At 35.0% G+C, this 115,343-nt stretch carries 101 protein-coding genes, 3 tRNA genes and 3 pseudogenes (1 of these 107 running past the window's edge); 42 read left to right on the top strand and 65 right to left on the bottom strand.

Translation table 11 applies throughout. The annotated features are described in order from the left end of the window. Nucleotides 1-32: 32 nt before the first annotated feature. The 3 genes from OZP07_RS09130 to OZP07_RS09120 all read left to right on the top strand — a co-directional run bounded on the left by OZP07_RS09130 (nt 33) and on the right by OZP07_RS09120 (nt 2,637). On the top strand, nt 33-170 hold the full coding sequence (locus tag OZP07_RS09130; RefSeq protein ID WP_281638091.1) for a hypothetical protein: 138 nt from the start codon (nt 33-35) through the stop codon (nt 168-170). Between the two features lie 363 nt (nt 171-533). Continuing rightward, nucleotides 534-1,586 carry a DUF1852 domain-containing protein gene (locus OZP07_RS09125; protein ID WP_281638090.1) on the top strand — a complete coding sequence of 351 codons (1,053 nt, stop codon included), beginning with the start codon at nt 534-536 and terminating at the stop codon, nt 1,584-1,586. Between the two features lie 22 nt (nt 1,587-1,608). Then, a complete protein-coding gene (locus OZP07_RS09120) occupies nt 1,609-2,637 on the top strand; it encodes a methionine synthase (protein ID WP_281638089.1) in 1,029 nt (342 codons plus the stop codon). A gap of 364 nt (nt 2,638-3,001) precedes the next feature. On the opposite strand, the gene OZP07_RS09115 is transcribed toward OZP07_RS09120, so the two are convergent. Beyond that, entirely contained in the window at nt 3,002-3,994 is a 993-nt protein-coding gene (locus tag OZP07_RS09115; RefSeq protein ID WP_281638088.1) for a bile acid:sodium symporter family protein, read from the bottom strand. A gap of 161 nt (nt 3,995-4,155) precedes the next feature. Between OZP07_RS09115 and OZP07_RS09110 the strand changes: the two genes are divergently transcribed. Continuing rightward, complete coding sequence (locus OZP07_RS09110) at nt 4,156-4,608, top strand: Lrp/AsnC family transcriptional regulator (RefSeq protein WP_281638087.1); 453 nt, start codon at nt 4,156-4,158, stop codon at nt 4,606-4,608. 42 nt (nt 4,609-4,650) lie between these two features. On the opposite strand, the gene OZP07_RS09105 is transcribed toward OZP07_RS09110, so the two are convergent. The 9 genes from OZP07_RS09105 to OZP07_RS09065 form a co-directional block, all read right to left on the bottom strand. Next, a complete protein-coding gene (locus OZP07_RS09105) occupies nt 4,651-5,058 on the bottom strand; it encodes a 6-carboxytetrahydropterin synthase (protein WP_281638086.1) in 408 nt (135 codons plus the stop codon). Nucleotides 5,059-5,077: 19 nt separating this feature from the next. Then, entirely contained in the window at nt 5,078-5,557 is a 480-nt protein-coding gene (locus OZP07_RS09100; RefSeq protein ID WP_281638085.1) for a hypothetical protein, read from the bottom strand. 17 nt (nt 5,558-5,574) lie between these two features. Continuing rightward, on the bottom strand, nt 5,575-6,330 hold the full coding sequence (locus OZP07_RS09095; protein WP_281638084.1) for a hypothetical protein: 756 nt from the start codon (nt 6,328-6,330) through the stop codon (nt 5,575-5,577). After that, nucleotides 6,327-6,752, bottom strand: coding sequence for a Fur family transcriptional regulator (locus OZP07_RS09090; protein WP_281638083.1), 426 nt, complete (start codon nt 6,750-6,752; stop codon nt 6,327-6,329). Before OZP07_RS09090 ends, OZP07_RS09095 begins: the two co-directional genes overlap by 4 nt. Then, a complete protein-coding gene (folE, locus tag OZP07_RS09085) occupies nt 6,753-7,403 on the bottom strand; it encodes a GTP cyclohydrolase I FolE (protein ID WP_281638082.1) in 651 nt (216 codons plus the stop codon). Further along, nucleotides 7,400-7,921 carry a dCTP deaminase gene (gene dcd, locus OZP07_RS09080; RefSeq protein ID WP_281638081.1) on the bottom strand — a complete coding sequence of 174 codons (522 nt, stop codon included), beginning with the start codon at nt 7,919-7,921 and terminating at the stop codon, nt 7,400-7,402. Before dcd ends, folE begins: the two co-directional genes overlap by 4 nt. Nucleotides 7,922-8,135: 214 nt before the next feature. After that, nucleotides 8,136-8,663: a molybdopterin adenylyltransferase gene (gene mog / locus OZP07_RS09075; protein ID WP_281638080.1), complete on the bottom strand. Its 528-nt coding sequence runs from the start codon at nt 8,661-8,663 to the stop codon at nt 8,136-8,138. Between the two features lie 2 nt (nt 8,664-8,665). Further along, nucleotides 8,666-9,619 carry a CobW family GTP-binding protein gene (locus tag OZP07_RS09070; RefSeq protein ID WP_281638079.1) on the bottom strand — a complete coding sequence of 318 codons (954 nt, stop codon included), beginning with the start codon at nt 9,617-9,619 and terminating at the stop codon, nt 8,666-8,668. Further along, nucleotides 9,606-9,974 (bottom strand): MerC domain-containing protein, encoded by a 369-nt coding sequence (locus OZP07_RS09065; protein WP_281638078.1) that lies wholly within the window; start codon nt 9,972-9,974, stop codon nt 9,606-9,608. The genes OZP07_RS09070 and OZP07_RS09065 overlap by 14 nt, the downstream gene beginning before the upstream one ends. 90 nt (nt 9,975-10,064) lie before the next feature. Between OZP07_RS09065 and OZP07_RS09060 the strand changes: the two genes are divergently transcribed. After that, nucleotides 10,065-10,454 (top strand): Fur family transcriptional regulator, encoded by a 390-nt coding sequence (locus OZP07_RS09060; RefSeq protein WP_281638077.1) that lies wholly within the window; start codon nt 10,065-10,067, stop codon nt 10,452-10,454. A gap of 348 nt (nt 10,455-10,802) precedes the next feature. On the opposite strand, the gene OZP07_RS09055 is transcribed toward OZP07_RS09060, so the two are convergent. From OZP07_RS09055 to OZP07_RS09030, 6 genes are all read right to left on the bottom strand, one after another. Continuing rightward, nucleotides 10,803-11,132, bottom strand: a complete 330-nt coding sequence (locus tag OZP07_RS09055) for an ORF6N domain-containing protein (RefSeq protein ID WP_281638076.1) — start codon at nt 11,130-11,132, stop codon at nt 10,803-10,805. Next, on the bottom strand, nt 11,132-13,219 hold the full coding sequence (locus OZP07_RS09050; RefSeq protein WP_281638075.1) for a type IA DNA topoisomerase: 2,088 nt from the start codon (nt 13,217-13,219) through the stop codon (nt 11,132-11,134). The genes OZP07_RS09055 and OZP07_RS09050 overlap by 1 nt, the downstream gene beginning before the upstream one ends. A gap of 6 nt (nt 13,220-13,225) precedes the next feature. Further along, nucleotides 13,226-14,677, bottom strand: a complete 1,452-nt coding sequence (locus tag OZP07_RS09045; protein WP_281638074.1) for a DUF3945 domain-containing protein — start codon at nt 14,675-14,677, stop codon at nt 13,226-13,228. A 66-nt stretch (nt 14,678-14,743) separates the two neighbouring features. Then, nucleotides 14,744-15,070, bottom strand: a complete 327-nt coding sequence (locus tag OZP07_RS09040; protein ID WP_281638073.1) for a helix-turn-helix domain-containing protein — start codon at nt 15,068-15,070, stop codon at nt 14,744-14,746. Between the two features lie 415 nt (nt 15,071-15,485). Further along, a complete protein-coding gene (locus OZP07_RS09035; RefSeq protein ID WP_281638072.1) occupies nt 15,486-16,319 on the bottom strand; it encodes an RteC domain-containing protein in 834 nt (277 codons plus the stop codon). Between the two features lie 30 nt (nt 16,320-16,349). Further along, nucleotides 16,350-18,782: an aminotransferase class I/II-fold pyridoxal phosphate-dependent enzyme gene (locus OZP07_RS09030; protein WP_281638071.1), complete on the bottom strand. Its 2,433-nt coding sequence runs from the start codon at nt 18,780-18,782 to the stop codon at nt 16,350-16,352. A 222-nt stretch (nt 18,783-19,004) separates the two neighbouring features. Here OZP07_RS09030 and OZP07_RS09025 point away from each other — a divergent pair, with 222 nt between their 5' ends. From OZP07_RS09025 to OZP07_RS09010, 4 genes are all read left to right on the top strand, one after another. Continuing rightward, nucleotides 19,005-19,388: a DUF7793 family protein gene (locus OZP07_RS09025; protein WP_281638070.1), complete on the top strand. Its 384-nt coding sequence runs from the start codon at nt 19,005-19,007 to the stop codon at nt 19,386-19,388. Between the two features lie 32 nt (nt 19,389-19,420). Then, nucleotides 19,421-20,338, top strand: coding sequence for a helix-turn-helix transcriptional regulator (locus OZP07_RS09020; protein WP_281638069.1), 918 nt, complete (start codon nt 19,421-19,423; stop codon nt 20,336-20,338). Nucleotides 20,339-20,450: 112 nt separating this feature from the next. Continuing rightward, entirely contained in the window at nt 20,451-21,929 is a 1,479-nt protein-coding gene (locus OZP07_RS09015) for a DoxX family protein (protein WP_281638068.1), read from the top strand. 107 nt (nt 21,930-22,036) lie between these two features. Next, the gene (locus tag OZP07_RS09010; protein WP_281638067.1) at nt 22,037-22,303 is read left to right on the top strand and encodes a DUF6520 family protein; all 267 of its coding nucleotides are present in this window, start codon (nt 22,037-22,039) and stop codon (nt 22,301-22,303) included. A gap of 65 nt (nt 22,304-22,368) precedes the next feature. Here the strand turns inward: OZP07_RS09010 and OZP07_RS09005 are convergent, their stop codons facing one another. The 3 genes from OZP07_RS09005 to OZP07_RS08995 form a co-directional block, all read right to left on the bottom strand. Continuing rightward, complete coding sequence (locus OZP07_RS09005; RefSeq protein ID WP_281638066.1) at nt 22,369-25,026, bottom strand: alpha/beta hydrolase family protein; 2,658 nt, start codon at nt 25,024-25,026, stop codon at nt 22,369-22,371. A gap of 92 nt (nt 25,027-25,118) precedes the next feature. Beyond that, the gene (locus OZP07_RS09000) at nt 25,119-26,537 is read right to left on the bottom strand and encodes a RagB/SusD family nutrient uptake outer membrane protein (protein ID WP_281638065.1); all 1,419 of its coding nucleotides are present in this window, start codon (nt 26,535-26,537) and stop codon (nt 25,119-25,121) included. 17 nt (nt 26,538-26,554) lie between these two features. Then, a complete protein-coding gene (locus OZP07_RS08995) occupies nt 26,555-29,581 on the bottom strand; it encodes a SusC/RagA family TonB-linked outer membrane protein (protein ID WP_281638064.1) in 3,027 nt (1,008 codons plus the stop codon). Between the two features lie 631 nt (nt 29,582-30,212). On the opposite strand from OZP07_RS08995, the gene OZP07_RS08990 reads away from it, so the two are divergent. After that, on the top strand, nt 30,213-30,458 hold the full coding sequence (locus tag OZP07_RS08990; protein WP_281638063.1) for a helix-turn-helix domain-containing protein: 246 nt from the start codon (nt 30,213-30,215) through the stop codon (nt 30,456-30,458). A gap of 168 nt (nt 30,459-30,626) precedes the next feature. Here OZP07_RS08990 and OZP07_RS08985 read toward each other — a convergent pair whose 3' ends face one another. The 11 genes from OZP07_RS08985 to OZP07_RS08935 all read right to left on the bottom strand — a co-directional run bounded on the left by OZP07_RS08985 (nt 30,627) and on the right by OZP07_RS08935 (nt 38,997). Further along, the gene (locus OZP07_RS08985) at nt 30,627-31,655 is read right to left on the bottom strand and encodes a CBASS cGAMP-activated phospholipase (RefSeq protein ID WP_281638062.1); all 1,029 of its coding nucleotides are present in this window, start codon (nt 31,653-31,655) and stop codon (nt 30,627-30,629) included. Beyond that, complete coding sequence (locus tag OZP07_RS08980) at nt 31,642-32,139, bottom strand: type II CBASS E2 protein (RefSeq protein ID WP_281638061.1); 498 nt, start codon at nt 32,137-32,139, stop codon at nt 31,642-31,644. The genes OZP07_RS08985 and OZP07_RS08980 overlap by 14 nt, the downstream gene beginning before the upstream one ends. Next, the gene (locus tag OZP07_RS08975) at nt 32,129-33,409 is read right to left on the bottom strand and encodes a nucleotidyltransferase domain-containing protein (RefSeq protein WP_281638060.1); all 1,281 of its coding nucleotides are present in this window, start codon (nt 33,407-33,409) and stop codon (nt 32,129-32,131) included. The genes OZP07_RS08980 and OZP07_RS08975 overlap by 11 nt, the downstream gene beginning before the upstream one ends. A gap of 129 nt (nt 33,410-33,538) precedes the next feature. After that, nucleotides 33,539-34,795, bottom strand: coding sequence for a hypothetical protein (locus OZP07_RS08970; RefSeq protein ID WP_281638059.1), 1,257 nt, complete (start codon nt 34,793-34,795; stop codon nt 33,539-33,541). 78 nt (nt 34,796-34,873) lie between these two features. Continuing rightward, nucleotides 34,874-35,095 (bottom strand): DUF2188 domain-containing protein, encoded by a 222-nt coding sequence (locus OZP07_RS08965; RefSeq protein ID WP_281638058.1) that lies wholly within the window; start codon nt 35,093-35,095, stop codon nt 34,874-34,876. Nucleotides 35,096-35,598: 503 nt separating this feature from the next. Further along, entirely contained in the window at nt 35,599-35,766 is a 168-nt protein-coding gene (locus OZP07_RS08960) for a hypothetical protein (protein ID WP_281638057.1), read from the bottom strand. A gap of 79 nt (nt 35,767-35,845) precedes the next feature. After that, nucleotides 35,846-36,019: a hypothetical protein gene (locus OZP07_RS08955; RefSeq protein WP_281638056.1), complete on the bottom strand. Its 174-nt coding sequence runs from the start codon at nt 36,017-36,019 to the stop codon at nt 35,846-35,848. A gap of 197 nt (nt 36,020-36,216) precedes the next feature. Then, nucleotides 36,217-36,603 carry a hypothetical protein gene (locus OZP07_RS08950; protein ID WP_281638055.1) on the bottom strand — a complete coding sequence of 129 codons (387 nt, stop codon included), beginning with the start codon at nt 36,601-36,603 and terminating at the stop codon, nt 36,217-36,219. Between the two features lie 50 nt (nt 36,604-36,653). Continuing rightward, entirely contained in the window at nt 36,654-37,718 is a 1,065-nt protein-coding gene (locus OZP07_RS08945) for an XRE family transcriptional regulator (protein WP_281638054.1), read from the bottom strand. A 214-nt stretch (nt 37,719-37,932) separates the two neighbouring features. After that, nucleotides 37,933-38,211, bottom strand: a complete 279-nt coding sequence (locus OZP07_RS08940) for a hypothetical protein (protein ID WP_281638053.1) — start codon at nt 38,209-38,211, stop codon at nt 37,933-37,935. A 63-nt stretch (nt 38,212-38,274) separates the two neighbouring features. Further along, complete coding sequence (locus tag OZP07_RS08935) at nt 38,275-38,997, bottom strand: hypothetical protein (protein WP_281638052.1); 723 nt, start codon at nt 38,995-38,997, stop codon at nt 38,275-38,277. Nucleotides 38,998-39,577: 580 nt separating this feature from the next. Here OZP07_RS08935 and OZP07_RS08930 point away from each other — a divergent pair. The 10 genes and pseudogenes from OZP07_RS08930 (at nt 39,578) to OZP07_RS08885 (ending at nt 49,936) form a co-directional block, all read left to right on the top strand. Continuing rightward, the gene (locus OZP07_RS08930) at nt 39,578-39,850 is read left to right on the top strand and encodes a DNA-binding protein (protein ID WP_281638051.1); all 273 of its coding nucleotides are present in this window, start codon (nt 39,578-39,580) and stop codon (nt 39,848-39,850) included. Nucleotides 39,851-40,619: 769 nt separating this feature from the next. Beyond that, nucleotides 40,620-42,113 carry a Fic family protein gene (locus OZP07_RS08925; RefSeq protein WP_281638050.1) on the top strand — a complete coding sequence of 498 codons (1,494 nt, stop codon included), beginning with the start codon at nt 40,620-40,622 and terminating at the stop codon, nt 42,111-42,113. Nucleotides 42,114-42,522: 409 nt separating this feature from the next. Then, a complete protein-coding gene (locus OZP07_RS08920) occupies nt 42,523-42,861 on the top strand; it encodes a hypothetical protein (RefSeq protein ID WP_281638049.1) in 339 nt (112 codons plus the stop codon). A gap of 294 nt (nt 42,862-43,155) precedes the next feature. Beyond that, nucleotides 43,156-44,079: a hypothetical protein gene (locus OZP07_RS08915; protein WP_281638048.1), complete on the top strand. Its 924-nt coding sequence runs from the start codon at nt 43,156-43,158 to the stop codon at nt 44,077-44,079. A 4-nt stretch (nt 44,080-44,083) separates the two neighbouring features. Next, entirely contained in the window at nt 44,084-46,063 is a 1,980-nt protein-coding gene (locus OZP07_RS08910; RefSeq protein WP_281638047.1) for a TonB-dependent receptor plug domain-containing protein, read from the top strand. Between the two features lie 3 nt (nt 46,064-46,066). Further along, nucleotides 46,067-46,462, top strand: a complete 396-nt coding sequence (locus OZP07_RS08905) for a hypothetical protein (RefSeq protein ID WP_281638046.1) — start codon at nt 46,067-46,069, stop codon at nt 46,460-46,462. A 27-nt stretch (nt 46,463-46,489) separates the two neighbouring features. Next, nucleotides 46,490-47,353, top strand: a complete 864-nt coding sequence (locus OZP07_RS08900) for an MbnP family protein (RefSeq protein ID WP_281638045.1) — start codon at nt 46,490-46,492, stop codon at nt 47,351-47,353. 62 nt (nt 47,354-47,415) lie between these two features. Further along, the gene (locus OZP07_RS08895) at nt 47,416-48,438 is read left to right on the top strand and encodes a cytochrome-c peroxidase (protein WP_281638044.1); all 1,023 of its coding nucleotides are present in this window, start codon (nt 47,416-47,418) and stop codon (nt 48,436-48,438) included. Then, nucleotides 48,431-48,580: pseudogene (locus OZP07_RS08890) on the top strand (IS1595 family transposase); the annotation flags it as partial. The gene OZP07_RS08895 and the pseudogene OZP07_RS08890, both read left to right, overlap by 8 nt. Nucleotides 48,581-49,218: 638 nt before the next feature. Continuing rightward, a pseudogene (locus OZP07_RS08885) lies at nt 49,219-49,936 on the top strand (IS1595 family transposase). A 208-nt stretch (nt 49,937-50,144) separates the two neighbouring features. Here the strand turns inward: OZP07_RS08885 and OZP07_RS08880 are convergent. Then, the gene (locus tag OZP07_RS08880; RefSeq protein WP_281638043.1) at nt 50,145-51,119 is read right to left on the bottom strand and encodes a substrate-binding domain-containing protein; all 975 of its coding nucleotides are present in this window, start codon (nt 51,117-51,119) and stop codon (nt 50,145-50,147) included. Between the two features lie 323 nt (nt 51,120-51,442). Here OZP07_RS08880 and OZP07_RS08875 point away from each other — a divergent pair, with 323 nt between their 5' ends. Both OZP07_RS08875 and uxuA read left to right on the top strand, forming a co-directional pair. Continuing rightward, complete coding sequence (locus tag OZP07_RS08875) at nt 51,443-52,255, top strand: SDR family oxidoreductase (RefSeq protein WP_281638042.1); 813 nt, start codon at nt 51,443-51,445, stop codon at nt 52,253-52,255. Nucleotides 52,256-52,278: 23 nt separating this feature from the next. After that, nucleotides 52,279-53,436 (top strand): mannonate dehydratase, encoded by a 1,158-nt coding sequence (uxuA, locus tag OZP07_RS08870; RefSeq protein ID WP_281638041.1) that lies wholly within the window; start codon nt 52,279-52,281, stop codon nt 53,434-53,436. Nucleotides 53,437-53,825: 389 nt separating this feature from the next. On the opposite strand, the gene OZP07_RS08865 is transcribed toward uxuA, so the two are convergent. The 9 genes and pseudogenes from OZP07_RS08865 to OZP07_RS08825 form a co-directional block, all read right to left on the bottom strand. Further along, nucleotides 53,826-54,260, bottom strand: a complete 435-nt coding sequence (locus tag OZP07_RS08865; protein ID WP_281638040.1) for a hypothetical protein — start codon at nt 54,258-54,260, stop codon at nt 53,826-53,828. A gap of 144 nt (nt 54,261-54,404) precedes the next feature. Then, a complete protein-coding gene (locus OZP07_RS08860; RefSeq protein WP_281638039.1) occupies nt 54,405-55,343 on the bottom strand; it encodes a CFI-box-CTERM domain-containing protein in 939 nt (312 codons plus the stop codon). 101 nt (nt 55,344-55,444) lie between these two features. Then, nucleotides 55,445-56,113 carry a response regulator gene (locus OZP07_RS08855; protein ID WP_281638038.1) on the bottom strand — a complete coding sequence of 223 codons (669 nt, stop codon included), beginning with the start codon at nt 56,111-56,113 and terminating at the stop codon, nt 55,445-55,447. Between the two features lie 264 nt (nt 56,114-56,377). Further along, complete coding sequence (locus tag OZP07_RS08850; protein WP_281638037.1) at nt 56,378-57,349, bottom strand: PorP/SprF family type IX secretion system membrane protein; 972 nt, start codon at nt 57,347-57,349, stop codon at nt 56,378-56,380. A 51-nt stretch (nt 57,350-57,400) separates the two neighbouring features. Continuing rightward, entirely contained in the window at nt 57,401-62,164 is a 4,764-nt protein-coding gene (locus OZP07_RS08845; RefSeq protein ID WP_281638036.1) for an Ig-like domain-containing protein, read from the bottom strand. A 69-nt stretch (nt 62,165-62,233) separates the two neighbouring features. After that, nucleotides 62,234-64,132 (bottom strand): annotated as a pseudogene (locus tag OZP07_RS22230) (Ig-like domain-containing protein); the annotation flags it as partial. Beyond that, nucleotides 64,107-67,559, bottom strand: coding sequence for an Ig-like domain-containing protein (locus OZP07_RS08835; RefSeq protein ID WP_281638034.1), 3,453 nt, complete (start codon nt 67,557-67,559; stop codon nt 64,107-64,109). The gene OZP07_RS08835 and the pseudogene OZP07_RS22230, both read right to left, overlap by 26 nt. Nucleotides 67,560-68,457: 898 nt before the next feature. Then, nucleotides 68,458-69,126, bottom strand: a complete 669-nt coding sequence (locus OZP07_RS08830) for a response regulator (protein WP_281638033.1) — start codon at nt 69,124-69,126, stop codon at nt 68,458-68,460. Nucleotides 69,127-70,223: 1,097 nt separating this feature from the next. Next, the gene (locus tag OZP07_RS08825) at nt 70,224-72,497 is read right to left on the bottom strand and encodes a M1 family metallopeptidase (RefSeq protein WP_281638032.1); all 2,274 of its coding nucleotides are present in this window, start codon (nt 72,495-72,497) and stop codon (nt 70,224-70,226) included. A gap of 259 nt (nt 72,498-72,756) precedes the next feature. Between OZP07_RS08825 and OZP07_RS08820 the strand changes: the two genes are divergently transcribed. The 3 genes from OZP07_RS08820 to OZP07_RS08810 are packed head-to-tail and all read left to right on the top strand — an operon-like array spanning nt 72,757 to nt 74,638. After that, nucleotides 72,757-73,608, top strand: coding sequence for an aldose 1-epimerase family protein (locus OZP07_RS08820; protein ID WP_281638031.1), 852 nt, complete (start codon nt 72,757-72,759; stop codon nt 73,606-73,608). A 20-nt stretch (nt 73,609-73,628) separates the two neighbouring features. Next, on the top strand, nt 73,629-74,180 hold the full coding sequence (locus OZP07_RS08815; protein ID WP_194641219.1) for a GNAT family N-acetyltransferase: 552 nt from the start codon (nt 73,629-73,631) through the stop codon (nt 74,178-74,180). Nucleotides 74,181-74,188: 8 nt separating this feature from the next. Further along, entirely contained in the window at nt 74,189-74,638 is a 450-nt protein-coding gene (locus OZP07_RS08810) for a GNAT family N-acetyltransferase (protein ID WP_281638030.1), read from the top strand. A gap of 135 nt (nt 74,639-74,773) precedes the next feature. Here the strand turns inward: OZP07_RS08810 and OZP07_RS08805 are convergent, their stop codons facing one another. Continuing rightward, entirely contained in the window at nt 74,774-75,007 is a 234-nt protein-coding gene (locus OZP07_RS08805; RefSeq protein ID WP_281638029.1) for a VF530 family protein, read from the bottom strand. 70 nt (nt 75,008-75,077) lie between these two features. Between OZP07_RS08805 and smpB the strand changes: the two genes are divergently transcribed. Beyond that, complete coding sequence (gene smpB / locus OZP07_RS08800) at nt 75,078-75,530, top strand: SsrA-binding protein SmpB (protein ID WP_194641222.1); 453 nt, start codon at nt 75,078-75,080, stop codon at nt 75,528-75,530. Nucleotides 75,531-75,756: 226 nt separating this feature from the next. On the opposite strand, the gene OZP07_RS08795 is transcribed toward smpB, so the two are convergent. The 3 genes from OZP07_RS08795 to OZP07_RS08785 all read right to left on the bottom strand — a co-directional run bounded on the left by OZP07_RS08795 (nt 75,757) and on the right by OZP07_RS08785 (nt 78,140). Further along, complete coding sequence (locus OZP07_RS08795) at nt 75,757-75,930, bottom strand: hypothetical protein (protein WP_281638028.1); 174 nt, start codon at nt 75,928-75,930, stop codon at nt 75,757-75,759. A gap of 414 nt (nt 75,931-76,344) precedes the next feature. Beyond that, nucleotides 76,345-76,998 (bottom strand): M15 family metallopeptidase, encoded by a 654-nt coding sequence (locus OZP07_RS08790; protein ID WP_281638027.1) that lies wholly within the window; start codon nt 76,996-76,998, stop codon nt 76,345-76,347. Between the two features lie 119 nt (nt 76,999-77,117). Then, on the bottom strand, nt 77,118-78,140 hold the full coding sequence (locus OZP07_RS08785; RefSeq protein WP_281638026.1) for a hypothetical protein: 1,023 nt from the start codon (nt 78,138-78,140) through the stop codon (nt 77,118-77,120). Nucleotides 78,141-78,338: 198 nt separating this feature from the next. Here OZP07_RS08785 and OZP07_RS08780 point away from each other — a divergent pair, with 198 nt between their 5' ends. The 8 genes from OZP07_RS08780 (at nt 78,339) to OZP07_RS08745 (ending at nt 85,342) form a co-directional block, all read left to right on the top strand. Beyond that, the gene (locus OZP07_RS08780; RefSeq protein WP_281638025.1) at nt 78,339-78,860 is read left to right on the top strand and encodes an RNA polymerase sigma factor; all 522 of its coding nucleotides are present in this window, start codon (nt 78,339-78,341) and stop codon (nt 78,858-78,860) included. A gap of 44 nt (nt 78,861-78,904) precedes the next feature. After that, on the top strand, nt 78,905-79,804 hold the full coding sequence (locus OZP07_RS08775; RefSeq protein ID WP_281638024.1) for a FecR family protein: 900 nt from the start codon (nt 78,905-78,907) through the stop codon (nt 79,802-79,804). A gap of 27 nt (nt 79,805-79,831) precedes the next feature. Then, on the top strand, nt 79,832-82,339 hold the full coding sequence (locus OZP07_RS08770) for a TonB-dependent receptor (protein ID WP_281638023.1): 2,508 nt from the start codon (nt 79,832-79,834) through the stop codon (nt 82,337-82,339). A gap of 291 nt (nt 82,340-82,630) precedes the next feature. After that, nucleotides 82,631-83,026 carry an OB-fold protein gene (locus OZP07_RS08765; protein WP_281638022.1) on the top strand — a complete coding sequence of 132 codons (396 nt, stop codon included), beginning with the start codon at nt 82,631-82,633 and terminating at the stop codon, nt 83,024-83,026. Nucleotides 83,027-83,042: 16 nt separating this feature from the next. After that, nucleotides 83,043-83,885 (top strand): DUF5777 family beta-barrel protein, encoded by an 843-nt coding sequence (locus tag OZP07_RS08760; RefSeq protein ID WP_194641230.1) that lies wholly within the window; start codon nt 83,043-83,045, stop codon nt 83,883-83,885. A 19-nt stretch (nt 83,886-83,904) separates the two neighbouring features. Beyond that, nucleotides 83,905-84,291, top strand: coding sequence for a c-type cytochrome (locus OZP07_RS08755; protein ID WP_194641231.1), 387 nt, complete (start codon nt 83,905-83,907; stop codon nt 84,289-84,291). Nucleotides 84,292-84,296: 5 nt separating this feature from the next. After that, on the top strand, nt 84,297-84,866 hold the full coding sequence (locus tag OZP07_RS08750) for a YceI family protein (protein ID WP_281638021.1): 570 nt from the start codon (nt 84,297-84,299) through the stop codon (nt 84,864-84,866). Between the two features lie 302 nt (nt 84,867-85,168). Next, nucleotides 85,169-85,342 carry a hypothetical protein gene (locus tag OZP07_RS08745; RefSeq protein WP_281638020.1) on the top strand — a complete coding sequence of 58 codons (174 nt, stop codon included), beginning with the start codon at nt 85,169-85,171 and terminating at the stop codon, nt 85,340-85,342. 394 nt (nt 85,343-85,736) lie between these two features. Here the strand turns inward: OZP07_RS08745 and OZP07_RS08740 are convergent, their stop codons facing one another. The 13 genes from OZP07_RS08740 to tnpA all read right to left on the bottom strand — a co-directional run bounded on the left by OZP07_RS08740 (nt 85,737) and on the right by tnpA (nt 96,724). Then, complete coding sequence (locus tag OZP07_RS08740) at nt 85,737-86,342, bottom strand: NAD(P)H-dependent oxidoreductase (protein ID WP_281638019.1); 606 nt, start codon at nt 86,340-86,342, stop codon at nt 85,737-85,739. 17 nt (nt 86,343-86,359) lie between these two features. After that, nucleotides 86,360-86,965 (bottom strand): NAD(P)H-dependent oxidoreductase, encoded by a 606-nt coding sequence (locus tag OZP07_RS08735; protein WP_281638018.1) that lies wholly within the window; start codon nt 86,963-86,965, stop codon nt 86,360-86,362. 36 nt (nt 86,966-87,001) lie between these two features. Further along, nucleotides 87,002-87,685, bottom strand: coding sequence for an NAD(P)H-dependent oxidoreductase (locus tag OZP07_RS08730; protein WP_281638017.1), 684 nt, complete (start codon nt 87,683-87,685; stop codon nt 87,002-87,004). 148 nt (nt 87,686-87,833) lie between these two features. Then, nucleotides 87,834-88,286, bottom strand: coding sequence for a hypothetical protein (locus tag OZP07_RS08725; RefSeq protein ID WP_281638016.1), 453 nt, complete (start codon nt 88,284-88,286; stop codon nt 87,834-87,836). Nucleotides 88,287-88,347: 61 nt separating this feature from the next. Next, on the bottom strand, nt 88,348-89,355 hold the full coding sequence (locus OZP07_RS08720; protein ID WP_281635805.1) for an IS110 family RNA-guided transposase: 1,008 nt from the start codon (nt 89,353-89,355) through the stop codon (nt 88,348-88,350). Between the two features lie 197 nt (nt 89,356-89,552). Further along, entirely contained in the window at nt 89,553-90,701 is a 1,149-nt protein-coding gene (locus tag OZP07_RS08715) for a DUF1330 domain-containing protein (RefSeq protein ID WP_281638015.1), read from the bottom strand. Nucleotides 90,702-90,869: 168 nt separating this feature from the next. Next, entirely contained in the window at nt 90,870-91,298 is a 429-nt protein-coding gene (locus tag OZP07_RS08710) for a cupin domain-containing protein (RefSeq protein WP_281638014.1), read from the bottom strand. A 74-nt stretch (nt 91,299-91,372) separates the two neighbouring features. Next, nucleotides 91,373-92,248, bottom strand: coding sequence for a helix-turn-helix domain-containing protein (locus OZP07_RS08705; protein ID WP_281638013.1), 876 nt, complete (start codon nt 92,246-92,248; stop codon nt 91,373-91,375). 19 nt (nt 92,249-92,267) lie between these two features. Continuing rightward, nucleotides 92,268-93,110, bottom strand: coding sequence for an SDR family NAD(P)-dependent oxidoreductase (locus OZP07_RS08700; protein ID WP_281638012.1), 843 nt, complete (start codon nt 93,108-93,110; stop codon nt 92,268-92,270). Between the two features lie 188 nt (nt 93,111-93,298). Further along, nucleotides 93,299-93,928: a ChbG/HpnK family deacetylase gene (locus OZP07_RS08695; protein WP_281638011.1), complete on the bottom strand. Its 630-nt coding sequence runs from the start codon at nt 93,926-93,928 to the stop codon at nt 93,299-93,301. 10 nt (nt 93,929-93,938) lie between these two features. After that, nucleotides 93,939-95,081, bottom strand: coding sequence for an aldo/keto reductase (locus tag OZP07_RS08690; protein ID WP_281638010.1), 1,143 nt, complete (start codon nt 95,079-95,081; stop codon nt 93,939-93,941). Nucleotides 95,082-95,209: 128 nt separating this feature from the next. Next, a complete protein-coding gene (locus OZP07_RS08685; protein ID WP_281638009.1) occupies nt 95,210-96,082 on the bottom strand; it encodes a helix-turn-helix domain-containing protein in 873 nt (290 codons plus the stop codon). Between the two features lie 186 nt (nt 96,083-96,268). Next, nucleotides 96,269-96,724, bottom strand: coding sequence for an IS200/IS605 family transposase (tnpA, locus tag OZP07_RS08680; protein WP_194644296.1), 456 nt, complete (start codon nt 96,722-96,724; stop codon nt 96,269-96,271). 449 nt (nt 96,725-97,173) lie between these two features. On the opposite strand from tnpA, the gene OZP07_RS08675 reads away from it, so the two are divergent. Together OZP07_RS08675 and OZP07_RS08670 are read left to right on the top strand one after the other, a co-directional pair. Then, complete coding sequence (locus tag OZP07_RS08675; protein WP_281635552.1) at nt 97,174-97,521, top strand: ISAon1 family transposase N-terminal region protein; 348 nt, start codon at nt 97,174-97,176, stop codon at nt 97,519-97,521. Continuing rightward, nucleotides 97,514-98,497: an ISAon1 family transposase gene (locus OZP07_RS08670; protein WP_432419563.1), complete on the top strand. Its 984-nt coding sequence runs from the start codon at nt 97,514-97,516 to the stop codon at nt 98,495-98,497. Before OZP07_RS08675 ends, OZP07_RS08670 begins: the two co-directional genes overlap by 8 nt. A 135-nt stretch (nt 98,498-98,632) precedes the next feature. Here the strand turns inward: OZP07_RS08670 and OZP07_RS08665 are convergent. The 3 genes from OZP07_RS08665 to OZP07_RS08655 all read right to left on the bottom strand — a co-directional run bounded on the left by OZP07_RS08665 (nt 98,633) and on the right by OZP07_RS08655 (nt 98,953). Further along, nucleotides 98,633-98,706: transfer RNA gene (locus tag OZP07_RS08665), tRNA-Arg, on the bottom strand. Between the two features lie 14 nt (nt 98,707-98,720). Next, nucleotides 98,721-98,795 (bottom strand) — tRNA-Pro (locus tag OZP07_RS08660). Nucleotides 98,796-98,869: 74 nt separating this feature from the next. Then, a tRNA-Ser gene (locus OZP07_RS08655) sits at nt 98,870-98,953 on the bottom strand. Nucleotides 98,954-99,392: 439 nt separating this feature from the next. Between OZP07_RS08655 and OZP07_RS08650 the strand changes: the two genes are divergently transcribed. Next, on the top strand, nt 99,393-100,577 hold the full coding sequence (locus tag OZP07_RS08650) for an acetyl-CoA C-acyltransferase (RefSeq protein ID WP_281638008.1): 1,185 nt from the start codon (nt 99,393-99,395) through the stop codon (nt 100,575-100,577). Nucleotides 100,578-100,676: 99 nt separating this feature from the next. After that, on the top strand, nt 100,677-101,438 hold the full coding sequence (locus OZP07_RS08645) for a C40 family peptidase (RefSeq protein WP_194641242.1): 762 nt from the start codon (nt 100,677-100,679) through the stop codon (nt 101,436-101,438). A gap of 193 nt (nt 101,439-101,631) precedes the next feature. On the opposite strand, the gene OZP07_RS08640 is transcribed toward OZP07_RS08645, so the two are convergent. Further along, on the bottom strand, nt 101,632-102,696 hold the full coding sequence (locus tag OZP07_RS08640) for a tetratricopeptide repeat protein (RefSeq protein WP_281638007.1): 1,065 nt from the start codon (nt 102,694-102,696) through the stop codon (nt 101,632-101,634). A gap of 594 nt (nt 102,697-103,290) precedes the next feature. Between OZP07_RS08640 and OZP07_RS08635 the strand changes: the two genes are divergently transcribed. After that, nucleotides 103,291-104,271: an IS30 family transposase gene (locus OZP07_RS08635; RefSeq protein ID WP_281635297.1), complete on the top strand. Its 981-nt coding sequence runs from the start codon at nt 103,291-103,293 to the stop codon at nt 104,269-104,271. A gap of 92 nt (nt 104,272-104,363) precedes the next feature. Here the strand turns inward: OZP07_RS08635 and OZP07_RS08630 are convergent, their stop codons facing one another. Continuing rightward, entirely contained in the window at nt 104,364-105,632 is a 1,269-nt protein-coding gene (locus tag OZP07_RS08630) for a tetratricopeptide repeat protein (RefSeq protein ID WP_281638006.1), read from the bottom strand. 99 nt (nt 105,633-105,731) lie between these two features. Then, nucleotides 105,732-108,374, bottom strand: coding sequence for a DNA gyrase subunit A (gene gyrA, locus OZP07_RS08625; protein ID WP_281638005.1), 2,643 nt, complete (start codon nt 108,372-108,374; stop codon nt 105,732-105,734). A gap of 263 nt (nt 108,375-108,637) precedes the next feature. Between gyrA and OZP07_RS08620 the strand changes: the two genes are divergently transcribed. The 3 genes from OZP07_RS08620 (at nt 108,638) to OZP07_RS08610 (ending at nt 113,299) form a co-directional block, all read left to right on the top strand. Continuing rightward, entirely contained in the window at nt 108,638-111,184 is a 2,547-nt protein-coding gene (locus OZP07_RS08620; protein ID WP_281638004.1) for an ATP-dependent Clp protease ATP-binding subunit, read from the top strand. A 138-nt stretch (nt 111,185-111,322) separates the two neighbouring features. Next, the gene (gene rimK, locus OZP07_RS08615) at nt 111,323-112,693 is read left to right on the top strand and encodes a 30S ribosomal protein S6--L-glutamate ligase (protein ID WP_194641247.1); all 1,371 of its coding nucleotides are present in this window, start codon (nt 111,323-111,325) and stop codon (nt 112,691-112,693) included. A 90-nt stretch (nt 112,694-112,783) separates the two neighbouring features. Beyond that, on the top strand, nt 112,784-113,299 hold the full coding sequence (locus OZP07_RS08610) for a DUF421 domain-containing protein (protein WP_194641248.1): 516 nt from the start codon (nt 112,784-112,786) through the stop codon (nt 113,297-113,299). Between the two features lie 302 nt (nt 113,300-113,601). Here OZP07_RS08610 and OZP07_RS08605 read toward each other — a convergent pair whose 3' ends face one another. Together OZP07_RS08605 and OZP07_RS08600 are read right to left on the bottom strand one after the other, a co-directional pair. Further along, nucleotides 113,602-114,948 (bottom strand): inorganic phosphate transporter, encoded by a 1,347-nt coding sequence (locus OZP07_RS08605; protein WP_194641249.1) that lies wholly within the window; start codon nt 114,946-114,948, stop codon nt 113,602-113,604. A gap of 29 nt (nt 114,949-114,977) precedes the next feature. Then, a protein-coding gene (locus tag OZP07_RS08600; RefSeq protein WP_115812441.1) for a DUF47 domain-containing protein crosses the window boundary here: on the bottom strand, nt 114,978-115,343 show its 3' portion. It continues 279 nt past the right edge of the window; only the last 366 of its 645 coding nucleotides appear in the window; its start codon lies beyond the right edge, outside the window; the stop codon is at nt 114,978-114,980.

Raw genomic sequence — 115,343 nt, 5'->3', positions numbered from 1 at the left:
AAAAAAAGATTATTACTCACTTTCTGACGGTTATGAAATCTAAGTTTTATACTTCGTGGATTGTAATTTTCGGAACGCTTAGAGGTGTAATGTGGACTTTTGAATGGGTAAGCCAAGCAGAATATTGGATGGCTAGCGTTGGTAAAGAAAGGATAGACTACCTAATCTGATTGCAAAAAAAAACAACTAATCTAAAATTAAAACCAAACGGAATAGACAGCGTTTTTATATCAAAATTAAAAAAATACAACAATCCACATTCGGTATCGGTAAGTTTTCCCGAAACCGATAGTACTGCTTATAACATCTCAATATGTACCGAAAGATGGCAGAATCGCCATGTTCCAAATCAATCCTATCTACGTTCTCTAAAGGATAATTATCTGTTTTTTTTATTATTATATCTGTAAAAAGATTAATAATCTTAAAAAAATAATAAAAAAGGAACAATTATCTGATTTTTAATCAAAACAAAAATAATTAATCTTTTATTTTGAAATTTGCAAGGTAAAAAAACTAAATATTATCATCAAATGAAAGCGAACATACAAGAAGAAACAATAGTAAACGAAAAGCAAGATATTGAAAACGCCCAGAATACAGTCAAGAATGATTTTGCATTTACACTAAAGAGCACTTGTTTAGACGAAAACTATCACCCCTCAAGTGAAACGCGAGTGACAACCAATTTTGCAAACTTGGCTAGAGGAGCTAGTCGCCAAAAAAACTTGCGTAATGCTATAAATATGATTAACAATCGATTCAATGCATTGGCTCATTTGGATAACCCAAAAGCGGATCGTTACCTTGTAGAACTTGAAATCATCACAGTAACGATGTGTATTGATGATAAGAATGGTAGTAGCAATCTGCCGTTGATTGAAGTTTTAAAAACGAATATTTTTGACCACAAGACTAGCCAGCGTATCGAAGGTATTGCTGGAAATAATTTTTCTTCTTATGTTCGTGATTATGATTTCAGTATTTTATTGATCGAACACAATAAAAACAAATCTAATTTTTCTATTCCTGAAAATTTTGGTGACTTGCACGGAAAACTTTATAAATGCTTTGTAAATTCAGCCACTTACAAAGAATATTTTAAGATGTCACCGATCATTTGTTTAAGTGTATCGAGCAACAAAAGATATACTCGCACTGCGTATCAGCATCCGGTTCTGGGTTTTGAGTATCTACAGGATACGTATTCACTCACTGATGAATATTTTTCTAAAATGGGCTTAAAAGTTCGTTTTTTTATGCCTGAGAATAGTGTGGCACCGATGGCTTTTTATCATTCTGGAGATTTACTTACTGATTATACGGATCTTGGACTAATCAGCTCCATCAGCACCATGGAGACTTTCCAGAAGATTTATCGCCCTGAAATTTACAATGCAAATTCAGTGGCTGGCAAAATCTATCAACCTAGTCTTAAACACGAAGATTATTCACTGACTCGCGTGGTTTATGACCGAGAAGAGCGTAGCCAATTGGCAGTTGAACAGGGTAAATATGCCGAAGAGAATTTCATTACCCCATACAAAAGTGTTTTAGAACAATGGTCTGCCAATTTTAACCTTTAATTAATTCAAAAAAAATTTAAACATGAAAAACTTATTACCCACCTCAATTGTTGGCAGTTTACCCAAGCCTTCTTGGCTTGCACCACCCGAAAAACTTTGGTCACCTTGGAAATTAGAAGGCGATCAGTTAATAGAAGGCAAAGAAGATGCTTTGCGCATTTCTTTGCATGAACAGCACTTGGCAGGGCTAGATATAATTAGTGATGGAGAACAAACACGCCAGCATTTTGTAACTACTTTTATCGAGCATTTAAGCGGTGTAGATTTTGAAAACCGTAAAATTGTAAAAATTCGTGACCGTTATGATGCGAGTGTTCCTGTTGTTGTAGGTGAAGTTGCACGTCAAAAATCAGTTTTTGTTGATGATGCTAAATTTTTACGTAAACAGACTAATAAGCCTATAAAATGGGCATTGCCTGGTCCGATGACAATGGTAGATACCTTATACGATGACCATTACAAAAGCCGTGAAAAATTGGCATGGGAATTTGCAAAAGCGCTCAACGAAGAAGCAAGAGAACTTCAAGATGCTGGGGTAGATATTATTCAGTTTGACGAACCTGCATTTAATGTGTTTTTTAATGAAGTAAACGATTGGGGAATGGCAGTTTTGGAACGAGCCATCGAAGGTTTAAAATGCGAAACCGCTATACATATTTGTTACGGCTATGGAATACAAGCGAATACTGATTGGAAAAAAACATTGGGTTCAGAGTGGCGACAATATGAAGAAATTTTCCCAGAAATTCAAAAATCTAACATTGATATTGTGTCATTAGAATGCCACAATTCTTGCGTTCCTTTTGATTTAATTGAACTCGTACGTGGTAAAAAAGTTATGGTTGGTGCAATTGATGTGGCAACCAATACTATTGAAACACCCGAAGAAGTAGCCGCTACCCTACGTAGAGCCCTTGAATTTGTAAATATCGAAAATTTGTATCCTTCTACAAACTGTGGTATGGCTCCGTTATCTCGAAGCGTAGCTAGAGGTAAGTTAAATGCTTTGAGTGCTGGTGCAGCAATCATACGCAAAGAATTTGGGATGTAGTTCCAATAGGCTATGTTCCAAAATTTACAGCATTTGATTTGGGCGTGTCCCTCGGCAGAAAAGCCTCGGGTCGGGCTATACGTTCCCGCTTTTTTTTTCTGGGCAAGAAAAATGCCCAGCAAAAAAAGAGCTCCACTTCTATCCCAATGTCATTAAGTTAAGGAATTACTCTTTTTATTTTCACGCAGATTTTGCAGATTTACGCAGAAAAATGAGGAAAAAATCTGCCGAATCTGCTGAATCTGCGTGCTGTTTTTTAAATTTTTCCCTTAACTTAATGACATTGACTTCTATCCCTCACCAGTAACTCACAAAAGGCTGTCCTTTTTAGAATTAAGCTCTGAAAAGAAACAGCATAACTAAATTATACTTCTTTTCGTCGAGCCATACGCTGAGCGATGATGCTGGCGGCAATTAATTGCAAGGCATGGTAAAGCATAAGTGGCAATAATATGATGCCGGTGATGGTACTGTGCTGAAAGAGTACTTTTGACATGACCGTTCCGTGTACCAATGACTTTTTGGATCCGCAAAATAACACCGTAATGCGGTCTTCATCTGAAAAACCAAGCAATCGACTCAGTAGTCCTACGCAAAAAAATACGGCAAAAAACAAGACCATCATTGCTGTGGCAAGCCCAGCAAGTTCAAGTGTGGTGAAGCCTTCAAAAAGATGTTCAGAAAATGACTTACAAAAAGACGTGTAAATAATGGTAAGAATAACTCCTTGGTCAAAATATTTGAGCTGTTTCTTGTATTTTTCGGCAATGGCACCAAAACGAGAATTAAGACAGATGCCTACAATTACAGGCAACAAGACTTGAAAAATCAATTTAAAAAAAACATCAGTAACATCAAAATGACCTGTTGCAGATGCTATGAAAAGCCCAACCCAAAGTGGCGTAACCACAACTCCAATCAAACTTGAAATGCTCGCATTAAAAATAGCCGCAGGAATGTTGCCCTTGGCGATAGAAACCATAACAACAGAAGAGGAAACTGTGGATGGTAAAGCTGCCAGAAAAAAAACACCCAACCAAAGCAACTCAAAGCCAGCGTTGATGAACAAGGGACGAAATGCCAAAACAATGAGCGGAAAAAACAAAAAGGTTGTCAACTGAACGACAATGTGCATTTTCCAGTTGGCAAGCCCGGATTTTAGTTTCTCAACACTCAGTCGCAAGCCATAAAACAAGAAAATAAACGACACGCCTACATTGGCAATATCCTCCAGCGAAACAGGTTCTTTTATCAAGCCTGGCATCGGCAAAAAATAGGCCAGCAGAATCATAGTGCCTATCATTAACAGGAAACCGTCCAAACCTACTTTACTTAAAACTTCTAATAACTTCTTCAATGTGCTATTTTTTTTAGATTTTTGTACTGCAAAAATAAGTTTTACAGGTTGCTAAATCTTCTAATTTATTAAAATAAGGTTTTTGTGTTGTTTTTCAGTATATTTGAAGATTATTATTCTTTTTTATAAATTAATTCAACCTTTTTTAAGTAAAATATTCTATGGAGCAGATAGACAATATTGATCTTCAATTACTAAATATACTTCACGATAATTCTAAATTCACGGTAAAAGAACTAGCAAAGATGGTAAATCTTTCGGCATCGCCAGTTTTTGAGCGAATTAAAAGATTGGAAAACAATGGTTATATTAAGAAATATATAGCACTGCTTGATGCAGAAAAATTAAACAGGGGATTCATTGTTTTCTGTAATATCAAACTTAAACAGCACGATCGTACTATTGGAAATCAGTTTGTTAGTGATATTATGAAAATAGAAGAAATTGTGGAATGTTACAATATATCAGGCGATTACGATTTTTTAATGAAAGTTTCTGTCAAAGACATGAAGCATTATCAGGATTTTGTGTTTAATAAATTGGGATCAGTTGAAAGCATAGGGAGTACCCAAAGTACTTTTGTTATGGCGGAGATAAAAAATCTCTACGGATAGGCTAAAGGAAAGCTTATTGGTCAAATGAAAATCGTATTTCTGTTACTCCCCAACCTCTACATAATTCTTATCCGTTTCATAAAGTGTAATGGCTAGTTTGTTTTCCTGTGGAAGCAATGGCTTTAAAATCCGAAAAATGACCCAAGCAAAATTTTCGGTAGAAGCTATTTTGTCTTTAAATTCGGGACAATCGAGGTTGAGGTTTTTATGGTCAAAACGAGTTTCTATTTGCTCTTTTATAATCGTTCCGAGAACTTTCATATCCATTACATAACCAGTTTCTGGATTGATTTCGCCAGTGATTTTTACAATAAGTATAAAATTATGTCCGTGATAATTGGCGTTGTTGCATATCCCAAATACTTCCTTATTTTTTTGGTCAGACCAATTGGGGTTGTGCATTCTGTGGCAAGCATTAAAATGGGCTTCTCTGCAGATTGTGGTTTTCATTGCTTGTTTTTGTTAGGTTTTATTCTAAAATTTCATCGTATTCGCTCACAACCAATCCTTCTACGGGATGAAAATGGAGTTCTATTTTTTGGTTTTTGAAGGCAATCCAGAAAGTCGAACTCAATAATTGACCTTTTTCACTAATGGCTGTTATTTCCTGAAAGGTATCAGTCAATATAGATTTCCAAATTTCAAATGTGCTAGCTTCCACTTTTTGAAGCCTTATTTGTCGTAGAAATTCGGTTTGCAAACTGGTTTTATATTTCTCAAATTCAAATTTGCTGGTAATTGCAATTCCAGAATCATCCTCATTAAGTTTAAAAACTAAAGAAGAATTGTCATCAAAAACAAATTCAATCACATCTATAAAACTATAATGTTCGTCAGGATTTGATGTGTTTATCCAATAATAATAGAAAACCGAAACGATTTTATTTTTAGAATTAAACTGTTTCAGTAGTTGAATTTCTTCGGCATTTAGATAGGCTATTTTTTGCATAACTATTTTTTATTTTATTATAAATCTTTAAAAGCGGGTGTTTCCAAAATAGAAATATCAAAAGGTTCATCTTCTAATTCATTCGTATTTACAACCTGAAAATTTCGAACATCTACCATATCATTAAATTCTGGTGAAGTGTTAATGATGATGCCTCCCAATAAAAAAATACGTTTACACGAAAACTCTTTTTTAGATATTTTGACTAGCAATTGTATTTTTCTATGAATTTCTTCGTAGAAAACTTCTGTGATTTCTTTTTTGGGATTCTGTGCCTCTAGAATTCTTTGTTTATAGAACATAACGGTTCGTTCCAGTAATGCTTGTTGGTAATCTATTTCCGAATTTATGGGTAAATAAACTTCATTTTGTTGTTGTAATCGTTCTAATCCAAGCATTAATGCACCACAACTATTGGTTAGTTTGCGTTGTCCTGGTCGTCTCATTTCTCCAAGTACTCCAGTATCCGAAATGCCAATATGTGGACCATAAAAAATAAATGCATCGCCACCATCGGGAATGTGGTGTGCAAAGGCGACCATTCCGGTAAGTCCGGAATACGGCAAACCGCCCAAGCCACCCATCGTGAAAGGGCGTGCCAAAACTTTTCTAAAATCGGTTGAAACATTCACATCATCGGAACATAGCGAAGTGGCAAAGAGCATTTTTGAGAGGTCGGATTGGTATTCTTTTTCTAAAAAAGCCAAGTATTTATTCGTAACAATTTCGCCGGTTTCGGCATTGGGATATTCGGTTAATACAAATTGATTCATAATGTATTTGGGTTTTTATTCTGACAATTTTCGCAAGTACCTTCAATTAATAAATTCATCGTTTCCATTTTGTTTTTACCCAATAATTGAAGGTATTCTATGGGCAAATTGGGCAGCGAAACTACGTTATCACAATCCTTGCATTTAAAATGTGATTTGCCATTGCAATCGGGTTTATGATGGTTGAAAACATAAATGGATGTGCCGGATGCGTTGCAAAATTTTTCTAAAATTCCTTTTTCAGTATAAGTTTGCAAACTCCTGAAAATGCTGGAGCGATCGTGTTTTTCATCCAATATTTTTTCTAAATCTAATAAGCTAAAAGCCTTTTCAGAACCAAGAAAAATAGCCAAAACATCCAATCTGTTTTGGGTAATTTTAAGTTCGTTTTCTTTAAGAATTGCTATGGCTTCTTGTGTCATTTAAATCATTTTAAAAAAATCATTTCGAATTTGGGTATCGGCAAATTGTCCGCCGTATTCAATAGTTGTAGTTTTGCTAGATTTATCGTTTACGCCACGAGTAGAAACACACAAATGCTCGGCTTCGACCACCACAATCACATCATCGGTTTGGAGAGCCGTTTTCAGTTCGTTAAAAATTTGCATCGTCAATCGTTCTTGCACTTGGGGTCTTCGCCCAAAATATTGCACAATCCGATTCATTTTTGACAACCCAATCACTTTGCCCGAAGAAATATACCCAATGTGAGCCTTGCCAATCATAGGCAAAAAATGATGCTCGCACGAAGAGTTGAAAGTAATATCACTCTCAATGAGCATTTTGTTGTACTCATATTTGTTATCAAAAACCGAAATTTTGGGTTTGTTTTTGGGGTCTAATCCCGAAAAAAGTTCTTTAACATACATTTTTGCCACTCTATAAGGCGTACCGCTCAAGCTGTCATCGGTTAAATCCAAGCCTAATTCTTCCATTATTTTTTGATAATGAAAGGATATGGCTTCTATTTTTTGGTCGTCTGTTTTATCAAAAGCGTCGCTACGCAAAGGTGTTTCTACCGAGGTGCCAATGTGATTGTCACCAAGTGTGTCGGCTTTCTTTTCATTTTTCATTTTTCAAAATCTTTAAATAAATAACTCGGCTGAATGCTATTGTTTTTTTGATATTTTCCGCTAGTGTAGGTTTCAAATTCGCCTTCGATAGCGTGGTAATAAATTTGGCAAACATCAATATTGGGGTAAATAATCAAGGGTTGAATGACAAAGATTTCCAGTGTCCAATAGCCCTCAAAACCCACATCGCCAAAGCCTGCCGTAACGTGAATAAACATTCCTAAACGGCCAATACTGCTTCGGCCTTCTAGCATTGGCACATAATTTTGGGTTTTGGTATATTCTACGGTTCTGCCCAGATACAGTTTATTGGGTTCTAGCAACAAGCCCGACTTTGGAATGCGAATCATCGCTGTTTTATGCTCCGTTTTCATATCCAAAATTGTATTGTCATAGACCAATAATTCATCGTGCAATCTCAAATTATAACTATTGGGATTGAGCTGTTTGGCATCGAATGGTTCAATCGAAATATCTGTTCCGAGTTTTTTTTCTATTTCTTTTCCGCTTAAAATCATTTAGAATGGGTTTTTATAGATTATAATTTTCAATTGTCAATAGATTTAACTCATCAAAGTTTTTTTTTAATTTTTTTTGCCACAGATTTCAAATATTTTTGCATGTATTAACTCCTATAATTTTTGTTTTGATTCACCACTACCATTGTGAATCCTTCCGAGATAGTTTAATTAAAAGAATAGGCAATGAATTTCAATTTTTTATCCTTCCTATCTATTTAGGTCTAAAAATTTGAATAGTTTCTGGGTTGCAAATCATAAATGGGCCTTCGAGCAAATCGACACAATAGGGTATGGCTGGAAAAATGGCTTTCAAGCAAGGTTCAATGGCACTGGGCTTTCCGGGAAGATTCACGATTAAGGTTTGATTCCTGATTCCAGCTGTTTGTCTGGATAATATGGCGGTGGGAACTTGTTTTAGACTTTCTGTTCGCATTAATTCTCCAAAACCGGGGAGCATTTTTTGGCAGGCTTTTTCGGTAGCTTCGGGTGTTACATCTCGAAATGCTGGGCCTGTTCCACCCGTGGTAAAAATCAGGCTACAATGTTCAACATCCGATAAATTGATTAATTTTTCGAGAATTAATGCTTCTTCATCAGGAATTATCAAATAGACAAAATCACACCTATTGTTGGTGTATTGGTCAATTACTTTTCTAATTTCTTGTCCAGACAAATCCTCATAAATTCCTTGACTGGCTCGGTCAGAAACGGTAAGGATTCCAATTTTTATCTTTTCCATTTTTATAGCAATTGAAGTTTTTTATTTTTAACAATAGCACTTTTGAGTAGGCGTTCGATGGTTTTTAATTCCAGTTCTTTTCCAATAAAAACCAATTGACTTTTTGAAATGGTTTGGTTTTTTGATAATTCAATCACTACCGATTTGCCTGTAGTTTGTACCAAGGCCACTTCATTGTCAGGCGTTAGCACATAGCCTTTTATTCTATAAATCTGATGGTAATAGAGATACATATTTTTAAAAAGCTCGTATTTTAGTTTCAGCACATCAAAAAAATCATCCGTTTCATAGAGTATGGTTTTTATTTTATGCACACTTTCAGACTTGTAAAGAGTATTTGGTGCAACTGCTTTTTGGCTATTTTCAGTTGCTAAAATCGTTCGGTCTAACGAGCCATCATTAGATAAAACAATACTAGAATACGGATTTATAGAGGATATAAATTCTTTTATTTGAGTTAAAACTTCGGTTGCAACCCGTTCTGATTTATTGATGACAACAACATCGGCAGCAACAATTTGTTTTTGCACTTCGGGATTATTGTCTTTATAAAAAAGGATGTTCTCTGCATCGACTAGGGTTATAATTTTCTTCAAATCAAAAGCTTCTGCCACAAAAAACGAGACAAAATTGGCTGCAATCTCTCCAGCATCGGTAATACCGGTGGTTTCTATAAACAAATTGTCGGGTTGGTTTTTTAATGTGTGAATGCGGGTTAAAACCTCAAGCAATTGGTTGTTTATGGAACAGCAAATACAGCCATTGGTAAGTTCATAAACAGAATCGAATGTTCCGTTTACAAGCGTGGCATCAATGTTTATTTTGCCAAATTCGTTTTCTATAACTACGTTTTTTTCGGTAACAAATTGAGATAATAAATTATTCAATACCGTTGTTTTGCCCGAGCCTAAAAATCCGGTTAGGATATACACCTTTATTTTTTTAGTTTGCTCCATTAAACCGTGATTTTGAATGTGATTTATAATTCAAAAGATGTCCGAATATCATTCCGATACCGCCAATTAGAATCATTTGTGTGTTGATTTTCCAAATGATTTCTAAAACAACCCCAATTATTATTATGATTATGGACGAGGCAAGAATGAGTTTGACTTTTTTAGAAGTTTTGCTCATCACTATTTTCGAAACCACAAACATTCCAATGCAGGCAAAAAAAATATCTATCCAATGCGTGTCTGAAAATCCAAATGGAATAATGCTTAAAATTGGAAAAACCAAGCAGTGAATTAGACATAAACCCGCACTCGAAATTCCTAAAATATCTAAAACTACTATTGATTGTTTCTTCATTTTCGTGTATATTTGTTTAATGCAATTATGTTGCAAATATACTTGTATTTTAATAAACGCAACAAAGTTGCGTTATTATTTTTTTAAAAAATGAAAACAACTAGAAATACGGCTTCTAAAACAGCTATTTTAGAGTTAATAACACATTCTGATGTGGCGTTATCGCACATAGAAATTCAAAAATTAATAGGCGATTTATGTGATAGAGTTACTATTTACAGAGTTTTAGACCGATTGGTCAACGAAGATGTGATTCATAAAATTGCTACTCCAGACGGTACGGTAAAATACGCGAGTTGCCATCATAATCACGACAATCATCAGCATACGCATAATCACGTACATTTTAGTTGCGAAAAATGCCTTTCGGTAACTTGCTTGGATTCGGTTGAACCGTCGTATAAAATTCCGGATAATTATTTAATAAAAGAAGTCAATTTTACACTATCAGGATTGTGTCCTGATTGTATTGGAAAATAGTTAGTATTTATTATGAAGCTTTCAGACTGCTCTTTTCTGGCAGCCCAACCATCAGAATTATTTATAATAGAAAGATCAGACTTCTTTAAAATAGTTCCTGAATTTCAAGAATTTGCTAAAAATACTACCAATTCATCAAATTTGCATCTATACCATTCTCAAATGAGGACTTATATGTTTCTTGGTATGAAGACCATCGACCGATTAAAATGGATAATGGATCACGAATCTAAACTCTTGATAGAATTTCAAGCAAAACTGTCGCCCCTTATTTAGGAATGACCAACTCAATATTAAGCAAATTAAGAGCAAAACTCTAAAATCGTTGTCCTATACGTTTATATTTCCTCAAAGGCATTTCATTATCTCAATGCTTGTTTTTACGGCAACATCGCTGTCGAGTATTGCTGAAAGCATAAGGAATATAGCGCATCTCTCATAATTAAAACTTGAGGTCACAAATTGTGACCTCAAGTTAATTGCGTCAAATTCATCCTGTGTCAATTGAAAACAAAAGGATTCAGGAAAGCGGTCTATATTACGCTTTACCGCCTGATTGAAGACTTTGGTTTCTACCTGATAAATCATTGCGAGATCGTTGTCGAGCATAACCTGTTGCCCTCTTATAGTATAAATTCGATTCTCAATTTCCTGACGGGTAATGATAGAATCACTCATTATTTCTTCAGAAATTTAGATTTTTCAAATTCAAAAGAGCTTTCGGCTTTCTCATTTAATACGATATAAGCATCGAATTTCTTTCCGGCTTTGCTTTTCATTCCTTTAATGAGAGAAGTTTTTCCTTTGTTGACAAGGCATTCTATATCGGCTATACTGATTTGCACACCACATACATTTCTGAATTGTACCCAGTTGCAGACCTCATCAAGGCATTTGACAATTTTGTCCCTAATAATGAGATGCTGTTTTTTACATTTAGGACAAACAAGCTTGGGCAGATTTTCTTTAGCAATGGACGTTTCCAATAATTCATTGGTAATGGATGTTGCGTAGGCTTCCATTTCTTTTTGGAAAGCTTCCGCATTACTTTCGTTATTTTCAATTTTTAATAAAGCTAGTTCCCACTCTGCGGTCATCGCTACATCGGCTATTTTCTTATCTTTGATCAGTTCGTACACCTGCAATCCCTTTGCGGTAGGTATAAGGGTTTTCAATTCCCTTTGGATATAATTACGGGTAAACAAGGTTTCAATGATGGCAGCCCTAGTAGCGGGTGTACCGATACCTATGCTTTTTAATGCCTTACGCTCTTCCTCGTTCTCTATTTCCTTTCCGGCAGTTTCCATAGCTGATAAAAGTCCTGCTTCGGTATAAAGCACGGGTGGTTTGGTTTTCTTCTCCAGGACCGAGGCATGTTTAATTTTGAGTTCATCATCTTTTTTCAGTTTGGGTAATTCCTGCAGAAGTTCGACATCATCATCTGAAAAACTGCCTTTAATGTAACGCCAACCTGATTCCAATATCTTACAGCCTTTCAATACAAAATCATAATGTAGAGCCTGTAAAGTAATATCGGTTATTTCTTTAGTACAGGCTTGGGAGGTAGCTTCCAGCAATCGAAAGGCAATCATATTGTAAACTGCATTTTCCCTTGCCGATAAAGCCGAAGGGATTTTGTCCGTAATCAGCAGACCATGATGATCGGTAACACGAAGATCATTTACAATACGTTTATTGAAATGTCCCCATTTCAGTTTGGTTACCGCTTGCTTGAAAGCTCCCATATTCTGCAAAGCTCTGATAAGGTTAGGAATCTCTCCCCACATATCTTCTGGAATGTATTTACTTCCGGTACGCGGGTAAGTAATAAATTTCTTTTCATACAAGCTTTTGGCAATGTTCAGGGTTTCTTCAGCTGTCAGGTTCAATTTTTTATTAGCTTCCTTTTGCAAACCCGTCAGGTCAAACAGCAAAGGCGGCTGTTCCGTCACGTTTTTGGTTTCTACAACCGTAACCGTAACTGTATTGCCATTTCTTTCGATTGACTTTAATATATCTTCCGCCTGCTTTTTATCTTCCCATTTGTTTTTGGAAAGGCTTTTAAAGTCTGTGAACTCTTTTGTATGGGACAACTGTATCTGCCAGTATTGCTGCACCGAAAAATTTCTGTTTTCCTGATAACGCTTACATATCAAAACCAGTGTAGGTGTCTGCACTCTTCCGAGCGAATAGTTGCCGTTTCCTGCGGCAATACTCAATGCCTGCGAAGCATTGATACCCACTAGCCAGTCAGCTCTGCTCCTACCCTGCGCTGCCTCATATAATCCGTCAAAATCGCTGCCAGATTTCAGGTTGTCAAAACCCTGCTTGATTGCCTTTTCGGTTAGCGAACTAATCCAAAGGCGTTCAAACGGTTTGTTGCATTTCAGATATTCATAGATGTAACGAAATATCAGTTCACCCTCACGTCCAGAATCAGTTGCTACAATAATCTTTTCACTACGGCCAATGAGCTGTTCAATTATTTTCAGTTGCTTTAATGCTCCTGTATCTGCCGTATAGCCCTTGTCTTTTTTTGTCTTGCGAACGGTTAATAAAAAGGGATTGGGCAGTATTGGCAGAAATAATTTCTGAAATCCAGAAATGCCATAATCTTCCGGCATACCCAATCCTACTAAATGTCCAAAAGCCCAAGTAACAAAGTAGCCATTGCCTTTCAGGTAACCATCATTCTTTTCGGTGGCTCCTAACAAGACGGCTATTTCTCTTGCTACACTTGGTTTTTCTGCAATAACTACTTTCATCACACATTACATTTTACGTCCTTTGGATTTGGCAGGTTCTTGAGCAGCTTCCTGTTGTTCCTGCTGTTCCTTGCTGTCGGGATTTTTTTGGCCTGATTTTAAAGGCTCTTTGATATTCTTTGTTGCTTCATTGGTTTTACCTTCTGAATTAACTTCTGTTTGTGTTTTATGAGCTTCAGTAGGCTTCGCCTGTTCTTTAACCTTATTCGGATTTTGAAAAGAGAAATCTGTTTTATTGGTTTCCTTGTTAAAGGTGATGTAACCATTATATTCCTTACCTTTCTTATCTACCAATCCACTGACATAAACAGTTTGTCCGTCTTTGAATTTCTGATATTGCTCCTTATCCAGCTCTTTGTCCCTAAAGGTTTTCGGAGCTTCCTGCGATTGGGCTTGCTGATTACCTTGCGTCTGCTTATTGGAGTTACCCCTGTCAAACAGAAACTCTACAAAACGTTTATCAGCATTGAATTGTACAGTTGCATCAAACGCAGTTCCTTTTTTGGAAGTCATTCCTTCAATATAAAGTGGCTTACCCTCTATTAGAATTTGCTTTTGTACATCATCTAGTTTCACGCCTTTAATCTCATCAGGGATTTTGATTTTGTCTGTTCGCAGTGCAACAAGCTCATTGGTGAGCCTATCCACACTGACAATAGACGGAATGGTCTCATTCGTTTTTGGATTGGTTAGATTGACCACACGGCCCATATTGCCTGTCTGGAGCAGATTCTCTTTATCTTCCTTACTGAACTCATGACCAAAAAAAGCAAAATTCAGATTAGGTTCTTTGCGGATACCATGAATTGCAACCACAACCGCCCCTTCATCATTTTGTTGCAGAGACAGCCGTGCATCCATACGGGTAACGGCAGTGCCGAGATTAAGGCTTACTGGTACAAGCTCATTAGTTTTAAAACCTCTCAATAAAGGATCAAGGAGGTTCATCTTTTCGAGTTTTTCTTTATTCAGTCCGAAATTGTTCATTGTTTCCCAGTCAATCTGTTCTGGTTTGTAGCGGTATTCACCTGTCTCTGATGTTGTCTGTGTTGTTTTCATACTATTTTTATTTTCTTGTTTATTATTTTGAACTAGTTCCGTTTTCACTTCGTGTTGCTTCATTAGTTGTTCTCCTTCAAATGTTGGATGATCTACCTGTTTTTGCATTTCTTTTGCCATATTAATAGCCAATGGTACAGGGACTTTGAAGAACGAAAAATTGGTAGGGTTCTTCAACTGGCTGAAGAAATTAGAGAAGAAGTTGGAAAAGAAATCACCCTGCTTATCAACCCGCATAAACTGGTTTTGGTTCTTCTTTGTAGGGTCAACGGTTTCCATCTTGCCATTTTCATCGATTCCCTTTACAGCCTGAATTTTCTTTTTCTCTTTATCCAGCACCAGTAATATCTCGGATAATTGTTCGGGAGATTGCGGTTTATCTAAAGTTTGTTCGCTCATAATTTGAAATTTTTAAGTTTGACATCGAAATTAGAAGAGGCTTTCACTTTTTTGTGCTAACTAGCATCAGTTGGCGCTATTAGTCACCCGTTGGCTTTTGATTTTGGGCATGGAAACAGTAAAGCTTTCTCTGACGAACTGATGAACATCTGAGAGCTTATAATAAATTTTTCCACTAATTGTGTAATAGGGCAATTTGCCAGAAGAACGGTAACGCTGTAAGGATCTCGCGCTTATCTTCAGCATCTGCAAAATATCTTGATTATCTAACAACTCTTCTCCATCAATAACAGCAAGTTGATTTTTATCTCTGTTTACTATTTCCATAAGGATATCGAACCGCTCCATTATTCGCTCCATCCAAGCCATAAATTCTATTCTGTCAACATTCATAATCAATATTTTAGGTTCAATACGCAGTATGTAGCAATTCTTCCAGATAGAGATACTGTTTAATATGCTTTTACAAAATTCAGTTGCTTTTGTTGGATTTTATCCCAATGGCATTCGTAGTACCGAAAAAATTTAACATTTAAAATTCTTGAAGCCTTGGTTTTACTGGAAAATAATTCTCTAAAAAATGAATGCGCTTATGCTTTCTGTTTTAGATTGATATTAGTTGGTCTATTTAGCGGTAATTATGGGGTTTATCCCAACAGCCTTCGTAGTACGAAAAAAATTAACATTTAAAATTCGCAAAACCTTAATTTTTTCTAAGAATTATTATTTGATTGATTCTAGTATAAAAAAAAGCAGTAAATCCTCTTAAATGTGGATCTACTGCTTGTAGGTCTTCGTAGTTACGATTTTACTCCTGGTCTTCTCTGGACATTTTTTGCTGTAGGTTTAAGGTTAATTCTTCCAGAAATTTTGTCTTACTGCTTTTGCGGGCTTTGATTTCGGTATAGGTTTTATAAATGTTATCTAGTTTGATATTGAAAAAATCTTCAAAGGATGCTGTTATCGTATTAATATCTGCAGCACCATGATTGATTGCTCCATTAGAAAACAAAGCATAAATCAATTCTGTTAAAGCTGTTTTTGGTCCTGTCCATACTATTACTTTGTGCTTTTTTTCTTCAAAAATTTCGGAGTCATCCACTTTAAGCCTTTTTAGAGCTTGTCGAATGTAATGAATGAATCGGTACATCGCTTTTACTTTTGCCCAAAGCATGTCTTGCGATGTTGAAAATTCCGGAAATTGATAATAATCAGTCATAGGTGTGAAAGGAAAATTATCCCGATGATTTCTTGTAAAGAATTGATGGTCTAAGTAACAGTATCCTTGTTCCATATAATGTACAAAATCGGCATTTCTATAAAAAAACTTATTGATTTTTCGCAATTCTTTTTGGAAGAATTCGACTTTATAGGAGTTACCCGCCTTTGGCATTCTTAGTTCGCAGGAACGTACTTCGGTAAAATAAATCAATAAACTCATTGGAACGGGTTTGATATTTTTGAAAAAATCAATCTCCTCCGGAACAGTGTTTAAATCATTTTTATCCACTATCTCTTTTAAGTTCGTTAATGTTTTATTACACAATACAATTCCATTGCAAGCCTTATTTTGCATAGTTTCATTTGCTTCTAAAATTTCATTGCAGACAGCATTAAATGATTCAATCGATTTTTTAAACATTTTTTTATATATTTAGTTATCAATATACTTTCATTCTTTTGCAATTGATTTGTAATCGTTTTGCAAAGTATTCATTAGTTCCATTGCGTAATTGTCTCTTGCCTGAACATAGGCAACCTTTGAAATTATTTGGGCTCCTAATTTTCTTTTTTCAAAAGAGGCTGACACTCCAAAGTCTATTTTTTGAAACTGAAGTGAATTTGCTCTTTTTATAGTTTGAAATAACAATTGCCTATAGAGTTGGTACTCTTTCGCCCATTTATAATCCATGCCTATTAATTCCGGGACATAAGTGTGATTGTTATTTTTGTAGCAAAACATAACTCCTACAAATGGATTTTCTGTTTCTGTTTTCAGTGTTAAAACGATAAATTCCCAGTTGGGGCATTCATTCATATTTTCAAAAATCTCTTGGGTGTATCTAAATGTATTAATAGCGTAATTATTATCTTTTACATTGTTGTAGAGTTGGTATGCTCGTACTATTTCTGATTTGTTCAATTTGTCTTTTATGACAACATCATAACACTTTTCATAAGGCTCTATCTCTTTATTGAAATGTTTACGGGAACGAGAAGACAATGTTTTTGTAAATTCTTCATATGTTCGCCAACTTTGATTTTCAATTACACAAGATTCCGGCATGTCTATTTTGAAATACCCTTGATCCAGTATCGCTTTATTGTATTTATTATCTTCTTCAAAATCCCTTAACACCAACATATCAGCATCTAGTTCATTATATTTTTCTTCTACTTTATCTAATAATATTTTTAATGCTTTTTCGGCTAAAGGATGTTCATGATTAATGAAACAGTGCCGTCCTTCTGTAAATAGGGACCCCATACTCAATACTTTTGAGGTGAGGTATAAAGGATTGGTTTTTCTTATTTCTTCCAAATGGATGGAGACAGACTCGGTTGCCAGCATATCGTCTTTCCAAAGACCGTAGGTAAAAAAGGTCATTAGTATTATATTACCTTCATTGTCCTTTATAGTGTAATAGTAAAAATCCCATTGATTTGTTGGGTCAGGGTGCTGGCTGAATGTGTTCTCTAAATAAACCAGTCCCTCCCAATCAAAAATATTTTGCTTACCCATGTATTGATTCCATTCTGATTTTTCGATTTCCTGAATAGTGCTTTTTTCTTCGCTATAAAGGTCTTCTCTTTTTGATTCTGAAATCTTTTCTGCTTTTCTACTGTCTATTCCAAAAGCACGTCTGATTTTGTTTTCGCTGTTATCAGTTTCTTCCAAAGCTTTAGAAAAATGAAATTCCATCGCTTCGGCTAAGGCAGTAATGTCCTGTTGCTGATTGTGACTGGATAACGTTATTCTTATTCCCGTATTCTTAATTGGGACAGCGGGATAAATTCCCAAATTCAAGAAAAACCCTTCATTGAATAATCGTTGAACAAAATTATATGCCGTTGCGGGTGTACCCATTCCCAGAAAGAAAACTGGTGAATCGTTTTTTGAAATTATTGGAAGGTTTCCTAAAGACAACAATTGATTAAAATAGCCAATTTTATCAGCTAAATCTTTTTGTCTCCATTCTATTTCTGGAGACAAATGAATGTCTGCAGATGCAATTGCAGCGGCCACTGAAGCAGGTTCTAACTGAGCGGAAAAAGTTAACGGTCCACCAAAATTTTTGATTTTTTCCCGCAGTTTTTGATTCTTGCAAAATAATGTTGCTCCACTGGCTCCAAAGGTTTTGCTTAGTGTGCTTACCACAATGCAATTTTCGGGTAATTCTTTAATCGCATCAAAAACAAAACCAGTTCCGTTTTTACCTTTCCAACTCATACCGTGAACATCATCAAAATAGAGATTAAACTGAGAATATTTTTGAGTTAAAGTCAATAATTCTGGAATTGGTGCATAGTCACCAAACATGGAATATACGCCATCTGCCATGTACCAGATTTTATTGCATTTTGAGGTTAGTTGTCTGATTTTATCTTCTAACATTTCCAAATTGCTATGCCTGATCATTTCGACAGGAATTCCCCGCAGTTTTAAAAGCTGGCAGGCATTTTGAACACTCCAATGCACCTGATGATCCATTATTACAGCATCTTCGTCTCTAATAAGTGTTGGAATAACTGCTAAATGACCCAATGTGCTGTTCTTGGTTATAATAGGCGGGATAGCGTACATCTGTTCAATTTTGCTTTCCAGTTCGCTGTATAATGGATGTGAAATATATGATTTTGAAAGTGGGAATTGTGTACCATAATTACGTATGGCTTGAATAGCGGCATCTTTAAGTCTGCCATCTTGTTCAAGTCCCAAATATCCAGTTGTTCCGAAATGAAACATTTCCTTTCCCTTAATCTGGATTGTCCTGCCTGTTAAAACTTTGTCTTCAGCATATAAATGCAATACACCTTCTTTTTTTGCTCCTGATAAAACTTCATCCACTGTATCTATGAAGTTATTGTGTTTGATTTTTACCATTGGTTAGTTTTCTTTAGGAGGTTATTAAATAAAAGTTCTATAAAAGTCATTATAAAAAATGAAAGTTATTTCATGTACTTCCTCAATACTCCCAAATTGACAAGTCAAATTCCCGAATCAACAACAAATACTACAAAAAGCAACAAATATTCCCAAATTAACAAGCGCTTGTTAATAAATGTTCATATTTTTGTCTAATTGTAAGACTTTAATTCATAGAACATGATTGCAGCCCATGATCTTTATGAAAATGATTTTGCCCGGTTTTGGTTAACCGACGGTATTCTTTTTTTTGAATACAAACCCAATACAATTATTGATCTGAAGGTAGCCCAGTGTGTTGTAGCCGATAGAATTCATTTTCAAAACGAAAGATCTTATCCTGTTCTATGTGATATCCGAGGTGTTATTGCTACTGAGAAAGCAGGAAGAGATCACTTGGCACAATCTGGCTCTATATTGACACATGCAGTTGGTCTGCTGGTACACGAGAAAGTATTATTAACAATTAGTACTTTTTATGTAGAGATTAGTAAGCCCAGTGTACCTACTCAAATTTTCACTAAAGAAGAAGATGCTTTAGTTTATCTGAAAAGATTTATTTAGTTTTTAGAAAGAAAAATTAAGAATTGAATTTTATGAAAGCCTACAATGAAGACCGTATTGTTACGATTCATCAAATGTTATTTGAAATGGCACGTGGCAATTTTAACAGCAGCATTCCTTTAAGCTCCTATGATGACAAATTGGAAACACTTGTTGTTTTAATCAATATGGTTGCCGAAGAAATGAAAGAATCCATTTTTCAAGTCGGCTACGTTAATAACCATAGGACACTTCAATTTATAGCTCAAAGTACATTTATTTTGGATGCCTCTTTTTATATCAAAAGTTTTACCCCTGAAATTGCTTATTTTTTAGGTTATTCGGAATCTGAGCTGATTGACCTGCCTTTGCCTGGCATTATTACTACAGCTTCTTCTGAACAACTGCAAGACGTACTTGATACAAATGTTTCTTTGCCTGCAACCATTGCATTAGATTTCACACCTAAAGAACATTTACCTGTTTCTGTTTCCTGTACTATTGGAAGGTTAGTTAATAGTTCTGAAATTATATTAAATCTTGTTACTCCTCCCCGTCAAGATTCCTATTATCCTTTAATGTATAGAAATGAAAACGAGAAGCATAATAAAACTCGAAAGGAAGATGCTCTCTTGATTCAAAAACTTTATGACTATATATTAGCACATCTTGAAGAACCGCTTCCATCATTAAAAGTGCTTTCTTGTGAATTTGGAACCAATGAACATAAATTAAAAGATGGTTTTCGTCATTTTTTTAAGACCAGTATTTACCAGTTTTATAATGATGAGCGTTTGAAAAGAGCTTATTTTATGATTGAACACACTACGATACCCTTGAAAAATATATCAGTGATGAATGGCTTTAACGATTATCCCAATTTTTCAAAATCCTTTAAAAAACGATTTGGTTTTTCTCCATATGAAATAAAGCGAAATGAAACCGGTTTTACCTCATCATCAGAAGGTTAAATTTTAGTTTTTCAAACTTTATCCGTTTTGACCAAGTTTTGCTTCCAATAAGACAAGTGTTTTGGCTTTTGAATTCAGAATTTTGCTTTGTAGAACTAAAATCTATGAAGCCATGAGATTCAATATCAAAATACAGAACTTTTTTTTAGAGTTTACTTGTTTGCTCTATATTATACTTTTTGTATATGCAGCAGTCAGCAAACTATTGGATTTTGAAAACTTTCAATCTCAGTTGGGACAGTCTCCACTTTTAAGTCCTTTTGCAGGTTTTGTCTCAATTGCTGTAATTGCTATAGAATTGATTATTGCTGTTTTACTAAGCATTCACAGATTTAGATATTTTGCTTTATGGACAGCAGTTGCCTTGATGAGTATGTTTACAGCTTATATAGTTATCATACTGCACTTCAGTTATTTTATTCCCTGTTCATGCGGTGGTATTTTGGAAAAGTTAGGATGGAAAGAACATCTTATTTTTAATCTGGCATTCCTGTTTTTGGCAATATTCGCCATTTTATTGCGATCCATAAATAACCGCATTCTGATTCGACTATCCTTATTAGTTTTAGGAAGTGTTTTGGTCATTACAGGATTATTTCTTTTCTCGGAAGACATCATGCAAAAGGAAAACCCTTTTATTAGACGCTTTCCACAAGCGACAGCGGCCAAAGTAGGCAGCATTGATTTAAGAAATACATCTTATTATGTTGCTGGTACTGATAAAAATAAAATTTATTTAGCCAATCGTTTGGCTCCGCTTCAAATTCTTGAAATTGATTCCGATTTAAAAAGCAAAAAAAAATACACCATCCAATTGGACCGTGAGAATTTTAATTTTAAGGCAGTTGAAGTTCGGGTTAATGCTCCGTATTTCTATGTAATTGATGGGACGGTGCCCGTAATTTACAGAGGTTTGATTTCTCACTGGAAAGCCAAAGTAATGATGGAAAAACAATTCTATTTTTCAGATATAGTCTTTATCAATGATAAGCAGCTGGCTTTTCGAACCCAAAAACCTCCGACAGGAGAAAATATTCTGGGGATTGCCAACAACTATGAGAATCCAAAAATCAAATACAATCCACAGGTGTTGCAAAAACAGATGGAAGGAATTTTTGATACCGATGGTACACTACAATATAGCGCCACATTGCATAAACTGATTTACACTTACTACTATCGCAACCAATATATTATTACAAAGGAAAACCTAACCGTTGAGCATCGTGCCAATACCATTGACACTACTACTAAAGCAAAATTGGAAGTGGTAAAAATAAAGCAGTCCGGGGACATAAAATTGGCAGCACCACCATATATGGTTAATCGTCACACAACAGTACGGGGTAACTTACTTTTTGTTAATTCCCTGTTACGAGGCAAATATGAAGAGATTGATGTGTGGAAGTATGCTTCTGTAGTTGACGTTTATGATTTGTCAAAACAGACTTATCTTTTGAGTTTTTACGTGTATGATGATGAAGCTGGGCGAATGAAAAACTTTTTCGCTGGAGATTCAGCGATGTATATCCTTTCAGGACATTATATGCTCAAATACGGATACGGGAAAAGAATCCAATCCAAAATTTAGTACAGTATATGAAATATTATTGAAAGATACCGGCCGGTAGCAGGAGTAACGATCGAAAACCTGTAGAAAAGAGTAGATCAAATTCTATTAATTTAAATTTTAATATTATGAAAACAACCATTTTAAGAGCGTTTGTGCTGCCAATTGCAGCATTTGCTCTGGCCAGTGCTGGTGCGGTGAGTACCAATACTTCGGATGTAAGCAAAACAGATGTTTTGATTACAGCTTACATTCACAATCCACCAGTTGACAACTGTCAGGAAGTGAAGAACGTGGACTGTAGCCCAGGTGCCGGCCCTGCCTGTCTCAGTGGTGGCTTTACAGCCTATGGTGGAAGTGAAACTTCCTGTAATCAGCAATTGCACCGCAATTAGTAAAATCATTTTCTAAATGAAAAGTAATGCAGTTTCTTAAAAGGAAACTGCATTATTTTTTATGCTTATTTCTTATGAGCTGAAGTTTCTCTAGATTCAGTTTGCGATTCCCCTTTCAGCCAGTAATCAAACCATTCCATCATTCGTTTACTAAGATCCTTCTGATTGTCTGCATTCTCCAGTGAATGGTCTTCGTCGGGATAAACGAGCATCTGGGTTGCAACTCCCAATTTTCGAAGCGCCAGATAATAAGTAATACTCTGATTCCAAGGCACAATCCTATCATTTTTTCCTGTCCATAAAAGAAGCGGAGTATTTATGTTTTCAGCATACATAATTGGAGAATTTCTGATATATGCTTCTTTATCATCGTATAGTGATTTTCCAATGCGAAACTGCTGGTTTTCAAATCGCCACATATCTGATTGAAAATAGCCATTGCTACTTATATTAAAGTAATAGGATATAATGTCGCTCACACCAGCTCCTGAAACCGCTGCTGCAAAAATATTGGTCTGTGAAACAAGAAAATTGGTCTCATAACCCCCGAAGGAATGCCCGTACAAACCGATCTTATCTTTATCCACCATGCCTTTACCAATAACTGCATTGACTCCGGCTGTTACACAATCAACAGCCGAACTTCCAGGATTACCCATCTGGTAGATGATATCGGGCATCAGCACAAAATAACCATTGAGCGTATAATTGGTTACATTAAAACCCTCCCGATTCAAGAAGCTGGGATTAACATACTGATGAAGTTCATCAGACATTACATCATAGATATGCACTATCATTGGATATTTTTTTATTGGGTTATAATGGGCAGGATAGAACAGCGCCGCTTTTAATTTTTGGTCTTTTGTATTGCTGTAATAAAGCAATTCTGATTTTCCAAAAGAATACTTTTTTTGCTGTTTGTTGGACTGAAATAAAATTTTGGAAGCGGTCTGGTTTTTCCGCCTGAATTCCAATCGTGGCGACTGATTGAAAGTTTGAGTCTGGAAGATATAAGCACTGTTTTTACTCTTGCGGATTTCATCTATTTTACTGGCTTCATATACTAGGGGGTGTTCTTTCGATTTATCATTGTAAACAAAATATCCCGTTGACCAGTTTTCTCTATTGGTGGCTTCGAGCAGTAAGTCTTTGGATAGATCAAAAATGGTGGGTTTCCTTCCATCATAGTTACTCTGTGATCGCCAGTCATATTCAATGGGAGTTATCCTGTAAACTAGGTTTTTCTCGTATCCTCTGGTTAATCGCTTACAAGAAGAACCATCGATAGCCACTAGCCAGATATCATTGGCATCATACAATAAAATATTCTTCCCATCTTTGGTACAGCCTGGATTGCCATAGACCCCAAATTGATGGGGAGCATCTGCAGTATTATAGTTATCCCAACGAGTTACCACTTTTTGGGTCAGGTTAGTATGTGTTTTTGCCACAGGATCATAAACCCACCAATTCTTTTCACGGTAATATAGTATTTTGTTGCTGAAGGGATCAAATCCCATCTGGTTGGGGTCAACAGATTGCTTTTTCAGTATCAGCTCTTTTGAACCATTCTTTAGATCGGTTAGGTAAAAATCCGCTTCCTCATAATACTTGGATTGCAGGCCATAGGAAAATTTATTGTATAAAACAGCGTACTCCTGTTGTCCGCTCAGCATAATGGACGGCATCTCGTCATCGCTGACCTGTAAACATAAACCCGTATCAGGATACCAGAGCGCCACTTTTGGAATATCACCCTCAGCCTGTTGTCTTTGTCTGTCTGCGTAAAGCCATTTGTCGGACCCATGCCAAATTTCGGGAATATTCGGGTTTTCCACATTAAGATCCTTCTTTTTGGCTATCATAAAAAATACTTTTTTGCCATCATCTGAAATTGAGAATCTTGTCTCTTTAAAAACTTCCATATTCTTTGAGCCCATTTTAGAAGCATAATCCAACATAAATAGTTTTTTACCAGCAATTTTATAATAATTCACTGTAATTGCCTTATTAGCTGAATCTGTTTCCCGTAAAAAAGCCACCGATTTAGAGTCCTTATCCCACATCAGGTTAAAAAAGCGACTGCCATTTACTTTTGAAACAGCAGTATGTGAATAGTGGGCAAAATGAATAATCCCTAGCTCGCTATAATCCTTTTGACTCGAAGCATACATAATTGCATCCTTATCTGCATTTAAAGCATATTCAGAGATACCCTCGATACTGTCAATTACCTTCCCGTTAGAGTTGCGGATCTGCATCAGGCATTTTTCACCGTATCCTTTATTGAGGGTGATTATATATTGCCCATCCTTTGCCAGCTCATACCGCTTAACATTATCATACACCGCAATTTTGCCTGTGGGTAGCTCCATTACTTTTAGTTTGAAATCAGAAGCTAGAAAAGCAAAGAGTTGTTCGCCTCCAAAACGACCGTCATTTCCTTTTGGGAAAACATAGCTTTTATTTTTAGCGGTGTTCTGCACAAATACAGTATCACTGTGGTTTTCGTAACGCATCGCATAACTTGCCCATTTTCCCTGATCGGAAATGGCTTTTACCTCGAGCGTTCCCCATCTTCCATAGTCGTTTTCATTTAACAGCTCATTTTGCTGTCCCCGACAAAATAGAGGGAAACACAGCAATAAAAAAAAGGTTGCTATCGCCAAACTCGAAATTTCGAAGTCATTTTTTTTTCTTACTATCAGCATTGCTTTCATACGGAGATAATATTTATTTTTTAATGGAATATGGTATCGCCATTCTTTATGTTTTTTTTGTGTTTTGGAATCATGGCGATTTCATAATGATTTTAGTATCCTGAATTTTGTGGATTCAGATTCGGATTGGAGTTCAATTCAAGGGCAGGCAATGGCCACAAACTATCGGTGGTATTCCAGCCAGTCTTAGAAGCGGAAAGGGTTTCGTCAAGTTTTCCGGTTCGTTTCAGATCAAAAAAACGCTGCCCAAATTCAGTAAACAGCTCAAACCGCCTCTGATTGAGAATATCGGCTCTAATTTCCTCGGCAGTCACGGCAGTGGTGTTACGGAGACCAGCAGTGGTTCGTATGAGATTCAAATCCTCCTTCGCACCAATCAGATCACCCTGATAGGCTCTAGCTTCAGCGCGAATCAGATATTGTTCCGCCAAACGAAACACTATGGAATATTCTACCGAGCTTGGAGTGGTGGACTGCTGTTTGTATTTAGAGGCATAATACCAAATCAAAGTTCCGTCCGTTATTTCGGTTATCCAATGCGTTTTTCTCTGATCACCCTGTTCAAAAGCATTAACAAAATCCGGTTTAAGTCCCACTGTGGGCGGTGGTCCGGAAGTAAAAATGTAGAGACTCCCCTCAGCAGTATTACTGTCGGAGGTGTTCGGCATAAATTGCCAGATTGTAGCGGTGCTTTCTTTAAGAAATATTTTATCCAAATCCGTTTCCCAGATATATTGTGGATTATTAATCACGGCAGAGGCGGCATTCGAGGCTTCAGGATACAGTCCCATATACAAATACACACGTGCCAAAAGTGCCTTGGCAGTGCTGCGATTGGGAATAATACGCTCGGGAGAAACATAATCCTCCGATAATAATTCGATAGCTTTGTTCAAGTCAATCACAATCAGGCTATAGACTTTCTCGGCTGGCATTCTGGACACTTTGCTGTTCAGCTGATAATCCGTTGTTGTGATATAGGGAATATCGCCATAGAGATTCAACACGTAAAAATGAAGCAAGGCTCTCACAAAGATAGCTTCCCCTTGCAACTGTTTTTTATTGGCTTCAGCGATGGATGTGGAATTATCCAATCCTTCAAGAACCGCATTGGCACTATAAATCTGGCTGTAACTCTTGTTCCAGATATCATTTACCCCAAGATCACCAGGAAATAGCGAATTGGTATAAAAATTACTGACAGAATATTGGTAATAATAATCAAATTCATCAGCGTAGAGGCCAAGATTACAGGAAACACCGTTTGAATTTCCAGTCAATATGCCACCATCTCTCATATGGGCATACAATCCAGCCATAGCCGCTTTGGCCGTTCCCGCATCTTCGAATACTGTTTTGGCTGTCAGCTGTGAAGCTGGAAGATCTACCTCCACATAGCTGTCGCAGCCAGCTAGTGTCAGACATACCGCTATAAGGAAACAACTATCAGCAGTCAACTCTTTAGCACTTTTATGAAGTAGCTTTTTAAAAATAGTAAGTATATATATCATGGCTGTATGTATTAAGGTTAAAAAGTAAGCTGTACGCCTGCGGTAATTATTCTTAGCGGAGGCAGGTAGGCGGTATATTTAAATTCGGGATCACCGCCTTTGTATGGGGTAAATGTTAATACATTCTGTCCCAGCAGTGACAGTTTGCAATGAACCCCTTTGATGGTCTGCAGCGGCAGATCATAGCTCAGCGCAATATTTTTTAATCGAATAAAAGACGCGTCAACGATAGGGGCGTTACTGTCCAGATAGTTATAATAAGCATTTACTGCATCCCCGTTTTCACCCGAGGTATTCATCTGAAAGGGAACCTGATCTCCAAGTTGCTGCCAGGCATTAACCATGTCCGAATGCTGATTGAAAAAACTGCCTCCGGGAACATTGGGATTGTAATCGTAATTCTGCTGCTTTACAAACTGGAACAGAAAATCCAAGTGCCAGTTTTTATATTGAAACTGATTTTCCAACCCTCCGAAATACTGCGGAGTGAGATCCACAACTGTCTTTTTATCACCTAATGAGGTAATCTTTCCATCAGCATTGACATCTGCAACTTCATAAAGTCCTGTTTGTGGATTGACCCCGATGAACTGATACGTCTTTACAATGCTGGTGGATTCTCCGATGACATATTTATTGGAATAGGTGGAGCCTTCGAGTCCAGGAAAAGAAAGCAATTTATTATTTGAAGCGGAAATATTAAAATTGGTTGACCACTTAAAATTGGCTACTTCAAAGTTTACGGTTCTAAGGGTAAATTCCAGACCCGAATTTTGAACCGTTGCATTCAGATTGGCATTAATAGAACTGAATCCTGTTGTGCCAGGCAAAGGAATTCCCACCAGCTGATTGGACGATTTATTTCTATACCAAGCCAGCGTAAAGAATATACGATCACTTAGAAGCCCCATTTCCAATGCAGCTTCCAGCTTTTGGTTAATTTCCCAACTAAAATCCGGATTGTAGAGTCGTGTGGGATCCAAACCTATTGCCCCATTATAATTCAGACCTGAAGAAGTATAGGTATCCAAATACTGGTAATCCCCTATCTGGTCACTGCCCGAACTGCCGTAACTGGCTCTTAGTTTTCCAAAACTCAAAACGGTGTTTTCTTTGAGGAAATTTTCTTTTGAGAACAGCCAAGCAGCACCTACAGCTCCGAAAGTGGCAAACTGCCTGCCTGGACCAAATCTGCTGGAGCCATCCCTCCTACCGGTTACGTTCACAATGTATTTTTGATCCCAATTGTAATTGAGCCGCCCAAAAAAGGCTTGGTATTTATACAGAGTTTCATCGCTTACATAAATGGATTTTTGCGTGGCAGAAGCTATATCTGTAATCTGGCTGTTGCTGGCAAAACCATATCCAAACTGATACAGCCTTGAAGAAGTTTGCTGCTGCGCCGTCCCCCCCACCAGTATGTCAATTTTACTGATACCGAAATCATGGTTCCAGCGAAGCTGCGGTTCTACAATCCATGATTTTCTCTGGGTATTGTTGGAGAATAAGGATGAGTAGCTGCTTCCGATTTGATAGGCAGGATCATACATCGTCGAAGGCAATAGCCGTTGTTCAGCATTCTTTAAATCCGTTAAGCCTAAGTTAGCCTTGAGTTCCCAGCTGGGGGATATTTGATAACTAAGTACGGTATTGGCAATAAGATCATTTGTTTTTGCAGTGGTAATGGCGCGAAGTGCCGCCAATGGATTTCTAAAGGTACTGTTTTCAAAATTCAGGTTACCGTCGGCATCATATAAGGCGGGGGCGTTTGGAGCCAGATTTCGTGCAGTACGGCTAATATCGGTTTCAGGCTGTACATTATCTTGGGCGGTATAGCCTGTTGAAAAAGTGAGTTTGAACTTTTTGTCTTCACTCCTATGGTTCATGCTAAAATGGACAGCCGCTTTGTCGTACTCAAAATCTCCCGGGAGTACCGTTGTTTCAGTATGATAGGTACCGCTCAACAGATATTGAGTTAAATCTGAACCGCCCGATACAGACGCCTGCATATTGGTGATTATCGCAGTTCCGCCCAAAAGTTCCTTCTGCCAATCGGTATAACGGTTTTGATCCCAGGTTCCATTAACGTCATACGCCCAATCGGGATATGTAGTAACACCATCATTGGCAAAACCCTGTCTTCTCATTTCCAGATACTCCTGGGTATCCATCAAGTCTATCATTTTTGTAACTTTTCCAATTCCGGAGGATGCAGAAACTGTTACATTGGTTTTTCCTGCCTTACCTTTTTTGGTGGTAATAAGTACCACACCATTGGCACCACGCGAACCGTAGATAGCCGTCGCATCGGCATCTTTTAGAACTTCTATGCTCTCAATATCGTTGGGATTAATACTGTTTAACGGACTGGTGGGTGTAGGTATTCCACTAGTAGTATTGCTGTATCCGATGACTTCCGACGAATACGGCACGCCATCAATAATATACAGCGGTTCATTACCTTCTTCCCGAAGGCTGTTGAGTCCTCGTATCTTTATTTGAAATCCACCGCCGGGAGTTCCTGTGTCTTGTGTGATATCTACTCCCGCCATACGCCCCTGCATCGTGGCCAATACATTGGTAACGGGCTGTTTCTCGATGTCTTTGATAGTTATTTTTGAAATGCTTCCAGTTCGTTCGCTGTTCTTTACTGAATAATATCCCGCATTAATCTTAACCTCCTGCAGTTTGGTTGTGTTTTCCTGAAGACTAATATTGATGATGCTGCGTCTTTGCACGGAAACTATTTGCGTTCTGTATCCTATATAGGAAAAAACTAAAATATCTTCTGCTGCCGCAGAAAGGGTGTAATGACCATTGTAATCTGTTACAGTGGCAATTGATTTTCCTTTTATTGAAATGCTTACACCCGCTAAGGGATTACCACCATCTGTGACAGTTCCCTGAACTTGAAACTGTTGGGCAGTTCTTAGATTATGCCGTAGTGAATTTTTGGCTTGTATAGGGGAAAAAGACAGGATGTTACCCATTAATAACAGGAAACAAAAAGCCCTTCCACCCATAGAGAATGAAAAATTATTCATAATATTGGGTTGGTTTAGTAAAATGTTAGTTTTATTAGCTACGGTCCTCTAGGTAGTTTGGCGACGAATTAGAGGGCCATTTTTTTTCAGTGTCATTGCGAGGTACGAAGCAACCACACTATTATTTATTTCATCATAGGCACATTTTTTTAAAAGATTTATAAATTAGGAAAGCCAACTGCCGTTGCCTGTTGCAGCCAGACGGTGGCAGTGTCTTTCCCCACTAATTCAGTAAGAGTATTGCGAGACTTGAAAATAAAGGTATAACGCTAAGAATGAAAGTTGAGTTGTACCAAAATAATAGGCATAAAAAAGGCATGGAACTCAGCTTAAACGTCTCTTGGTACTGGCATACCTACCACGAATAAGTGAGCCCACGCCTATGGCGTGAGCATCTTACTTATCATCTCGTGGTTTTTAAAACGCCAGTTTCAGAGCCGAGATTCAAAGCGAATGCTTCAAATATTTTTACATGAAGAATCGCAAAATTATTTATTTATATGTTCAAAGCAAGCATTATTGAATGTTTAATTTGAATAATGAACAAATATAACAAAAATTAATTATTTGTTATAAGTTCTTATAACATTTTTTTAGAAATTATTTGCGCCTTTTGTTTAAAAGATGAAAAATGGAGGAACATAAGGAAGAAAAATTAAAAAGATTTGGCTTACATATTAAAATGCTACGAACAGAATTAAATTTGAGTCAAGATACTGTCGCATTAAATAGCGATAAACTTATTAAAGCTACCGTAAGTGATATTGAAAATGGTAAAAGAAACTTATCTTTTACTACTCTTTTGGATTTGGCAAAGGGGCTGGGTAAACATCCAAAAGAATTATTGGATTATGATTTTGATTTAGGAAGTGAGTAAACTTAATTATAAATAATTATGAAAGGTGCTTAGGCATCTTTTTTATTTCATTAATATCGACTGAGTTGTAACTTAAGTCATTTATCCCTTTATTTACAAGGAATTATAAATCCTAATTTTGTAAAGAGGGAATTATAGGGGGAATAACTCCAAAATTAATTGTTCCTATTAATAAAAATGATTTTTTAAAATACTACTGCCTCTTTCGTGATATTCCGCCATAGCTAATTCAGCGAAATTCTTTATTCTATTAGAATCACTTTCGTCCATCTCAATTAAATCATCTTCACATAACAACACATTTACTCTATCATATACAAAGTTTGGATTATCTTGCTCGGTTTTATCAATTCCTTGCTGTAATAAGCTAATATAATTTTCTACAAGTTGAGATTGACTTTGCATAAATAGTTCGATTAACCTCTTTCGATCATTTTTAACCATCCAATAAATTAATCCCCATTTTTTTCTCTTTGAATCACTTCCTTCAGTAAATTTTTTATAGCCAGTGCCTAATGATAATATTTCTAAATCATTTATCTCTTTGCTAAAAGCTTTAATTGCTTCCAATAAGCCTATTATTGTTGGATTATTAGCCATCATACCTCCGTCAACCTTATTTCTAAAAGGTCTTTCCATTCCATCTAAATCTATATAATCAGAAGAATAGGGGTCAAAATAAGTCGGAGCTGCTGATGTAGCCATCGCAACTTGATAAATAGGAATATGTAAATCTCTTTTAAAATTTGGGTGATATGGAGTCTTTATCACACTTGGGTTTCCTTTAATTAAATCATAAATTGGAATTGCAACATTAGTTAAACAATCCTTTATTCTTGGGTCTTCTCCTTTAAAATATTCTTTAAATTTATTTCTAACTAATTCTTCTAAAAATTCTCTATCATGAGAAGAGTGTCTTAATCGACCAAAAAAGCCTCTTTTTTTACCAAAAATATTTTCAGCATTTTTAAGATATAGATCGTAGATTTCTTTAGCTGGAATTCCAAATGATAAAGCTAATGCAATTATTCCACCAGTAGAAGTTCCAGTAATTAAATGGAAATGGTCTTTAATTTTAGTTTTTCCATCACTTCTTTTGGATAGTTCTTGTTCTATTAAAGCTAAATAAAAGGCAGGAAAAACACCTTTTATTCCACCACCATCTATCGATAAAATTTTAAATTTATTGTTGCTCATCCTTTGTTATATTTTCATTAGCATGTTCATCATGACCGCCACCGTGCCATATTCCATCTATTAACCAAATTTCATAATAATATAACCATTCAGAAGCCCAAGGTATAATAGTTGATACAATAGATTTCTCAGCAGCCCAATTTCCACCATCTTTTGAATACAAACATATTCTTTGTAAATCTTCATCATAGACATGAGGTAGTTTTTTCCTGTTTTGCGCTATTTTTAGTTTTTCATTCACTACAAAAACGGAAACTCCTTTATCAATTTCATAAACAATTTTTACATCATATGTTTTACTAAAAACATCGGGTCTAAGTTTAAGTAAAATATTAAATTTAGATTTATTGAATTCTTCAATTAATATATTAGGAAAGCTAGCTTTCAATCTTTCTAATTGGGATTTAATCGAAATTACTTCATTTTTTTTCTCTAAAATATTTTTTTTCGATCCATTTTTTCTTCTAAAATAATTACTTCCCATTATCTATGCTTCCAAAGAAATTATGATTTTTGACTTTAATTCCTTCGCTTCCTAATAAACCAGTTCCTGTCGCCATACTAAGATTCCCAGTTTCTCTCAAAAGCCTTTTTCTTTCTCCAATATTTGAGAATACCTTCTTAGAAACGTTATTTCCAAACATATTAGAAAATTTTTCGTTTAAAGACTGTAAACCTTTGCCTTCACTATCATTTAATTTTATTAAATCTTCTTCAAGTTTATTAAGCCATAAATAAAAATAATCCTGTTTTTGTTTAACTTCATTCCATTTATCAGCGAAATTTTCATCTTTTATATTAGCAGGGTTAGGTACCCATTTTTCAATTTTTCCAGTTTCAGGATTTTCTCTTTCTTCGATAAAATCTCGCATCCTTTTTACAATATTTGTATAGGCATCTATTAAATTTTCACTCTTATCGTAAGCTCTACTAGCCAATGTTGTAATAATTATGGATATCGGTTTGTTTTCACTATTATAATTTTCCGAAGAAAACATAATATCCCTATGCCTTTTTAAAAGTTGAACGACCCTTTGAAGAGGTAACTTTTCATCTTGAAAAGCTCTTACAGGATCAACAGATTCATTAAGAGAGAAAAATTTTGTTCTACTTATTTGAGCTTTATTAAAAAACCATGTTGCATATCCGAAAGGATTACTTTTATGCCAATTTTCGACATTAGTATCATTATCATAATTGTCTCTTTCATTATCGGTAATTCTAATTGCTAATTTGTTTAATTCTTCCTTATTTAATTCATCATTACTGAACTTCCTTTCCATTAAAAGAGTTAAATTGCTATCTGCAAAAGATGGTAATATATCCATGTGATATCCTGCTACATCTGAGTATTTTAAAGTCCAACACCTTCTGCCACCTTCTTTATAATATTCGCCGTCTTTATAAGTGTAAAGCATTCTGTCATAATCAGAATTATCCTTTAGTCTCTGTCCAACTTTTTGCTTTAAGTCTTTTTGCATCCATGAATTAGGTTTTTTCTCTAGTTTACAGACTAAATCAATATCTATATCATCCTCAGCACAAATAGGTCTTACAATTGTCCCTAACATAAATGATCCCTGAGGTAATATTTTAGGGTTATAGTTTATTAGAGAAGATGTTTCTTTAGAAAGCCAATCTCCTACAGCTTCATAACTTTTAACAATAGCTTCATACTCAGTTTTAGTAATATCAAGTTCTTTACCTAATTCCTCTAAATATTCATTAATTTCTTTGATATACAATCTATCCATATTTTAATAATTTAAATTAATTGACCTTTTTTTGGTTTTGGAAGCCCTACATTTTGTAGGCTTGGTTAATATTTTATCATTCTAGAAGATATAGATCATTACCATTACTATCCCCCGCTCTTAGAGGTATCAATAGTTATTTGAATTATACAATAACACATTAGAAATTAAATACCGTAATTTAAATTTTAAATCATACTCCATCTCGATAGAGTCAGATTCAGCACAAATTCTTAATAATGTTTCTAAATTTTCAATATGCCCTGTTTTTCTTCTAGAAAATAAATCTTTTAATTTTGTAATGTCTTTAAAAGGACTATTGCTAGTCATAATTTTGTACTCAATTTTACTTTTCAATTCATCGTAACTACTAGAACCTTTATAAAACTTAAAATCATTTTTCATTTCTTCTCCTAAATTAAAAAGGGTACTTATATTTGAAAAGACAGCTAGAAAATTTTCGTGAGAAACTGTGTGCGTGGATCTAATAGAATTTTTTATTTCATTATCATCCTTATTAGGATATAAATATATTTTATTTGTTTCCATAGATTTAGGATAAAATTCCAGAGTACTATAAACCCCAAAAGATGTATTTCCCTGATCTTCATTTCTAATAGAAATTGATGATCTTAAAAATCCTAATTCACCCAATGCAATAGATTTTTTTTGTGAAATAATTAAATCTAATTTTGATTCGCTAATTGAAACTGAAGAAATTATAAATTCAGTTCCTGGATTTAAATTCTGGAATTTGTTTAACTCAATAATTGCCATAACAAAAGACTCAGCTACACCATATTCCTTATAAGATGACGAATTAATGCTTTTCAAATAGAAATTATCCTGATGATTCAATATTCTAAATAATTTTGTTTTAACAGAATCGGGATTATTCTCATAGTATTTTAGCCAAGAATCATTTATATCATTAAGTAATCTTTTTTTTGCTGGCTGTTTACTTAATGACTTAACATACTGTGATAAACTTTTATCATTATAAAACAAACTAATGGACTCGTAAATTGCTTCAGCTTCTATAGAATCATAGAATACCTCTTGGTCATTTCCATTTTTAATATTAAATACATAAATAGGCTTTTGAGTTTTATTATCAAACTTTAATCCACATGTAACTTCACTTTCCTTTGCTTCTAAACGAATCAAATTAAACCGTTTAGAATATTGTTTTATTAAATTATATAAATACCCAATTTTTAAGATTTCAATTTTATAATTTTTATCTAACCCATATTTATTGACAATCAATTCTTTCAGTGCATCATTACTAATTAAATCTAGTAAGTCTTTTGTGTAAATAAAATCATCTGATTTCATATTTTCTAATAAATATCTTTGTGCTTTAAAATAATCTTTATTCTCCATAGTAAATGCTTTTTTAATATTATTTCATTAATTACATGATAACAAGCCTAAATTAATTTAGGCTTGTTGAGCTAATCCTTATCCTTTTGGAGGATATGGATCATTCCCATAGCTATCCTTAGCTCGAATTTGCCCATTCGGTCTATGAATAACTAGTTCTGATTCTTGGTTTTTTGCAATTGGCCTTGCGAAATCAATCGCTTCCTTTTGCGTTGAAGTAATTTTTGTGTACTTCGAATTTCCTGCACCTTTTACGGCAAACCCATCCTTGTGGGGTACTACATGCTGATTTTTTCCCATCTTTTTATAATGTTTAGGGATTATCATTCAAACTTATTCGGTATCGAATATCACCGAAAAAGGAAAGTGTTAAAAAATTTGTAGGAGAAAAATAAAAAATTATATTTGCACACCCAAAATAATGAACCTCCTCTTCAAGGATTCATAAAATTTAGTCCAACCGTGAGAAGTTTTTGACTAATCTTAATTAACAAAATAATAGCATCAATTTTGAGGCCAGCGTATTTCAGGGAATTAAACATTCTACAAACTACAAAGATACTCGTCAAAATGCTTAATAATGACAATATGTCACCCGTACTAGTGAAAAATCTATTTTTTTCTGACAGTTTTATTCATTTATGTCAGTAAAATATTCACTGTTGGTTCGAGTGTATATATCTCAATATTAATGATATCATAATAATGATCAAACATACAAACATTGAAATTCAATCTTACATTCTCTGATTTATGGAATTTATTTAAACCGAGTTTTATTTATAAAAGCTCGGTTTAGAAATCTACTTCAACGTCTTAACCACCAAAGAAACAGCAATCACTAATGTGGTAGCAATAGCAATAGCTTGAATCAATTCTGCCGCTTGTCCATAAACTGTAAAACAGTTATTTTTATGGCAAACAGTAGCTTTTGGGCTCGGTTGAAATCTTGTGATCTTATTATTAGTCATAAGAATTCTATCTTTTTAGTTATACAATAGTATAGCGCCTTGAAAGGCGCTATACACCTAATTACTCTCAATAAAGAAATTATTTTTCTTTAAGAACTCCTTTAAAAGGATTGCCATCTTGCTTAACATCCATAAAGCGACCAGTGTTAGCATCACGCTTAACCCATTGCTCGGTTGTTGGATTATAAGTCTGACTTCTTTCCTTAACGGTGCCATTACGGTGCCCATCTCCGGGTGTACCATTTTTTGCCATGGTGATCAGATTTAGTTCAATCAAACAATTTAAAACTGAGGCGTTTGATTAAAAACCCAAGGAATAATTAGGTAATAAATAGAAATCTATTACTTTTGCAGAAGAAATTAAGAGCGCCTAAACTTTTATTTCAACTGACCGAAGCGATATTCCTATTTGCTTCGGTTATTTTATTAATAAATTTTCATACTCGTATCTCAAATATTTCGATTATTCTCCATCATAATTAGCATATTATTGATATAATCAATTTGTGCTTGTTGAATATTAATTGATTTAAGAATTTGTTCGTAATTATATACTACAACTCCATTTTCTTCAGCAAGTCTTTTAGTCAATTTACATTCTGTGACGATTGGAATATTATTTTCCTTTGCATAATAAACCGATGACATTCCTGGTAATCCAATTGGATATTGTTCTGTTTTTAATTCATTGAAAAAACTGTAAAAATTAGAGCCTGATTCAAATAAAATTATTTTTTCTTCTCCAGATAGAACATTAAGACTCTGTCTTTCTGTAGCTGTTAAATAATTTTTGGTCATGTAAAGATTCGAAAAATAAAAATCTGCACTTTTCAACATATTTAAAAGCTTTAAACATGTTATTAATTCTATGTCATTTAGCACTATCATTAGAATAAAAACTCTTGATTTATAGCACTACTGCTTAATTTAGACATAGGAATATCAGAAAGTTCGCTTGCTAAATCTTTTGTTATTGCCCCTTCTCTTAAACCTTTAGCAAGTAGATAATTAAATCTGCTGACTTTTTCTCTTCCATTATATTCAATGTCTTTATCAGTCCATGATCTATAGATGTCTTGCCATTGCTTATATTTTTCCCAGTTAATTAATCTAACATTCACCATTCGTACTAAAATAGCCTGTATAGATATACCATATTTACTTTTAATTCTTTTAAGCTCCTCAAGAGTGATGCTAACTGTTGAGTTTATATATGATTTAAGAATTTCTTCTGGTAATAGCATTGCTCCAGCAAATTGATCGCAATAACGCTCGATCTTATCTTTATTTTCATTTTCATTAAATATTAGCAATAAATGAGCGAGTTCATGAAGAATCGTAAACCTCCTTCTTGAGACATCTGTACTTTTAGCATTGACAACAATTATAGGTGTACTTTTAACCCAACAAGAAAAACCTACAAAATCTTCATCTTCAACAACTTCAAATATCTTAACGCCCAAGTCTTCTAAAAAAATAATTAAGTTATATATCGGAGTATCCTCAAATTTCCATTTTTTTCTTAAAATTTTTGCAGCCTGTTCAACATTTTCATTTGAAGAAATTACATCAAAATTCTTTAACGGATTTGTGAAAGCAATACTTTCATTCATAATCTTTTCCAACTTAGTATAAGTAGAGTATTTTTTATATAAAAGACCAAGTATCTTTTTCGTGAAATAATCTACATCCATTTCAAGTTTATTAGCTTCTCTAAACTCAATACTTTTAATTACAAATTCATTAGAAGTATAGTTGATCGGCTTTAATATTTCTGAAATGTCCATTCCAAACGCCTCTGCTAATTGAGCCATTTGTGATGATTTAATTTCTCTTTGACCTTCTTCAAATTTCTGGATATATGATTTTGAGAAATTTGCTCGAATTGCTAGGTCATCTTGCGAAAAACCTCTCTCTACACGTAACTCTCTTATTCTTTGTCCAATATTCATTATCTATTTTTTTTCAAAGATATAATAAACACACATAAAAAACAAATTAATTAATTATTTTTAAATTTTGTGTGTCATTTTTTTTAAATTTTTGAACCCAGCTCAACGAAGTGTCCATCCCTAAGCCGTGAAAAAATCTCATTACTTTGCTTTTTAAAAAAGTTCTTGCAAACTAAAAAACGATAAAAATCTCCTGACTCATATCTTTATAAAACTAATCATTTATATAAGAAAATCCATTGTTTTGAGCAATAGTGATTAATGGCTGTATACTTTCTTTATACCTTAAATAATCAAAATCATTAGAATTTTCCAATTTTGGAAATATGGTGAGATAATCTTCTATTAACCTGTTTTTAGGATTTTCATTGTAGATGATTTCAAAAGCGGTCTTTTGAAGATTGAAAAACTTGTCAAAATATTTATCAATAGAAGGAAGCCTATCACTTTTTGAACAATTGAAACTTTTATCTATTGGAATTAAATTCCACATTAAATCGTGGGAGACAAAAGCATGCGGGATAAAATGGTCAATCGCAAAATTATCTATCTGCAGTTAATTGTTTGTAAAAATGCAGTTTACTGATCCTAATTCTTTAAAAACAATATTCCAATAATTGGTTCTTTGTTTAGTTAATGCGTTTCTAGTCGCAGGTTTTATCAGCTTATTAGGAATATCCGGAACATTCGGATTCCTTGATTGCAGAAACAATGACAAATTCCAATAACAGAAATCTTTGAGAATTTTTGAGTTCAATTTTAAATAATTAATCCATATAGGATTAATGATAATTGATTCATCGTGTAGACCATAAAGACAACCATTCTCAAAATTTTGAGAAGATGAATAAATTCGTTTTTTATAATTTGAATCATTTTCGCCTTGTATTTTTGGAAACCAAGGAGATAAAAACCAATGAGGTACATTTAGATTAAAGTGGTCAAGAGACTTTTGGGTTTCAATTTTTTTGGAATTCTCTAAAACTGAAATCAGATTATCTTTTTTGATGTCGATTGCTAAGCTTTCGAATTTTAAAATATCCTGGACTGCTTTTTGAATTAAATCCTGTTTCCCGAAAGAGACATGAAAGTAATTTACGGTGTACCAGGAATTACTTATCATTCTTGAAAAAATAGCTCTTTTTTTGATATTTGTCTGGCCATTCTCAACTAACTCAATAATGGCAATTAACCAATAAAACTTATACGTAGCAGAAGTATTAGCAAATGAAGAGGCTAATTTATTGGTTGTTAAAGTATCTGAAAAAGGTAAATTCATTAAAGATTGAAGTTGTTATAATTACGAAATTGAAATCATTTAAATTTCCAGAAATGCTTCAAGATGTAAATCAAATGACTAATAAATAGTATCAGGAATTTAAAATAATTACAAATATATTTTTCACGAATTTAGGTATATTATAAACAGATTTGATCTCTTTAGACTGCTTTTATTTTCAGGGGTAGTAACTGTAATTGTTAGGATGTTTAATATTATTTGGAGTGCTATTGTTAAAAACGGCACGTTGGATCAATAAAAAATTGATAAAGGCTCGATAGTCTATCGATAATGCATCCCATATTTAAGATTCTTAATAAATTAAATATCACCTAAAGTGGGTAATGTTAAAACTACTTACATCTATGTATGATTCCATTTTTCTGCAGTTTTTTTCTCTCTTATAAAATCAATTTATTATCTATAGATTGATACCGCAAAGGCCGAGATTGTTTAATATTTTAAAGTACTGTGTACGGACTTTGAATGCCTAACAACGACTTAAAGCACTACTTTTAAGTAACAAATAAGATTCCGATCTAACTTAGACTATTTAATGATAAAAAATAGGAGGCGGAAGATGAACGACAATATAACTAAAGATGATTTGAGACAATTTGGTCAATTGCTGGTAGAGCAGTTCAAACAAATTATAGAGAACAGTCAAAATAAAGAAGATAACGACTTAAATCCAGAATGGCTTAAAAGCCGTGTTGTAAGGAAACTGATGGACATGTCTGCAGCGTCATTACAGAATCTCCGGATAACGGGAAAAGTGCGCTTCAAAAAAGTTTTAGGATCTTATTATTACAACAAATCAGATTTAATGAATCTGTTCAACGATACAAAATAATGAGACTAAAAAAACTTTTAAAGTACCTTTCAATTTTAGAAGAGGATAATAGGCTTAATGTTTGGCACTTTGCACTTTTGAGTGCAATTCTTTGTCTCGCTTATAAACAAGGACACACATGCATCATTAAAGTGAGCCGCAGCAAAATAATGTCACTTTCACATATCAGCACACTGCCAACCTATCATAAATACTTTAAGGAGTTACAGCAAATGGGCTATATAAATTACCGGCCCTCCTACCATCCTGGGTATCGAAGCGAAGTGGAAATAACAATAAAGCCGCTAAAGCAGTAAGGCTTTTTCTGAATTGATATGTAATTAAAATTTCTATAAGTATAATGTGCAGCTTTGCCATCTGAGGTTAGGGTTTGTTGCTCAAGCTCCCATAATCCTGGAGCAAAGACAATATTTACATTTAGAAATACAAGCCATTACTTAACTTCGAATCAATAACGAGATGTTTTTTTTGATCTAATCAAACCTAGAAATAATAATGCTTATATAAATATTCTTTATGATTTACATTTACTAATTTTAGCACAATTGAATTTACTAATTCAAACACATTGGTATTTACTAATTTTACCACGATTATGTTTACTAATTTTAATACATTTGCATATACTAATTTAACCACATACTTACGTATGCAAATTTTTAAGTAAATTATAGTATAGCTAACAATAATATAATTAAAAATGGCGACACCAAAAGAAAGATTTATAGAAGCACTTACTTTTCTTAAAGACTTACAAGAGAAGGACATTGTGGGGATACATACCGATGATATCCCTAATGCAAAATATCGACAGCTATTGGTAAAAAACGGCTTCATTCGAGAGGTCTCCAAAGGCTGGTATATTGCAACAGATCCAATTGAAAAAGAAGGAGAAACAACTGCCTGGTTTAGTTCATACTGGGATTTTATTTCTCAATTTCTTAATAAAAAATATGGGGAGAACTGGTGCATATCTGCTGATCAATCACTGCTTATACATTCTGGAAACTGGTCAGTACCACAGCAGTTAATTGTTCGCTCCCCCGAAGGCAACAACAAACCAACCCCATTGCCATACAATACATCACTTTTCAATCTAAAGACTACTATAGTATCACCTGATCAAATCGAGATACAAAGAGGAATAAAGATGTACAATCTGCAGAGTGCTCTTATCTATAGCAGCTCTTCTTTTTATACTCACAATGCAATTGATGCCCGTACGACACTTTCAATGATCAGGGATGCCTCTGAGTTATTGCCAATATTACTGGAGAATGGACATACCACACTCGCTGGGCGTTTAGCCGGTGCATTTCGCAATATACATCGTGACAGAATAGCAGATCAGATCATTGAAACATTCAAGGCAGCAGATTACGATATTCGCGAAGAAGACCCATTTAACAATAAGCTTGATATCAAATTATCTCCGCGCGAACGATCGCCCTATGCTAACCGCATTCGCTTAATGTGGATGCAGATGCGCGAAGATATTATAAATATCTTTCCTGGTCAGCCCGGACTACCCAAAGACACTAATTCATATCTTAAAGAAATTGATGATATTTTTATTACTGATGCTTACCATTCATTATCAATTGAACGCTATCGTGTAACACCGGAATTAATTGTCAAAGTGAGCAGTGGCAAATGGGATGCAAAAGAAAATGAGGAAGATCGAAAACAAAGGGACGCTATGGCCGCAAGAGGTTATTATCAAGCATTTACACAAGTTAAAGAGACAATTAAAGAAATCTTAAAGGGAGCAAACCCTGGCTCCGAAGTAGACAAAGATCATTCCAAATGGTACAGAGAACTATTTGATCCAAGTGTAGCTGCTGGCATATTAAAAGCATCGGATCTGGCAGGATATCGAAATCATCAAGTCTATATTGGAAACTCTAAACACACACCGCTTAACGTCGAGGCTATGCGTGATACTATGCCAATTCTTTTTGAATTACTTGAACAAGAAAGTGAAGCCTCGGTACGTGCTGTTTTAGGACATTTCATATTTGTATTTATTCATCCCTATATGGATGGAAATGGAAGAATGGGACGTTTTCTTTTAAATGCTATGCTGGCCTCCGGTGGATATCCATGGACAGTAATACCTGTTGAAAAAAGGGATGAATACATGCAGGCACTGGAAAAAGCCAGTGTAGATCAGAATATTATTCCATTTGCAACATTCCTTGGATATTTGGTAAATGAAACACTAAAAGGAAAAGCAGTTGCTGAATTACCCCCTACCCTATAAAAAATCCAATAAAACCGATCAATTCTGCTTCACCATTTAATACAAATACTAGATATGAAATAGTTAAGAAATTGCAATAGATCAAATCATATTTTGAAATTGATGCTAATAATTCAAAAGTTAAAGCAGTTAACTTTCGAGACGATGAATTATTACCATTAATAAGAGGTTACATAATACAGCTTTTATCAAACATTAAAAAATATAGAAATAATGATTCAACCTCTTACTAATATAGCTCAAATCTACATCAGCAAAAATAAAACTCATTTAAACAACAATAAATCCAAAATTAAAAATAGTATTTTCTTTTAAGATAAGTTTATCTTAAAAGAAAATACTATTTTTGCGTCACTAAACAAAAACTAGTCTGAAACGATTTTTTGTCATATTACTTTCGTCTATATTATTGCTTCCTTCTTTCGGAAATATAATTATATATGCCAAATTCAAAATCAACCAAGACGAGATTGCCAAAACTATTTGTGTACAAAGAAAAATTGCCAATAATACCTGTAACGGACATTGTGAACTTCGTAAAACCTTAAAAAAATACGATTCTAATGAAAGAAAAATGCAGAATGTCCTAAAAGATAAAATAGAGATTGTTTATATCCAGCACACTACCGAACTGGATTTGAGTATTTTTCCTGCCATTGAAGTAAAAGACAGCCCTTCTGTTTTGTTTAAAAAGAAACCCCTTGGAGCTACTGGCTTTATTTTTCACCCCCCACTATATTCTGTATAGATATCATTTCAGTTTCAATTTGTGTGCAAATTATTTAATATGATTGTTGTTAAATCAACTATTCATTAATAGTAGGCATCCTAAATTCAAGTTTCTATGAAATTAAAATCATAGACTTTATAACTCTTGATACTGAAACCACTGATTCCCTGCGGTATCAAAAAGCATCTATTTCTTGTATGCTTTATTTACGCATCATTTCATCAGTCCTGATTTATGGCATCGCTCATTTTGATTTTAAAAATCATAGCGTTTGTATGCCGCAATTAAACCCTTTTAGACTATTCATTTATAATGAGATATTTTAATTTTTTTCTAATCGCAATAGTATTTGTGATTACCTCCTGCACGATTGACAAAACAGATTACGAAGCTGAAATCAGCTTAGAAGTACCTGAATATTATGAATTTAAAGAAGCGGTTTCGTTTACCAGCGGTAACTATAAAATTAGCATTGACGCACTAAACGGAACTTTTTATAAAGGTTACAACGAACTTCATCTGAAAATCATCAATACACAGACAAACCAGAATGTAACTGCATCGGATGTCACTTTTTTACCCCTAATAAGCAACATTAATGGGAGTAAAAGTTCTTGTCCTCATCAGTCGAATTTAGAATATGATACTGTAAATAAATATTATACTGGATATTCCGTATTTACAAATGAAACTGCAACAGCCAATAGCTGGAAATTATATGTAAGTTTTACTGAAGCCAATAAGAAACAGGAGCTTGCTACCACTATTACTGTTGAAAAACAAAGTAACATGAATCTTAATATGACAGCCTTTACAGGAAATGACGGCGAACAATATTATATTGCTTTGCTATCACCCCAAAAACCAACAGTTGCCGAAAACAAATTGGTTGCTGGTATTTACAAATACAATAAACCGACTACCGCTGCAGGAACGTTTCCAGATGCTTCGCAATTTTCCTATTCTCAAGTAAGCGGCTACACTTTAAAACTCGATCCTAGAATGCCGGAACCTTCTATGGGAAATCATTCTTCGCCCAATAACGTCGATTTGACGCAGCAGAATGATGGTTTGTATCACGGAATAGTCAACTATACAATGACAGGAAATTGGACTTTGAATTTAATCTTAATGAATCAAAATGGGCTGATTTTAAAAGGAACGGTAGTCCCAACAGATTTTACACCGGGAGTTGAAGGAGTGAAGAGTGAACTTTATATTGATACCTTATTCTAATAAAATGAAATATTTAATACTGCTGCTTTTTGCAGCGATGTCTGTTACAGCCCAAAATAAACCTACTCATAACGATAGCATAAACAAGCTGAAAGATGTAAAAGTGATTACTGCTGTCAAAAATAAAATTGAAACAGAGATGAAAATGGCTGTTTCAGTGGATGATTTTTTATCTTCTTTGGACAATATTAGTTTCATAAAACGTGGTGCTTACGCTTGGGAACCTCTGCTCAATAATATGAGTACAGAACGCTCTACACTTACTATCGATGGAATGCACGTTTTTGGAGCCTGTACCGATAAAATGGATCCTATTACTTCTTATGTAGAAAGTAATAATCTTTCGGGAATTGATATAAAATCAGGACAAGAAGGAAGTCTTCACGGGGCAACCGTTGCGGGAAGCATCGATTTAAAAAGAAAAAGCACTCCTTTTAGTTTGGAAAAAAAATGGAACGGAGCTTATCAAAGCGGATTTGAGTTTAATAACAAGCAGTTTTTCAATCTTGGAAATATCTCTTACTCCTCTTCTAAATTTGTAGCCGATGGAAGTATTTCTTATCGAAAAGCGGCTAACTATTATGATGGAAATGACAAGGAAGTAAATCATTCACAATATAAAAAATTCAACAGTTCGTTAGGCTTGGCTTATAAAACAGCTGCTTTGTCTTCGGTACGGGTAGATGCTATTTTTGATATGGCAAAAGATGTTGGTTTTCCTGCCTTACCAATGGACCTGTCGCTTTCGCGTGCGCTGATTACTTCGGCTTCTTACAAGCAGTTATTTGAAAAAGGATTGGTAAGAGTGGTCGATACTAAGATTTATTTTAACACCATTGAACATTATATGGATGATACCACTCGCCCAGAAAATCTCGTTCACATGGATATGCCGGGCTGGAGCACGACTTATGGTTTGATCTCGAAAGCAAATTTGAAAAAAAATAGTTATTCTTCTGAAATCCAATTGAACGCCTACGATAATTTATCTATTGCAGAAATGCGTATGTATCCGCAAGATCGAAGTAAGAGAACGATGTTTGCCTACAGCTGGCCTTGGGTAACGACCCGATATGGCGGTCTCTCTATGAATAATGTCTGGGATATTTCAGAAAAAAGTGAACTGAATTTAGGTGGCTCTTTAGGCGTGAATTATAATTATTCAAAGTATGCAGAATTCAATTGGATTTTCCATCCAGGAACACCTCAGGAAAAAACGAGATTTTTGCCTAGTCTTCACGCTGGCTATAATTTGAATATTGATGATTTTAATTTCTCTGCTGGAACTGGATATGGGCATCGAGCGCCTTCTGTTTCCGAAGGTTACGGCTATTATATTTACAACAGTTTTGACCGTTACGACTATATTGGAAATCCCGATTTAAAAAATGAAATCTCCTATGAAGTTAATGCCAGTGCGGGATTTGAAAAAGAACAATTCAGCGTTCAGGGAAAAATCAATTATTTCTACATCCAAAATTATATCATCGGTAAGGTGTTAAGTATGGGAAGCCCGATGAATTATCAGTCGGTGGGAGTAAAAAGTTATACTTCATTAGATTATGCAAAACTTTTAAATATGTCTATGAATGTGAGTTATGACGTTTTGGAGCATTTACATTGGAAAGGAATGCTGACTTATGCTCGTGGAATGGACAATAAAGGAGGAAATCTACCATTTATCCGCCCATTAAGTTATCAGACTTCGCTTCATTTTATGCACGAAAATTTTGGAATTCAGACTTCCATTAATGGTGATTTTGAACAAATTAATTACAGTCCCGAATATGGAGAAGACCTAACCAAGGCTTATACCATTTGGAATCTTTCTGCCGATTATACTTTTAATATTAATAAAGTTAAAGCGGTTGTGCAGCTTGGTGCAGAAAATTTATTAAATGAATATTACAGTACTTATGCCGATTGGGGAAATATTCCAAGAATGGGGCGCAATATTTTTACCTCTTTAAAATTGAATTTTTAAAAAATGAAAAAAGTTTTTAGCATAACAATGACAATGCTATTCCTGCTGGTGGCTTTCCAGCAGGCATTGATTATTGTGCACTTTAAACTGAATCAAAAAGAAATAGAGAAAGAGTTCTGCATTAACAAAGATAAGCTAGAAATGCAATGTCACGGCAAATGTCATTTGAAGAAAGAACTGCAAAAAACAGATAATACCGACTTAGAACTTACTGGCATCAGTAAAAAAATTGATATTATCTTGAACACGAATTATGATTTTACAGTCTCTTTCCCAGAAACAATACTATGTGATAAAGTATCGATCTATAAAGAATTTAGATTAATAGAACCGCATCTTGAAATTTTTGTACCGCCTCCTATCCTATTATTGATTCAGTCGTCGAAATTAGTAAAATAGAAATACAAAAAATTAAATTAATATAAAATGCAAAAATTAAAAAAATACCTTTTATTATCTGCTGCCGCATTGGCATTCGCATCATGTTCTAATGATGACGAACCAGCCGCAAACAATGTAACGTTAGAATTCAACAATACTTTTAAAAATACGCCTATTGTTCTTGGTAATGCAAGTGCTGCAGCAGCTACAGTAAATACATCTGCAGCAGGACAGTTACATCATTTTTCCGAATTGAAATATGTGATTAGCAATATACGTCTTATCAAAGAAGATGGAACAGAAATACCTTATAACGTAAACGATTTGGATAAAGGTGCCACCGTTATTGATCAGTCAAAAGCTGCAACACTTAGCTATGTGTTAAGCAATATACCATCAGCAGCTTATAAACAAATAAAATTCGGTTTGGGTATTAAACAAGATCAAAATACTTTAAATCAAACTAAATTTCCTAATTTCTACGCCACAGCTGGAGCTAACGATACAGAAATGATGTGGGAATGGGGAACTGGATACCGATTTACTAAAATTGAAGGTTTTTATGGTGCAGATAATAAAGAGATGTCTATTCACACAGGAAGTACAGTTGAAGGAACTGCTCCAAACTATACACAAGGCGTAGATGCTTACAGAGACATTACTTTAAATCTTACTACAAATGCAGTTGTTGGCAGCAACGCTCCTAAAATTAAAATTAAAGCCGATTTTGATAAACTATTGAGTGGCAAAACGAATACGATTACTTTGTCAACGGGAACTGGTATGAATAACAATGCGACACCTAATATTCACACTGCCGTTCAGATGGTTAAGTTTGTTGACAATTTAGGAGGAAATGGTACAAGCGACATTTCGGGAATGTTTTCAGTTACTAGTGTAGAAAACTAAAATCATATTTCAGAGCCGTCTATTTTTCTTTGAGCATAGACGGTTCTGTTTTAAATTCATTTATGATGAAAAAAATAATCTGTTCCCTATTACTTTTATTATCGTTAACCTCCTGCAGCAATGATGATGCTGAAGTAATACCTTATAATAATCCAGAATTAGCACTGAATATTCCAGCTGATTTTCCAGAAACAAATAGTTTTGTACATTTAAATAAACCTACTCAATATGGAGTAATCTTAGGTAAAAAACTTTTTTCTGACAAAAGATTTAGCACAGATAATACGATTTCCTGTTCCAGCTGTCACATTCAAGCCAGTGCTTTTGCCGATCACAATCCAAAAGGCATCGGCGTAGAAGGCAGAATAGGACTCCGAAATACCCCATCAATCCAAAATCTGATGTTTATGAAATTTTATACTTGGGATGGAAGCAAATTGCAATTGGAGCAACAGCCTTTAGTTCCCATAATTACCCATGAAGAAATGGATTCTTCTATTTTGGAAATTATTGATAAAATTACAGGTGATGCTGCTTACAAAGATTTATTCCGAAAAGCATTTGGAGATGAAAATATTACTTCAGAAAGAATTTACAAAAGCATTGCACAGTTCGAATATACGCTTATTTCTGCCAACAGTAAATATGATAAAGTAAAACGAAAAGAAGCCGAAACTTTTACCGAAAGTGAAGCACAAGGATATCAAACATTTCAGCAAAAATGCATCAGCTGCCACAGTACAGAGTTATTCACAGACCAAAGTTTTAGAAACATTGGTTTTCCTTTAAATACGGATTCTAATGAAGCTGGCCGTGCTAGAGTCACAGGAATTACTGCTGATTATATGAGTTTTCGGGTTCCAACGTTAAGAAATATTGAATATACCGCTCCTTACGGAAGCTTTGGGCAATTTCCGACTTTAAAATCGGTTTTAGATTATTTGGATAACGGCGTTTTGAATGCTGACAATCTAGATCCTATTTTTAAAAATAACAACAACAGGATTCCTCTAACCGAGAAAGAAAAAAATAATTTAATTGCTTTTATGAAAACATTAGGCGACAAGGGATTTTTAGAAAACTAATCACAACAAGTTTACTATTCGCAAATTAAATTTTACAGAGACTGTAGTTTGTGTCATCGTATTGAAAGCCCTACATCCAATACAATTTTTTATAAAACAAAATTTTGGTATCCGTAAAGCTTTCGGAATTGTTTTTGAAATGAGGAATCACGCCCTAATAAGTTTATTGTCCTTAAAAATGTTTACTTTTGCAGTAATCATTGTATTATGTCGTTCTTTTAAAGTCAATCAGTTTCATGCAGGAAAGTTTAAAATAACCAAGATTTCAAGGGCTTTTTAAACTTATGGCAAAATCGTGGCACACCAGATTTTCACAAAGTAAAATATAGGCAATAGTGCGGGTTTTAGGACTTAGGTTCGATTCCCGGCGATTCCACAAAAACCCTTTCAATCTACTGATTTTAAGGGTTTTGTTTTTAAAATCCCCATTTTAGTTGCCATTTTACAGATGCTAATAACTTTTTCACACTACTATATCAAATAAAAACACCGATACATTTTACTATTATCTGAGTTTAATTATTCAATACTTACCTTAAGCCCTAATTCCTGTGTTACTTTCAGGAAAATATCTAAATATTACTTTGATGTAAGATTTTCATCCATTTCCTTTAAGATTACAGTCTTTGTTGTCAACTTCATAATTTCAAAGAAATTCCAAAACTCGGTTGGCATTAAGCAGTTAATTAGAATTTCAAGTTCTCCTACACTATTTTCATTCATTTATTATTTAATAGAAATGTAAAGATATTTTCTTATCTTTCTTAAAACAAAATTTTTATGGAATCATTCAAAGGAGGAAGCATTATCGATTTTTTCGACACATCCAAAACTGATTTAGATTGTTTAGAATATTTAGCATCAATAAAATGGAAAGGAGACTTTAGATGTTCAAAATGTAACCATAGTAAGTTTACTATTCGAAAGTTAAATTTTGCCAGAGATTGCAACTTATGTCATCATGTTGAGAGCCCAACGGCAAATACTATTTTCCCCAAAGTAAAATTTGGAACCCGTAAAGCTTTCGGAATTGTTTTTGAAATGAGTGCCACTACTAAAAGTTTATCCTCTTCTCAAATGGCAAAACCTTATTCAATTAGCCGGCCAACAGCATGGTTATACCATTTATGAATATAAAAAGAGCTTATTTTAAAAGAATTGACGATTATTCATCTGATGAACTCGGCAAGATTTTTCAAAGTCATATCTCACCGGAAGCAAAAGTAAAAACGATAAATGGACAGGATATAAACCGTTAAAAAAGTAATATAATATTGAACAAATTAAGAGCAATAACTCTGATTTTTTTTCAAAGGTAAAAGCATGGTTAAGAAGTACCTATTCTTGGATGCATGAGCTAAATATTGAAAAGTATCTTGATGAATATAGCTATCGATTAAATAGGTCGATACACAAGTAAAGCATATTTGACAATCTAATTATAAAGATGATGAATCAAAATCATATTGGTTTACAAAGAATTAAAATAAGTATATAACTTTAAACCTCTATTATTTAATTAAGGTTCTCCTTATTTTTGAGCTATATTATAAAAAAAACGACAACTATTTCTTCATCGGGATTTAATTTATTTCGTCTATTAAATTCAATTATCTTTTAATACTCTCATAAGTTGCATACCAACAATCATAAGTTTCTTTTGCAATTTTATAAAAACAACTTGGTTTATAGGTTTCAAGTTATGTTTATTCATTTAAACTCATGCTGTAATTTTCTTTTACAATTATATCAAGCGGTATAAAGTGAGCATCGTCTAAATTTTCATGCAGAATAATTTTCTTATAAAGATAATTGATTCCCATATATCCCTGTTCTTCTGGCTTTTGATTAATTAAAAAGTCAATTGCTCCCGAATTTAAATAGGTGATATTTTCTTTTAAGAGATCGTATCCGATTATTCTTATTCCTTTAATTTTATTTTCTTCCAAAAATTGTGCAACAACATATGCTCTGGAATTGGGAACGAATATACTGCAGCTATTTTTAAACATATCCAAAGTAAGCTGTCCAGCATCTGTAGTAATGCTTGTTTCCGAAAAACTAAAATTAGTTAGCTCTGGATGGTCTTCAAAAAAAGCATAAAACCCTTTAATACGTTGTAAATAAGTTGAAGTGCTGTCAATTTCTTTAGTAATTTTAACAATAAGTACATTCCGTTCATTTTTTACAGCAAAACTAATCAGCCTTCCTGCTAGGTAACCGCTTTTAAAAGCATCCTGACCAATATAAAAATGAGAGATTTCATTTTTTATATCTGAGTCAATCATAACTACTGGTGTATTTTTCCTTTTATAATCTGTTAGGAATGCTCGGGATTCTTCATGAAAGATAGGCGAAAAAAGCAGTCCGTCACATTCAAAATCAAATACCTCTGCAAACATTTTCTTAAATGAAACACTGTCAAAGTCATAAAGAAAGTAATGTAACTCAATACCAAATTTACCAAAATCTCCGCCAGCTTTCTTGATTCCGATTAACTGGCTTTCCCAATATTCCAGCTTCTCAGGCTTAGGCAAAAAAACAGCTATTTTAAATTTTTTATTGGAAGCTAGATTACTAGCAAAAATATTTCGCTTAAAACCATGCTCTTTAATGATAGCATTTACTTTATCAATATTTTCTTGTGATACCTGCCCCCTCTTGTGAATGATTCGGTCCACTGTGCCTGGGGAAACATTCGCTAATTCTGCTATTTTCTTTATTGTTATGATATTCTTCGAGATTTAAGTTAAAATTTTAAGTAAAGTCACAAAAATAATTTTTTTATTTCAAAAATCGCTTTTTTTAGTTAAATTTATATACATTTGCAATATCCGTGTGCGTACACGAAAAAAAATAAATTGAATTAAAAGAAAGGATTACATTTATATAGATATTCTTTAAATCTATATAAAATTGGTAACAAACAAAGCTTTGAATTAAAAACGTGTACGTACACGAAAACACAAAATAGAATCAAAACAAATTTAAATAATAATAAAAAATGAATACAATATTTAATTTAGATGGAAAAATAGCCCTTATTACAGGAGGTGCCGGTGTATTGGGAAGTAATATGGCTGAAGTATTAGCTAAACAGGGGGTTACTACAGGAATTGTCGGGCTTACTCTTGAAGAAGCACAAACAGCTGTGGACAGGATAGAAAGCAAAGGAGGAAAAGCATTTGCCGTAAAAGGAAATGTTTTAAATCAGGAAGAAATGGAAGCCATTCGCGATTTCATTATTGAAAAATACGGCCGTCTGGATATCCTAATCAATGCTGCAGGAGGTAATATGCCGGGTGCTACTATCGGACCGGATCAGGCAATTTATGATTTGAAGAAAGATCATTTACAAAAAGTTCTTGACCTTAACATTATCGGAACAATTTTGCCGTCTCAGGTATTCTCTGAGCTTTTTGCAAAACAAAAAAGCGGTGTGATTATCAATATTTCTTCAGCATCTGCAGAACGTCCTTTGACAAGAGTTGTTGGTTATTCGGCTTCAAAAGCGGCAATTGACAACTTTACTAAATGGATGTCTGTAGAATTAGCTTCAAAATATGGAGAAGGAATCCGCGTGAATGCTATTGCTCCAGGATTTTTTATCGGTGAGCAGAACAGAGCTTTATTACTGACTCCAGAAGGTGAACTGACGCCAAGAGGTATTACAATTATTGAACATACTCCAATGGGACGTTTTGGTGTTCCTGAAGATTTAGATGGAGTACTGCTTTTCTTGTGCAGTGATATGTCAAAATTCGTTACAGGAACCATTATCAAAGTTGATGGCGGTTTCGGGGCGAAAAGTATATAAATTAAATTTAAAATATAGAAATTATGGAACAAACATGGAGATGGTACGGACCAAATGACCCAGTACAATTAGCTGATGCAAGACAAGCTGGAGCAACCGGAATTGTAACTGCCTTACACCACATTAAAAACGGACAGGTGTGGGAAGTAGATGAAATCATGAAAAGAAAAAATGAAGTTGAGGCTGCAGGATTAACTTTTTCGGTTGTGGAAAGTATTCCAGTGCACGAGGACATCAAAAAACAATCAGGTGACTATTTGACTTACATTGAAAACTATAAACAAAGCATCAAAAACCTTGCCGCCTGCGGTGTTCATATTGTCTGTTATAATTTCATGCCTGTTTTAGACTGGTCAAGAACTGATTTGTCATATGAAATGCCGGATGGTTCCAAAGCTTTGCGTTTTGACATCAATGAATTTGCTGCTTTCGAATTATTTATTCTAAAACGTCCGGGAGCAGAAGATACCTATACAGAAGCACAAAAAGCGAAGGCGAAAGCCACTTTTGAAAAACTGACAGATGCCGATAAAATAAAATTACAGCAAAACATTATCGCTGGTTTACCAGGTGCTGAAGAATCGTATACTGTAGAAGATTTCCTGAAAGTGCTTCAAGGATATAACGGTATCGATGCTGATAGACTAAAAGAAAATTTATACTATTTCCTTCGCGAAATTGTTCCTGTAGCAGAGAGTGTTGGCGTAAAAATGGCTATTCACCCTGACGATCCTCCTTATCCGATTTTAGGACTGCCAAGAGTCGTGAGCACTGAAGCTGATTTAGTACAGCTGTTAAACGCCATTGATTCTCCTTCAAACGGATTCTGTATGTGTACAGGTTCATATGGTGTTATTGCTCAAAATGATTTATCCGGAATGATTGACCGTAACGGAGAGAAAATGAATTTTATCCACCTAAGAAGCACACAGCGCGATGAGGAAGGTAACTTCTATGAAGCCAATCACCTCGAAGGAAATGTAGACATGTATGAAGTGGTTAAATCTATCGTGAAAATGGAAAGAAAAACCAACAGAATCATTCCAATGCGCCCGGATCACGGACACCAGATGCTGGATGATCTGAAGAAAAAAACAAATCCTGGTTATTCAGGTATTGGCCGCTTGAGAGGTTTGGCCGAATTACGCGGTCTGGAACTGGGAATCAAAAGAAGTTTATAAATAACTGTATTCCGCCTTCACATTTTTGCGAAACAAATTTATGAAAGGCGGAATTTTTCAATAAAAGTTTAATTTATAAACAGAAAACATCCTGAATATTTGATAAAAAAGAAGCTCCAAAAAATATACTTAAAGCCTTAAGAGATACTAAAACATCTCTGTTGTAAAACAACAAAAGCATCCTGATTATGAGTTTCTCCTTGTTCTTTTGTAACTGATCTATCTTTATAAAAATCATTACGGAAAAAGTCAGGAAACTTTTTTCCTACTTAATGCTTCAATAAACTTTTAAAAAAAGTATCATTCCCCTAACCGATCTATTAATATTAGCAAGAGAATCAAGGGTTGGATTTAGCCCCCTTCGACTCCCTCTAATTCAGTTTCCGAAACTACCCTGTATTTTTCCTCCAGTTCCATATTCTTTGAGGAATCTCTTTCTGAAAGTCCATCGCCAGAGAGAATTTTTTACTAAAAATTGCATTTGTAAAAAGCTCATCCACATACTTTTGGTATATCCACGGCGTGTTTTTACGGTCAATCGTCTGCGAAACGATTATGTCAGCTTGCAAGTGCTTTTCCGCTTCCTCATCCATATTGTAATCCACCACAATTTTCTTTTCTAAAACATTAAAATTCTGAAAAAGGAAAAATTCTTTTGCTTTGTCATAAAAAGCCTTGTTAAGTTTTCCTTTTGACAATCCTGGATAAGTTAAATATACATTAACAAGCAAAACCGTTTTCTGCTTACCTGCTGATTCTGTCTGTGCATTAGTTTTATTCCCAAATGCTAAGATCAACATTGCTAAAAATATTCTTGTTTTCATTTTAATCTTCTTTTAAATTATAACTAATTCTAAAAAATTGTCTCTTGATGAATCTCCATTTATTTATAAGGCAAAATCTTTAGATTAATTTTGAAGCATCTTATTATAAATGGTATTCTTTTGGAGTCATAATATTCATAGCACTTATAAATAACGCCGAATGTAAGATCCATAGGCCCTAACAGCTTTTGAAAAACAATATAATGGTACTACAATTAGAGCAAAAGTTATACTTCTTAACATAACTGAATCTTTTATTTTATTAGCTGCTTTAGGGCTGTTTCTGTAATACCATTCAGTAAACTTTTGTCCCCAAAGTCTTTTTAATAACCAGCTGTCTCTAAAATACCTCAGTTCAAGTACTATCGGATGGTTATAATTACCCATTGCTGCTGTAGCTATAAAACAGCCGGAAGCAGATTTCGGATTGGTTACGTCATTATTAGGTAAAATCATATCTAATTGATATTTAGAAAATTGAAGTAATTCTCTTAATAATATGTTCTCATAATAATTACCGTCTAATTTATAAAAGTGTTCACCTGTATATTTAGAAACTGTGTTTGTATAATAAACACTTCTATAACCTTTTTCACAAGTTATTGCTGTTGGTTTCATTCTTACAACAAAATCCATAACCTTAAAATATTGAAATAATTTCTCTGAATAACAGCTCCATACTTTTATTTCAATACTATTTCTTTTAAAATTATGAAAATGAAGTGTACCAGCAGTTAAATGTAAAGCATTGAATTCTTGCTCAATTTTATTCTGAATGAACTTTGCACCTTCTACTATTTTATCAAAAATGATTGTTGAAAATTGATTAGCAATATTAGTTAATTCGTCTTCTTTATATATTGAAAATTTTAACACTGTCTCTACTGAACTCAAAACTTCTTTGTCTAACATCCTGTCAAACTTTGATAAATGTGAGGCGCAGTAACCTTTTCTTAACCAATTATTATGATTTTCTATGTTCATTTCTAAAAGACGATTATAGTAATCATATGCTAATTCATAATTTTCTGATTCAAATGCAGTGTCTGCTAAAATTTGGAGGTTTTCATTTTTTTCTAACATATTTTTTAATTTTCGTAAACATCTGTTTTATTATGCCTGATAAATAACTAACCGAAGATGCTTTCAAAAAATGCACCTTAACTTATTGTCTTCATATCCATCTAAAGCAATCCTATTTTTTTAGCTTTATTAACTAAATCTTTATCTGTTCCTTTTCCCTCTAAAAGCTGATCTTTTATATTAGCCTTTCTTTTTTCTATAGCACTCATTGAAAGAGGGATGTAGTTTGGGAGATTAATAGTTTTAACTCCTTGAGAAATTAAAATTAATATCTCATTGTCGTAATTGTCCCAATTAATATTCTTTTTAAATAATTCTCTTTGGGACTCCAGGATTGTTTTGCTTTGATAAGTATTCCCATCGATAATTTTTTTGAAAATAGACGGAAATGATTCAGAGGTTATATCATTTTTAGAAAAAAATCCTTCAGGTCTGATTTTTTTAATGATTCTATCTGTGGCTACGGGTTCACTATGCATAGTAATAATTATTACTTTGCAATCAGTAAACTTTTCTCTAATCAGCAAGGCTAAATCTACACCGTTATTAATATTAAACTCCTTATAAGGAGGAAGGCTAGAGTCTAATAAAACTAAATCAATATTTATCTGTCTTTTTAAACTTAAAAATATTTTATTATACGCATCTTCACAATTATAGCTTTTAATAAAATTCGGTTTGTTTTCTTGAAAATCAGTTTTTGATAATAGATTAATGTAGCCGTCTACAATTATTGGGATGTTGTCTACGACCAAAATTTCATAATTCATACTTTACAAAGTGGTTTATTGTTAATAAATAAAAATCACAAACTAAGTAGTACAATTATATGTAGTAATATTTAGTAGGTTAGAGTTTTGGGGAGGTTAATAAAGGGAGCAAACAGGGAATCAGCCGAACTGACCATTAATTGTCAAAATGAAATTACAATTAAAATCCGGCTTGGGTTTATAATCTGTTTCGTAAAATTTAACGAAAGCACTGACACACAACGACATCATAAGTAAAACATATATTTTCATTTTCATCTATTTTTAGAAAAATCTTAAAGACATTGTTCTTCCGTATTGATCAAACAATTCGTATCTCAAAAAAATCTCATGAGAACCAGAATTGTAGTTTGATAATCTTGTTGCATCCAAGTCATAACTATAACCTATAAACCATGAAGAACTTGCCTGAAAACCTATCATAGCACTAGCAGCGGCACTCCATCTGTAAGCAGCACCAGCTGCAAATTTTTCATTTATAAGAAAGCTTCCTGACAAATCAACTTGTAATGGTGCTCCCTGAACATATTTTGTAAGTACGGAAGGCTTGAATTTTACATCCGAACTCACTTCAAATACATGACCCGCTATCAGATACAAATTGATATTCTCTTTTGCCACATGACTACTGCTAATAGTACCTGCATACCTGTCGAAATGTTTTGTCTCTAAGAAGTTTGGAACAGACAAACCTAGATATGTGTCCTCAGAATGCAGATAGAATCCCGCCCCTATGTTTGGAGAAAACTTATTATCTATATTAGCATCGAAACTATAATCGTTTTTATCATACTTATTTAATTTATCAAAATCAATATTGAGGAAATTTGCTGAGGCCTTTAATCCAAAAGATAATTTATATGTTTCTGAAGTATTAATCGTGTACGAGAAATCAAGAGCTATATTACTTTCATCGGATGGTCCTATTTTATCATTGATAACAGACAAGCCAAATCCCATTGCTGATAAAGCAGTTGTCTCATGTGGACAAACATTACAATCATTTAATGGACCATTTGGTGCATTAATAGAAAAAGTATTGGTAACAGGTGCACCTTCTAATCCTACCCATTGCGTTCTATGTAAAGCAAAAACACTCATTGATTGTCTTGACCCTGCATATGCAGGGTTTATATTAACTGTATTATACATGTATTGAGTAAATTGAGAGTCCTGTTGGGAATAACCAGCACCCGCCACTAGTATAAAAATTATGCATAATGTCTTTTTTATCATATCTTTTTTGTTACAATCCTGAGAAATTAAATCCTAAAAAGGGTACTAAATCTATTTTCTGTTAATATATAAGTAACCTGCTTTTTCATGAGCATTTGAAGCATTATCTTTATATCTAAAAATATAATAGTAAGTCCCGACGGGTAATTCATCAAACTTATTTACTGTCACTCGCCCTTCAGATACTCCTCTAAAAGCACGATCATCATTATTATAATTTTCCCGCTCAAATACTAAGACTCCCCAGCGATTATAAACCTCCACGGCATTATCTGGATAGCATTCCAGTCCTCGGATATAGAATATATCATTATGTCCATCTCCGTTTGGAGACAATGCATTAAACACCTCAATAGAACAACCTGGAATTGTCACAATAGTTGGTTTGTCACTAAGATTATTTCCATCATCTGATAAATCTTTTACAAGAATACCGGTCGGACTTGTCCCAGATACAATTGCCTGATTGGATACACTCCCAAAATTAATATCAGCTTGAGTGATAACATATGAAGCAGTATAAGCCGTACTATTTACCATTCCTGCTTCTAAAACAGCTATAGGACTTCCTTTCATCACTAATCCTGGTAAACTAGTATCTATAACAGTGACATTTGTCAATGGTTCATTTCCTGTATTGGTTACTGAAAAATTATAGGTAATCGTTTCTCCCGCATTTGCATAGCCATCTCCATTTTCATCATTGAAGTGAGCTGTTTTCACTAAGCCGATACTAGGTCTCGCCACAAATACAGTTACTTTAGCTTCACTACAATTTGAAGAAGGATTTGCTTTTTCACAAATGCTGTATGTTAAAGTATAAATTCCTCCTGGAGTGTTTACAGGAACACTTACTATTCCTGTATCAATATCAATTAATGGAACTAAGGCACCTGGTGTTTTTGAAACTGCAGGTGTCACTACTTTTAAATCCACTAATCCAATAACTACCGGTCTGCCATTCAAAATATCAAGATTCGTTGAACTACTAGCTAATACATTACCTGCATTTGGCGTTCCTGTTGTTCCGTTTCCGTTTGATATGACATCGTCTTTCGCTTTGATTGATGGTGTATTATCATTGTCTTGAATGATTCCAACAGCTGTATCACTAATGTTACCAACTGCTCCTGTAGTTGAAGTAATTTTTACAATAAAATCCTTATTCATTTCATTTATCAAATTATCAGTTGTCTGCACATTTGCCGTTGCTGTAGTACTTCCAGCCAAGAAAGTTACGGTTACCGGTGTAGTTGTATAATCTGAATTTCCTGCTGTTCCGTTAACAAAATTCAATGTAACGGTAATATTGGTAGCCGATGGACTGCTTAATTTCACAGGGAAACTTATTATTCCGCCTTCTACAGTTGTTGCATCATCTACTGTTACATCTGGTAGCGTTTCAATAGTTATTAAAACAGAATTTGAAAAGACTGGGTTACAAACACCATTTTGAACAACAGCTCTGAAATAAGTATTTATGCTGAGATTACCAATTGTACTTCCCAACAAAGTGGTTGATGTATTCGCAATAGCTACAGGATTGATAAATCCAGCATCGTTAGATTTTTGCCATTTTACAACAGAACCAAGATTACCGCTTAATAATAAATCTGCTGGAGAAGTACCTGAAGTAATAACTTGATTAGAAGATACTGAACCACCTACAGACGACGGCGTAACCGTTACCGATACCGAAGTCCTCAAACTCTCACAGCCGTTTACCGTCTGGCTCGCGTAATAGGTGCCGGTCAGAAGCGTTTCCGATCCCGTATATAAAGTCCCCGCTGTCAGTGCCGAATACCATTTGATTCCTGCTCCTGATGCAGACAGGCCGCTTACTTTTTTAGCTTCCGAAGAACAGAAAGTCTGAGCCGATGCTGTCGGAGCTGAAGGTGACGGCGTAACCGTTACCGATACCGAAGTTCTCGCGCTCTCACAGCCGTTTACCGTCTGGCTGGCATAATAGGTACCGGTCAGAAGTGTTTCCGTTCCCGTATATAAAGTTCCGGCAGTCGGTGCTGAATACCATTTAACTGATGTGCCTGATGCAGACAGATCGCTTACTTTTTTGGCTTCCGAAGAACAGAAACTCTGAGCCGATGCTGTCGGGGCTGAAGGTGACGGTGTAATGGTTACCGATACCGAAGTCCTCGCGCTCTCACAGCCGTTTACCGTCTGGCTGGCATAATAGGTGCCGGTCAGAAGCGTTTCCGTTCCTGTATATAAAGTTCCCGCTGTCGGTGCCGAATACCATTTGATTCCTGCTCCTGATGCAGACAGGCCGCTTACCTTTTTAGCTTCCGAAGAACAGAAAATCTGAGCCGATGCTGTCGGGGCTGAAGGTGACGGCGTAACCGTTACCGATACCGAAGTCCTAGCGCTCTCACAGCCGTTTACCGTCTGGCTGGCATAATAGGTGCCGGTCAGAAGCAGTTCCGTTCCCGTATATAAAGTCCCGGCTGTCAGTGCCGAATACCATTTGATTCCTGCTCCTGATGCAGACAGATCGCTTACCTTTTTGGCTTCCGAAGAACAGAAACTCTGAGCCGATGCTGTCGGAGCTGAAGGTGACGGCGTAACCGTTACCGATACCGAAGTCCTAGCGCTCTCACAGCCGTTTACCGTCTGGCTGGCATAATAGGTGCCGGTCAGAAGCAGTTCCGTTCCTGTATATAAAGTCCCCGCTGTCGGTGCTGAATACCATTTAACTGATGTGCCTGATGCAGACAGGCCGCTTACCTTTTTAGCTTCCGAAGAACAGAAAATCTGAGCCGATGCTGTCGGGGCTGAAGGTGACGGCGTAATGGTTACCGATACCGAAGTCCTAGAACTCTCACAGCCGTTTACCGTCTGGCTCGCGTAATAGATGCCGGTTAAAAGTGTTTCCGTTCCCGTATATAAAGTTCCCGCTGTCGGCGCTGAATACCATTTAACTGATGTGCCTGATGCAGACAGGTCGCTTACCTTTTTAGCTTCCGAAGAACAGAAACTCTGAGCCGATGCTGTCGGGGCTGAAGGTGAAGGCGTAACCGTTACCGATACCGAAGTCCTAGCGCTCTCACAGCCGTTTACCGTCTGGCTGGCATAATAGTTGCCGGTTAAAAGTGTTTCCGTTCCTGTATATAAAGTTCCGGCTGTCGGCGCTGAATACCATTTAACTGATGTGCCTGATGCAGACAGATCGCTTACCTTTTTGGCTTCCGAAGAACAGAAACTCTGAGCCGATGCTGTCGGGGCTGAAGGTGAAGGCGTTACCGTTACCGATACCGAAGTCCTAGCGCTCTCACAGCCGTTTACCGTCTGGCTCGCGTAATAGATGCCGGTTAAAAGTGTTTCCGTTCCCGTATATAAAGTTCCCGCTGTCGGCGCTGAATACCATTTAACTGATGTGCCTGATGCAGACAGGTCGCTTACCTTTTTAGCTTCCGAAGAACAGAAACTCTGAGCCGATGCTGTCGGGGCTGAAGGTGACGGCGTAATGGTTACCGATACCGAAGTCCTAGAACTCTCACAGCCGTTTACCGTCTGGCTCGCGTAATAGATGCCGGTTAAAAGTGTTTCCGTTCCCGTATATAAAGTTCCCGCTGTCGGCGCTGAATACCATTTAACTGATGTGCCTGATGCAGACAGGTCGCTTACCTTTTTAGCTTCCGAAGAACAGAAACTCTGAGCCGATGCTGTCGGGGCTGAAGGTGACGGCGTAATGGTTACCGATACCGAAGTCCTAGAACTCTCACAGCCGTTTACCGTCTGGCTCGCATAATAGGTACCGGTTAAAAGCAGTTCCGTTCCTGTATATAAAGTTCCGGCAGTCAGTGCCGAATACCATTTGATTCCTGCTCCTGATGCAGACAGGCCGCTTACTTTTTTAGCTTCCGAAGAACAGAAAATCTGAGCCGATGCTGTCGGAGCTGAAGGTGACGGCGTAACCGTTACCGATACCGAAGTCCTAGCGCTCTCACAGCCGTTTACCGTCTGGCTCGCATAATAGGTGCCGGTTAAAAGCAGTTCCGTTCCTGTATATAAAGTTCCGGCAGTCAGTGCCGAATACCATTTGATTCCTGCTCCTGATGCAGACAGGCCGCTTACTTTTTTAGCTTCCGAAGAACAGAAAATCTGAGCCGATACTGTCGGCAAAGCCGGTGACGGTGTAACCGTTACCGATACCAAAGTCCTCGCGCTCTCACAGCCGTTTACCGTCTGGCTGGCATAATAGGTGCCGGTTAAAAGTGTTTCTGCTCCTGTATATAAAGTTCCCGCTGTCGGTGCTGAATACCATTTGATTCCTGCTCCTGATGCAGACAGGTCGCTTACCTTTTTGGCTTCCGAAGAACAGAAAATCTGAGCCGATGCTGTCGGGGCTGTTGGACTTGTATTCACTGTGACAGCCACCAAAGTCCTAGAACTCTCACAGCCGTTTACCGTCTGGCTGGCATAATAGTTGCCGGTTAAAAGTGTTTCCGTTCCTGTATATAAAGTTCCGGCTGTCGGCGCTGAATACCATTTAACTGATGTGCCTGATGCAGACAGATCGCTTACCTTTTTGGCTTCCGAAGAACAGAAACTCTGAGCCGATACTGTCGGCAAAGCCGGTGAAGGTGTAACCGTTACCGATACCGAAGTCCTAGAACTCTCACAGCCGTTTACCGTCTGGCTGGCATAATAGGTGCCGGTCAGAAGCGTTTCTGCTCCCGTATATAAAGTTCCGGCTGTCGGTGCTGAATACCATTTAACTGACGTGCCTGATGCAGACAGGTCGCTTACTTTTTTAGCTTCCGAAGAACAGAAAATCTGAGCCGATGCTGTCGGCAAAGCCGGTGACGGCGTAACCGTTACCGATACCGAAGTCCTCGCGCTCTCACAGCCGTTTACCGTCTGGCTCGCGTAATAGATGCCGGTTAAAAGTGTTTCCGTTCCCGTATATAAAGTTCCCGCTGTCGGCGCTGAATACCATTTAACTGATGTGCCTGATGCAGACAGGTCGCTTACCTTTTTAGCTTCCGAAGAACAGAAAATCTGAGCCGATGCTGTCGGGGCTGAAGGTGACGGCGTAATGGTTACCGATACCGAAGTCCTAGAACTCTCACAGCCGTTTACCGTCTGGCTCGCGTAATAGATGCCGGTTAAAAGTGTTTCCGTTCCCGTATATAAAGTTCCCGCTGTCGGCGCTGAATACCATTTAACTGATGTGCCTGATGCAGACAGGTCGCTTACCTTTTTAGCTTCCGAAGAACAGAAACTCTGAGCCGATGCTGTCGGGGCTGAAGGTGAAGGCGTAACCGTTACCGATACCGAAGTCCTAGCGCTCTCACAGCCGTTTACCGTCTGGCTGGCATAATAGTTGCCGGTTAAAAGTGTTTCCGTTCCTGTATATAAAGTTCCGGCTGTCGGCGCTGAATACCATTTAACTGATGTGCCTGATGCAGACAGATCGCTTACCTTTTTGGCTTCCGAAGAACAGAAACTCTGAGCCGATGCTGTCGGGGCTGAAGGTGACGGTGTAATGGTTACCGATACCGAAGTTCTCGCGCTCTCACAGCCGTTTACCGTCTGGCTGGCATAATAGGTACCGGTCAGAAGTGTTTCCGTTCCCGTATATAAAGTTCCGGCAGTCGGTGCTGAATACCATTTAACTGATGTGCCTGATGCAGACAGATCGCTTACTTTTTTGGCTTCCGAAGAACAGAAACTCTGAGCCGATGCTGTCGGGGCTGAAGGTGACGGTGTAATGGTTACCGATACCGAAGTCCTCGCGCTCTCACAGCCGTTTACCGTCTGGCTGGCATAATAGGTGCCGGTCAGAAGCGTTTCCGTTCCTGTATATAAAGTTCCCGCTGTCGGTGCCGAATACCATTTGATTCCTGCTCCTGATGCAGACAGACCGCTTACCTTTTTAGCTTCCGAAGAACAGAAAATCTGAGCCGATGCTGTCGGGGCTGAAGGTGACGGCGTAACCGTTACCGATACCGAAGTCCTAGCGCTCTCACAGCCGTTTACCGTCTGGCTGGCATAATAGGTGCCGGTCAGAAGCAGTTCCGTTCCCGTATATAAAGTCCCGGCTGTCAGTGCCGAATACCATTTGATTCCTGCTCCTGATGCAGACAGATCGCTTACCTTTTTGGCTTCCGAAGAACAGAAACTCTGAGCCGATGCTGTCGGAGCTGAAGGTGACGGCGTAACCGTTACCGATACCGAAGTCCTAGCGCTCTCACAGCCGTTTACCGTCTGGCTGGCATAATAGGTGCCGGTCAGAAGCAGTTCCGTTCCTGTATATAAAGTCCCCGCTGTCGGTGCTGAATACCATTTAACTGATGTGCCTGATGCAGACAGATCGCTTACCTTTTTGGCTTCCGAAGAACAGAAACTCTGAGCCGATGCTGTCGGGGCTGAAGGTGACGGCGTAACCGTTACCGATACCGAAGTCCTAGCGCTCTCACAGCCGTTTACCGTCTGGCTGGCATAATAGGTGCCGGTCAGAAGCAGTTCCGTTCCCGTATATAAAGTCCCGGCTGTCAGTGCCGAATACCATTTGATTCCTGCTCCTGATGCAGACAGATCGCTTACCTTTTTGGCTTCCGAAGAACAGAAACTCTGAGCCGATGCTGTCGGAGCTGAAGGTGACGGCGTAACCGTTACCGATACCGAAGTCCTAGCGCTCTCACAGCCGTTTACCGTCTGGCTGGCATAATAGGTGCCGGTCAGAAGCAGTTCCGTTCCTGTATATAAAGTCCCCGCTGTCGGTGCTGAATACCATTTAACTGATGTGCCTGATGCAGACAGTGCCGCTTACCTTTTTAGCTTCCGAAGAACAGAAAATCTGAGCCGATGCTGTCGGGGCTGAAGGTGACGGCGTAATGGTTACCGATACCGAAGTCCTAGAACTCTCACAGCCGTTTACCGTCTGGCTCGCGTAATAGATGCCGGTTAAAAGTGTTTCCGTTCCCGTATATAAAGTTCCCGCTGTCGGCGCTGAATACCATTTAACTGATGTGCCTGATGCAGACAGGTCGCTTACCTTTTTAGCTTCCGAAGAACAGAAACTCTGAGCCGATGCTGTCGGGGCTGAAGGTGAAGGCGTAACCGTTACCGATACCGAAGTCCTAGCGCTCTCACAGCCGTTTACCGTCTGGCTGGCATAATAGTTGCCGGTTAAAAGTGTTTCCGTTCCTGTATATAAAGTTCCGGCTGTCGGCGCTGAATACCATTTAACTGATGTGCCTGATGCAGACAGATCGCTTACCTTTTTGGCTTCCGAAGAACAGAAACTCTGAGCCGATGCTGTCGGGGCTGAAGGTGAAGGCGTTACCGTTACCGATACCGAAGTCCTAGCGCTCTCACAGCCGTTTACCGTCTGGCTCGCGTAATAGATGCCGGTTAAAAGTGTTTCCGTTCCCGTATATAAAGTTCCCGCTGTCGGCGCTGAATACCATTTAACTGATGTGCCTGATGCAGACAGGTCGCTTACCTTTTTAGCTTCCGAAGAACAGAAACTCTGAGCCGATGCTGTCGGGGCTGAAGGTGACGGCGTAATGGTTACCGATACCGAAGTCCTAGAACTCTCACAGCCGTTTACCGTCTGGCTCGCGTAATAGATGCCGGTTAAAAGTGTTTCCGTTCCCGTATATAAAGTTCCCGCTGTCGGCGCTGAATACCATTTAACTGATGTGCCTGATGCAGACAGGTCGCTTACCTTTTTAGCTTCCGAAGAACAGAAACTCTGAGCCGATGCTGTCGGGGCTGAAGGTGACGGCGTAATGGTTACCGATACCGAAGTCCTAGAACTCTCACAGCCGTTTACCGTCTGGCTCGCATAATAGGTACCGGTTAAAAGCAGTTCCGTTCCTGTATATAAAGTTCCGGCAGTCAGTGCCGAATACCATTTGATTCCTGCTCCTGATGCAGACAGGCCGCTTACTTTTTTAGCTTCCGAAGAACAGAAAATCTGAGCCGATGCTGTCGGAGCTGAAGGTGACGGCGTAACCGTTACCGATACCGAAGTCCTAGCGCTCTCACAGCCGTTTACCGTCTGGCTCGCATAATAGGTGCCGGTTAAAAGCAGTTCCGTTCCTGTATATAAAGTTCCGGCAGTCAGTGCCGAATACCATTTGATTCCTGCTCCTGATGCAGACAGGCCGCTTACTTTTTTAGCTTCCGAAGAACAGAAAATCTGAGCCGATGCTGTCGGAGCTGAAGGTGACGGCGTAACCGTTACCGATACCGAAGTCCTAGAACTCTCACAGCCGTTTACCGTCTGGCTCGCATAATAGGTGCCGGTCAGAAGTGTTTCCGATCCTGTATATAAAGTTCCTGCAGTCAGCGCTGAATACCATTTGATTCCTGCTCCTGATGCAGACAGGTCGCTTACCTTTTTAGCTTCCGAAGAACAGAAACTCTGGGACGATGCTGTCGGGGCTGTTGGAGTTGTATTCACTGTGACAGCCACCAAAGTCCTAGAACTCTCACCACAGCCACTTACTGTCTGGCTCGCGTAATAGTTGCCGGTTAAAAGTGTTTCCGTTCCTGTATATAAAGTCCCCGCTGTCGGTGCTGAATACCATTTGATCCCTGTTCCTGATACCAAGAGATCGCTTACTTTTTTGGCTTCCGAAGAACAAAAACTCTGAGCCGATGCTGTCGGGGCTGAAGGCAATGCAGTGATAGCAATAACTACACTTTCGGTAAATTCACACCCACTTCCAGTAGTAATTTTTAAAGAATATGTACCTGCATTAACAAGTTGGGCATTTGAAATGGTTGGAGATTTTAAAGACGAAGTAAATCCGTTTGGACCAGTCCAAGCATATGTAGCCGCACCATTAACGCCCGTTAACGATACTGTACTGCCTTGACAAACTGGAGATGATACTGATGAAATAACTGACTGCGTGATATCAACCCAATGATCCTCCACCTCACCATCAATTGCGAGTCCTGTTGGAGCAAGTGACAAATCAGTAGATAATCTAATGCGAGTATAAAAATTTGTTCCATTATTTAACCCCTTAATCGATGATAATGGAACTGTTACATTGCCATTGGTTCCTACAGACACATTTTTTGTTGCTAACTCATTGCTGTCAAATACACCATTCCTATTTGCATCAATCCACACATATAATTTAGCTGCCGTGGCAGTTGTATTTTTAACATTAATTGTTGCTGAACAAGTCGACCAAGTAAAATTCATACTCGCATCTTCATCATCACTACCACCAAGATCATCACCATTTGGGATTGCTCCTGCAACGGCATTATATCCTGTGCCCTCTGCATCTATATCAGTACCAATTAATAACAAAGGATCTACTAATACAGCTCTATCTGTATCTAAAACATTGGTTGTTGTGCTTAAATCTTTATTTCCATCTGGAAAATTCCCACCTGTAAAGGCTGAATTAATAATATGATAGGCTGAACCATAAGAAACTGGCGCATCAGAAAAATCTAATTCTTCAAAAACACCAATTGCAACATGCTGTCCACCAGGGGCGGCTAATTCTACATCAATATAGGGTACATCTTCCGCAAGTAAAAGGGCATCACCCCTGCTTTCACCAGTAGCAGGATTGGTTCCTCTAATAGTCCTTCCTGAATTAGATACAATTAACCTAGTACTCATATTTGACCAAGTATTATTTTTTATATACTTGTCTAAATAACGCAGCACTGGTGAAGTAACAGGGACTGACAGTTGATAATACTCTGAAGAACTTGACATACTTTCCGAACCAGCAATAGCTAATCCAGCAGCATTTTTTACAGTCCCAGATGGCAATGTTGCCGTAACTGTAATTCTAAAATTCACCTTGTTACCAGATCCTAGCCCTCCAGTTATCTTATTTGAGAGACCAATCATTTTTGTGCTATTAGAACTAAATCCACCATAACCAAATGGTATATTATTTCCGGTATAACTATCAATATTTGCACTTGAAAATGTACCTGGTGAAATTGTTTGAACAATATTAGATATAGTAACCTTATACACTATCCCAGAAGGACTTGTGAAAGTCCTTACTATACCGTTTGTAATAAGATCACCTTGCATTAAATCGGAATTTAAATCCCAATTAATCCAATAAATCTTATCTTTATACAAACCAGTTCCGGTAGTGGCCCTTGAAGCCGATTGTGCCAATCCAATGGCATACATCATAAATAAAGTAAGAAAGAACAAGTACTTAGTAGGAAAGTATTTTTTTCTCATAAATTAAGCTTTTTTAATTCATTTAGCTGTTACGCTAATTCACTAATTGATATTATATACTTTTTAATATAATATCAATTTCATTCATAAACTTTGATCAGCTTGGGGCTGTATAAAACATAAAAAAACATGAATGTTTTTTGGTTAGAATCAAATAAAAATATTATTCAAGACTCATCCTCCATAATAATTACTAAGGAAAGATCATGTAAAATAGCTTTCTATGATTTTATTTCTTTTCTATATATTTTTAAAAACAATCTTAGAAAAACTAAATTTTGATGATAAACACAAATGCTTTTGTGCGAAAATAGTAGTAATATTTTTCTACAGATTACGGATTTTTTTAATAAAAATTACGGACTTATGCAGGCGCATATATGTTGCTTATAATAATTCTATCGAAATAAAAAATGCAATCTCCTAATCTGTAATTATCAGAATAATAATTTCATCTAAAACAATTATTTTAAGACAGAAACCTGCCTAGCTGTGTTAAAAATACAGTCAGTAAAAAATTGTAAGTCAGCCAAATGTTTATACTTAGTTCATTTAAATCAAAATAAATCACTGACTATTAATGATTTTAACTTGAAGCAAAGGGTTTTAAAATGCAGTCGAGAACTTTTTATACAGCTATGTGAAACAGAAAGAATAGAGATTTTTAAAGAAAATGTAAGTACAGATCATGCTCTTTATAGAATTCATCAAAGCAAATTGAGTTCAATTTCAGAAAGTTTTAAAGATTCTAACTCCATCTTCAATTGAATGAAAAGAGGGATTTAAGCCACCTCACTTTGAGTGCAGAATTATTTGGTTTCAGAATTTCAGGAATAAAATATTGCTGCCGTTTTTTTAAACTATCATTTAATACTGAATAATGTTTAAACAGCTTGAATTAAAGCAATCCATTTTTTTTTGCTTTACTAATTAAATCTTTATCACTGCCTTTTCTTTCTAAAAGCTGATCTTTTATGTTAGCTTTTCTTTTCTCTATTGCACTCATAGATAGCGGGATGTAATTTGGGAGATTAACTGTTTTAACACCCTGAGAAATTAAGATTAATATCTCATTATCATAAATATCCCAATTTATATTTTTTTTAAATATCTCTTTTTGTGATTCCATGATTCCTTTACTTTGATATATACTTCCATCTATAATTTTTTTTAAAATAAATCTAAATGATTCAGAAGTTATATCATTTTTAGATAAGAATCCTTCAGGCTTAATTTTTTTTATGATGCTGTCTACGGTTATCGGTTCACTATACATTGTAATAATTATTATTTTGCAATCTGTAAACTTTTCTCTAATCAGTAAAGCCAAATCTATACCGCTATTTATATTAAAATCTTTATAAGGAGGAAGATTAATATCTAATAAAGCTAAATTAATATTTACATCTCTTTCTAGATTTAAAAAAATTTTATTGTAGGCATCTTCACAATTATAACTCTTTATAAAATTTGGTTTTCTTTTTTGAAAATCAGTTTCTGATATTAGATTAATATAGCCGTCTACAATTATCGGAAGATCATCAACAAGTAAAATTTCATAATCCATAATTTATAAAGTGATTTATTATTAATAAATTAAAAACAACGAGTTATTCCCAACTATACCTTATTTTCAAACAAAATATTTAGGTGCAAAGTAATATTAAGTAAAAAAGAATCAATAGGGGCAAAATGAGAAAATTAAGAGGTCAAATTCGCAATCGTTTTTTCTCAAAAAAACGATAAACATAAAATTACGAGCTACTTTTTATATCAAAATAATCAATCTCATTTTGCTTCTTCAAACTTGATATTTCAATAGGAAGGAATTTATTGTCTTGATCCAGATTTCATAATCATTAGCCACTATCATACAATATTTGGCTTTGAAGTCTTCATTAATTATCTATTCTCGATTTTATAGATGTGATTTTATATTGCCTGCCACTAAAATATTCCCATGATTTAACATTATAATATCTATTTAATTTATTATGACTATCCGTAACTCATACCAAGAGTCTAAATATTGAAATACCCTTTGACCTTTGCGTGAAATTGGGCTCGCAAAGGCGCAGAGGTGCAAAGAACATAAAGGATAAAGTTTTTGAAAAACATTCAAAACTAATTTATTCTGTGAAATAGTACTAGTCACGGATAGTCATATAATTTATAAATCAAATTATAATTTTATTATTATTTCCAGCTTTAGTAACAACAAATATAACTTACCAGTTGTTTTTTTATTTATTCAAAAACGACCTTTTATTATTCAAAAACGGTATTGTATATTTTATATCATTATGTCTAACAATACTTTATTCTTTTTTTTAATTATGACATATTGATATGGTGTCATACTGTAAATCTGCTAAATAAGCTATACATGACACGTCATTGTAGAAAACTTTTCTAAAGTCTATAATATTTTGACCTGTAAACAACTTCATTTCTCGTGTTTTAAAGACTTAAAGACGCAGAAATTATAGAGCCTGTTTAATTTGTGCAGAATAAATTTGTGCAAGGTGGAAGCAGATTTAACATAACTGCAATCCAGAAAACAAAAAAACCGTTTAAATAAACTGTTCCCAAATAGTATCTGACTTTTTGGTGCAGTTCATTTAAACGGCTTCATTATAAGACTTTAACAACAAAGAGTCTTTTTTAATCTCTCGTAAAAGACAATTTTTGGTTGGAGCTGATAATCATCTCAAATCCGTTTTTAGCTTCGTTAAACTGGAATGTAACGCCCGCCTCTTTAGATTCAAATGTATCTTTTCCAATTAGTGTCAGTGAAAATTTAGGATAGTCCGTGATTTCTGCGTACAGCACACTGTTTTTTTCAGTAAACTCAATTTTTAATGGAGCTGCTTTGGTAGAAAACTTCCCTAAGTAAGCATCCAGAATAATATCTTTTTCAATTACCCCTTTATCAGATTTCCATGTATTATTGCTTTCATTTACATCTGGAAATACGTGACCCGGATCTATAACAATGCTTTCAATTTCTTCAGTCGTATCTGCCTTGAAAGACCAGCTGGTGTTGCGCTGCCAGATTTCAACAGGCAGGTTGACACGGCTGACTTTACCGCTTTTGGTTTTTATGTCCAAAATCACAGGCATTGGCATTTTTTCAAGATTCTCAATAGTAATTACCGCACCTTTGCTTGGATCATTTTTTACATATTTAACAGAATTTACACCTTGATCCAGACGCCAGTTATTAACAAACCAGCTTTTCCAAAACCAGCCTAAATCCTCACCGGCAACATTCTCTATGGTTCTAAAAAAATCATCCGGAGCCGGATGTTTAAAAGCCCAGCGTTCTACATAAGTTCTAAAAGCCAGATCAAAACGCTCTGGTCCTAATATTTGTTCTCTCAGCATTATCAGCCCTGCACTTGGTTTGAAATAACACAAAAGTCCAATATTTCTTTCCTTCATATTATCCGGTGAACTCATAATAGGTTCGTTACTTGGACTGGTAAAATAATCCGCATTTTTATGAAGATCGGTTACTTTGCTTTTATATTCGCCATTATTGAAATCAGCCGAACTTAACGAATTGATAAAAGTATTAAATCCTTCATCCATCCATCCAAATAAGCGTTCGTTAGATCCTACAATCATTGGAAACCAGCCATGGCCAAATTCATGGTCTGTAACTCCCCATAAATCCTCTCCTTTTGATTCCCAGCTGCAGAAAACAATGCCCGGATATTCCATACCGCCTTCATTTCCTGCCACATTGGTAGCCACTGGATAAGGATATTCAAACCATCTTTTAGAATAATTTTCAATCGAAGCTTTGGTATATTCGGTAGAACGTCCCCAGGCTTCATTTCCTTGACTTTCTACAGGATAAGCGGATAACGCAAGTGATTTTTGACCGCTTGGCAGATTAATTCGGGCTCCGTCCAATATAAATGCCGGCGAAGATGCCCAGGAAAGGTCTCTTGAATTCTTAATTTTAAAATGCCATGTCTTTTCAGAAGCGGTTCCTGCTTTTGATGCACTGGCTGCGACTTCTTCGGCAGTACGGATAAATACTGTTTTTTCACTTTGTTTAGCCTGAGCAAGCCTTTTTTGTTCAGTGGCAGTATATACCGCAGCTGGATTTAACAGCTCGCCTGAACAAACCACTATATGATTGGAAGGTACTGTAATATTAACATCAAAATCACCGTATTCTAAATAAAATTCAGATGCTCCCAAATAAGGATTCGTATTCCATCCTCTTAAATCGTCATACACGCACATACGCGGATACCATTGTGCCATGGTGAAGATCTTACCGTTTTTAGTTTCCAGAACCCCCATTCTGTCTGAACCTTCTTTTGGAGAGATAAAAGAGAAATCAATTTTAATTTTTACAGTTCCTCCTTTTGGTTTCAAATCATCTGGAAGGAAAACCTGCATTCTGGTATCTGTAATAATGAACTTAGCTTCTTTCTCAACCGATTTTCCTTTACTTGTGCTGACGATTTTAACAGATTTAATTTTGTGTCCTCCGTCAAAAATTTCACCTCTAGCTCCGTTACGGCTTCCGTCAAGCGGTATAAGTGCATTTCCTCTGGAATCGGCTTTGAATAAATTCTGATCTAAATGCATCCAGACAAAAGACAGTTTATCATTACTGTTATTAGTATAGGTTACAATGTCTGTACCAGTAATTTCATTTGTCTTTTCGTTTAATTTCGCAGTCAATTTATAGTCTGCTCTGTTCTGCCAGTATCCATAACCTGGTTCACCGCTTGCGGATCGGGTTGCTGTGGCATCTTTTGTATAAAAAAACGGCCCAAAAGCATCATTATAATTATACTTTGAGACAGGAACGGTATTTGCAGTTCCTGCTGCGGGAGTTTCCTGGCTCCATGCGGCATTAAATACAATTAATAAAGCCATTTGAAGTAAGGCTCCAAAACGATTGTTTTTCATATGTAGGTAGTTATTGTTTTTTATTGAATTTGTATTTAGCGGTGAAATAGTATCCAAAAGCACTTTTCTTATCTATTTTGTATATATTTCATGTTTTTTATCATTCTAAAACAAATTAATGGAAAAAAAATTGATTTTCAAGTTAAAATTAAGAATTTGATTGATTTTAGCTTCAAATAAATTCTCGTTTCCCTTCTTTAAATAAGAATTATAAAATACCTTTACAATAACATTTTAACTATTAAAAACAACCATAATTGTGACTACAGCTATATCAAACGCCATTTTAACTGCAGAAATAAAACATACAGGAGCTGAATTATGCTCTTTGAAAGACAATTTAAACAAAGAATACATTTGGAATGGAAATCCAGAATTTTGGGGAAAGCACTCCCCTGTTTTATTCCCAATTGTAGGCACTTTAAAAAACAATACTTATCAGTACAGCAATACTGACTACCATTTGTCCCGTCACGGTTTTGCGCGCGAAATGGAATTTGAATTGATTGATAAGCATGAAAACAGCGTTACTTTTTCATTAGCCGCTACTCCGGAAACCAAAGAAAAATATCCTTTTGATTTTGATCTGCATTTAGTTTACACGCTGGAGAACAAAACATTGAAAATTGAATACAAAGTATTTAATAACGAAAAATCTAAAATGCCGTTTTCTATTGGTGCGCATCCTGCATTTGATTTGCCTAATGATTTTAAAAATTACTCTTTAGCATTCGAAAAAGAAGATTCTTTGAACTATTATTTATTGGAAGACGGTTTGATTTCGAATACAACAAATGAAGTAGCGCTAGACAAAAATGAATTGCATTTAAATTATGATTTATTTGCAAATGATGCTTTAGTTTTTAAAAACATAATATCCAAATCGGTTACTATTTTAGAGAATTCTAAGCCGTTTTTGAAAGTAAGTTTTTCTGATTTTCCGGACTTAGGAATTTGGACACCGCCAAATGCACCATTTATATGCATTGAACCATGGTTCGGTTATTCGGACACTGTAGACAAATCTGGTGCGCTTTTGGACAAAGAAGGAATTCAGGTTTTGGACGCAGATGAAACTTTCCACGCTGCTTTCAGTATTGAGATTTTATAAAACAATTAAAAACAGAGAGTATGCTTGAAGTCAATTTTTTACCTTTTCCAGTATTAAAAACGGAGCGATTAGTATTGCGTCGGGTAATAGAAAATGATGCCGAAGCTATTTTGGCTCTGCGTTCAAACGACGAAGTTATGAAATACATTCCAAGGCCATATCTTAAAAATAAAGAAGACGCTCTGGAGCTTATTGCCATGTTTGATGACAAAATTGAAAATGGCATCGGCATCAACTGGGGAATAGCATTCCTGGACAAACCTGAAAAAATTATTGGAATCATTGGTCATTACCGGATGAAACCAGAACACTACAGAGCCGAAGTGGGCTACATGCTCTTTCCTGAATACAATGGGAAAGGAATTATTTCGGAAGCACTGCGGAGAGTAGTTGATTATGGGTTTAAAGATATGAAGCTGCATTCTATAGAAGCTATTTTGGATCCTGAAAACACAGGTTCAGAAAAAGTTTTACTTAAAAATGGTTTTATAAAAGAAGCTCATTTAATTGAAAATGAATTTTACGAAGGGCGATTTCTAGACAGCATGATTTATTCTAAATTGAATAAATAATTTTGAATATGGGAATCAAAAAAGCGCACACAGATGATCATAAGATTTTGACAGAAATAACAAAAAAGTCAAAAGCAAATTGGGGATATTCTGAAGAGCAGATTTTGAAATGGAATAATAACCTGACCATTTCCAAAGATTATATTGAAAATAATTCTGTTTATAAATTAGTAAATGGCAATGAAATTATCGGTTACTATTCATACATCATCAAAGAACAAAATAATGTGCTTCTTGACAACTTATTTATTTTGCCGGAATATATTGGAAAAGGCTTCGGGAAATATTTAATGAATGATTTTTTGGATCGAATGAAAAATGAAAAATTCGAAAAAATATCATTAGATTCGGAACCAAATGCTGAAAGGTTTTATCTGAAATTTGGATTCAAAAAAATTGGAGAGTTCGAAACCTCAATAAAAAACAGGTTTATGCCAATTATGGAAATGAGTCTTTAAATAGTAAAAATCACTTGTTATTCAACACTAAATCTTTATTATGAAAACTAATGCCCTAGCTCAGATGGAAACGGCATCCTGTTGTCCCGGGGTTCGGGACAAGAGATATAGTGAACAGCTGGATTAAGCTTCTAATTATCTGGATTGTATTTTTGGAAGTGTTTTAATATACAGATCTTCGACTCGTTTTCTTGCCCAATCTGTTTTTCGCAAAAAGGTAAGGCTTGATTTTATGCTTGGATTTTCGTTGAACGATTTTATTTTAATCAGTTCTCCCAAGGTGTCAAAACCATAATATTCTACTAATGTCTCCACTATTTTTTGAAGTGTAACGCCGTGAAGCGGATCTTTTGACTGATGTTTTTCCATGATGCAAATTTATGGCATTTTCCCAAAAACAATTGTTCTTTCATTAATTAGTTGCTAAATTTGCCCTACTATGCAAAAAACTGTCAACATACTCAATAAAAGAGCCCGTTTCGATTATGAAATTCTGGAAACCTATACTGCCGGAATTGTTTTGGGCGGAACCGAAATAAAATCCATTCGATTAGGAAAAGCTAATATTACCGAAAGTTTCTGTGAATTTAGCGGCACGGAACTTTTTGCCATTAATACTTATATAGAAGAGTATAGTTTTGGGAACCAATTCAATCACAAAGCGCGCAGTGAGCGCAAACTGCTTTTGAACAAAAGAGAGCTTAAAGGATTGGCTCGAAGCGTACAGGCCAAAGGTCTGACAATAGTGCCTTTGAAATTATTTACCAATGAAAAAGGTCTGGCCAAATTACAGATCGGGCTTTGCCGTGGTAAAAAAACATATGATAAGAGAGAATCTTTGAAAGAGCAGGATACCAAAAGAGATTTAGACAGAATCAAAAAGGCTTATTAAATAAAAATCTCGTGAAATTTTGTTTTTTTTAAATGTTATTTATATCAAAAAATAACTGCTCTTAATTTTATTAAAATAAACACAACTGTTGATGAAATCATGGAAGCCTCTGTAAAGCAAATAAGAGCTGACGGTAACATGGCTCCAAAAGAAAAAAATGACAGATAGTTTGTTTCTGAAAATGAAAAAAACCATCTCAAACTGATTTGAGATGGTTTTTTACTTTTTATGAAGTATAAACATTTTGATTGGTATTATTGTGATCCTTATCAAAATTAATTACATAGTCCTTTATATTTTGGACTACCTTGGGAATCAGTACACCGATTACCACAACTTCAACAAACGTAATTCCTGATTTATTATCTAAATCAACGCATTTTTGTAAAATTCTCTTCATAAATTCTGTAGGTTTTAATGATAAATAAAAATGAATCTTATGGATTTATTTTTATTAAATCAGAAAATTGAATTTCAAGTTCTTTTTTTAAAATCCAATTAACGGTTATTTGTATTTGTTTTTTGGGGCTTTTAAATCACTGTTTACAAATGATTTGTAATACTAAGTAAATACATTTTTCAATAAAACAACAATTTAATCGATGAAATACACTTTTTTCGTTATTTTTAAAGCATAATCTTACTAAAAACGCAACGCACGCATAATTAACTACTTATGGTTTTAAAATTTTATAGGAATTTTTTTAGGGGATAACACACTCTTTTCGTAATACACTAAGAATAAAGGAAGAGCAAAAAAAAGAATAAAAAACTAAAACATTTCTGAGGATTGTATCAAAAAATAACTTAAGAGCTACATGCATTTCCATTTAAAATTTGAAACGGAATCATTCAATCCTGCTTTTAAATTGTAATGCCACCATTCTGAATCAAACGAATTGAAATGCTCCTTAATCATAATTTTCTTGAGCAGGTTTCTGTTGTTTCTGATTTCTTTTGAAAAGCCGGAAAAATCATGGCTGGCTTCTTTACCGAAAAAATCAAAAGAAGTTCCCATATCTAATTCCTTCCCATCAAAATCCACCAGTGTTATATCTACAGCTCCTCCTCTGTTATGAATTGAACCCTTTGCCGGATTTGCAACATATTCAGGATTTGGAACAATCGCCCACATCTTTTTTTGAATATCCAGCGGACGGTAACAATCAAATAATTTAATTTTAAAACCTTTCTTCATGAATCTTTCATTGGCCAGAATTAATGCTTTTACAGTTCTGTAACGCAGATAACATTCGGCACAATCATAAACTTTAGATTTCAAAAAATTATCGTCTGCTGCATATTTCATATCATAAACAAAATCCTTGCTGAAATCTTTCAAATTAACAAAAGCAGTATCACTGATTTCCGCTGCCGTAGGTGTATTCGAAAGAGTAGTCTGAGAAATACAATTCAATTGGATTAAAAGAAAAAAGGAAAACAAGAAAGGTCTGAAAGAAAATGTCATATCTGATAAATTTTCATAAAAATAAGAAAATTAAAAATGCAGTAAAAAAGTATTTAAAACAAGAAACCAAACAAAAAAATTCCTCAAGACAAAAGCCTTGAGGAATTTTGATTAAATATTTAATATTTTTTTTCAAAATAAAGATAACTAGTACTGCTGCTTAGATTACGCAGCCGTATCTGCGAATTATTAAACTCAAACAGCTTCCAGGTTTTATTGAGCTCGCCTAGTAATTTTGAATTGAAGTTTATTTTTAATTCACACACGCCATTTAGTGTTTTGCATTCCCATTGACCTGTTTCTGAAATACCGTCTTTGACAGCGACAACCGATTTATCAGTTTTAAAAGTAAATAAGTATCCGTTATAAGAAGATGTTTTTTCAGAATCAGCAAAAAAATATGGAATTTCCCAAGAACCTTTTGTTATCGTTTCTGTAAAATCGAGTGACACAATGTTGTTTTCAGGACAGTAATCGATAGCATATTTAATAGCATTTTCAAAATCTAAATTATTTGTAATCAATTTTGACTGATTATTATAATCTACTACAGAAATTGGATATTTTAACGAAATATACTCACTGCTATTCATGTTTTTTATGAAATTAAAAAACGCCTGATCACTTATAATCGACACAGAACTTGCAATTTGACTGGAACTGTTATAGATATTAATTGTTATAGGATAATTAATATTCAGCCCATTAATTTTAGATAAAAGATCAGGATAAAGATTCCAATAATCAATTAAAGTATTAAAATCAGCTTGAGTGGGAATTAATTTTTCAATGTAATTATAGTAAACCATTGTCACTGGAAAATCTATTTTTACAATATCAGCATCATACGAATTTGCATTAATATTATCTGATACTTTTTGATAGTCATCAATAGTGTTGACAGCAATTTTCACATCATTAACGGTAACTGTATAGGGTAGTTTTATAGTACAGTAATTGGAATTATCGATTATATTATCCTGCACCGTTTTGACCATTGCAACCCTTTGCAGATAAGTAGTTAGAGGAGATACATTGGTAACTGTTCCCTGCATATCATAATCCTGTTCATTTATTTCGCTTTGACAAGACAATAATAACAGAAATAGTATTGATGATAAATATTTTTTTAAAGTAAACATATTTATATTTTTACAAAGGTAATAAAATTTAAAACTGTTTTTAATAAATTCGGCTTCAATGGTTTTGGATGCATTCTTTACATTTCAAATTATTTCAGAAAAAATAACATTTGATGTTACTATAAAACAATCATCTTTACTTTTACCCTACGTAAACTAAAAACAAATACTTTTACACCGCACAAATTGAAAATATAAATGCCAGATAAAAACCAATCAAACACTTGTGACGAAATAATTTTTTCGTCTTTTTTCAAAAGTCATATAAAAGCTGTTCGAAATTTTCTTTTTTACAAATTTGGCAATACAGACCAAGCAGAAGATTTAGCACAGGAAGCTTTTTTAAAACTTTGGCAGAACTGTGCTTCAGTACCGCTGGAAAAAGCAAAATCTTATGTTTATACAATTGCAAATAACAGCAGTCTTAATCAGATTGCACATCAAAAAGTTGTCTTGCGATATGAAAAAAACTTCACAGGTTTGGACAAAACAAATGAAAATCCAGAATATATCCTGGAAGAAAAACAATTTCAGGCCAAACTTTTGAAAGCTATTGAAAACTTAAACGAAAAACAGCGTATTGCTTTTTTGATGCATAGAATTGACGGAAAAAAATACAGCGAGATTGCTTCCGATTTAAATATTAGCGTAAAGGCTGTTGAAAAACGCATCCACTTAGCTTTGTTAAGCTTACGCAAAGAAATTGATATATTAAAGTAGGGTAAATTAAGCCCAAATTGTTTTAATCAAATAATACCAGTACAATGGAAAAAGATCAGTTATTAGCCAAATGGCTCAACAATGATTTATCTGAGGATGAGTTAGCTGTATTTAAAGCTAGTCCCGATTTCGAAAAATACCAAAAAATAAAAAATTATACAGAGCATTTAGAAGTTGGCGATCTGGATGAAAACAGCATGCTGTCAAATATTCTTAAGCAGAAAAAAGCAGCACCAAAAGTAGTTCCTTTATATAAAAAATGGATGTTTCGCGCAGCCGCAGTCTTTGTTATAGCGCTTGGAATTACCTTTGCTCTGAAATTTTTAGTACCTCAAACGGAGACGGCAGGTTTTGGCCAGAAAACGACTTTTTCATTACCTGATAATTCTGAAGTAGTTTTAAATTCCGGTTCTGAAATAAACTATAAAAAATGGAACTGGAACAACAGCAGACATCTTGAACTAAAGGGAGAGGCTTATTTCAGGGTATCCAAAGGAAAACGCTTTGAAGTACAGACTTCATTGGGAAAAGTAACGGTTTTAGGAACTCAGTTTAACGTTAAAGCCAGAAAAAACAGGTTTGATGTAACATGTTATGAAGGACGCGTTAAAGTAAATTATGCCGATACTCAAATTCTATTAACACATGGACAAAGCGTTAGTTTTGAAAACGGTAAACAGGTTAAAATGAAAATTAATTCATTGAAACCAGAATGGATGGACAATCAAATATGTTTTTATAAGGAGAATCTCAGAACTCTATTGGACGAAGTCGAGAGGCAGTACAACATTACGATCGAACTAAATAACAAAGACACATTGTCTATATTTACTGGCAAATTGCCCGCTAAAGATCTAAATACAGCATTGCATATCATTAACACAACCTATAATTTGAAGGCTCAAAAAGTCTCAAAAAATAAAATAATTATTGACGGAAAATAAATGTTCCTCCCCAAACAATTTCATTTTTTGTTTTTTATATTTTTTCTTGCCTTGAATCTTTTTTCTCAAGACAAAGAGAAAGCCATGCCTTTTAAGAAAATAATAACCAATATAGAACAGCAGCATCAAGTTGTATTTAATTATACGGAAGATAATGTTACCGGACTGCATTTAATTCCACCCGGGAAATCACTTTCTTTAGATCAAAAACTGCAGTATCTTTCAAGAAATACTAATTTATCATTTGAGCTTATTGAAGGAAAATTCATTAATATTTATAAAAAAGAAAGTCGGCCTCAGATAATCTGTGGCTATGTTTTTTCTGATATTGATAAAAAACCTATTGAAAATGCCAATGTCCGTTTAAGCAGCGGTACACAAATTACAACAGATTCTGAGGGTTATTTTGAATTTGAGAAAGGTTCTAAAAATATTTTTTCGATTAGTCATATTGGGTTTGTAACCAAAAAAATAATTTCTGAAAATTTAGATTCTAAAGATTGTCTAAAAATAGTATTAGAATCTGAAATTACAGAACTGGAAGAAATTAAAACTAACGCTATTCTTGCTTCTGGAATTTCCAAAAACAGTGATGGCTCTTTTGAAATTAAACCAAAAAAGTTTGGTATTCTGCCAGGACTTATCGAACCTGATGCCTTGCAGACTATGCAGCAGATTCCGGGAGTTAACAGTATAGATGAAAGTGTGTCCAGCATCAATGTACGCGGAGGTACGCACGATCAAAACTTGTTTTTATGGAATGGAATACGAATTTTCCAAACAGGGCATTTTTTTGGCTTAATATCTGTTTTTAATCCTAATCTGGCGCACACTATTTCTATCTATAAAAACGGGAGTTCTGCTTTTTATGGTGAAAGCGTTTCCAGCGTAGTTGCCATTTCTTCAACTCCTGAAACAGCAGAAAAGAATAGTTTTAGTGCAGGAATCAACATGATTAATGCTGATATTTATGCTAAATACAACCTTTCAAAAAAGAGTTATATTGAAATTTCTGCACGAAAGTCAATAACTGATTATCTGGAAACACCAACATATAAAGAGTATTTCAATAAAGTATTTCAAAACACTACAATCACTGATTTTTCTAAAAATCAGAATATTAATTATCAGAGCGACAAAGAATTTGATTTCTACGATGCGACCTTCAAATATGCTCAAAAAATAGGACACAAAGATCTCATGATTGTCGATTTAATAACAATAAAAGATAATCTCAAGGTTTTTCAAAGTGCATCTGTAAACAACACAAACAAATCAGAAACTAATATTCTGCGCCAGCAGAATTATGGAGGAAATCTGTCATGGAAAAGAAACTGGAACAGCTTCAACACAACTAAAATCAACATTTACAATTCTGCTTATGAACTTTTGGGAGACCAGAAAACGACGAATGAAAACCAGACAGTTACCCAGGAAAACACGGTTGGTAATAATGGAATTAATTTAGAAAACAATCATACCCTCAATTCTAAACTTAGTATTAATAATGGTTATCAGTTCAATGAAATTGGCATTACAAATTTAGAGCAGGTAAACATTCCGAGTTTTTACCGCAAAATTAAAGACGTTTTAAGAACACATACTCTGATATTAGAAGGTAAATATAATGATACGCTTTCCCGAATAATATTAAATGCAGGAGTGCGGCTGAACTACATTGATAAGTTCAAAAAGTACATTCCTGAACCCCGCCTGCGGTTTAACTATGGATTTAGCAAAAATCTGAATTTAGAACTATTAGCAGAATTAAAAAGCCAAAATTCCCAACAGATTATTGACCTTCAGAAGGATTATTTTGGTATTGAAAAAAGACGCTGGATTGTCTCCAATAATACAACAGTCCCTATACAAAGAAGCAGACAATTATCTTTAAATTTATTCTATAAAAAGAATGACTGGCTGCTTGATGTAGAAAATTTCTATAAAAAAGTAATTGGAATTACAAGTTCAAGCCAGGGATTTCAAAACCAATTAGAGTTTGTGAGAACAACTGGTGATTATGAAATAGTGGGTACAGAAATCCTCATTCAAAAAAAGATGAATCACTTTCTGACCTGGCTAAATTACACTTACAATAACAATAATTACAATTTTGCCGATTATGAATACCCAAGTTTCCCGAACAATTTCGAGCTGACACATACGGTATCATGGGCTGGAATCTTTGAAAAAAACAATTTTAAAATTGCATTGGGAACAAAATGGTCATCTGGAAGACCAAAAACATCTCCTGACTTCTCTAGAATCGATCTTTCAAACCCTGTATTGATTTATAATAAACCAAACAATACAAATTTGACCATTTTTTCGCAAGTTAATTTTTCTACAACTTACAAATGGAAAACTGCAAACGGAATTCAATATAAAGCAGGAATATCCATCCTAAACATTCTGAATAGAAAAAATGAAATCAGCGAAAATTATCGAATAAGTTCTCTGTCAAATTCTATTGAGGAAGTCGAAACATTTTCTCTGCAAAGAACTCCAAACCTGAGTTTTAGGGTTTCTTTTTAATCCAAAAAACTTTAGATAGTAAAACCCCAATATTTCTTTCAGCTTTTTTTTCTAAAAAATACATTTTTTTGGTAGGGTAATCTGTATCAATACTGTTTTACTATTGGATTCCATTAACAGGAATATATAAATGAAAAAAATAGTATTAAATCAGCAAGAACTGACTTCAGATTTTTTTTGGTAAAAAACACTGCCAAAATGTTTCAACTATAAAATCGCTTAACACAAATTAAAAGATTCAGTATTTGAAATCTAAAGAAAATTGTTCTTCATGAAATTAAAGCTTAAAAAATGAAAAGAAAAAGAATAGCATATGTAATTGCAGGAGCGCTTTTAGTGGCTGCAGGGGGCATTTATTTTTATTACGGATTTCTCTTTAAGGAAGCCAGAAATATAGAATCAGAAATGCCGGAACGCAGTATAGCTGCAACAAAATTAATTGCTGATTATACCGCTGACCCACAAAAAGCAGATTCTTTATACCTAAACAAAACTATCGAAATAACTGGTTTGGCAACAAAAAAAACAGATTCGGCAGTAGTTCTTGAAAATAGTGTTTTTTGTGTTTTTAATAAGGAAATCAAAAATAAGCCAATCAGCAAAAACTTGACCGTAAAAGGCAAATGCATTGGTTATGATGAACTTTTTGAAGAAGTAAAACTAGATCAATGCACCATTAATAAATAATAAAAACAAACAATTTATGAAGAAATTTTTAATTCCAATATGCCTTTTATTGGCTACTATGGCTTATTCTCAAGATGATCTTTTAAAAAGCCTTGATTCTACTCAGGTTGAGGACAGTCATTCTACAGCAACATTTAAAGCCTTACAGCTTGTTACACTGCAGACAACAAAAATGCCCGCCAAGAAAGAATTTTATTTTGTTGTCTCTCACCGATTTGGAACTGTAAAAGATGGCTTGAACAGTTTCTTTGGACTTGATAATGCAACCACAAAACTGGGCGGTATATACGGAGTTACAGATTGGCTTTCTGTCAGTCTTTCTAGACATACCTTAAATAAAATGTATGAAACAGGACTTAAATACAGACTGGCCAGACAAGATGCTAATTTTCCAGTTGATATTGTCGGGTACAGTGTAGCAGATATAAATACTTATCTGGAAGAAGATCAATATCCAGGACTGGAATTCAAACACAGGCTTACTTCTGTGCAGCAGTTACTGATTTCAAGAAAAATCAGCAAAAAGCTTTCATTAGAAATTATTCCTTCATTTGTACATAAAAATCTTTACAATCCCGATATCGAAAACGACAATCAGTTTTCTTTTGGCGGAGGCGGACGCTATAAATTAACAAAAAGGCTATCTCTGAATTTAGAATACATGCACAATTTTGACAAGCCAAATTTTTATGAAAACCCACTGTCTGTAGGACTTGATGTCGAAACCGGCGGACATGTTTTTCAGCTCATCTTTACCAATTCACAGTCCATGAGCGAGAGCGGATACCTCACTAATGCAGCTGGCGAATGGAACAAAGGAGACTTCTTTTTTGGATTTAACTTATACAGAGTATTTTAATAACTATAAATAACTAATTATGAAAAAAGCAATTGCACTTACATTTTTACTGGCTGCGCTTACGAGCTGCAGTAATTCTGACACTTATGATGATATCTCAACGACGCCAACGACACCAACAACACCAGATCCTGGGACACCAACGACCACAATTACTTATACACAAAATATAAAATCAATTATTGATGCTAATTGTATAAGCTGTCATTCAAGCACAGGAGCAGCATCTTTCAGGCCTTTAACAACTTATGCAGGAGTTAAAGCAGCTGTTCAAAGTGCTGGTCTATTAAGCAGAATTCAGCTGCAGAACGGTCAGCAGGGACTTATGCCTCAAGGCGGAAGAATGTCTCAGACAAATATTGATTTAATTTTAAAATGGAATACCGACGGACTTAAAGAGAATTAATTATTATGAAAAAATCATTTATCAATTTCTTTGCATTACTGCTGATTATTGCTGTAAATACAGACATATCTGCACAAAAAGTGATAACAAAAACCGGCAGTATAAAATTTCAGGCATCTGTGCCTTCGTATGAAGAAGTTGCGGCAGAAAATAAAAGCGTGTCAGCCGTTTTAGAACAATCCACTGGAGATTTTGCTGCTTTAGTCTTGATAAAAGGTTTTCGTTTCAAAGTTGCTTTAATGGAGGAGCATTTTAATGAAAATTATATGGAATCCGAAAAATTTTCTAAGGCCACGCTAAAAGGAAAAATTGAAGATTTTGATACCTCAAAAATAACAGCCAGCTCTAAAATTTTTACTTTAAATGGAGATTTGACAATTCATGGTAAAACAAAAACTGTTTCTGTACCTGTAAAAGTTTCCAAATCTCCGAACGGGCTTATTGTAAACGGCACGTTTGAAGTAAAGCCCGAAGATTTTGATATTGAAATACCAAGCGTAGTCAGTAAAAAAATCGCTGACAAAATAAAAATTACTTACAATTTTACATTGCTTAAAATAAGTATCACCAAATAAATTAAGCATGTGGTGAAATCACAATTACCAATAAATTCTAACTGGCTAAAACATTTTAATTATTTGACGAGCCAGTAAACATTACTATTTCCTTTTTGAGGTCAGTTTTTAATTAGACTGACCTCTTTTTATTAACCTTAATAAATATAAAATGGTCTAATGGTCTGCAAAAATTACGTTGTTACAGGAGAAGACGTAAATGATGTTATGGTAATGGAAAATACTGTATTTCTTCCCTATACACTTCGATTACTGTATCTTTTTTATTTAATAACGGATTTTCGAAAGTAAAACTTAATGCTATGCATTTAGGACTGCAATCAGAAAATCACATTTTGATTCACCATAAAAATCTGATGTTTACCGAACATTTTTTAGTCGAAATGAAATACTGGTTCATTGATTATAAAATCAGCATTAAAAGCTCCTTTTTCAACTCAAAAGACGAATGTGCGCAGAAGTTTCCAATGAAATAAAATGGTTAATATCCGCAGAGAAGTTATCGCAACACCCAAACTGATTCTGCATCATTTTAATCCGAAATCATGAATTAAAAGAGCTCTTATGTTTTTTTAAGCAGTAACAAATTTAAATCCTCAATTTCGTTGGTTTTCGAAAATAAAAGAATTAAAAAAGGCATAAAAACAAGAAAACCCGCTAAATAGCGGGCTTCTATGTGAACCTAACAGGAGTTAATTCGAATCTTTTGTTGGAAGATTTGAAGATTTTAGCTGACTCTTTTGAGGTATGAGTTAGAGATATATTTATCTTAAAATGACAAATAGAAATTCGAATAGTCCAAATTTTCAATATTTTATTAATACTATTAATATCTAGTAAGGCTAAAATTATTACTTTTCATCCGTTGCTTTATATGCCAAAAACTTTTTTCAAATGGGATGGATAATTTTCCAAGTCCCTAACAATATCTCCACCCTTATAAATATCAAAACAATTATAATCTGCCACAATATCTACGCCGCAAAAACGATAGTTACTGGTGATTGGAATAAAGAAATCTGCCGTACTTCTTCCTTGAAATAAAATCTGGTTGGGATCCTCAAAACTTTCTTTCGGTGCATTCCAAGTAGCAGAAACCATAAATTTTTTACCTTGCAGGTATCCGCCGGTTCCATATTGACGAGTTAGATCTTTTCTGCTACGCCCATCATCCTCAAGAAATTTCTTGCTTGTACCAGCACTGCTGAAAACCTCATCTACATATTTTTTGTAAATCCAAGGTGCACCAAACCAATTTATAGGAGTTTGAAGAATTATAATGTCCGCTTGCAAATGCTTTTCTACTTCTTCATCAATATTATATGCTTCTTCAACTTTTGTTTCTAATACTTTAAAATTGGCATTTTCAAAAAAATCTTTTGCCTTTTGATGAAATGAAGCATTCAGTAAACCCTCACTAAATGTTGGGTATGTTAAATGGGTATTGATTAAAAGTACTGTCTGGGTTTTGTTCATTTTTAGTTAATTAGAATTTATAAACTAAATACTTTTTTCAAATGTTCTGGATAATTTTCTAAAGTTCCCACAATATCACCATCTTTAAAAATATCAAAACAGTTGTAATCTGCAACAACATCAGCACCGCAAAAACGGTAATTACTGGTAATTTGAATTAAAGCATCAGCCGTACTTCTGCCTTCAAATAAAACTTGGTTTGGATCGTCAAAACTGGCTGCTGGTGCATTCCAAGTAGAGGAAACCATAAACTTTTTGCCTTGCATTTTTCCGCCTGTTCCGTATTGTTTTGTTGCATCTTCTCTTGTTCTTCCATCGCCAACAAGAAATTTTGCACTTTGTAAACCACTGTTAAAAACATCATCTACATATTTTTTGTAAATCCATGGCGCACCAAACCAGTTGATTGGGGTTTGCAAAACAATAATATCTGCTTCCAGATGCTTTTCTACTTCTTCTTCAGCGTTGTAGCCATCTTCTACTTTTGTTTCTACAACTTCAAAATTATTCGCTAAAAAAAAATCTTTAGCTTTTTGATGAAATGAAGCATTCAGTGTGCCTTCGCTCCAACCTGGATACGTTAAATGTGTGTTAATTAATAAAACCTTTTTTGTTGTACTCATCTTAATTTTGTTTATATATGTTGATTGATTAATGGCTTAGAGGCCTAATACTTTTTTTAAATATTTTGGATAATTTTCTAAATCTTCTTTGATATGTTTGTTATGAAAAACATCGTAGCAATAGTGTCCCGGCAATACCGTATATCCTACAAATGCATAATTTGCACCTATATTAGACAATGCATCATCGGCACTTTTTCCTTTCCAAAGCGGTTGTTTTGGGTTGTTGAAACTTTCTTCGGGAGCATTCCAAGTAGCAGAAAGTAAAAACTTTTTACCTTGCATTTTTCCACCCGTTCCATATTCTTTAGTTGGGTCAGTAGCTGAACGTCCATCTCCTGAAAGAAATTTTGCGCTTTTCATTGCACTGGTAAATACATCATCTACATATTTTTTATAAATCCAAGGTGCATTTTCCCAGTTTACGGGTGTTTGCAATACGATAATATCGGCTTGCATATGTTTTTCCACTTCTTCATCTACATTGTAGCCAGCTTCAATTTTTGTTTCTAAAACCTTGTAGTTTTGTGAAATGAAAAATTCTTTGGCTTTATTATAAAAAGCTTGATTCAACTTACCCTCGGATAGGCCTGGATAAGTTAAGTGGGCATTGATAAGCAAAACGGTTTTCTGTTTATCAGCAGATTTTGTTTGCGCATTAATTGTAGTTCCGAATGACAGCAATGTGATGAACATTGCGAATAAAAATTTTGTTTTCATATTTTGAATTTTTGATGTAGCAAAGGTATTGGCAGTAGAATAAGAAGGCAGAAACAGATTACCAATAAAAAAGAAACATTTTACTGATGAAAACGTAACTCGCTAATTTGTTTTGAATTCAGTTCTTGTTTGTTTTCTTAAAATAATATTATTTAAAATGCGTAGCAAACCACTCTAACATTACTTTTGGATTTTGCCCGAAGTAATTGTAGCCCTGAAAACGCTGGTCTGTTCCCTCAATCCAAAAGAGTTTTTTATCTTTTGCAGAAATGTTATTGTAGATTTCTTCCACATAGTGAAAAGGCATTGAAAAATCAGCTTTTACCTGAGCCACCATTGTTGGGATTGAGTCCGCTTTTGAATTTTCCATTGGCCTAAAATCATCAAGTACATAACCGGTTTTCTTTTTTAAAGCCTCATCGAACATTTCATAACCGTTAGGAATTTTTGCTTTATCCATTGCCGTTTTTACAAAAGCACGTGGCGGAGAAGGTTGCAGTGCAATCATTGAAGTGATGTTTTTAAATTCTTCTGGATATTTATCCATTGCAACAAATGTAGAATTTGCTCCCAAACATCGGCTGTACAATGCTATTTGCATATCTTTTGTATTTGGGCGTGACCTCGCATTCTATGGCAAAATCCAAGTAAAAAATGCTAAATTACGCTGCAAATTTTTTAATGTTGACATAAGGTGTTCCGCGGTTAATGGTTGCAAAAATTCGTCCTAATAGTTTGCATCTTATATTATTTAAAACCAACATTTTTGATTTTCCTTCGGCTACTTTTCGTTCGTAATATTGTTTAAGTTCTGTGTCGTGTTTTTTGCTGTTTAAAGCGCACATATTCAGTAACGATTTTAGTTTTTTATCTGCCAGATGATTGACCTTTGTCCTTCCTTTAATAGAACTGCCCGAACTGTATTCAAATGGAGCCACTCCTGCATAACAAGCCACTTGTCGCCAGTTTTCGAAGGACTGAAACGATTTGGTAACTAAGATAATATACAAGGCAGTTTGTGGTCCAACTCCTGGGATACTTTGGATGAGTTCATTCTGCAATTTGAGCTGCTCATTGGATTGAATGATTTCTTTCATTTTCTGTTCAACTTTTTCGATTGCTTTTTGAAGCTGTTTAACAACTACTTTGTTAATTTTTAAAACATCATCCATAGCTTCTTTGGGGATGTAGCCGATTCCTTCACTGGTACTTCCTATGATACGCAGGGTTTTAAGTAGTTTTTCACGCTCTGTAAAAAGTAATTTAAGTTCCATTAATGATAACTCTGGAAGCTGTGTTAATCGTAGCTTGTGCAAATGTGTTAAGGCATAAAACGCAATATCCTTAGAGTCATTTTTATCAGTTTTCCCTCTGGAGATTCCTTTACTGCGTTTGATTTCAATGGCTGGAATCATCCAATAATCGATCTTGTACTGAGTCAAATAACATCCCAAAGGAAGTGAATAAACACCAGTGTCTTCAAAACTAACCAATACGTTTTCCAAAGCAATTTTCCGGCTGTTTAATTGCTTTACAATCTCTTTAATCCCTTTGACGTCATTGCTTACTAAAAAGTGAAATGTTTTCTTTCCTAATGGTTTTTCAAGAAAAGTAACATCTAATTTTAACTTAGAAACATCAATCCCTACAAAAAATAAATAGTTTTTCATACATTTGATTTTAAGTGAAATAAAAAGTTGAATTTGCTTTAAAGCCTTTATTAGACCCGTCGTCTATCATTCTATTTGAAGCCATTCAACAAAACTCAAGGAGGAGCAGAAGACTAATGCGAGGTATGGATCATGAGTCTGGCCAAGCGCGTAGTTCACTTCTGCTTTCCTTTGAGAAATTTACAAAATTTATGCTTTTACAAAGTAAAGGCATAACGCAATGAGCCAATAACATCGCGATATTCTACGATGCCGTGTGCTACAATACCGCCATTTCCTGCACCGCTACGTCCGTGATTACGCATATCATACGCAATGATATTGTAGCCAGCGTCGTGCAAAATTTTGTATTCTGGTAAAAAATTGACTTCAAAACCTCCAAAAATTTTCCACGGGTCCAAATGACCAGGATAGCCGGAACGGTTGGCAGGCATCGGATGATTGCAGATGATTAATTTATTGGAATTTTTGGCAGGAATAAACCATCCTTCCAATGTTACACCATCTATCGCAGGGAAAAATATATCTTCATACGTCATTCCATATTGGTCGGGCGTATGCAAAATCGGCGTACGGATAGAATGCGCCATCAATTCCGCTATGCCATCGATAAATTCTGCGTTTTTTGCATTGACTTGTATATCCATTATTTTACTGCTTTGTGTTAAAGAAATAGTTCGCAATGCCCAACCTTTTGTGGATGCAAGACGTAATTGTCTGGCGGAAGTATATTCTGGTGAATTATAAAACTTTTCTGCTTCCGCAATACCTGCAAACTCTGCCACACCAAGAACCGTTTCAGGATGACCTTCCAGTACCGTCAGTTTTTCATTGAAAATAAAAAATTTTGCACCATATTTTTTGCCAAGTCCAGTTGTGGCTTTCAAATACTTATTATAAACCGTTCGGTCTTTTATCGTGTAGTTTATAAATTGGTATGCCCTCGGCTGATTTGATGTAAAAGCATCAGTAGCATTACCTTCTGTAAGTATTACCCAGCCTTCTGTGGCTTTAATTCTAAGCTTTTTGGCAACATTATATTCCTTTGAGTTGTAGAAGCTTTCGGCATCGGCAAGGGTTGGAAATTCTGCAATGGCAATCAAAGCCCCAGGTTTTCCTTCCAGCACTGATGGATTTTCATTGTAAACAATTACTTTTCCATTACTCTTTGTAACAAACGAACTTGCAACCTCATTATATTGATTGTAAAGTGCTCGGTCTTTCACATCATAATTTGCTATTACAAAGTAATGCTTTGCGGTTGTAGGTGTTTTGACCTGAGCTGAAGAAAGCATTGAGGCAAATGCAAAACAAATTGCTATTGATGCCGTGATTATTTTGTTCATATTGATTCTTATAAAATTGATTAATTTGATAACACAAAATTAGATGGTATCACACCAACTGGCAGAAACAGATTACCAATAAAAAAGAAACATTTTACGGATGAAAAAATCATTTTATGAATATTATTAATCAAAAAAAAGTGATGTCTTACTTCATCACTTCTTTTACTATTGTTTAACGCTTGCATTTGCATCTCTATAAATTTCATCTGTAACAGGTTCAAGCCAAATATTTTCATTGATTGTTGGATTGCACGCTATACCTAGATGCGAAAACCAGCTATCTACTGTTGCGCCGTGCCAATGCTCTACATTAGGAGCTATTTCTACAACTTCGCCCGACTTCATAAGTCTTGCAGGATTACCTCGTTCCTGATATAATCCTTCGCCACCAACAACGATTAAAATCTGCCCGCCTGTGTGTGTGTGCCAATTGTTTCTGGCACCCGGTTCAAAGGATACGTTAAAAATTGGAACATTCAAATCTTTATTTGTTGTGAGTGACGCTAAATAAGATTTGCCTGTAAAGTATTGTGCGTATCCTGTGTTTTCTTCTCCTGTTGGAAAATCACTAATCTTTGGAATTTCTGTATTCATTTTTTCTATTTTTTTAATGTTGAAATATTTATTTTACAAAAAAAGCGTTCCGAAGTTTCAGAACGCTTTTAGCATTATATTTTAGCCAAAGATTGAATTCGGTATTGCTTGGGCGTAACAATCATCTGTTTTTTAAAAAACTTTGAAAAATAGTTGGGATAATCAAATCCCAGCAAATAAGCTATCTCTGTGGTATTCAAATCATCGCGCTTCTCAAGAAGTTCTTTTGCTTTTGCCATTACTGCCTCGTGAATATTTTCGATTGCCGTTTTCTTTGTAATCTGCTTGATAATATCTCCCAAATAATTTGGCGTTAAACCCATTTTATCAGCAAAAAACTGAACGGTAGGAATCTGATTAGCCGGTTGATTGTAATACCCCGTTAGCAACTGCTGAAACTCCGATACAATTGGACTGTATTGTTTAATATTTGTAGAAAACTGTCTTTTGTAAAATGATTCTACAAGCGAAACCATCACGTGAATATAAGAAATCAGTACCGTAAAATTATCTTTTTTATATTCATAATATTTCAGCATCAAAGCAAAAATAGTCCTGATTTCCTGCTCTTCTTTTTCAATCAGAAGTAAAGGCTCGTGTTCTCCATAATTATAATAATTTTTGAAAAGAAAGCGATTTTCATCAATGAGTTGCTTAGAAAATTGCAGATATATTCCATTAAATGTAGGTTCAATATCCCATCCATTGGAAACGTCGGGACTGTTAAAAAATACTGCAGTTACTGGTTGGGTAGTTGCTTTATCATAACCAGAAACAGATTTATCAATGAAATTGCTCTTGATTGCTATCCTGTAAAAATCAATCGATACAGGTTCTGATTTCAGACGCATTGTAGAAATATCGTAATAGCCAATATCGATATCATTGTCTAAAGGTTTTGGCAAACCCAAATATTCATTAAACGATGCTATGTCTTTATACAATTTCATTGATAAAAATTTTAATTACTTATTCCTCAATTGCCAATGAAGAAGATAGTTCCCTGTGGGATTCAATTTCTTCCTGTAATTGTTTGATCTTTCTTTCTGTTTCTGCAATAGCGTCTGCACCAGCAAACCAACGTTTTGGAGGAGTTGCCTCGCCCGCTATAGTAAGTAAACCTGCTGCTAATTTTGCAGGATCTCCACCTTGAGTACCGCTCATTGCTTGCCATCCTGGACGAAGCATTGCGATACGTTCTGCGTAATCTTCAATGTTTAAGTCATTCCAAATGGTAGATGATGGTTCCAATAAATTGGTTCTGAAAAATCCTGGATTTACTATAGTGGTATTGATACCAAATTGTGAAACTTCTAATTGTAACGATTCTATCCAGCCTTCCAATGCAAACTTAGATCCTGCATAAGCCGTACACAGTTCATAACCTACTATTCCTGCTGTTGATGAAACGGTAATGATGTGTCCCGATTTATTGCTTCGCATAATTGGCAAAACAGCTCTTGTCACATTCATTGGTCCAAATACATTAACTGCAAATTGACGTTCCATTTGAGCTTGGCTGAGCTCTTCAAAATAACCGGCATAAAAGCTGCCTGCATTATTAACCAACACATCTACAGTCCCAAATTTTTCGATTGCTGCATCTAAGGCTGTATTTATCTCTTCCGTATTGGTGACATCCATTTGAACGATCAACAAATTATCGGTAGATGCTCCAAGTTCTTTTGCTACTTTATCTGCATTTCTGCCAGTGGCGATTACTTTGTTGCCTGCGGCAAGTGTTGCTTTGGTGATTTCTAATCCTATTCCACTACTTGCTCCTGTGATTAACCAAACTTTACTATTTGACATATTTTTATATTTTTTAATGTTATAATTATAGTACAAAGATACTGACAGGTAATTATGATGATGGAAACGGATTACTATTAAAAAAGAAACATTTTACTTGTTGAAAACGCTCTAATTACGAGAGCGTTTATTTGTACTATATAAAAGGAGACAAATTACATATAACAAAAAAGCCTTTATTGGATAGCCTAAATATCTTTATAGTTCGCTACTGATATATTTTTATTCACCAAATATTGATGTATTAATTTTAGTTTTTGAATATCCAGTTCCCGTTCCTTATTAAGGCTTGATTTGCTGGTAGGATCAAAAATGCCAATGTGAAATACTAATTCATATATTGAATTTGTATCTAATGTATTAAGCCTCTCCTTTATATCATCCCACTCTGAATAGGATGCAATAAAAGATTCTTTAGGACTCTTAACATTTACTGTGTTTTCAATATATTTTCTAAAATTGACTTTCTTTTGCAGACAAAATTCAGCAATGGAATTTATTTTTGTTGGATACAGCTGCCCTTTGTGAATATCTATATAATCTGGTGTTATACCAAATATCTTGACGAAATTTCCCCACTGCCTTTGATATTTTTTTATATCCACATTATCATCAATTTCCAAATGCAAACCCAAAGTGAAGTGCTGTGTTGAATATAATCTTTGGAGTCTTTCAATCTGGCTTGCTTGATCTTCAGATACTCTATCAACCATAACCGATACAGAAGATAATAAATTAAGTTGAAGCATTTTTAGCATCTGCTCATTATAGATCCTACTCAAGCCAAAATCATCTGAGGTCAAAATTAATTTCAACATAGCAAATAACTTATTGGCAAAATGTCATTTGCATAGCATTCATTCTTCCGCCGTAAACTTTCAGTTTTGCAAATTCTGTTTCCAATTCCTGAAATTCAACAGGTGTTAACTTGACATCATAAGCACCTAAGTTTTCATTCAAATGTGGGATATTCCTAGTTCCTGTAATAGAAACGATAAAAGGTTTTTTAGCCAAAAGCCAAGCCAGCGCAATCTGAGAAGCCGTTGCATTTTTGTTAGATGCAAAACGATTAAGAAGATTTACAATTGGCATATTAGCCGCTAATCCTTCGGGCGTGAAACGATCAAAAGCAGAACGCAAATCTAGTTTGGTGTCAAATGGAGTTTGTGCATTTAATTGTCCTGCCAAATATCCCATACCAAGAGGACCCCAAGGAACAAAACCAATTCCCAATTCTTCGCATAAATCTAAAACGCCATTTTTCTCCACACTTCTTTCCATAAATGAATATTCTGACTGGATAGCAGAAACTGGCTGTACCGAATGTGCCTTGCGGATAGTTTCAGTATTTGCTTCCGATAAACCAAAATGCAGTACTTTTCCAGATGTGATTAAATCCTTTACCGCACCTGCAACATCTTCAATTGGAACATTTGGGTCAACACGGTGTTGGTACAAAAGGTCGATTCTATCGGTTCTAAGACGTTTCAAACATTCTTCAACTACTTTTTTGATGTGTTCAGGTCTACTGTTTAAAGTGATATTTGGTGCACCGATTTCAAAACCAAATTTAGTAGCAATAGAAACTTTATCCCTAAATGGAGCTAATGCTTCGCCTACCAATTTTTCGTTTGTATAAGGGCCGTAAACTTCGGCAGTATCAAAAAAGGTAACACCGCTTTCATACGCTTTGCGAAGTGTTTTGATGCCTTCTTCTATTTTTGCAGGCGCACCATAATTGGCACTGATACTCATACAGCCTGCTCCTAAAGCTGAAACTTTTAGCTTTCCAAGATTTCTTGTAGTCATTTTTTCCTTTTTATTATTGTGTTGTTCCTTAATTTCAATATTGCCGGAAGATGCAGTCATCAAGCTTGGTGTAAGCATTAAACCTGCTCCGGCAATTGCTGTTTGCTGAAAGAATTTCCGTCTTGAATTTTCAGAGCTGTTGAGAGTATTATCGTTTTTCATTTTATGTTTTTTTTTAAAATTGCTCAACAAATTTACACTTGTAAAAAACAATCAACGGAAACGGATTACCTATAAAAAAGATACAAATTACTTATAATAAAAAAACGCCTCTTGTAAAGGCGTTTTAATTAGTGTTGAAGCTTTTGGGTAAGCTGTAATCTATAGTCTTTGGGGCTAAATCCTGCTAGTTTTTTAAAGAATTTTGAAAAATAATTGGGATATTCAAAACCTAATTCATAAGCAATTTCGGTGGTATTCATTTCCTTGTTTTGCTCCAGTAGTTCCTTCGCTCTTTTAATAACAAATTCGTGGATATTCTCCAGAGCTGATTTTTTCGTAAAATGTTTTAGGATATCTCCCAAATAATTTGCCGTTAATCCTAATTTATCCGCAAAATACTGAACGTTTGGAAGCTGTTTTACAGGCTTATTATAGTAGTCAATCAAACTTTGCTGAAAATCTGTAACAACGCGATTGTATTGTTTGGGATTAGTGGAAAACTGCCTTTTATAAAAAGCTTCAACCAAAGATACAAGTACATTGACATACGAAAGTAAAACCCCAAAATGTTTTATCTCACTTTCATAATATTTAATCATTAATTTAAAGACTGCGGTCACTTCTTCGACTTCATCATCGGTTAAATATAACGCTTCATGTTGTCCATAATCTAAATAAGTTTTGAATAAAAACCTGTTTTCATCAATGATTTTTTTCGAGAGCTGTAAATACATTCCAGTGTAAGTTGGTTCCGCATCCCAACCAGGTTCGATAATTAAATCGGGGGTATTAAAAAACACTGCAGAAACAGGGTCAACATCCGGAGTTGATTTTCTTTTATATTTTATTTTGATTGAAATCCTGTAAAAATCTACAACAACGGGCTCAGAACTCAAAATTATTTTTGGTGGATCATAATAACCTACATCAATATCGTTATCTAATGGTAGTTCCATACCCATAGACTGATTATATGATTTAAAATCCTTGAATATTTTCATTTAGTAAAATTGAAATTTAAGTATAAAAGAATGGTCTTAGACTTCAAATTTATGAATTTTTAAATCCCATTACTACATAAAGATGCGTTTTTCATCATTAAAAAGGATTGGCTAAATATTATGCGCAGAAAATATTATAGTGCATAAAAAATGAATTACCCCGAGGCAGAGCCTCGAGGTATCGCATTACTCAAAAGACAACCGTAGCTGATTTTTGTTAAACGATTTGTAAACAGTCTTTTCTTCTCCTTGATTTTGAATGTATTTCTGAATCACATTCTCATTACCATACTGACCAACCGTATTTACATAATATCCACTCGTCCAAAAATTACCTCCCCATAACTTACTTTTAACTTCTGGATGTAAACGAAAGAGCTCTTTTGCTGTAATACTTTTTACTGTCCTGACAATAATTTCAACAGAAATCTTTGGCACGCTTTGTATCAAAAAATGTACATGATTTTCATCTGCTCCTATCTCAACAAAATGAATTTCATATCGTTCCGAAATATTTCTACAAACTTCTACCAAACTCAGTTCTACATCCTCCGATAAAACATTTCTTCGATATTTTATCGGACAAACCAAATGATAAAGCAACAAGCTTTTATTATGCCGTTTGAAAATATGTTCACTCATCAAACAAATATACTAATCTTTGCGCATCACCCCGAGGCAGAGCCTCGAGGAATTCTTTTGATTAAAAAGATATCTAAAAATGGATCTTAACTTTTCAAGTGCTCATAAAATGAGAAAATAGTGGTTCGAACTTCGTACCTAAAAAATGTCTTTTTTAGACCTTTTTTTTATAAAAGCTATCAATATTTGGCTACTTCAATCCTTTTTAATATGATACCGATAAATAAGACACTGAAAAAACAAACACTTGAAATGATTCGAATCCATTAAGGTCATCGAGAAAGGATTTCGAACCAATTGCAGAAAAAAGCATTACTTATGCCACTAAAAACCTGCATTTATAAGGCTTTCAGCGTTATTCAATCCATGGACAAATTACGGATCAAGAACAAAGTCTGGGGAGGAAATGTCGAAAAAAAATTAGAAATTTGTCGCTCTAACAATTTGTAATGACTTCTATAGACCTTTTGAAATTTATGCTGCCTGATTTTTTAGTTGACCACTTTGAGGTAGTTTCTGCTAATGAAACTCAGGAGATATTACACCTATACTTTGAGGAAAAAGCCAAAGCCCCTAAAGAGTTTGATACACTTGAATTAGTATCAAAGGGATTTGTGGATGAAATTACCATTCAGGATTTCCCTCTACGAGGTAAGTTTGTGTATTTACATATCAAAAGACGTCGTTGGACTAATAAAACCAATGGAGAAATCCTTAAAAGAGATTGGACCTTAGTTGCTAAAGGAACCCGCATGACTCAAGAGTTTGCGGCTTTTTTAAAAGAAATCAATAGATAACAGCGCCACCGACTGCCATACCATCGGAAGGTTTTTCGGGGTCAACGGAAAAAAACTTCAAAGACAGTATAAAAAACACCTGAGCTCCTTTAATACCTGGGCTCCACGAGAACATGCCCATCAGTGGATTCTTTACCCTGAAAACATAGGTACACACTTATCGATTGATGAAGTAGCTTTGTCTCAGGGAGAGCTTTACACCATTGTAACCAACAAGAAGTTCAAAGGCAAACAAGGTTGCTTAGTGGCTATTATTGCTGGAACAAAGGCAGATCAAGTCATAGAACACATCAGTAAGATTGATTATAAAAAAAGAAGTGGTGTTCAAGAGATAACACTGGACATGGCTAATTCTATGAAACTGATCTCCAAAAAATGCTTCCCAAAAGCAATACAGGTCACTGACAGATTCCATGTTCAAAAATTAGCATTAGAAGCCATGCAAGAAATCAGAATCAAACATCGCTGGGAAGCTATGGATCTTGAGAATCAATTGATAATGCAAGCCAAAAAAGAGAATAAAACATTTATACAGGAGCTCTTGCCTAATGGAGATTCCTTAAAACAGCTTTTGGCAAGAAGCAGATATGTACTTTATAAATCTCGCGAAAAATGGACTGAGCACCAAAATGAGAGAGCGCAATTGTTATTTGAATTATATCCAGATATAAAGAAAGCTTACGGTTTGAGTCAACAACTTCGAGGTATTTACAATAACAACAACGACAAGCACGTTGCGATGACAAAACTAGCACATTGGTACAGGAATGTAGAAGAATCAGGGTTTAAAAACTTTAATATATTACTCAATACGGTAACTATTAACTATCAGACAATTTTAAACTACTTTGATAACAGGAGTACCAATGCTTCTGCAGAATCTTTTAATGCCAAAATAAAAGCATTTAGAAGTCAGTTTAGAGGTGTAAGAAAGATAGATTTCTTTCTATTCAGATTATCTAATATTTTTGCCTAATCCCCAACTTTTGCACCTGATCCCTTAAATCACGATTAATATGGAAGAATTGCAGAAAAAGCAAGAATAAATTCAAAAATTCAAATTTTAATCATGTAAAAACAAAAAACCCACTCAAATTGAGGGGGTTCACTGTGAACGCAGAAGGATTCGAACCTTCGACCGCCTGCTTAGAAGGCAGGTGCTCTATCCAGCTGAGCTATGCGTCCATTATTTTAATCTGTCGGGGTGGCAGGATTCGAACCTGCGGCCTCCTGCTCCCAAAGCAGGCGCGATAACCGGGCTACGCTACACCCCGAAAAAAACTGAATCTATTTGTCAAAATGTTCTAAACATTGAATCTTGCTATGATTCTTAATTACAAATAAATTGCGGAGAGACAGGGACTCGAACCCTGGCGACGGTTACCCGTCGACAGATTAGCAATCTGCTCCATTACCGCTCTGGCACCTCTCCAAAACCTCAGGAAACGTGTCCTGTTTTGCGGTTGCAAACTTAAGACATGTTTACGTTTCTCACAACTATTTCTGCATATTTTTTTATTTTTTTTTAGCTTTTCACCTAAATAACTTCACAATCAAAGATATAGCAAACAATAAAAAAACAAAAAAATCTCACCTCCCTAAACAGTTTAGACAAAACTTTAATTTTAGAAGCAAAATATTAGATTTAAAAGAAAAACACAATAGAAAATTTTATAGCATGGCCTAAAAAATCATATACCGCTTGCAAATTACAATAAATCCAAAACAAACAGTCACTTATTTAATTTTTTATATAAAAACAAATCACAAAACACAATTTCATTAAATATATGCTAATATAAACCAGATTAAAATTTTAATATTATAAAAAAGAGGTTAAATTTGCTATACAAATCAACATAATAATAAACATGAGTAAAAGAGTTGTTATTGTTTCTGCTGTTAGAACACCTATCGGCAGTTTTATGGGAGGATTATCTACTGTAACTGCACCAAAATTAGGAGCAGCCGCTATAAAAGGAGCATTAGACAAAATAGAATTAGACCCAAATTTAGTGGACGAAGTTTTCATGGGCAATGTTATTCAAGCCGGCATAGGCCAAGCTCCTGCCCGTCAAGCTGCAATTTACGCAGGACTTCCCAATGAAGTGGCCTGCACCACAGTAAACAAAGTTTGTGCATCAGGAATGAAAGCAGTTATGTTAGGTGCACAAGCAATTCAATGCGGCGATGCAGAGGTTGTAATTGCCGGAGGCATGGAAAACATGAGCTTAATCCCTCATTATATGCATTTGAGAAGCGGAACAAAATTTGGTCCAAATACAATGATAGACGGCTTACAAAAAGACGGACTAACAGACGCCTATGACAATAATGCCATGGGGGTTTCTGCTGACCTTTGTGCATCAGAATACAAGATTACAAGAGAAGAGCAAGATAATTTTGCTATTCAATCATATGAGCGTTCTGCAAAAGCATGGAGCGAAGGTAAATTCAGCAACGAAATCACACCCGTAGCTGTTCCTCAAAGAAAAGGTGAACCAATTATCATTTCGAAAGATGAAGAATTTACTAATGTTACATTAGAAAAAATTCCAACTCTAAATGCTGTATTTACAAAAGACGGAACTGTAACAGCCGCAAATGCATCAACTATTAATGACGGTGCTGCAGCTATCATATTAATGAGTGAAGAAAAAGCAGCTTCATTAGGTTTAAAACCATTAGCATTTATAAAAGGATATGCCGATGCTGCTCAAGAACCAAAATGGTTCACAACAAGCCCTGCAAAAGCACTTCCTAAAGCTTTGGCAAAAGCCAATCTAACTTTAGACGAAATTGATTATTTCGAATTCAATGAAGCTTTTTCAGTAGTTGGATTAGCAAACTCAAAAATACTTGGATTAGACAATGAAAAAGTAAACATTAACGGAGGTGCAGTTTCACTAGGACATCCGCTTGGCTGTTCCGGAACGCGTATTATCGTTACTTTATTAAATATTTTAGAACAAAATAATGCAAAATATGGCGCGGCAGCTATTTGTAATGGTGGCGGCGGTGCATCTGCTTTAATTATAGAAAGAAATATTTCATAAGCATCCAAATAATAGAAAATAATTAAATAATACGAATTGAAAATCACTATTTTTACAGTCATTTTTGATTCGTATTTATTTTTAAACTAATTTATATAAATGTTTGGAATTTGTAATCTAGCCATGATTCCACTTCGGGCTGAAGCCAGTGATAAAAGTGAAATTGTTTCCCAAATTCTATTTGGAGAGCATTTTGAAGTTTTGGAACAATACAAACAATGGAGTCACATTAAAACACAATTTGACCATTACGAAGGCTGGATAGATACAAAACAATTTCAAATAATTACCGAATCAAACTATACACAGCTTTCTTCAGATGCCATAATTTTGAATGCTGATCTCATAGAGTATATCCTAGCTCCATCTAATTTATTAATTCCAATACCGCTTGGATCTTCTTTATCATTTTTAAATTATCCAGAAATAAATAAAAACAATTTTGATTTTGAAGGCACAAAAACAAGTGGCACAAAACCCAAAAACAGCATCCTCACTACTGCCTTTATGTATTTGAATGCACCTTATTTATGGGGCGGAAAAACTCCTTTTGGAATTGATTGTTCAGGATTTACACAAATGACATACAAACTTAATGGCTATAAATTACTGAGAGATGCATCGCAGCAAGCAACTCAAGGGGAAGCTTTAAGTTTTATAGAAGAAAGCGAACCTGGTGATTTAGCTTTTTTTGACAACGACGAAGGTAACATTACACATGTCGGAATCATAATGGAAAACAATTATATTATCCATGCAAGCGGAAAAGTACGAATTGACCGCTTAGACCATTTAGGAATTTACAATGCCGAAAACAACAAACACACCCATAAACTTAGAGTAATTAAAAAAATAATTTAGACAAATTACTCCACACCTTCATAGCCGCATTTTTTTCAAACATATCCTAAAGTTCTTTCTGACTTATAAACTCTTTAAACTGATCCAAATAAAAAACCATTACTCAATGAAATATTCTAATATTCATCGAATAATGGCTTTAAATTGATATTTTTTTTTCTAGAAAACTCTAAAAAAACCTATCATTTACACTCTACATTGTTGCTTTAAGAGCATTATATTCATTAGTCATATCTAACGAGCGGTAAACACTTAACAAAGATTTAATAACATCTTGGTTTTTTGGATCAATAGACAATGCTTTCTGTAAATATGGTATTGCACTTTTAACCAAATTATCTTTTTTAATTTTTAATTGGTCATATTGCTCCATTTCTTTTGGTGTATTACCAAGAGCTGACATTTGATCAACATATACTTTTTTTGATTCCAATTTACCATAAGCTAAATTGATATAAGCATCTATGTATTTAGGATCTAATTCCACTACTTTATTATAACAGATTTCAGATTTCTCAAAATCATTTTTTGACAAATAAATATAAGCCAGATTCTTGTTGATCTCTAATCTTTTTGAAGGAGAAAATTCATCTCTAGGCTTTTCATAAAGAGCCGCTAGAATTCCTGAATCTCTAGCCCCTGCAGAAACAAACGCATCCTCCTCTTTAGTCTTTTTATTTGTTGCGTAATAAATTATTCTTTTTCCAGAATAATTTATTTTTCTTAATTCCTCGTAATACTTTATAGAAGATTCATAATCCTTAGCCACCATAGAGGCCGCAGCCGCATTAAATAAATTCAAAGTATCTCTTTTATCAAACAAATAAACTTTATAGCTCTTTTCGGCACTTTCTTTATACTTTCCATTTTTAAAATCATCTACAGCACCATTAACCAACTTAGATTTCATCTCCTTTAATGCAGTATTAGCCTGCAAAGTAAATTTATACTTTCCCCCTTCATTTTCAGCCTTAATCAATTCCTGATAAGCTTCAGAAGCTAATGCAAAATTATTAGCAGGATCAATATTTTTTGCTGCTAAATCCTTCAATACATTTCCTTTCAAAAAATAAAAATCAGACTTATCTTCATCATTTGCATTAACAATAAGATATTCTGTCTTTTTTAGAATTCCTAGCGCGTCTTGAGATTTACCGCTCGCAAAAACAGATTGAGCTTCTTTTATTTGTCCTTTTTGGGCATTAACACAAACATTTATCAATAACACCATTGATAGTATTACAAATTTTCTTTTCATTAGGTTAGGTTTAAGATTATTATAGATTTTGGTTTTTTAGATTTAAAAAGTAATAAATCATTTCTAAACTGAAATTGACATTACAGAAATAACAATTATTTAAATCCAAATTTTAGCTGATAGAGGGTATCAATTATGAAACGTAGTTTTTTATCATACTTTACAATTATTAAGATTAAACATTCACATTATTTAAAACTTTTGCAATTCAGAAAAATTTATTTTTTTTAACAATATATAATTTACAACGTTTTTTTTATTGCATTTTTTTATCGAATTTTTAATTTGCCTCTAAAATAAAATTAAAAATTGATAACACAAGTATTTTTTAAACAATTTTTTAAATTAATTATAACGATTTCGTAAACATAATAAAAAATTTATTTTTAAATCTTTATTTTTATTTATTAAACGCTTATTCATCATAAAAACATGAAATAAATTTAACACAAATCACTTATCACACCTTAGATTCAAGTAATAAATGCAACGTGAAAAAAAACTCTAGTGTTATTCTTTTGACCTAGGTCAAAAGAATAACACTAGAGTTGGCGAAAAAATCATCATATCTTTGGGTTGCAACACTCAAAATAGATGGCACATTTAACGTTAGAACAAAGATACAAAATAGAAGTATATAGAAATGCCGGTATCAGTATTTCCGAAATTGCTGAATTGGTAGATAAAAACAAATCAGTTATTTCTCGAGAAATAAAACGTAATTCTGATCAAAGAAGTGGTGTTTATAAAGCTGTTTTGGCGGATAAAAAAGCTTTAAACAGGCATAAGGTTAAGATCAAAAAATGCACTTTAACCTCAGAAGTTGAAGCAAATATTTTGTTTTATTTAAAGCAAGATTACAGTCCTGAACAAATTGTTGGCAGAGCAAAAATTGACAAAAGAGCAATGGTTTCTAAAGAAAGAATCTATCAATATATTTGGGAAAATAAACGCAAAGGAGGACTCTTATATAAACATCTTAGGACCAAGGGTAAAAAGTATAAAAAAAGAGGACATTTAAAGGATAAAAGAGGACTTATTATTGGTAGGGTCGATATTAGCGAGCGTCCAAAGATTGTAGAAAAGAAAAGTAGATTGGGCGATTTAGAGATTGATTTGGTCATTGGTAAGAATCACAAAGGAGCGTTACTAACTATCAATGACAGAGCCTCTGGAATACTTTTTATGGGAAAAGTAGAAAGCAAAGAAGCTAGTGCAATACAGCAGAAAACAATTGAATTATTGAAAGATTGGAAACCAATAATCAAGACCATTACTTCGGATAATGGAAAGGAATTTGCCAATCATCGGGCCATTGCAGAAGATTTAGATATCGATTATTATTTTGCCAAACCCTACCATAGCTGGGAACGAGGAGCCAATGAAAATTTAAACGGATTAATAAGACAATATTTTCCTAAAAAATCTAACTTTGAAAACATCGAAGAACAACAAATAAAAACAGTAGTTAATACATTAAACAACAGACCCAGAAAAAGATTTGGCTATAAAACACCTAATGAAATTTTCGCCGAAAAAATCAATAAATTGAATACTGTTGCATTTATATGTTGAATCCACCCACTATAAAAACAATATGTATCCCCAAAAAAAAATCCCGCTCTGATATCAGGCGGGACTTCATTCTTATTATTAGAAAACAGAGTCTACATTTTAGCTTTTAAAGCTTTGTATTCTGCAGTCATTTCTAGAGCACTATAAACATTCAGCAATGTTTTTGAAACATCTGGATTACTAGGATCCAGCTCAACCGCTTTTTGCAAGTAAGGAATAGTACTTTTAAACAAGTCTTCCCTTTTCTTTTTCAAAACATTATATTTCTTAGTGTCATCAGCAGAAGTACCTAACTTATTCATTGCATCAATGATGTTTTTTTCATCTTCTAACTTCATCGCTGCCATATTAATATAAGCATTAGTGTATTTTGGGTTTAATTCTATAACCTTATTATAAAACTTTTCAGCTTCACTTGAATTTTTTGCTTGAGCACTTATTACACCAAGATTAAATATCAAATCAACATCATTTGGATTCCTTTCTACAGCTTCAGAAATTAACTTTTTATAAGTATCCATATCTTTGGTCTCAAGATATAAATTAGCTTCAGTTAACAACAATGAACTATCTTCTGGATTCGCTTTTCTAGCATCAGAAACAGCCTTCTTAGCTTCATCAACTTTTCCTTGCTGAACATAAATCAAAGCAACATTTTTGTATATCTCACCTCTTTTAGAAGGAACATTTTCAGTTCTTGGTTTTTCATGGGTTCCCATCTTAACCATTCTATCTCTATCAGCAGCAGTATTAAAAAAATCTTCTTGATTATTTACTTTGTTAACAGCATAATAATAAGTTGCTTTTCCTGAATAATTTAAAACTTTTAATTCTTCGTAAAGTTTAAGAGCCTTGTCATATTCTTTTGCATTTACAAAAGTTGAAGCTGCATAGTAAAGATTGATTGTATCTTTTTTCTCCAACAAATAAGCCTGGTATAGTTTTTCTGCACCTTCTGCATCTTTATTAACTTTAGTATCTTCAATTGCCGCATTAACCAATTTCCCTTTAATCTGAGTAACCGAAACCACCGCTTGTGAAGAATACTTTGCTTTACCTGAAACTTTTTCAGCCTCAATTAATTCCTGATAAGCTTTTGCTGCCAAAATCAAATTCTTATCTGTATCTACTTTTTTATTAGATAAATCATAATACGCATTACCTTTTACAAATAAGAACTGTGCCTTTTCAGCATCAGGAGCATTAGCCGTTAAATATTCAGCAGCCGTCAAAGTTGCAATTGCCTCCTCAGACTTACCATCTTTTAATAATTTTTCCGCAGCTTTAATTTCATTTTTTTGAGCAAAACTCGTTACTGATAAAAATAATGCTGACGCAATTATTACATATCTACTTTTCATATTTATAGTTTTTAATTTAAATTCAAAATTAATAAGAAAAACATTGATCCTTAATGATTTTTATCATAAAGTACCAATGTTTAAAATTACTTTAATTATTTATTTGTCCTCATCAGAATCATCATCTTCATTTTCTTCCAATTCCACATCAGTCTCCTCCTCATCCTCGTCTTCATCTACTGAACCATCATCTTCAAGAACTTCTAAATCCGGCTTGACCCTTTCAATAGCAGATTCAATAACATTACCGTCTTCATCAACAACAACTTCCTCAACATCATCTTTCATAACTTTTGTAACGGCTGCAATTGAATCTTTACCTTTTAAGTTAATCAATCGAACTCCTTGCGTAGCACGTCCCATTACACGTAAATCTTCAATAGCCATTCTTATTGTTAATCCAGATTTATTGATAATCATCAAATCATCAGCATCAGTAACAGCATTAATAGAAATTAGTTTCCCAGTTTTTTCAGTAATATTAAGTGTTTTCACACCTTTACCTCCACGGTTTGTAATTCTGTAAACATCTTCACCGTCTTCGTCAACTAATTTGGTACGTTTTCCATAACCATTTTCAGTTACCACTAAAATCTGAGAATCATTAATATCGTTTTTATCAACAGTAACCATACCAATTACTTCATCAGTATCATCTTTTAATGTAATTCCTCGCACTCCAGAAGCTGTTCTTCCCATCGGACGTGTCTTAGTTTCCTCAAAACGAACTAATTTTCCAGATTTAACAGCCAAAATAATCTGACTTTCACCATTAGTTAACTGAGCTCCTAAAAGTTCATCACCTTCTTTTATAGTAATAGCAGCAACACCATTTACCCTTGGTTTAGAATATTTCTCTAAAGAAGTTTTCTTAACCTGACCCTGCTTAGTTACCATCACAAGATTATGACTATTGATGTAATCCTTGTCTTTTAGGTCTTGTGTACAAATGAAAGCTTTTACTTTATCATCACTTTCAATATTTACCAAGTTTTGGATAGCCCTTCCTTTTGCAGTTTTACTTCCCTCCGGAATTTCATAAACGCGCATCCAGAAACATTTTCCTTTTTGAGTAAAGAACATCATATACTGATGGTTTGTCGCCACGTACATATGCTCCAAGAAATCCTGATCTCTAGTTCCTGCACTTTTTTGACCTACTCCTCCTCTATTCTGTGTTTTATATTCGGTAAGGTTTGTACGTTTGATATAACCTGCATGAGAAATAGTAATTACCACATTTTCATCAGCAATTAAATCTTCAATACTGACATCTCCACCGGAATATTCTATCTGCGAACGTCTCTCATCTCCATATTTATCACGAATCTCAACAAGTTCTTCTTTAATTAAAGCCGTTCTTAAATTAACATCTGCTAATAAAGCTTTTAAATGCTCAATTAACTTCATTAATTCTTCAAATTCAGCTCTTAATTTGTCCTGCTCCAGACCTGTTAACTGACGCAGACGCATTTCAACAATCGCTCTTGCCTGAATATCAGACAAACTAAATCTCTCGATTAATTTATCACGGGCTTCCTCGGTATTTTTTGACCCTCTAATTAACGCAATAACTTCATCAATATTATCTGACGCAATAATTAAACCTTCTAATATATGAGCTCTTTCTTCAGCTTTACGCAATTCAAACTGTGTTCTGCGGACAACTACATCGTGACGGTGCTCAATAAAATAATGAATCATATCTTTCAGATTCAGCATTTGAGGACGTCCGTTTACTAATGCAATATTATTTACACTAAAAGAAGATTGTAACTGCGTGTATTTATATAAGGTATTCAAAACAACGTTTGGCGTTGCATCGCGTTTCAGAATATAAACGATACGCATACCATTTCTATCCGATTCGTCACGAATATTAGCAATACCTTCTATTTTTTTCTCATTTACCAAATCAGCTGTACGTTTAATCATATCAGCTTTATTGACTTGATACGGAATTTCAGTAACAATGATTGATTCTCTTCCGTCTACTTCTTCAAAGCCAACTTTGGCACGCATGACAATACGACCTCGACCCGTTTTAAAAGCTTCACGAACACCTTCATAACCATATATCACACCTCCTGTTGGAAAATCCGGAGCTTTGATATAATTCATCAATTCATCAACTTCAATATCATTATTATCAAGATACGCCAATGTACCATTGATAACTTCAGTTAAATTATGAGGAGGCATATTTGTTGCCATACCTACTGCGATTCCTGTAGCACCATTAATTAATAATGTAGGAACCCTTGTCGGCATTACTTTTGGCTCATATAAAGTATCATCAAAGTTAAGCTGGAAATCAACTGTTTCTTTTTCGATATCAGCCATGATTTCTTCCGAAATCTTTTTCATTCTAGCCTCTGTATAACGCATTGCTGCTGGACTATCACCATCTACAGATCCAAAGTTACCCTGTCCGTCAACCAATAAATAACGCATACTCCATTCTTGAGCCATACGCACCATTGCATCATAAACTGAGGTATCTCCATGAGGGTGATACTTTCCTAAAACTTCCCCGACTATTCTTGCAGATTTTTTGTGGGCAGATCTTGAAGTTACTCCTAAATCATACATTCCGTAAAGTACTCTTCGATGTACTGGTTTCAAACCGTCTCTTACATCAGGAAGGGCTCTCGAGACAATTACTGACATCGAATAATCGATGTAAGCTGATTTCATTTCATCTTCAATGTTAATTGGAATTAACTTTTCTCCGTCAGACATAAATATATTCTTAAATTAAAATTATTTTGTATTAAAAAATCCTGCTAATATAAGCTTTCTCAATATTTTTTCAGCCATAAAGCAACCATAAATTTATCCGATTTATTAACAAATTTTTATTGTCATTTAGTTAATAAATTAAGCTCCTTTTAACGGTATATTCTTCATTTTTTTTGTCAATTAGCATTAATAGATTTATAAGGTATGATTTTTGCTTTTAAACTTCATGTTTACTAAATTTACATAAAAACAAATTTAATATTATGGATGATAATTTTTCACCTAGAGTAAAAGACGTTATTACTTATAGCAAAGAAGAGGCTTTACGTCTTGGACATGACTTTATAGGTACTGAACATTTGATGCTTGGCATTCTGAGGGATGGTAATGGTAAAGCTATTCACATCCTGAACAACCTTGCTATTGATCTTGATCATTTAAGACGAAAGGTTGAGATACTAAGCCCCGCCAGCCCTAGCATTGATGTCAGTGTAGAAAAGAAAAATTTACATCTGACCCGTCAAGCCGAACGAGCTTTGAAGACAACTTTTTTGGAAGCAAAAGTTTTCCAGAGCTCCTCCATTAGCACAGCACATCTGCTGCTGTGTATCTTAAGAAATGAAAACGATCCTACAACCAAGCTGCTGAATAAACTAAAAATAGATTATGACGTAGCAAAAGAACAATACATTAATATGACTCCAAACGAAGAAGAATTTTTAGAAAACTTGCCAAAAAACGAATCATATAATGATGATTCAGGACAAGATGACAGTCTCAAAGAAGGCAGCTTTAATAATCCAGCCAATAAATCAAATAAAAAATCAAAAACTCCGGTTCTTGATAATTTTGGAAGAGATTTAACAGAAATGGCCGAGGAAGGAAAACTGGATCCTGTTGTTGGGCGTGAAAAAGAAATAGAACGTGTTTCTCAGATTTTGAGCCGACGCAAAAAAAACAACCCATTATTAATAGGTGAACCTGGTGTGGGTAAATCAGCAATTGCTGAAGGTTTGGCTTTGCGTATTATTCAAAAGAAAGTTTCCCGTATATTATTCAACAAACGAGTGGTAACTCTAGATTTGGCCAGCTTAGTTGCCGGTACAAAATATAGAGGTCAGTTTGAAGAGCGAATGAAAGCAGTTATGAATGAACTGGAAAAAAATGACGACATCATTCTTTTCATAGACGAAATTCATACTATAGTTGGCGCTGGCGGCGCTACTGGTTCGCTTGATGCCTCAAACATGTTCAAACCTGCTTTATCAAGAGGAGAAATCCAATGTATTGGAGCTACAACTCTAGACGAGTACAGACAATATATTGAGAAAGACGGAGCTCTTGAAAGACGTTTCCAAAAAGTAATTGTAGAACCTACATCCGTTGAGGAAACAATTGCTATTTTGAACAACATCAAAAACAAATATGAAGATCATCATAATGTTATTTATACTCCCGAAGCTATCGAAGCCTGTGTTAAATTAACAAACAGATACATGTCGGAACGCTTCCTGCCAGACAAAGCTATCGATGCATTGGATGAAGCCGGATCCCGAGTTCACATCACCAATATTGATGTTCCTAAGCAGATATTAGACTTAGAACGACAGTTGGAAGAAGTACGCGAATTGAAAAATCTGGTTGTTAAAAAACAAAAATATGAAGAGGCAGCTAAACTTCGTGACGACGAGAAAAAAATAGAGAAAGATTTAGCCATAGCACAAGAACAATGGGAAGAAGACTCTAAAAGCAACAGAATCGTTGTTACCGAAGACAATGTAGCTGATGTAGTTTCTATGATGACTGGCATTCCTGTAAACAGAATTGCACAGACTGAAAGCAACAAACTGGCTAAATTACCTGAACTGATTCAAGACAAAGTAATCGGGCAAAATGATGCTGTTTTAAAAATTGCGCGTTCTATTCAAAGAAATCGTGCTGGATTAAAAGATCCGAACAAACCAATTGGTTCTTTTATTTTCTTAGGACAGACAGGTGTTGGTAAAACACAGTTAGCCAAAGTTCTTGCCAAAGAATTATTTGATTCTGAAGATGCTTTGGTTCGAATTGACATGAGCGAATACATGGAGAAATTTGCAATTTCAAGATTAGTTGGAGCACCTCCAGGATACGTAGGATACGAAGAAGGCGGACAATTGACTGAAAAAGTAAGAAGAAAACCGTATTGCGTTGTATTGCTTGACGAAATTGAGAAAGCACATCCAGATGTTTTCAACATGATGCTTCAAGTATTGGATGACGGTTATTTGACTGATAGTTTAGGACGCAAAATTGATTTCAAGAATACGATAATTATCATGACTTCAAATGTTGGAGCACGTCAATTGAAAGATTTTGGACAAGGCGTTGGATTTGGTACTGCAGCAAAAATTGCTCAAGCCGATGATAACTCTAAAAGCATTATCGAAAATGCTTTGAAGAAAACTTTTGCTCCTGAATTTTTGAACAGAATTGATGATGTAATTGTATTTAATTCTTTAGAAAAAGAAGATATCAATTTAATTATCGAGATTGAATTGAGAAAGTTATACAGCCGTATCAATGAATTAGGATATCAATTGAAACTGTCTGACAAAGCCAAAACTTTTATTGCCGATAAAGGATTTGACAAACAATTTGGAGCAAGACCTTTAAAAAGAGCAATTCAGAAGTATATTGAAGATGCTCTTGCAGAAGAAATTATCACTTCAAAAATTGCTTCAGGTGACGAAATATTCATGGATATTGAAGATGGTTCTCAAGAGTTGACTATAAAAGTTCACAAAGCAGAAGAACCTACTAATCAATAATTTAAATTTAAAAAAATCCATAACAAACCCGTTACGTTTTAATAACATAACGGGTTTATTCTTTATAGGATAATTTCGTATTTTTTAAAAACAAATATTTACATTTGAATTATATAAAAAAACAACCAAAATTAATTTATGGTACAAAATAAAGTCATACTGGGCAGCGAAGAATGGTGCTCATTTCCAGAATTAGGAATTCCTACAATAAAAGCAAGAGTAGATTCCGGTGCCAAAACATCTGCTTTGCATGCCATAAATATTGCTCCATTTATAAAAAATGATGCCAATTGGGTTAAATTTGACATCAACCCCATACAAAATAATATCAAAACAGTTATTCACTGTGAGGCTCCTTTGGTTGGCAAACGTATCGTAAAAAGCTCCAGCGGTTTTAGGGAACACCGTTATGTCATTCAAACCAGTATAGCTATTGGCGAATCGAAATGGCCTATCGAAATGACACTGACCAATAGAGATTCCATGGGTTTCAGAATGCTTTTAGGAAGAGAAGCTATGAGCGGGAGAATCCTTGTTGATCCAGAACAAAAATACCTCTTAGGACAGCCCACTATCGAAAGTCTTCAGGAATTATACGTAAACTCAGAGAAAGCCAGTTCAGGCTTACGCATTGGCCTTTTAGCGAGCAATCCTGAATTATACAGCAATAAAAGAATCATGGAAGCCGGCGAAATGAGAGGCCATGAAATGCATTTCTTAAACATTAAGGAATGCTACATGAAACTCGATGCTAAAACTCCCGAAATTCATTACCGCGGCGGTAAAATTTTAAATCAGTTTGATGCTATTATACCAAGAATCCGTCCCAGCATTACTTTTTACGGCTGTGCTTTAACAAGACAATTCGAAGCTTTAAAAGTGTTTTGTTTAAATTCATCAACCGCTATAACACAATCGAGAGACAAGCTGTTTTCACTGCAGTTATTACTGAATCACGGCGTTGATATTCCAACAACTGGATTTGCAAATTCACCTTTGGATACCGACAATCTAATCAAAATGGTTGGCGGACCACCGCTTATTGTAAAATTACTTGAAGGAACTCAGGGAAAAGGCGTTGTATTGGCAGAAACAAAAAAAGCGGCTGAAAGTGTAATTAATGCATTTAAAAGCCTTAATGCAAACATCCTAGTTCAGGAATTCATTAAAGAAGCAAACGGCAAGGACATTCGCTGTTTTGTGATTGACGGCAAAGTGGTGGCCGCTATCCAGCGAGAAGCAATGCCTGGAGAATTTAGAGCGAATATCCATTTGGGAGGAACTGCTTCTATCATAAAAGTAACCGCAGAGGAGAAAAAGATTGCCATAAAAGCAGCAAAAGCCATGGACTTAAAAGTAGCCGGTGTAGATATTATCCGTTCTTCTAAAGGACCATTGCTGCTCGAAGTAAACTCTTCGCCAGGACTTGAAGGTATTGAAGGTGCTACTAATAAAGATATTGCTGGTGAAATGATCAAAGCAATTGAGAAGAACTTTAAAATAAGATAAATTTTAGATTGCAGATTGCAGTTAACAGATTACAATATCATCTGTTACTTAAATACTAAACCTGGAATCTGAATACTTAAATCTAAAAAAATGAATCCATATTTAGATATCACCATCCGCAGTGCAGCCGTATATTTATTTATGGTCATTGCACTGCGTCTTTTTGGCAAAAAAGAATTATCACAGCTTAATACTTCTGATGTGATTTTGATTCTGCTGATAAGTAATTCGGTTCAAAATGCAATGGTTGGAAACAACACAACACTCTGGGGAGGTTTGGCCGCTGCGACAATTCTGTTTGTGATTAATTTTGTATTGAAGAAATTAATATACCGTTATAAAAAATTTAGTGATTTCTTTCTCGAAAAACCAGAAATTTTAATTCATAACGGGACTTTAGATTTTAAAAACCTAAGCAAATTAAATATTACTTCAGATGAATTAAAAGAAGCAATGCGAGAGCATGGTGTCGAATATTTTAAGGATGTAAAACTAGCCATGCTTGAAATAGATGGAAATATAAGCATCATTACTGGTGATAAAAACTTAAAGCAGACTCATTACAAACGAAGAAAAAATCACAAAAATCTGGTTCGGGGTAATTAGTACTTTATTTAAAAGATTACTAAACGTATTACTTATAAAAACTACCGCCCCGTTTAACTTAAATTCAATTTTAAGAAAGTTGAAATAAATACTAAATTTCTAATCTAGCCCCGATCGAAGTAAAAATCCTTTTGTAGAGACGGGTTTGAAACCCGTCTCTACAAAAGATTACAGCGAAGAGGGGGACAACAGTTGCTTCTTGCAGAAAATTTCTGGCTCCAAAAAAATAGCAAAATTCATTTTAAAGCATAAAAAAACCATTCGAATATGAATGGTTTTTCGTTATATGTTAAGTATAGATTTTACAAAAATACTTTTAGAATCCAATATACCAATGCAGCCAGCAATGCTGAAACTGGAATCGTAAGTACCCAAGCCCAAAGCAGACTTACTGTTACTCCCCAGCGAACTGCCGAGATGCGTTTCGTTAATCCAACCCCGATAATAGATCCTGTAATAGTATGTGTTGTACTTACCGGTACTTTAAAATGCTCAGTAAAATAAAGTGTCAAAGCTCCTGCAGTTTCGGCAGCAACACCTTCAAAAGAGGTTACTTTGGTTATTTTGGAACCCATTGTTTTTACAATTTTCCAGCCACCGCTTAATGTTCCAACCGCAATAGCTGTATAACATGCTAGAGGAATCCATTCCGGCATTACTCCTTTGATGCCTTTATCGTCATCTGGAAGAACAACCTGCAGCCATTCCGGCAGATTCATTATATCAACACCGCTGGTTTTAATATAAACCGCAACCGCTGCTGCGATAATTCCCATTACTTTTTGAGAATCATTTCCTCCGTGACCTAAACTAAATGCTGCAGAAGAAAGCAGCTGCATTTTTTTCAGAACTGCATCGGCTTTGTGTAAATTCAAACTGCTAAACAGCAAAGCAAATGTAGAAATTGAAAGTATTATAAAAGCTACTAAAAACCATTTGATATTATGTGACTCGAATAGAATACTCCAGAAATGAGACTCGAAACGAGGTTTTTCAATTTTCTCAAAAGGAACCATCTGTCCATATACAAACCATATTGACGCTATCATCAATGCAATTGTAAAAAGTTTAGGCAGAATACTTTTCCTTGAGGCATTTAATAACCAAATAGAAATTAAGTATGAAATTAATGCTCCAAGCAGAGGTGCCAAAACAATAAATGCTATGATAATCACAACTCCGGAAGGCATACCGCCGTCTTTCCCTGCTTTATACCAGCTTACAATATCATACCAGTGTTTAGTATGCTGTACACCGTCTTCTAGGATTGTATAGTCTGAAAATCCGTGAATTGAGATTGCATGAGCAACCGCTGCTCCAGCAAAACCGCCAATTAAAGTATGTGAAGAACTAGAAGGGATTCCCTGCCACCAGGTAATTAAATTCCAGATAATAGCTGCAACAACACCTGCAAGAATTACTGTTAAATCAATTTGGCTTGAATCTGCAGTTTTCGCAACGGTATTTGCAACACCTAAACCAAAAACCCAATAAGCCAAAAAGTTAAAAAAAGCTGCCCAAAGCACCGCCTGAAAAGGAGATAAAACCTTGGTTGCAACAACAGTAGCAATAGCATTGGCAGCATCATGGAAACCATTGATGTAATCAAAAATTAATGCTAGAACTATAATAATTAATAGTAAAGTCATATCAATATCTTCAGAATGAATAGATTAAATTAAGAATGTTTTACTGTAATAGATTCTAACACACTGGCAACACTCTTGCATTTATCAGTTGCTGATTCTAAAACTGACAATACTTCTTTATATTTAATGATATTTTTAGCATCAGTTTCGTTTTCGAAAATTTCAAAAACTGCTTTATTATAAACCATATCCGATTTATTCTCCAGCTTGTTGATTTTTGCACAAGCATTGGTAATCGTTTTCATGTTGCTCAGGTTTTTCAGTTCTTTTACAGCAACATCAATATTCTGACAGGCCTCAAGATTGATTTCTGTCATTTTACGGATTGATTTTGTGATTTTATCCACCTGATACAAACGCATTCTTGAAGCAGCTCCATGAAGATAATCCGCTAC

It is taken from the genome of Flavobacterium marginilacus (genome assembly GCF_026870155.1).
Lineage (GTDB): Bacteria > Bacteroidota > Bacteroidia > Flavobacteriales > Flavobacteriaceae > Flavobacterium > Flavobacterium marginilacus.
The sequence above is the reverse complement of the archived record's forward strand: the minus strand, read 5'-3'. Positions and strand labels throughout refer to the sequence as shown.

Bases quoted from the DNA above. Each gene is read 5' to 3' on its own strand.
- OZP07_RS09040 (WP_281638073.1), bottom strand. From the start codon at position 15,070: ATGAATGTTGACAGAATAGAATTTATGGCTTGGATGGAGCGAATAATG.
- OZP07_RS08710 (WP_281638014.1), bottom strand. From the start codon at position 91,298: ATGAATACAGAAATTCCAAAGATTAGTGATTTTCCAACAGGAGAAGAA.
- OZP07_RS09070 (WP_281638079.1), bottom strand. From the start codon at position 9,619: ATGGAGCAAACTAAAAAAATAAAGGTGTATATCCTAACCGGATTTTTA.
- OZP07_RS09065 (WP_281638078.1), bottom strand. From the start codon at position 9,974: ATGAAGAAACAATCAATAGTAGTTTTAGATATTTTAGGAATTTCGAGT.
- dcd (WP_281638081.1), bottom strand. From the start codon at position 7,921: ATGATTTTAAGCGGAAAAGAAATAGAAAAAAAACTCGGAACAGATATT.
- OZP07_RS09015 (WP_281638068.1), top strand. From the start codon at position 20,451: ATGAGATTCAATATCAAAATACAGAACTTTTTTTTAGAGTTTACTTGT.
- OZP07_RS08815 (WP_194641219.1), top strand. From the start codon at position 73,629: ATGCTTGAAGTCAATTTTTTACCTTTTCCAGTATTAAAAACGGAGCGA.
- OZP07_RS08900 (WP_281638045.1), top strand. From the start codon at position 46,490: ATGCAAAAATTAAAAAAATACCTTTTATTATCTGCTGCCGCATTGGCA.
- OZP07_RS08790 (WP_281638027.1), bottom strand. From the start codon at position 76,998: ATGACATTTTCTTTCAGACCTTTCTTGTTTTCCTTTTTTCTTTTAATC.
- OZP07_RS08850 (WP_281638037.1), bottom strand. From the start codon at position 57,349: ATGATAAAAAAGACATTATGCATAATTTTTATACTAGTGGCGGGTGCT.
- OZP07_RS08910 (WP_281638047.1), top strand. From the start codon at position 44,084: ATGAAATATTTAATACTGCTGCTTTTTGCAGCGATGTCTGTTACAGCC.
- OZP07_RS08725 (WP_281638016.1), bottom strand. From the start codon at position 88,286: ATGCAAATAGCATTGTACAGCCGATGTTTGGGAGCAAATTCTACATTT.
- OZP07_RS08970 (WP_281638059.1), bottom strand. From the start codon at position 34,795: ATGGAGAATAAAGATTATTTTAAAGCACAAAGATATTTATTAGAAAAT.
- OZP07_RS09060 (WP_281638077.1), top strand. From the start codon at position 10,065: ATGAAAACAACTAGAAATACGGCTTCTAAAACAGCTATTTTAGAGTTA.
- uxuA (WP_281638041.1), top strand. From the start codon at position 52,279: ATGGAACAAACATGGAGATGGTACGGACCAAATGACCCAGTACAATTA.
- OZP07_RS08705 (WP_281638013.1), bottom strand. From the start codon at position 92,248: ATGAAATTGTATAAAGACATAGCATCGTTTAATGAATATTTGGGTTTG.
- OZP07_RS09120 (WP_281638089.1), top strand. From the start codon at position 1,609: ATGAAAAACTTATTACCCACCTCAATTGTTGGCAGTTTACCCAAGCCT.
- OZP07_RS08715 (WP_281638015.1), bottom strand. From the start codon at position 90,701: ATGAACAAAATAATCACGGCATCAATAGCAATTTGTTTTGCATTTGCC.
- OZP07_RS08690 (WP_281638010.1), bottom strand. From the start codon at position 95,081: ATGAAAAACGATAATACTCTCAACAGCTCTGAAAATTCAAGACGGAAA.
- OZP07_RS08755 (WP_194641231.1), top strand. From the start codon at position 83,905: ATGAAAAAAGCAATTGCACTTACATTTTTACTGGCTGCGCTTACGAGC.
- rimK (WP_194641247.1), top strand. From the start codon at position 111,323: ATGGTACAAAATAAAGTCATACTGGGCAGCGAAGAATGGTGCTCATTT.
- OZP07_RS08745 (WP_281638020.1), top strand. From the start codon at position 85,169: ATGCATTTAGGACTGCAATCAGAAAATCACATTTTGATTCACCATAAA.
- OZP07_RS09090 (WP_281638083.1), bottom strand. From the start codon at position 6,752: ATGACACAAGAAGCCATAGCAATTCTTAAAGAAAACGAACTTAAAATT.
- OZP07_RS08855 (WP_281638038.1), bottom strand. From the start codon at position 56,113: ATGAATTATGAAATTTTGGTCGTAGACAACATCCCAATAATTGTAGAC.
- OZP07_RS08940 (WP_281638053.1), bottom strand. From the start codon at position 38,211: ATGTGGAATTTAATTCCAATAGATAAAAGTTTCAATTGTTCAAAAAGT.
- OZP07_RS08685 (WP_281638009.1), bottom strand. From the start codon at position 96,082: ATGAAAATATTCAAGGATTTTAAATCATATAATCAGTCTATGGGTATG.
- OZP07_RS08735 (WP_281638018.1), bottom strand. From the start codon at position 86,965: ATGAGTACAACAAAAAAGGTTTTATTAATTAACACACATTTAACGTAT.
- OZP07_RS08865 (WP_281638040.1), bottom strand. From the start codon at position 54,260: ATGAAAACAAGAATATTTTTAGCAATGTTGATCTTAGCATTTGGGAAT.
- OZP07_RS09045 (WP_281638074.1), bottom strand. From the start codon at position 14,677: ATGAGCGAACAAACTTTAGATAAACCGCAATCTCCCGAACAATTATCC.
- OZP07_RS09005 (WP_281638066.1), bottom strand. From the start codon at position 25,026: ATGAAAGCAATGCTGATAGTAAGAAAAAAAAATGACTTCGAAATTTCG.
- OZP07_RS08700 (WP_281638012.1), bottom strand. From the start codon at position 93,110: ATGTCAAATAGTAAAGTTTGGTTAATCACAGGAGCAAGTAGTGGAATA.
- OZP07_RS09025 (WP_281638070.1), top strand. From the start codon at position 19,005: ATGATTGCAGCCCATGATCTTTATGAAAATGATTTTGCCCGGTTTTGG.
- OZP07_RS08720 (WP_281635805.1), bottom strand. From the start codon at position 89,355: ATGAAAAACTATTTATTTTTTGTAGGGATTGATGTTTCTAAGTTAAAA.
- OZP07_RS09055 (WP_281638076.1), bottom strand. From the start codon at position 11,132: ATGAGTGATTCTATCATTACCCGTCAGGAAATTGAGAATCGAATTTAT.
- mog (WP_281638080.1), bottom strand. From the start codon at position 8,663: ATGGAAAAGATAAAAATTGGAATCCTTACCGTTTCTGACCGAGCCAGT.
- OZP07_RS08620 (WP_281638004.1), top strand. From the start codon at position 108,638: ATGGATGATAATTTTTCACCTAGAGTAAAAGACGTTATTACTTATAGC.
- OZP07_RS08675 (WP_281635552.1), top strand. From the start codon at position 97,174: ATGACTTCTATAGACCTTTTGAAATTTATGCTGCCTGATTTTTTAGTT.
- OZP07_RS09035 (WP_281638072.1), bottom strand. From the start codon at position 16,319: ATGTTTAAAAAATCGATTGAATCATTTAATGCTGTCTGCAATGAAATT.
- OZP07_RS09000 (WP_281638065.1), bottom strand. From the start codon at position 26,537: ATGATATATATACTTACTATTTTTAAAAAGCTACTTCATAAAAGTGCT.
- OZP07_RS08765 (WP_281638022.1), top strand. From the start codon at position 82,631: ATGAAAAGAAAAAGAATAGCATATGTAATTGCAGGAGCGCTTTTAGTG.
- OZP07_RS08950 (WP_281638055.1), bottom strand. From the start codon at position 36,603: ATGTTGAAAAGTGCAGATTTTTATTTTTCGAATCTTTACATGACCAAA.
- OZP07_RS08995 (WP_281638064.1), bottom strand. From the start codon at position 29,581: ATGAATAATTTTTCATTCTCTATGGGTGGAAGGGCTTTTTGTTTCCTG.
- OZP07_RS08605 (WP_194641249.1), bottom strand. From the start codon at position 114,948: ATGACTTTACTATTAATTATTATAGTTCTAGCATTAATTTTTGATTAC.
- OZP07_RS08965 (WP_281638058.1), bottom strand. From the start codon at position 35,095: ATGGGAAAAAATCAGCATGTAGTACCCCACAAGGATGGGTTTGCCGTA.
- OZP07_RS09110 (WP_281638087.1), top strand. From the start codon at position 4,156: ATGGAGCAGATAGACAATATTGATCTTCAATTACTAAATATACTTCAC.
- folE (WP_281638082.1), bottom strand. From the start codon at position 7,403: ATGAAAAATGAAAAGAAAGCCGACACACTTGGTGACAATCACATTGGC.
- OZP07_RS08740 (WP_281638019.1), bottom strand. From the start codon at position 86,342: ATGAACAAAACCCAGACAGTACTTTTAATCAATACCCATTTAACATAC.
- OZP07_RS08760 (WP_194641230.1), top strand. From the start codon at position 83,043: ATGAAGAAATTTTTAATTCCAATATGCCTTTTATTGGCTACTATGGCT.
- OZP07_RS08825 (WP_281638032.1), bottom strand. From the start codon at position 72,497: ATGAAAAACAATCGTTTTGGAGCCTTACTTCAAATGGCTTTATTAATT.
- OZP07_RS08795 (WP_281638028.1), bottom strand. From the start codon at position 75,930: ATGAAGAGAATTTTACAAAAATGCGTTGATTTAGATAATAAATCAGGA.
- OZP07_RS08750 (WP_281638021.1), top strand. From the start codon at position 84,297: ATGAAAAAATCATTTATCAATTTCTTTGCATTACTGCTGATTATTGCT.
- OZP07_RS08935 (WP_281638052.1), bottom strand. From the start codon at position 38,997: ATGAATTTACCTTTTTCAGATACTTTAACAACCAATAAATTAGCCTCT.
- OZP07_RS08785 (WP_281638026.1), bottom strand. From the start codon at position 78,140: ATGTTTACTTTAAAAAAATATTTATCATCAATACTATTTCTGTTATTA.
- OZP07_RS08650 (WP_281638008.1), top strand. From the start codon at position 99,393: ATGAGTAAAAGAGTTGTTATTGTTTCTGCTGTTAGAACACCTATCGGC.
- OZP07_RS08955 (WP_281638056.1), bottom strand. From the start codon at position 36,019: ATGGCAAAAAATGGTACACCCGGAGATGGGCACCGTAATGGCACCGTT.
- OZP07_RS08990 (WP_281638063.1), top strand. From the start codon at position 30,213: ATGGAGGAACATAAGGAAGAAAAATTAAAAAGATTTGGCTTACATATT.
- tnpA (WP_194644296.1), bottom strand. From the start codon at position 96,724: ATGAGTGAACATATTTTCAAACGGCATAATAAAAGCTTGTTGCTTTAT.
- OZP07_RS08640 (WP_281638007.1), bottom strand. From the start codon at position 102,696: ATGAAAAGAAAATTTGTAATACTATCAATGGTGTTATTGATAAATGTT.
- OZP07_RS08775 (WP_281638024.1), top strand. From the start codon at position 78,905: ATGGAAAAAGATCAGTTATTAGCCAAATGGCTCAACAATGATTTATCT.
- OZP07_RS08810 (WP_281638030.1), top strand. From the start codon at position 74,189: ATGGGAATCAAAAAAGCGCACACAGATGATCATAAGATTTTGACAGAA.
- OZP07_RS09050 (WP_281638075.1), bottom strand. From the start codon at position 13,219: ATGAAAGTAGTTATTGCAGAAAAACCAAGTGTAGCAAGAGAAATAGCC.
- OZP07_RS08645 (WP_194641242.1), top strand. From the start codon at position 100,677: ATGTTTGGAATTTGTAATCTAGCCATGATTCCACTTCGGGCTGAAGCC.
- OZP07_RS09100 (WP_281638085.1), bottom strand. From the start codon at position 5,557: ATGCAAAAAATAGCCTATCTAAATGCCGAAGAAATTCAACTACTGAAA.
- OZP07_RS09105 (WP_281638086.1), bottom strand. From the start codon at position 5,058: ATGAAAACCACAATCTGCAGAGAAGCCCATTTTAATGCTTGCCACAGA.
- OZP07_RS08930 (WP_281638051.1), top strand. From the start codon at position 39,578: ATGAACGACAATATAACTAAAGATGATTTGAGACAATTTGGTCAATTG.
- gyrA (WP_281638005.1), bottom strand. From the start codon at position 108,374: ATGTCTGACGGAGAAAAGTTAATTCCAATTAACATTGAAGATGAAATG.
- OZP07_RS08915 (WP_281638048.1), top strand. From the start codon at position 43,156: ATGAGATATTTTAATTTTTTTCTAATCGCAATAGTATTTGTGATTACC.
- OZP07_RS09130 (WP_281638091.1), top strand. From the start codon at position 33: ATGAAATCTAAGTTTTATACTTCGTGGATTGTAATTTTCGGAACGCTT.
- OZP07_RS08730 (WP_281638017.1), bottom strand. From the start codon at position 87,685: ATGAAAACAAAATTTTTATTCGCAATGTTCATCACATTGCTGTCATTC.
- OZP07_RS08945 (WP_281638054.1), bottom strand. From the start codon at position 37,718: ATGAATATTGGACAAAGAATAAGAGAGTTACGTGTAGAGAGAGGTTTT.
- OZP07_RS08905 (WP_281638046.1), top strand. From the start codon at position 46,067: ATGAAAAAAGTTTTTAGCATAACAATGACAATGCTATTCCTGCTGGTG.
- OZP07_RS08635 (WP_281635297.1), top strand. From the start codon at position 103,291: ATGGCACATTTAACGTTAGAACAAAGATACAAAATAGAAGTATATAGA.
- OZP07_RS08835 (WP_281638034.1), bottom strand. From the start codon at position 67,559: ATGAGAAAAAAATACTTTCCTACTAAGTACTTGTTCTTTCTTACTTTA.
- OZP07_RS08860 (WP_281638039.1), bottom strand. From the start codon at position 55,343: ATGTTAGAAAAAAATGAAAACCTCCAAATTTTAGCAGACACTGCATTT.
- OZP07_RS08805 (WP_281638029.1), bottom strand. From the start codon at position 75,007: ATGGAAAAACATCAGTCAAAAGATCCGCTTCACGGCGTTACACTTCAA.
- OZP07_RS08780 (WP_281638025.1), top strand. From the start codon at position 78,339: ATGCCAGATAAAAACCAATCAAACACTTGTGACGAAATAATTTTTTCG.
- OZP07_RS08975 (WP_281638060.1), bottom strand. From the start codon at position 33,409: ATGGATAGATTGTATATCAAAGAAATTAATGAATATTTAGAGGAATTA.
- OZP07_RS09020 (WP_281638069.1), top strand. From the start codon at position 19,421: ATGAAAGCCTACAATGAAGACCGTATTGTTACGATTCATCAAATGTTA.
- OZP07_RS09030 (WP_281638071.1), bottom strand. From the start codon at position 18,782: ATGGTAAAAATCAAACACAATAACTTCATAGATACAGTGGATGAAGTT.
- OZP07_RS09095 (WP_281638084.1), bottom strand. From the start codon at position 6,330: ATGAATCAATTTGTATTAACCGAATATCCCAATGCCGAAACCGGCGAA.
- OZP07_RS08830 (WP_281638033.1), bottom strand. From the start codon at position 69,126: ATGGATTATGAAATTTTACTTGTTGATGATCTTCCGATAATTGTAGAC.
- OZP07_RS09125 (WP_281638090.1), top strand. From the start codon at position 534: ATGAAAGCGAACATACAAGAAGAAACAATAGTAAACGAAAAGCAAGAT.
- OZP07_RS08610 (WP_194641248.1), top strand. From the start codon at position 112,784: ATGAATCCATATTTAGATATCACCATCCGCAGTGCAGCCGTATATTTA.
- OZP07_RS08980 (WP_281638061.1), bottom strand. From the start codon at position 32,139: ATGGGAAGTAATTATTTTAGAAGAAAAAATGGATCGAAAAAAAATATT.
- OZP07_RS08895 (WP_281638044.1), top strand. From the start codon at position 47,416: ATGATGAAAAAAATAATCTGTTCCCTATTACTTTTATTATCGTTAACC.
- OZP07_RS08875 (WP_281638042.1), top strand. From the start codon at position 51,443: ATGAATACAATATTTAATTTAGATGGAAAAATAGCCCTTATTACAGGA.
- OZP07_RS08630 (WP_281638006.1), bottom strand. From the start codon at position 105,632: ATGAAAAGTAGATATGTAATAATTGCGTCAGCATTATTTTTATCAGTA.
- smpB (WP_194641222.1), top strand. From the start codon at position 75,078: ATGCAAAAAACTGTCAACATACTCAATAAAAGAGCCCGTTTCGATTAT.
- OZP07_RS08960 (WP_281638057.1), bottom strand. From the start codon at position 35,766: ATGACTAATAATAAGATCACAAGATTTCAACCGAGCCCAAAAGCTACT.
- OZP07_RS09010 (WP_281638067.1), top strand. From the start codon at position 22,037: ATGAAAACAACCATTTTAAGAGCGTTTGTGCTGCCAATTGCAGCATTT.
- OZP07_RS08695 (WP_281638011.1), bottom strand. From the start codon at position 93,928: ATGTTGAAATTAATTTTGACCTCAGATGATTTTGGCTTGAGTAGGATC.
- OZP07_RS08985 (WP_281638062.1), bottom strand. From the start codon at position 31,655: ATGAGCAACAATAAATTTAAAATTTTATCGATAGATGGTGGTGGAATA.